We start from the raw sequence: 115,343 nt of genomic DNA, 5'->3' as shown, positions 1-115,343 counted from the left end.
CATCGCCCCGAACAGGCCGTAGATCGCGCCCGAGGCGCCCAAGGCCCAGGTGCCGAACAGGTAGATGGCGACGGAACCGCCGAGCGCCGAGAGCAGGTAGACGGCGCTGAACCGCAGGGAGCCGAGCATCCGTTCGAGCTGCGGGCCGATGGCGTACAACGCCCACATGTTGAACAGGATGTGCCAGAACGACGGCGGCGGCGAGTGCAGGAACGCGCCGGTGAACAGCCGCCACCACTCGCCGGCGGCGACGTGGTCGGCGGACATGGCGAACCTGTTGACGACCTCTTCGGTCCTGAACATCTCGGCGACGTAGGCCAGCACGTTGATCGCCATGAGCGTCCACGTCACCACCGGGGTGGTGACGGGCCTTCCGCCGAAGGCCGCCTCGGCGCGGCGCACGGTCTTGTTCCCCTCGCGCACGCACTCGGGGCACTGGTGGCCGACCGAGGCCGCGTTCATGCAGTCGGGACAGATGGACCGGTCGCAGCGCTGGCAGCGTACGTACGTCTCGCGGCCAGGGTGGCGGTAGCACGTAGGGATGTGATCCCCGTGCTGAGCCCCGGGCACGACCGGCTCCTGAGGCCGGTCCGCCGGATTCGGGTGGTCTGGCTGAGTGGTCATCGCCTGTTCGCGGCCCCTTCGCCCGTGCGCTTACTCCACAGACTGCCACCCTACGCAGCCCGCCGAGCGCTCCACGCCGTCAGAACCGAGGAACTCGGCCGGGTCGCGCCGCGAGACGACCGCCCGAGCGGCCGGGGCCGGGTCGCGGCCCGGCCCCCGCGCGCCTCGCGCGACGCGCGCGTCAGGACTGGACGCGCTCGATGACGACCTCCTGCAGGACGACCTCGGTGACCGGCTGCTCCTGACGGGTCGGGGTCTTGGAGATCGCGTCGACGACGTCCTGCCCCTCGATCACCTCGCCGAAGATGGTGTGCTTGGTGTTCAGGTGCGGCGTGGGCACGACGGTGATGAAGAACTGCGAGCCGTTCGTACCGCGGCCGAACCGCTTGCCGGCGTTGGCCATGGCGAGCAGGTAGGGCCGGTTGAAGTGCAGGTCCGGGTGAATCTCGTCGTCGAAGTCGTAGCCCGGCCCGCCGATGCCCTGCCCGAGCGGGTCGCCGCCCTGGATCATGAAGCCCTCGATCACCCGGTGGAAGATCGTGCCGTCGTACAGCCGGTCGTTGGACTTCTGCCCGGTCTCGGGGTGGGTCCACTCCCGGGTGCCCTCGGCGAGCTCGACGAAATTGCGCACGGTCTTCGGCGCGTGGTCGGGGAAGAGGCGAAGCTTGATCTCTCCGAGAGAGGTCCGCAGCCTGGCGATCAGGTTTTCAGCCACGAGAGTACTGCCCCCTTCGATGCCCGTTCTATGGGACACATTTGTCGTGTTTTCAGGACTCTGGCGCATTGGCCTACCTGGCATCCTCCCACGCCACTTGGATTGAGCCGCTTTCGATCGGGAAGGTGAGCCTGCGGGGCCCCAAGGACAGGGGAGGCAATCGTGTCCCTGAAGATGAAGAAACGCCGTGTCACCGTCGTCGTACCCGAGACACGGATAGGTCGTGTGAAGACCAAGGCCATGCGGACGGCCGACCAGGTCCGCCCGATCGCGAGCACCGCCCGTGAGGTCGCCTCGCACCGCATCGAGGACGCCCGCGTCTGGGCCGCGCCGAGGCTGGACCGCGCCGCGCAGTCCGTGGAAGAGCAGATCGCGCCGAAGGTCAGCGCGTTCCTCACGCAGGCGGCCGAGGTCATCGACCCGTCACCGTCGATCCGCCGCCGTGGCGGCCGGGCGCGCTGGTCCACCATCGCGCTGCTCGCCGGGTTCGCCGCCTGCGCCGTGGGCATCGTCATCTACCGCAACAACGCCCGCCAGTGGGCCGACTCGATGAAGGACACGTCGGCGGACGCCAGCAGGTGGTCCGGCGAACGGGCCGAGGAGCCGGCGAGAGGGATGAACGAGACGGGTGCGACGGCCGATGAGGCCTCGCGCCGCATGTACTGACCACACGGCCCCTGGCACGCGCCTCCCAGACTCGGATCTGGGGGGCGCGTCCTCGTTCCCGAGAAGCGCGCCTCAGCCCCGTCCAAGGCGTGTTCCGCCTGTCACGCGGTGTGGGCGCAGATCTACCGGCGTGCGGCGCCGTATGCGATTCCTTGCGGGACTGAAGGCCGGGGGTTCCTCGCATGACGCCGCTGAATCAGGCACCCCACCCGGCAGCTCCTGGCCACCTCACCGCCGGCGCCTATTGGGGCCGCGCCTATTGGGAGGGAATGCCGTCCAGACGAGAAACCCCCGGACGGCGGGCTTCAGGGCCGTCCGGGGCCAATCGGGTAAGAGACGCGGGGGCGCCACGCCCACGGGATCGCCGATCTCGCGGGGGCGCCGGGGTAAGCAGCGGTACGGCGGCGGCCGACGCACGGCGTCCGCGCGCGGCCGTCCGGGAAGCGGCCGACCCGTTAGGGACCAACCCGGTTGGGCTCGTCCTGATAGGGCCCGTCCTGATAGCGGCCGTCCTGGACGAAGTAAGGATGCTGGTCGCGGCCGCCGGGCGACGGGCCCGTCGCGGTGTAACGGCCTGCGGGCCGGCGTCCGGGCACGCGCGGCACGTCCGGGCGCGCGGCGGCCTTCCTGGCACGCTGCCTGTGCGTGAACCACCACCCGGCACCGAGGACGGCCAGACCGAACGGCGTACGCGCAAGCCGGCGGGTCACCAGGAGTCGAAGGATCCTTTTCAGGGCCCCTCCTTGTTCCCGCCCCCGCTACCCTCACGACGGAACGCCATTCGCCTGCCGCGACGGCGGCCGGACCGGCGCGTGGCCGGTGGCGGGAGTCACAGCTTCCACCTCTGGTTGGTCCCGCGGTTGCAGTCCCACAGGTGGACGCGGGTGCCGTTGCTGCCCACGCTCTTCAGATCGGCGTCGAGGCAGCGACCGCTGGCCAGGTTGCGGATCGTGTGGCCGGCGCGGTCGTACTTCCACTGCTGGTTGACGCGGCCGTCGCAGTCCCACAGCTGGACGCGGGTGCCGTTGGCGCCCAGGTGGCCGCGGTCGGCGTCCAGGCACCGCCCGTTGGAAAGGCTGCGGATCGTGTGGGCCGCCGAGTCGTACGTCCACGCCTGGTTCGCCCAGCCGTTGCAATCCCAGAGCTGGATACGCGTGCCGTTGGAGCCGATACGCCCGAGGTCGGCGTCCAGGCACCGGTCGTCGGCCCGGTTGTGGATGGGCCGGGCGTCGGCCGGGCGGCCACCCGCCGGTCCGGGGCCCACCGCGTCCGTCCCGGCGTCCGCCCGCGCCTCCGCGGGTGCGCCGGCCAGGGCCGCCCAGCCCAGCGCCACCGCGACCACCCCGGTCACGGCGGTGAGGTTCCGTCGCATGCTGCCTCGTCTCCCCTCTCACGGGCGGGTGACTTCAGGGGCGGGTGACTTCAGGGGCCGGTGGCGCGGAGGCGGCGTCCACGGGCGAACGCCGCGATGGCCGCGCACCTGCCGGGTCGCCACCGGACGCCCCGGTCACACCGTCCATTTCTGGTTGGCCCAGCCGTTGCAGTCCCAGAGCTGGACCTTGGTGCCGTTGGAGCCGATGCCGCCGAGGTCGGCGTCGAGGCACCGGCCGTTGTAGAGGCTGTAGATCGTGCGGCTGACGGCGTCGTAGATCCACTTCTGGTTGCTCCAGCCGTTGCAGTCCCAGAGCTGGACCTTGGTGCCGTTGTCGCTGATCGTGTTCAGGTCGGCGTCCAGGCAGCGGCCGTTGTACTGGCTGCGGATGGTGTGGGATTTGACGTCGTAGGTCCATTTCTGGTTGGTGAAGCCGTTGCAGGTCCAGAGATGAACCTTCGTGCCGTTGCGCGCGATGGTGTTGAGGTCGGCGTCCAGGCATCGTGAGCCGCCGCCGTTGCGAATCGGCCCGGTCTTCGCCTCGGCGGCGGCGCCGGCCGTCGACCCGGCGACGACGGCCGCGCATCCGAGCACCGCGATGAGCCCACGGGCCGCCCGGGTGAGGTTCCTTCGCATCGCGTCTGGTTCTCCTCTGCACATCTCGCACGCATACGACTACTCTCCGTAGCCGAACTTACACGCGAGGTGATCGAATCGAGCCGGACGACACGGCGGGGGTTGGTCAGGAAGCGGCGCGGACGACTCCGCGCCGGCGACCTGGCGAAGGTGACTCCGGTGACGCGCCGGGCGCGTCACATGTTGATCATGTGGCCGGCGAGGCCGTGGATCGCCTCCTTGACGGCCTCTCCCAGCGTCGGGTGGGCGTGGACGTTTCGCGCCACCTCGTTGACGGTGAGGTCCCACTGCTGGGCCAGGGTGAGCTCGGGCAGCAGCTCGGTGACCTCGGGGCCGATGAGGTGGGCGCCGAGCAGCTCGCCGTACTTCGCGTCGCTGAGGATCTTGACGAAGCCGGTGGCGTCGCCCAGGCCGTGCGCCTTGGCGTTGGCCGTGAAGGGGAACTTCGCGACCTTCACGTCGAAGCCCTTCTCCCGCGCCTGGGCCTCGGTGTAGCCGAAGCTCGCGATCTGCGGCTGGCAGTACGTCGCCCGGGGGATCATGACGTACTCGAGCTCCATGGTCTCGGCGCCCCCGATCGTCTCGGCGGCGATGATGCCCATGGCCTCGGCCGCGTGCGCCAGCATGAGCTTGGCGGTGACGTCGCCGATGGCGAAGATGTGCGGCACGCTGGTACGGCACAGGCCGTCCACGTCGATGGCGCCGCGGTCGGTCAGGCGCACGCCGGTCTTCTCCAGGCCGTAGCCGTCGACGCGCGGCTGGAAGCCGATGGCCTGCAGCACCTTGTCGGCCTCCAGCGTCTGCCGCTGGTCGCCGCGGGACACCGTCACGCGGACCTTGCCGCCGGACTCGTCGATGCCCTCCACACGGGTCGAGGTCATGACCTCGATGCCGAGCCGCTTGTACCGCTTGGCCAGCTCCGCCGACACCTCCTCGTCCTCCAGGGGGACGAGACGGTCGAGGAACTCCACGATCGTCACCTTCACCCCGTAGGCGCTCAGGACGTAGGCGAACTCCACGCCGATGGCCCCCGCGCCCGCGATGATGATGCTCTCGGGAAGCGCGTCGGTGAGGATCTGCTCCTCGTACGTCACGACACGGTCACTGAGAGAGGTGCCCGGCAGGAGCTTGGTGGTGGCGCCGGTCGCGATGATGCAGTTGTCGAAGGTCACCGTCTCGGTGCCGCCGCCGTTCACGGCCACCTCGAGGGTGTTCGGGTCGGTGAACGTGCCACGGCCGTCGTACTCCGTGATGCCGTTCTTCTTCATGAGGTAGTGGACGCCCTTGACCCGGCCGTCGGCGACCTTGCGGCTGCGCTTGAACGCCTCGGCGTAGTCAAAGGTCACCTGGCCGTCCACACGGATGCCGAACGTCTTGGCCTCGTGGGTGAACAGGTGGGCGAGCTCGGCGTTGCGCAGCAGCGCCTTGGAAGGGATGCATCCCACGTTGAGGCACACGCCGCCCCAGTAGCGTTCCTCGACGATCGCCGTGCTGAGCCCGAGCTGTGCGGCCCGGATCGCGGCGACGTACCCGCCCGGACCGGCCCCGACGACAACGACGTCATAATGAGCAGTCATGCTCCGGACCATATGACTTCCGGAGGGGTGCCGCCCAACCGGGGTGCGTGGCGTCCCCACCCGTGCGACCGTCCCTGGCCGGCGCGACCTCTCGGACGTAGCACCCCGTTCAGTACGCAACGGACACAGCTCCGAAAAACGGCCTAATCTCCAATAAAGCCTGGCTTTGACATCAGATCTCAGTTTTCCCCCTTCTTTCTCTTTCTCCCTCAAATGCAGTAGAACCCCGACGCGTCCAGCCGTTGACCCGTTGCGCGCATATCCCTCCGACCTTCGTGAGACGGCACCCCGCCGCCCCCCGCCCGTCCCCCGAAAAGGCCTGCGGCGCCGGGATTTTCGCGGGCGCCTCCATGCGATGGGCGTCGTTACCAGGTACGTCGGCGTACGGGATGATCAAGTCGATCATGTCGGCGGAAGTCGGGAAATTTGGAACCGAAGGCCACAACAAGAGCTTAAGCACATAGCAAAAGTAGTAGTTATTCGTTTGTCGCTCGTCCCACCCGGAAAAAAGACAACTGTGAAGACCTCCACAGTCATCACAGCATTCACGGCTATCTGCGTGGATGCCATCGAAAGGCAACCGATGTCGTCCCAGGGGGATACGCAATGCCCAAGCTCAAGAAATTCGTGAGCACGCTTACGATCGGCGCCGCACTGACCACCGGCATGGTCGGCCTGGGCGCCGTGGCCACGACGACCGGCGCCGACGCGGCGACCGTCATGAGCTCGCCCAGCGGGGGCGACGACAGGGACTACGCGAGGGACTACGCGCTCAACCGCAACCGCAACCACGCCAACCGCAACTGGAACCGGAACCGGGCCTGGGCTCGCAATTGGAACCGCTCGCTGGCCCGCAGTTGGGCCCGGTCCTGGGCCCGCCACTTCAACCGGAGCCACAGCCGCAGCCACAACAGCAACCGTCAGGCCCAGACGATCAACCTCCGGCTCGTCTTCCCGAACGCGACCGGGGGACCGGTGACGGCGACCTCCACCTCCGACTCCCTCTCCCGCACCCGCACGCCGAAGTCCTGAGCACGGCCGCCCGTGTTCCCCGCCGCCATGGCCGCCGCGTCCGCGCGGACGGCGGCCGGCATGGCGACGCGGGGAACACGGGCACCGGCCCTCGTCACGAGCCGGCCTCGCCGCCTTCGCCCGGGAACCGGCCGGGGCGGGGTTTTGTCGGTGGCCTCTGGCAGGCTCCCGGCATGGCTGAAATTCCCGCAGAGAACTACGCCCAGGCCTGGGGTGGCGATCTTCGTACTCCGCTGCCGCTCACCGGCGACGAGCGCGAGACCCTGACCAGTTCCCTCGACTGGCACCGCGGCACTTTCGAGCTCAAGTGCGCCGGCCTCCCGGCGGAACGCCTGTCCGAGAAGGCCATCCCGCCGTCCGGGCTCAGTCTGCACGGCCTCCTCCGGCACCTCACGGGCGTCGAGCGCTGGTGGTTCCGCATCCAGTTCGCCGGCGAGGACGTCCCGCTTCTCTACTACTCCGAGGACGACCCGAACCAGGATTTCGACGCCCTGGACGGCGACCCCGCCGAGGCGTTCGAGCTCTGGCGGGCGGAATGCCGGCGCTCCCGCGAGATCGTCGCCGCGGCGGCGAGCCTGGACGCGACCGGCGTGCAGAAGTCCACCGGCAAGCCGATCTCGCTGCGCCGCATCCTGGTGAACATGCTGGCCGAGTACGCTCGCCACAACGGCCACGCCGACCTGCTGCGCGAACGCATCGACGGCGCCACCGGTTACTGACCCCTGATATAAACCGCGCCGCGGACGCGAATCCCGATAATGAGAAAACGTCCCACCCGGTGAATGCCTCCGCCACCGGCCGGCCGCTGGGTTCGCACGGGTGAATCACCCTACTCCACCCCTGTTCACCACACCGTCCGGTGACAGAGCCCCTGCAGACGGCCGGCGGTCCGCGCCCGCCGGGCCGGGACGCGGCCGGTCTCCGCGCGAGACCGTCAGCCCTCCCGATAGACCGGCGGAAGGCCGAACCTCGGGAACAAGGTGTGGTCGAAGGTGGTGATCTCGGCCACGAGCCCGTCCTCGACGCGCACCACATCGAGCTTGAACGCCCTGAACTCGGTCTCGCCGTACGGCCGCAGGTAGCTCGCGGCCGCCGGCATCCGGTTCGCCCGGGTGGGCAGCAGGCGCCAGTGGCCGGGCGCGGTGAGGCCCTCCTCCAGCAGCGGCGCCACCATCGCCCGCCCCCGGTACAGGATCGGCAGCGGCGGCACCGCCCGCTGCTTCGGCGGGAGCAATTGGATCACCGCGAGGAAGGCGAGCTCGATCGTCTCCCGGGAGACGACCATCGCCTCCGGCTCGTCCCCGTCTGCGGCGATCTGGTTGAGCAGGTCGTCCGGGTACGGCTGCAGCCAGGGGACGTCCGCGAACGACGTGAGCGACCGCACCCGCTGCCGGGACCGGTCGATGCACGCGTTCGTCGCGATGTTGCACAGCCAGGCGCGGAACAACGGCCCGCCCTGGAAACCGTCACGCCGCCGCCAGGCCCGCAGGAACGTCTCCTGCACCAGGTCCTCGGCCTCCTCGAAGGAGCCGAGCATGCGTTGACGCGCTCTCCGGTATGAATGCCGGAGATTCAGCCTGTGCCGCGCGTGCGGCACTTCTGCGGCTTCCTGCTTCACCGACCTGCGCCACCGAAGCGGTCTTACCGGGTCTCCACAGGCTTTCGAACCCGAGGGTTCCGTTCCCGCCCGTCCAGCGGTACCTGACGCGAGCAGGCTAACAGACGCCGATCCGCCTTGGCGGCGGATCGGCTTTCCCTGCCCCGCTACGCGGGAGAGTCCGCTTCACCCCCAGCCTGAAGGCCGGAGCACTACGGACGGATGCGGTAGCAGTGGACGTGCAGCTCGCGGCGGTGCCGCTCGACGAGGGCGGCGAACGCCGGCTCGTCGCCCGCCAGCGCGGCGACGACGGCGTCCCCCTCGGTGTCGCCCGGAGCCGATCGCACGGGGTAGACCCTAGCCCGCGACGAGGCCACAGGTCACGTTGACCATCGTCCCGGTGATGCCCGCGGCCCGGTCCGACGCCAGGAACGCCGCGGTGTCGGCGACCATGGCGAGCCTCGGGGCCCGCTTCAGCATGGTCATCCCGGCCATCATCTGCTCGAAAACCGCCGGATCGAAGTCCGCCATCGCCTCGTTGACCTCCACGACCTTGTCCCGGGTCATGGTCTCGACCACCCCGGCCGTGTGGATGCCGACGACGCGCACGCCGCTCGGCCCCACCTCGGCCGCCAGGTACCGCAGGAACGTCTCCACCGCGGCGTCCGCCGGGCCGGTACTGCCCATCATGGGAGCGGTGACACGCGAGGACCCGCTGGTCACGGTCAGGATGACGCCGGAGCCACGGGACGCCATGTGTCGGGCGGCGGCGCGCGCGGTGTGGAAGTTCGCCAGCAGGCCGTTCGTCACCGCCCGGGTGAGGTCGGATCCGGACATGTCGACCAGCGGGATGCCCTGGACGTCTCCGCGCGAGACGAGGTTGAACGAGACGTCGATGCCACCCGCCGTGGCCACGACGGCCTGGGCGTGCTCGTCGACCGCCCGCTCGTCGAGCGCGTCCACCTCGGCGACCTCGGCCACGCCGCCGACGGCCCTGACGTCCTCGGCCACCGCCTCGAGGGTCTTGCGGGTGCGCCCGGCGAGGAAGAGCCTGGCCCCCTCCTGGGCGAAGGTCAGCGCCACGCCCCGGCCGATGCCGCCGCCGGCGCCGTAGATGATGACGTTCTTGTCTTGAAGAAGTTGTGTCATGCCCCCTGTAACGACGCCTTCGCGCCGAACTCATCGGTCCCGCGGAAAAATCTTGAAAACTCCGGCGCGGTCCAGGCGCTGAACCTCGACGGCGGCGGCTCCTCGGCCATGGTCGTGGGCGGCGCGCTCGTCAACCGCCCGTCCGACGCGGCGGGCGAGCGTCCGGTGGGCGACACGATCCAGGTGCTCCCCCGCGTCAAGTGACCTTCGCGCCTCGGGAAATGGGGTGCCGGCGGTCGCGAACGCTTGCTACCGTCGGCGCCATGCCCGGTCCGGAGGCCCGGAGCGCCGGGCCGATCACATGGCGCCGTCTCACCGAGCAGGACTTCCCGCTGCTCAGAGAGTGGCTGGAGCGGCCGCACGTCGCCCGCTGGTGGCACCACGAGACCACTCCCGAGGCGGTGGCGCGCGACTTCGGCCCCGCCGCCAGGGGAGAGGAGCCGTCCGAGGACCTGCTGATCTTCCTCGACGGGCGGCCGCTCGGCCTGGTACAGCGGTGCAGGTACGCCGACCACCCCGAGTACGTCGCCGAGCTGACGCCCGTCGTGCCCGTGCCCGAGGGCGCGATGTGCGTCGACTACCTGATCGGCGATCCGGAGCAGGTCGGGCGCGGTCTCGGGCCGCTGATGATCCGGGCGGTCGTCGAGAGCACCTGGACGGAGTACCCCGACGCCTCCTGCGTCCTGGTCCCGGTGTCGGCGGCCAACCGCGCGTCCTGGCGGGCGCTGGAGAAGGCCGGGCTGCGCCGGGTGGCCGAAGGCGAGCTGGAGCCGGACAACCCCATCGACGACCGCGCCCACTACGTGTACCGCATCGACCGCTGATCCCCTCTCGCCGGCGAAGAGCATGAGGTCGGGTGAACTTTTCCGGGGACGGGTGAGTCTCACAGGACGTGAAAACTCTCATGCGCGCCCTCATCGCCGGCGGCGCGGCCACCGCCGTCGCCCTGTCGTCCGGGACGGCCGCCGACGCCGCGTCCATCCCGAAGTACAAGGCCCCGAAGGTCTTCGGCACCACCTTCCAGGCCGACCCCGGACACGACTTCACCAAGCACATCAGCCCCCGCCACAACGGCATCCTGCGTGGCTGGATCACCTACGTGAGCGGGACGACGGCCGAGTACGCGCCCATCAAGTGGAAGAAGGGCAAGATGACCGAGGGCTGGTTCGTCGGCCCGCCGGAGGGCAGCACGATGGCCTACTCGTCGCGCGTCTCCAAGAAGGTCGTCTTCCTGTCGGCCTTCGGGTGCAAAACCGAGCTCGGCGAGCTCACGGTGAGCCGGAACACCGGGCTCGGCGCCAAGCAGTGCTCACGGAGCGTCCTGCTCAAGCGGCACGCCGAGGGCGGCCGGCCTTCGCTGATCACCGTCTACCGCGGCGAGATCGTCAAGGTGCAGGAGATCTACACCCCCTGATCCAGTGGTCAGAAGAGCGTGAGCGGCTCGGCCGGCATCGGCTCGAGCAGCGGCTCGGGCAGCGGCTCCACTCCGGGCACGAGGCTCCGCACCTCGTCGTGGAAGCGCCGGGCCAGCTCCGGCGCCTCGGAGTTGTCCGGCGTGTGGATGAACACCGTCGGCGAGCGGCCTTCGCGCAGCCACTCGCCGACCGTGCCGACCCAGTACCGCCAGCCCTCCACCGTGCGGGCGACGTCGTCCCGGCCCATGTAGCGGACGATCGGACGGTCGGTGAGGGCGGCCGAACGCCGCGGGAGCCGCGGCTTCCTCGTCCACGCCTCGCGCTCGGCGTCCGTGGTCGGCGGGGTCTCGAAGAACGCCGTGGTGTCGAACGGCACCCACTCGGCGCGGGCGCCGGCGAGGACCTTCTCGAGCGTCCCCGCCGACCGCGCGTCCTCGAAGAACGCGCGGTGACGCACCTCGACGGCGTACCGCAACGAGCCGGGAAGCCCGCGGAGAAAGCCCGCCAGCGCGCCGACGTCGCCCGGCGCGAACGACCCGGGCAGTTGCACCCAGAGGGCGTGCAGGCGCGGGCCGAGCGGCTCCATCGTGTTCAGAAACGCCAGGAGCTCGTCCTCGATGCCGGTGAGGCGGCGCTCGTGCGTGATCGTCTTGGGCAGCTTGACGACGAACCGGAAGTCGGGCGGGGTCTGCCGCGCCCACGACTCCACCGTGCTCCGCGCCGGCACCGCGTAGAAGGTCGTGTTCCCCTCCACGGCGTTGCACCAGCTCGCGTACCCCTTCAGGCGCTCGCCGGGCGGAAGGGGCTGGGGTAGGAACCGTCCCTGCCACGACGCGTGTGCCCACATCGCGCATCCCACATGTAGCCGCATCCCCCGACGCTATCCAAGGCCACCACCGGATGAGACCGAACCCCGGACCGGAAAGGGGCGCCACGTCCGACGCGGAAACCCGGTTGCGGGGCCGCCGTTCCCCGCCTGGCATGACGCGCCACCGTGGTGCTCCGGCACGGCCCCTCGCCGAAGGTAAGCCGGCCTGCCTCGGGCGGCAGGGGCGGATCGCGGCCACCGGTAGAGCACGGCCTCCACCTGATCTGGGGGGGCGTCCGCGACTCCGGCGCGGCGGGAGGCGAATACTGGTCCCAGGACCAGCGACGGGGGTGTCGCATGATCACCACAGAGACGATCAGCCGGATCATCCGCTTCAACGGGGGCGAAGTGCCCGTGGTCTCGTTGTACGCGAAGGCGGGGCAGGACGGCCCCGCCGCCCTGCGCACCCAGGTCAACAGCCTGCTCCATGAGATCCGCCCGCTCACGGAGGACGCGTCGCTCGGACGGCCCGCGCGCCTGTCGGTACGCGGCGATATCCAGCGCATCGAGGGCCTGGAGGGCCTCGAACGCATGGGACCCGGCGCGGTGGCGATCTTCTCGTGCAGCGAAGGCGACTTCTTCGAGCAGGTCAACCTGCCGCGCGGCGTCCGGGACCGGGTCGTGGTAGGCGCCACGCCATGGGTCCGCCCGATGCTGGCGGTGCTGAACGAGTACCACCCCGCCTGCGTCCTGGTTGTGGACCGGCGTTCCGCGCAGGCCTGGGAGCTGTACCAGGACGAGATGCGGGAGATCCGCGAGTTTCGGGACCCGGCCCTGCGCAAGCCCAACTACGCGGGCTGGTACGGGCTCATGGAGCACCGCGTGCGCAACCGCGCCGACGACCTGACCAAGCGGCACTTCCGCAACGCCGTGCGGGTGCTCGACGAGCTGTTCCGCGCCGGGGGCCACGAGCTGCTGATCGTCGGCGGGCATCCGGAGGAGGTCCCGAACTTCCTGGAGTTCCTCCCTTACGATCTCCGGCCGAAGGTCGCCGGGACCTTCACGATCGATGCTTGGACGGCCACGCCGGCCGACATCCGGCACAGCGCCGAGCGCATCGTCGAGCAGTACGAGCGCGACGAGGAACGGCGGCGGGTCGCCGAGGTCATGGAGGCGGCGGCGATGCGCAGGCCGGTCGCCCTGGGCCTGGACGAGTGCCTGTGGGCCGGCTCCGTCGCCGCGGTGCGGACCCTGCTGGTCCAGGAGGGCGCGACGGCCCCGGGCGTCGTGTGCGACGAGTCGGGCTGGCTGGCGACCTCGGGCGACACCTGCCCGCTGTGCGGCCGGGCGACCCGCCGGACGCCGGACGTCATCGACGATCTGGCCCAGGCCGTGATCGACGAGAGCGGCGCGGTCGAACACGTCCTCGCCGACACCCAACTCAAGGCCCACAACGTGGCCGCAGCCCTCCGCTTCCCGCTGCCCCGGCGAGCCCCGCAGGACACTCCTACCTGACGACACCGGTGCGCGTCGTACCTGAGCGCGTCGCCGACCTTCGCACCGAGGGGGGCCGGCCGACGACGGCTCCTCGCGGGTGTGGTCGGCGCACGCCGTGATCTACGGTTGTGGTGCTGGTTCACCCGCTTTGTTCAGGCCCTTGTGCACCCGGACCGTGCGGTCGACGAGCTCGCGCAGCACACTCTCGTCGACGTCGTCGAGCCGTTTCAGGTAGAGGCATCCCTTTCTGGTCTGGTGCGGGCCCAGGCGGGCGAGCACCGACGCGTGCCGTTCTTCGAACCCGCCCACCAGGTAGACGACGAGATGCTGCTTCCGCGGCGAGAAGCTCACAAGGGGCCAGTCACCCGTTCGCCCGCTCTTGTAGGTGTAGCGGTAGGAGCCGAAGCCGACGATGCTCGACCCCCACATCACCGCCGGCTCACCGGTCACCTCGCGCAGAATCGCGCACAGGCGCTCCGCGTCGGCCCGCCGGCGCTCGTCGGGCACCGCGCTCAGGAAATCGCCCACCCCGGCGCCGGTCGGCACCGTCACCGGCTGTTTCGATGTCACCACGCGCTCATGCTGGCACACCAGTACGACAAATCTCGTCCGCGCGCCCCCTGGTATGCGGACCGATCCTCGCCGGGTCTTGCGGCGATCCTCTCGACCCGCGGGAGCTTCCCCGCCGTTCAGTGGACCCCGACGGGCCTCTCCTGCGGGAACAGGCTGTCGAACACCGCGGCCCGGTCGAAGGACATGGCGCGGGCGCGGGCGCGAAGCTCCAGGTCCCGCCGCTCGGCGGCGGACATGTCCAGGACCACGCGGTCCACGGTCGCGGCCAGACCGGCGATGTCCCCTGGCTCGACGACGACGGCGGTGTCGCCGACCGCCTCCAGGGTCCCGCCCGTCGTCGTGGTGATGATCGGTCCACCGCCGGACAGCATCTTCTCGGCCAGGGCGATGCCGAACGTCTCGACGAAGTCGGGCTCGGGCTTGGTGGGCAGGGTATACGCCGCGCAGCCGCGCATGAGCAGTGGCTTCTCCTGATCGTCGACATCGGTGAGGAAGATCACCCGGTCGTCCTCCTTGGCCATCGCGCGCACGTGCTCCAGCGCCGGCCCGGTGCCGGCGACGACCAGTTTCACGCGCGACCGGCAGCGCATCTGACCGAAGGCGATCAACAGGTCGTAGATCCCCTTGGCCCGGGCCACCCGGGACAGGAACAGGATGTACCCGTCACGCTCCAGGCCGCGTCGCGCGAGTGCGGCGTCCACCTGCGCCGGATCCGGGTCGAGAAACGCGGCGGAATCGATCGGCGGGTAGCTGACGGTCACGCGGCGCCGGCATTGTTCGGCGAACCGGGTGCCGGAGTGAGCGTCGACCTGCTCGGCCGAGGCGATGATCTCTTCCCGGGTGTACTCGGAGACCGCGACGACCTCGTCGTTGGCCAGGAATGTGGTGAACAGTACGGTCGCCGCGCCGAACCGGCCTTCTCGCAGGCACGACCGGATGACGTTGGTCACGTCGGATCCGACCGCTTTCGCGATGGTGTGGACGTTGGGCGCGAACCCGGCCGCCCGCGCGGCGGTGACCGCGTCCGTGACCACCGTGGTGTGCGGGACGAGGTACATGGACAGGCAGGTCGTGGGGACCGGTTCGGCGAGCAGCTCGACGAGGCGGCCGGTGAGGCCGGCCAGGTGGCGCCCGTCCGGCACCCGGTAGTCCCCCACCGGCTCCGGCCGCTCCACGGTGATCCCGGCGCTGTACGGCAGCAGCCGGTCCAGCGGCTTGAGCGGTAACCCGGCCGCTTGCAGCGCCGGAATCGGCCAGGTCAGCAGCACGACATCGTCGAACCCGCGGGTCAACGCGACTTCGGCGAGATTACGGGCTTCGCCGGAATGACCACAGATGACCGGGTCAGCCCTGACCACGATGACGAGACGGCGACGGGGGTGGGTCATCGCTCTTCCTCCGGTGTCATGGACGGATCGGAAAGGGACGGCGGCCGGATCCTCCGTCCCCACGCGGACGGCCCCGGGCCCAGCCGCAGGTGCAGGAGGCCGCCGCGGTGCACGGTGGCGGCGTTCAGGTGCGTCGCGTGCACGGGCTTGCCGTTGAGGGTCGCCGACTGGACGTACCGCGCCGGTGGATCATGATCGATGCCGTCGACGCCGATCGGTGTCTCGCGGTGCCCGCTGGTCTCGATGACGAACTCGTTGCCGCCGATCCGGAGCACGGCCCGGGCGAACGCGGGGGCGTTGATGAGGAACAGGTTCTGACCGGCGACCGGGAACAGCCCCAGCGAGGCCCAGACGTACCACGAGCTCAGGCCGCCGGAGTCGTCGTTACCGGGCAACCCGCCAGGTCCGGTACCGAACTGCCAGGTCAGCGCCCCGTGCACCACCTGGGCCGTGCGGTCGGGCCGGCCCGCGTAGTGGTACGCCCACGGCGCCTCCATGTCGGGCTCGTTGTTCAACCCCTCGAAGCGGTTCAGGGCATATCCGGCCGCCATCTCCGCCGCGCGCGGGCGCCGGCCGGGCTGCCGTACCGGTGCGGCGCCGAAGCCGAAGAACCTGTCCAGCTTGTCGATGAAGGCCCCGTCGCCGCCGGCCAGGGCGATCCTCGCGGCCATGTCGTGCAGCAACCGGAACGAGTAGTTCCACTTGCCGCCCTCGTAGAACTCCGAGTCGCGCAGCAGTCCCGTGCTCGGGTCGAAGGCGTTGGACCACTGACGGCCGCGGTCCTCGAGATCGTCGGCCAGGTGGTGGTCGTTCAGCGCCCGGGCGACCTGTGCCGTGCAGTGGTGGGCGTAGGCGAGGTCGAGCGTGTGGGTGATCGGGTGCACCACTCCGTGCTCGAAGAAGTCCTCGCCGTACAGACGGCGCAGGTCGTCGACCATGTGCACGAGCGCCCAGTTCCAGTCCAGGCCCGGCCGGCCGAGCGCGTGGGCGTCGGTCAGCGCGATGTGCGCGAGCGCGCTGGCCTGGCGGAAGAACCGGTCGGCCCCGCGGGCCATCCGGTATCCGATCGGGAAGTTGCCTTCCTCCTCGCAGACCCGGATCAGCGACTCCAGCAGGTCCATGGCACGGTCCGGGACGATGGCCGCGAGCAGCGGGAGCTGGGTCTTGTAGATGTCCCACATGGTGCACACGTCGAACGCGTACGGCCCGGGGTTCGGCCAGAACGGGCTTTCGTCGTCGGCGACGCACGGCTTGATCAACGAGTGGTAGAGCGCCGTCGCGAACACGGTGCGGCGGGCCGGCGTGCCACCCTCGACCTGCACACGGTCGAGGTGCTCGCTCCAGCGGGCCTGGGTACGGGAGCGCACCGCGTCGAACGCCGGCCGTGTACCCCCGCACTCGCGCTCAAGGTTCTGCCGCGCCTGGTCGCACCCGCGCAGCGAGAACCCGAGCCGTACCTCGACGGTCTGCCCGGGCTCGGCCGGGCCCATGAAGAGCATGCCGAAAGGTCGCAGCGTGGTGTGCCGGATGCTGTCGAAGTCCAGGCGGGTGCCGCCGTCGATGAGCCGCCGGTCGTACCAGAGCATCTGCCGCCAGCCCGGGCTGTCGACGTCCACGTCCACGTACACCGACAGCGGGACGCCCTCCATCACCACCGTGCCCTGCGCCCGGCCCTGGCCCATGCCCTCCACCTGTGCCCGCAACGGCACGGTTCGGCCGTGTTCGATGGCCAGGCCGCCACAGGACAGGTCGACCACCACACGGGCGCTGCCGTGCTCCGGAAACGTGTACCGATGCACGGCGACCTTGGCGCCCACGGTGAGCTCACAGCGAATCCCGGTGTCCAAGGTGGCGGCGTAGTAACCCGCCTCCGCCACCTCGTCGTGCAGCGGCCAGGCCTCGCCCAGCACGTCCAGTGGCTGCACCATCGGAGTGACCCGGACGTAGTTGTAGTACTTGCGGATCGCGCCGGTGCCGGACTGCTGGAAGTGGGTGAACCCCGACGCCTGTAGCCGCTCGAACATCTCCTCGGGCACGCCCTCGGTGTTCTTCGTGTACCGCCCGTACCCCGTCGGGTACGCGCCGGAGTAGGCGCAGGCCGACACCATGCCCAGCGGCGACGTGGCACCCGGATGCGTGTTGCCGACCTGGGGTTTCGGCCACCACCAAGTGGCGGCGAGACCACGCGCCCGAGGCAGGTCGGTCGCCGTGGTGCCGATGAAGGGGTCAACATTGTCGAGGATGGCGGGACTCTATCGGGCGCCGTCCCACCATTGGGTTTCGCTGAGGTGAAATCATCCTTCGGTCCTGCGGCACTGATCACCTGGAACGGGCTTGAACGCGGTCATCCTGCGACCAGGTGAATCGCAGGACCGCCGGTTGCGCGGTTCACGCAGGCGGACGACCCGCCGGGATCCCGGCGGGCCGTTGCCGTTGTGTGCGTCGTGCGAAGGTCAGCCGTCGGATTCCGGCGCCGGCAGGTAGCCGCCGGGGACCTCGTCCGGGGTGAAGATCTTCTCCTCACCCGGGTAGGGCGTGGTCCAGTCGTGCGCCTGGTACCAGGTGAAGTGGTTCATCAGCGCGGGGTTGGCGGAGTCCGCGACCGCGTTCGACCCGCTCAGGTGCTGCTCGTTCTGCCAGGCGGTCCAGACGTCGATGATGTGCTGCGTCTCGGCGGACACGGCAGACGCCGTGGTCGCCGCGGCAACCGCCGTGGTCTGCGCGGCGGCCGCCGAGGCGCCCGCCGGGGCCGGGGTGTCGTTGCCGCAGGCCGGCGGGGTGGACAGGCCGTTGGTGAGCGGCACCTGGTTGGGCACCGCGTCGAACGGCGTGAAGTCGGGCTTGTTGGTGAAGGCCTCGCTCATCGGGGTGGCGGCGCTGTCCTTCTGGTTCATCGGCTGGATCCCGAGGATCTGCTCGATGGTGCGGATCATGGTGATCTGCGTGTAGTAGTTGCTGTCCACGGTGCCGTGCTGGGCCCACGGGCTGATGATCTGCACGGGGCCGCGCGCGCCGTCGACGTGGTCGACGCCGTTCTGGGTGTCGTCCTCGATCACGAAGATCGCGGAGTCCTTCCACCACTTGCTGTGCGAGATCTTGTCAACGATCTTGCCGACGGCCAGGTCGTTGTCGGCGACCTGCGCGACCGAGTTCGGCGCCCCACCGGTGTGGTCGCTGGAGAGCCAGAACATGTTGAGGTTGGCCGGGCCGTTGGCCTCGAAGTCACGCTTCCAGATCTCGTACCGGTAGATGTCCGGGATGTTGAGGTCGTACTTCGGGTACGAGCGCACCGTGATGTCGTTGAGCGACGGGATCGGCGACTGGGTGTCCGACTTCAGGGTGGTGTCCTGACCGGTCGCCGCCATGTTCCGGGCGTCGCAGTAGTACTTCTGCCACGACGCGCCGGACGGCTTGGTCAGGAACTGGGTGAACTCCCCGAAGTTGCGGGCGGTCTTGCCGGCGGCCTGGGCACCGGTCCACAGGAAGCCGGTGCGCTGGTGGCCGAGCGCGTCGTCCTCCGTGTCGTAGCTGCGCTGGTACTCGCCGGCGCTGGACTCGGTGTACTCCGGGTTGTCGGCCTGCATCAGCCAGTTGTGGCCCTCGGCGGAGTTGGTGCCGATGTCGTAGGTGTTGTCGTAGAGACCGAACTGACGCGCGAGAGCGTGCTGGTTCGGGGTGACCTTCTCCCCGAACTGCGCCAGCGACGGGTCGCCGTTGCCGCGCGGGTCGTCGCCGAACACCTGGTCGTAGGTGCGGTTCTCCTTGACCAGCAGGAAGACGTGCTTGATGGTCGACAGGTCGCCGAGGCGCTTCGGGACCGGCACGGCGTGCTGGGAATTGCCCCGAGCCTGCTTGACGTCGTTCTTGCCCCAGCCGTTCTGCTCGAAGACCGTGTCCGTGGACTTGGAGATCTCCCGGTCGGACGGCAGGCGGAACCGGGTCAGCGAGCCGGTCGAGTCGTGGGTGTTGTGGCCCGTGGCCGGCGTGGTGCCGGTGCCCTTGTCGATCGTGCGCGTCGGGCCACGCTCGCCGATGCCGCGGAGGTTGGTGACGACCACGTCGTCGCCGACGGTGGTCACCTCCTCCGGGTAGTAGTCCGTCGGGAGCAGGCCGACGAAGCTGACCGGCTCCTGCGGCCTGCTGTACCGGTAGACGGCGACCGCGTTCGCCCGGCCGAGGGTGACCAGCAGGTGACCGTCCTCGGTCAGGGTCACACCGTTCGGCGCGTAGCCGACCTCGGCCTCCGGCCACGGCTGGGTGGCGATCGTCTGGACGACCTTGTCCTTGGCCGTGTCGATCACCGAGACCGAGTCGTCGAACGTGTTGGTGACGAAGAGCACGCCACGGGCGGCGTGCATCGCGGTCGGGTGCAGGCCGACGTCGACGGAGCCGACCGCGGCCGCCGTGTCGGCGATGTTGATCACGCTCACGGTGCCGGTGGTCGTGGCACCGGTCACCGGGTTGGCCGGCACCTGGGTGCCGTAGGAGTTCATCGTCGTCTCGCCGGGCTTGGCCGGGCGGCCGCCCTCGTTGCTGACGTAGAGCTTGCTACCCACCAGCGCCAGGCCACGCGGCGCGGTGCCGACGGTCCAGCTCTGCTGGATCGCGCCGGTCGCGGCGTCGATCGCCACGACGCGGTTCTGGCCGTTGACGGCGGCGTACACGGTCTTGCCGTCAGGGGTGAAGACCGCCTGGGCGGGCAGCGCCCGCTTCGAGCCCTGCGCGGCGATGGGGACGGACGTCGGGGTGCCGAGGGTGCCGTCGGCGTTCACCGGGAAGCGGGTGAAGCCGTCGATCTGCGGCAGCCACAGGGTCTTGCCGTCCGGAGAGTAGGCCGGCCCCTCCTGCCCGACGTTGTTGTTGGAGATGCGCACACCGGCCGTCGAGGCGGTCCCGGCCTGCTGCAGCACCTTGTAGTTCTGGAGGTCGACGATGGTCAGGGCGATCGAGCGGTCGTTGGTGAGCGCCGCGAGGAAGCGGCCGTCCGGGCTGACCGTCGAGGCGAGCAGCTTGCCGTTGTCGACGAGCAGGCGCTCACCGATCGGCTTGATGATCTGGTCGCTGGCGAGCTGCAGGCCGGCCTCGTACGTGGAGCCGACCAGGTTGGTGCCGAACACCTCGGTGGAGGCGTAGGCGATGCCCCCGCCGGCGACGGCGATGGCTACGGTGCCGGCCGCCACCACGCGGATCCGGCGGCCGGTGCGTCCGTCCAAGAACCCGAGACGGCTCTTCGGCACACGCTGACGCTTGACGTGCATGAATTCATTCCTTCGGAGTGCTCGCAAGCAGGTCGACGTTCCCGTCGAACTGCCACAGGGGGTTGGGCGCGTCTCCGGTCGGAGTGCGCACCTGGAAGTAGCCGTTGACCTCCTTCGGTCCGTCTCCGTCGGCGACGTACCGCCCGTCCGCGGTGACGTCGAGCTGGTAGATGGCCGATCCCACGGCGGTCGCGCCGGGGAGGTGCCAGGACACGACGCAGCGCCAGTCGTTGCCCGCTCCCTCGTCGGCGACCCGGGATCCGCCCTTGTCACAGGACGCGGTGGCCTGCATCTGGGCCTCGGTGACGTCGGGGCGATTGAGCTCACGCGTCTGCAGCCGGTAGAGGTGGGCGAACACCGTGGCGAGCGAGTTCTGCACCTTCACCTTGTCGATCCCCGAGCCCGTGGCCGGGGTGGCGCCGGCGATCACGCCGAACGTGAGGGCGACGAGCGCGACCAGCGGCAGGACCGCCGCCACGAGGACCTGCCGGCCCGACCCGTCGTAGGTCAGGTCGGTGAAGTCGCGGCGCAGGAACAAGCGGTAGGCCAGTGCCGTGGCGATGACCGCCCACGCGAGGCTCACCACGAAGCCGATGAGGAGAGGGCCCGCCTGCGCCGGGCTGGTGAAAAGCCCGCGCCAGGCGAGGAAGGCATGGCTCGGCAAGGACAGTTGCACGGCCACCGGCAGCGGGAGAAGTTGCGCGAGCTGCAGCACGAAGGCGAGGAGCGCGGGCATCAGCAGACCCATCGGGGAGCGGCCCAGGGCGACCGAGCCGAGGAGGCCGACCGCGGCGAACGCCAGCGTCGGCGCCAGCGCGCAGGCCCACGCGAGCAAGACCGTACGGGCCGCGTCCGCCGGGGCGAGCAGATGGCCGTCCAGGCCGGCGAGCGGGTGGTCGCCGACCGCGGCCAGGCCGCCGGCGATTCCCGACGCGGCCAGTCCGGCCACGAGCAGCAGGATCACGGTGAGGCTGGCGAGGGTCTTCGCCACGAAGATCCGCCGCGGGGAGCGCACCGCCACGAGGAGATGGCGCCACGTGCCCAGCCGGTCCTCGACGGCGAAGACGTCGCCGGCGACCAGCGCCGTCAGCAGCGGGAGCGCCCAGCTGCACGAGAAGTCCAGCACGACCAGCGACCCCGCCCAGCCGGTCGCGTTCATCCAACGGCCGAAGACCGTGTCGGCGGGAAGCGTGCTCTGCAGGCTCACCGCGGCCACGAAGACCGCCGGGCCGATCCAGCATGCCGCGAGCAGCAGGCGGATCCGCCACTGGGAGAGCAGTTTGACCAGCTCGAACCGGTAGCCGTGCAGCATGGGCGCCGGCCGGGCGGCGGCCCGGGGTTCGGTGACGGTCGCGGTCATCGCATGTCCTCCTGGTCGGTCTGCTCGGGCACGGTGGCGGTCCCGGTCAGGGCCAGGAACGCGGCCTCGAGCGGCGCCACCACGGGCCCCAGCTCCCGGAGCGCCACGCCGGCTCGCACGAGCCGCACGACCAGTTCGTCGAGGGCCGGCACCGGCCCGCGGACGACGACGTCGGCGTCCAGCCGTTGACCGGGATCCCGGGGCACGACGCGGAGCCCGGGCGTCTCCGACGCCAGCCGGTGGGCGGCCACCGGGTCGGAGGTGACGAGCCGGTAGTCGAGCTCGCCGCTCTCGGCGGCGAGCTTGCTCAGCGGGCCGGAGAAGACGACCCGTCCGGTGGCGAGGATGGTGACGTCGGAGCACAGCGCGGCGAGGTCGTCCATCCGGTGGCTGGAGAGGACCACCGCGGTCCCGTCCGCGGCGAGTCCGGTGATGACGCGGTGCACGTGGTGCTTGCCGGCGGGGTCCAGGCCGTTGGCCGGCTCGTCGAGGACGAGCAGGCGCGGCTTGGTGAGCAGCGCGGCGGCCAGCCCGAGCCGCTGGCGCATCCCCAGCGAGAAGCCCCGGACACGGTCGTCGGCGACGTCGGTGAGCCCGACCTGCTCCAACGCGTCGTCGACGCCGGCGGTGCCCCCTGCGTCGTACCGGCGCAGTGCCGCCAGGGCCGAGAGGTTCTGCCGAGCGGTGAGCGAGGGATAAAGCCCGGGTCCGTCCACGAAGCCCGCGACACCGTCGGGTACGGCGAGCGTCCGCCCGACCGGCGTACCGAGGATCTCCAGGCTGCCACTGTCCGCGACCGCCAGGCCCAGGAGCAGACCGAGGAGCGTCGTCTTGCCCGCGCCGTTCGCGCCGACCAGGCCGTGAACCTGCCCGCCGGCCACATCGAGGTCGACGCCGTCGAGTGCGACCACATCACCGAAGGACTTCCTGATCCCGCGAGCCCGGACTGCGGAGGTCATGTGCATGTCGGTCTCCCTTAGCTTGATCCTCAGCAAGAGGAGAACCTAGGGATCGGGGTTTGCCTTGGTAAGGCGCACAGTCGAACGTTGGGCAAACCCCACACAACCCGGCGATACGCCATATAAAGCACTGATACGTGACGTAATACGTCGATATGCCACTTAACCGGGTGATATGCCGCATAACCTGGGTCAACGCGCTCTGGATCTCACGCCGGGCGCGAGGCGGCTCAGGACACCGGAGGTGGTGGCGCCTCCGATGGAGTTGCGGGAAGAAGGGCGTCAGCGCCTGTGCCCCTACCCTGGGGCTGCCGCACCGGCCGAACGGTCACGGAGGATCGGGAGACCTTGAAACAGCGGACCTTCCTCGCCGCCCGCATCGACCAGTGGTCACGAGAGCACCCCAGACTGCTGGATCTCACCCTGGCCGGCTTGATGTGGCTGGTCTTCGGCCTGTTGAGTGCTCTCGCGGGGCTGCCCGCCTTCCTCGTCGCCACCGCGGCCATCCTCCCGCTCGCCGTACGGCGACGCTTCCCCACCGCGGTTCTTGCCTCGTCGGCCACGGCCTTCGCCGTTCAGCTCATGGTGGTGGCGATTCCGTTACCGGCGAACATCGCGCAGGCGATCGTCGTCTATACGGTCGCCGCGCACGTAGAGTCTCTGCCGATCCGCCTGCTCGCCCTCGGTGCCGCGCTCGCCGGCAGCGTACTGGCCGGCTTTCGATGGAGCACCCCGCCCGAATACCCGGCGAACGTACTCAAGAACGCCGCGGTCCTGGGGATCCTGTGTGTCCTGGTCTGGGTCATCGGCAACCTCGTCCGCGGCCGCCAGGCCAACATGGCCGCACTGCGCGAGGCGCGCGCCCGGCTCGAAGAGGGCCGGTTGCAGCGCGAACGGTTCGTCGCGCAGCAGCGACGTGTCATCGCCGCACGGGAGATTCACGACATCGTGGCCCACTCGCTCACCGTCGTGATCGTGCAGGCCGACGGCGCCGAATACGCCGCCGAGCACGCGCGGCCCTGGAACCGCGGGGACGCGGGAAAGGTATTCGCCACGATCGGGCGTGCCGCCCGATCGGCCCTCGCAGAGGTGCGTGGCGTCATCGCGGTTCTCCGCGACGCCGACGCAGACGCAGACGGGGCGGACGAGTCGCGCGGGGCCGGGCCGGGAGTCGCCGAGCTGCGGCAGCTCGTGGACTCGGTAAGGGCGGCGGGGCTCGCAGTGGACGCCGATGCCGAGCCGAGCGTGTTCGACGATGTTCCCCCCGCGATACGGTTTGCCGTGCTCCGTGTCATCCGCGAGTCACTGACGAACGTGCTGAAGCACGCTGGCCCGCACGCCACAGCGCACCTGCTCGTGGCGAGGACGCAGGAAGGGATCATGGTTCGAGTCAAGGACGACGGTGTCGGTGTCCGTCGCGCCGCGGACCTCGCTTCCGAACCCGGCTACGGTCTCGACGGAATGCGCGAGCGCTTGCGCACCCTGGGCGGAGTGCTGGAGGCAGGCCCACGCCGTGGTGGCGGATTCGTGGTCGACGCCGCGATCCCCGTCGCCGTTCTGCCGCCCTCCGCCGGACCTGCGGGCCTTCGGTCGGGCGGCATGAGGCGAATCGGCGAGTGATGAGTCCCGACCGCCTCATCCGCGTCTTCTTGGTGGACGACCAGGAACTGGTGCGCACCGGGTTCGCGATGATCCTCGACGCCACCCCCGATCTGCGGGTCGTCGGAACGGCCGGCGACGGGCAGACGGCCCTCGACGCCCTGCGACGGCCCGAGCACCGTGCCGACGTCGTCCTGATGGACATTCGCATGCCGGGCATCGACGGCGTGGAAACCACCCGGCGGCTGCTGGCCACACCCGACCCGCCACACGTCGTCATGCTGACGACATTCGACGACGACGAGCTTCTCGTCGGTGCCCTACGAGCTGGAGCGGCCGGGTTCCTGCTCAAGGACGCGGGCGCGGCGGAGCTTCTGGCGGCGGTCCGGGCGGCCGCCGCCGGGGAGGCGCCCATCGCGCCGAGGCTCGTACGTCGCCTGATCGACTCGTTCGTCCTCACGCCGCCGACCACCAAATCCCCCGAGCACCCACCCGCCGCCGCGTCCAGGCTCGGGCGTCTCACCACCCGCGAACGCGAGATCCTCGCCTCGGTCGGCCTGGGACTCACCAACGCGGAGATCGCCGCGCGACTGCAGCTGGCGGAATCGACCGTCAAGACGCACCTCGGCTCAGTGCTGCGCAAGCTCGAGCTACGCGACCGCGTGCAGGCGGTCATCCTCGCGCAGACACAGGGGCTGACCGACGACTCGCAGCGGACCGGCTGATCCCGATCGCGAGAGCGCAGACAGCCGTGCCGACGAGCACGAACAGCCCGGTGTCACCGGCCAGGTACTCGCGCACCACCACGGCCTGCTCCTTCTCCGTCGAGATCGCGTACTCCAGCAACAGGGCGAAGGTGGCGTTGTGCGCGAAGTGGGCCAGCACGACCGGCCACACGCTGCCGGACATGACACGCAGGTACCCGAAGAGGAACGAGAACGCGACCACCGAGCCACTGAACAGCAGCAACACCAGGCTGCGGTTCCCCTCGCTGTGGTAATACGGCGTGAACAGGATGTACGGCAGATGCCAGGCGATCCACACCAGCCCGACGACGAGCATCGCCGAGCGCTCGCCCAGGAACGCGAGCCGTGGCTGAAGATAGCCCCGCCAGCCGATCTCTTCGGCGAACGCCAGAATCGGCCCGGTGATACACACAGCGATCACCGACTGCACCCAGTCCCCCTGCGGCGCGGAGATCCGGCCGAACCCGAGCGCGACGGCGCCCGCGGTGGCGAGCAGGCAGACGCCGGCGGTGGTGGCGACCGCGAGCGGCCACGCTCGCAGGCCGAGCCGCCCCATGCCGAGCCGGCGCCACCCGCCTCTGGAGTACCCCTCTCGCGTGATGACGAGCAGCATCGCCATCACGACGAGCAACGGCGACAGGGCGAGGACGAGCCCGCCGGCGATGTTGGCGGTACCCAGCGAGATCGCGAGCGTCAGGACGATGAAAACGATCGAAGAAGCGCGATCGGAGAGCCGTTCGAACACGGAACAGACCTTCTTTCGGGAGTAGGCCCGGCCCAGTGTTCAAGAACCCGCCGCCCCCGCCATCCACCACCGGTCCGAATTCCAACCCCTTCCCCGCCCGCCCTTCCCCTCCTGGGACTAGCACCCCCGCCTTAGAGACCACGCAGCTTGTCAGACGGGGGCCGCCTGCGAATCCCGGATCTTGTCCGCTTGGACTGTTGGGAGGTTCGGCGGTGACATCATGCAATCGGCTTCGCGGTTGGGCGTCGATTGAGTGCGCGTCGGGGAGCGCATGCAAGTCATGTCTGACGATCTGCGGGTTGACGCCGACAGACCCGGAGCCGCCGGGGTGAGCCAGGCCACCGGCGGATCCAGGAGCCATGGTGAACGCCGCCCCAGAGGACATGCCGCGCCTGCTGGACAACACGAACTCACAACCAAGCCCAACGGCCCCACCAGACCCCAACCCCGCGCCTTGGGGCGACGGGTACCCGTTATGCAGCGGGTGCTTCGTAGGCGGACGGCGCACATTCCCGCCGCCGTTCGAGACCGGCGCTCACGCAGCACGCCCAGACGGCGGGCGGCCAAGGGCTGGGCCGCCACCTTGATACTTAAATACTTAAAAGCGAAATTCGGCAAGGTCTCGGTGCTCGTCCAGGCAACGGATCAAAGCACACGTGTGCCGTGGTGGTGGCGGATGGCCGGTGTGTGGTCGTTGCGCATGGCGTCCAGGACGCGGACGGCGAATGCTTCGGAGGCGAGAGTACGGACCTCGTCCGCGGTGACCCAGCGGAATGAGCGGGCCTCGTCGGTTTCGGTGAGGTGGCCGCCGATGACCTTGCAGCGGAAGACCAGGGCGACGATGGCGCGGGTCATGTTCTTGTAGACGCCGGTGAGGGTGACGGGTTCGACGTCGAGGCCGGTTTCCTCGCGTACCTCGCGGAGTAGGCCGGTGATGATGTCCTCGTCGCGTTCGAGGACGCCGCCGGGGGCTTCCCAATGGCCGTTGTCGCGGCGTTGGGTGAGGAGGGCGCGGCCTTGGTCGTCGATGATCACGCCTGCCACGCTGACCGAGTGCGTGTTCTGGTGATCCATCGGGACTACCTCCGCCCGTGCGGGTCACTACCTTCAAGACCGTAGTACACGTATGTACGAGTTGAGGAGTTGGGTCGTGGCCGAACTGCCGTTGCCGGATCTGGACCCGACCAGCGATCGAGCGGTGTTCCGTCAGATCGCCGATCACATCCGTGACGCGATCGAGCAAAGCATCTTGGCCGAGGTGAGAAAGCACCCTTGGAGGTCGCGCAGTCCGGCGCGAGCCTCACCGACCTGAAGGCACGCATGGGCCACGACAGTGACCGGGCCGCACTCATCTACCAGCACGCCACGCGGGACGCTGACCAGAGAATCGCCGATGCGCTCAGCGCGCGGGTGGAGGCCGAGCGGAAGAGGGACGATGACGACGGGATGGCCGGTGCCCTGGCCCCCGCGAGGTAATGGCACGTTAATGGCAAGAACGCCGCTTTCCCTGGGTGAGAAGGCGCGACTGGTAGAGCCTAGGGAAGTCGAACCCCTGACTTCCTGCTTGCAAAGACGCGCACCACTCGCGCCCGACTTGCATCTTCCCAGGTCAGGTGGCTGATCGCACTTCCCGTGAGGCCCTCCATTCCCTCTTGATCACCGTCCGATCGGGCACGCCACGGGCATGATCTAGGTTCCGTGAGGTAGCCACAGCTCGACGGCCTCACGCACGGACAGTCCTTGGATGGCCACCCGCCTTCTGGTTCGCCAACGCCTTCCTCACACCGACACCCAGGTGCTACTTAGTAGCACCAGATGGCACGCAGAGGTAGAGTTGATGAGTGAGCATTCCGGAGCCCGACCACTCCCATCAGATCTCCCAGCGTGATCTGCGCAACCGGTCAGCGGAGATCATGGATGGGCTGGAACGCGGAGAGCGGTACGCCGTCACACGCAACGGCCACCACATCGGCGATCTGGTCCCCATCCGTCGCCGACGCCGGGCTGTCTCACGGGCCGAGTTCGCCGCCGTGTCCCGCGGCATGCCTCGCCTTGACGACCGAAAGTACCGCGAGGACATGGATCACCATGTCAATGACGACCTCTACAACCCTTACGACCGCGCCTACAGCAGAGGCGAGTTCGCAGAGGACGGGGAATGACCCCCACCCAAGGGTTGCTCGACACCAACATCCTCATCCTCCGCGCCGGAATCGACCCCGACGAGCTACCCGACGAGATGATGATCAGCGCCATCACCACTGCAGAGCTGTCGGTCGGTGTGCTGGTGGCCACCGGGGCGCAGGAACTCGCCCAGCGGATGAAGATCCTTCAGACCACCGAAGCCGAGTTCGACCCCCTGCCCTTCGACGACACCGCCGCCCGCGAGTACGGCCAACTGTGGACCACCGTCATCGCCACCGGCCGCAAACCCCGCCCCCGAACAGCGGACCTGATGATCGCCTGCGTGGCGATCGCGAACCGGCTCCCCCTGTATACCTGCAACCCAAAGGATTTCAAGGGCCTGGACCACCTGCTCACCGTAGTCCCGGTCACACGGCCACGGTGAGGCAACGTATGACCCCCGCGACGCAGAGGGGAATCGTCGGCCACTCGTCTGATTCACTGAAGATCCTGATGTTGAGCAGTCGGGTTCACGCGCGTGCCGCAGCCAGCGGCGTTCGGAGGTGTAGCCCAGCAGTGCCGACGGCACCGCCAGCGTGACCAACTCGGCGTCGCTGAGGATCGGAGCGATCTCCGATGCCGACCTTCGGCCGCCAGGGAGCCAGCTGCGGGGTCCACGCCGCGCCACGCCGCAGGAATTGCGGGCGGCGAGAAAGGCACGATCAGCGACCTCGCGGTCCCCGCAGTGATCTTCGGTCTGATCGGCGCTCGTCTCTACCACGTCATCACCGACTGGCAGACCTACTTCGGCCCGCGCGCGATCAAGGAGCCCTACCGGGCGCTGTTCATCTGGGAAGGCGGGCTCAGCATCTGGGGCGCGGTCGCCCTGGGAGGCATGGGCATGTGGCTGGCCTGCCGCCGCCGGGGACTGTCCCTCAGCGCCGTGGCCGACACGGTCGCGCCCAGCATCGCGTTCGGGCAGGCGATCGCCCGCTGGGGCAACTGGTTCAACCAGGAACTGTACGGCAGTCCGACCACGTTGCCGTGGGGCCTGGAGATCGACCAGGCGCACGGCGGCCAGTGGGGCGTGCTCTACCACCCGACGTTCCTGTACGAGTCGCTGTGGGACGCGGCGCTCGGTTTCGGACTGATCCTGGCCGGCAGGCGATTCACGCTGCGCCACGGCCGCCTGTTCGCCCTCTACGTCGCCGGCTACACGTTCGGGCGGTTCTGGATCGAGGGGCTGCGGATCGACCCGGTTGGCGGGGTGGACCACGCGGTGACGTTCCTGGAGCTGCGGATCAACCAGTGGACCTCGATCGTGCTGTTCGTCGGCGCGCTGGTCTATCTCTGGGTGACTCGTGACAAGGACACCGAAGAGATCGTGGTGCCGGCCTCGCACAAGCAGGACGGCGGGGAGACCACCGATCTGGCGCATCCAGCCGACCCTGCCGACGCGAAGAAGGACACCCGCCGAGCTCCAGGAGGCTCTTGACGGCGCGGAGCCTGGTTCATCGCTGCTCCTGCGGCTGCACCGGCGCTTGGCCGGCACGACGTGGACCTTCTCTTGCTCGCTGGATGCCGGTGCCGGATGAGCTCACTTCCTTGGACGCCGAGGCCGACGGTCGGGCCGCGTCACCGGAAGCCAGACATGATAGTCACCTAGTTTTCACTCACCCTCGCCCCACAGGGATCGACGAGGGTGAATCTTACGAGGTGGAGCCTAGGGGAGTCGAACCCCCGACTTCCTGCTTGCAAACGAGCGCCAGTCACGACGTAGATGGCTCTCCCCCTGCTCAAGTGGTTGTTAGTGAGCGGTGGCGTGTGATCGCGTAAGGCCGTGTTGCTGTACTCGCTGCTGTACACAGCACTCCTTGCTGGCGACGAGCACAGTCACTCGATGGCAATGCGAGCTGCACCGCAGGGCCGCCGGGCCCGAGGAACGGAACCCTCGCGGCAGCCAAGACACCGCATTCCGAGAGCAGCGTCAGTGCGGCTGGTGCATGCGCCGCGAGCTGTGCACAAACATGCCGCTCACTCCGCATCCAAGTCAAGATCATCCTACGGCCGGGAAAGGCGAACTCACCAGGCAACATGTTGATCATTTTCGCTTCAAGTAACAACTTCGAAGCATGCACACTAGCGAGCGCAAATCGTGACAAGATGCCACATTATGACTCGAACAAGAGTAATCATGGAGTTACTGATAGTATGCTTCGCTACCGGACTCACAGGGTGCTCCGGAGGCGGCGGTTGCGCTGACATCCAGCTTCGCGTTGACGCCTTCATGCAGAAGTCGCATGAGCTACGCGACCAGGGACTTAAAGACGAGGGGTGGGAGGAAGTCAAGAACGCGGCCGCCCTCATCAACATGACTCCGTCGTGCTACTCGGACATCGAGATCGCCGAGGCGCGCAAGCTTCTCCCTGTCGACTGGCCACAATTCAAACGCAACGAATAGAACCCAAGGCTAGGACGGTCCCCCGTGACCTACATCGCGTAGATCAGGACGAACCAGCTCTCAATTCACTCGTTAATTGATCATTGGCAAGCGGTCGAGTCCTCGATCCTGGAATACGCGTCTTGCAGGCGAACTCACAGCCATGGACCGCCTCGGCCTGCGCACCCAGCATCAGCCTCGGTGCCTGTTCTAGTTCAAGTCGAAAGAAAGCATCTGACCAGGAGGACCATCTAGGTGGCATGGCACGACGAATTAGGATTATACGGAAATGGACAGCGGCTGAGGGTATCAGCTACAGAAATATCGTCGACCTCTCAATGTGGTCGATACCTAGCTCTCAAGACACGTCCACACCTCAACACAAGTGCATGGCGTGCACATCGTGGGAAACCGAACGTCTTTCTCGTCGGAGATCTAGTTGAGCTCTACAGCGCGGCACTTAACGATCCAGAGGTAAGAGCCACAGCCTCCAGCTTGAGGGGTTGGCTCAAAGCCCGGTTCAACGAGCGAGGGACACATCGCCTACTGCGCCCCTATTTGGAGCGGGCCGTCGAGAACATGCTCGATGCCCATGAGGAAATTGAGGCTAAGCTTGGTCCGCTCCATCTAATAAACAGGGCTCCGAGGATTCAATATCTACAAGGAATTGAACTTGCGGCTTGGGCATTGGTTTATGAAAGTCGTGACGGTATCCGTGAGATCCGCAGGCATCGCATCTCGACAGCACACGCAGATCCGAATGATTCCGACATGCTATGGGCAATCACCGCAGCAAAGGTTTCCGCTGACCTACCGGGCGACATCGCTCCAACCCGAATCCGGGTAGTAGAGATAGGCGGTGTTGACGGAAGTAGCTCGGTACTGTTTGACGATAGTCCTTCCACAGCTACAGCCACCTTTGAAGAAATTGGCCGACCGCAGGCTCAACAAACTACCCAAGGAGGGGCTCGCGTCAATCCCTGTCGCGAATGTTCTTCGTGTAAGGTTGCCGGCATCTGCGAGGCATTGCCAAACGTTACTGGAATGCTCGGCCAGAGTGGGCCTGGATTTGAATTTCGCTCTGTGTCGCCGATGGAGCTGAGTGCATATCGACAGTGTCCTGCACAGTGGTTTCTTGACCACATGAACAAGCTACCCAAAGAAAAGGGGGAGACAGAGGCGCAAGCGCGAGGGCGCGTGGTTCATGACTGGATAGCGAAGGCTCACAGCCGAGGCGTAGCTTGCCAACTGGAGGATCTTCCGTCTCCTGATGGAGATATCGGCAGTATAGCCGAAGTCCTCTCGCTAGAAGATTATACAGCCGCTTATCCATTCCTTGTTCAGCATGTGGCACGATGCCCACTGGGCGATCCCGGAATACGGGTGCGGACAATAGAGGAATCTGTATATGGGCTAGACCTGGCGGCGCAAGTCATTGCAGCAACAAAGCCAGATATGCTGTACAGTCGAGGCGATCGGCTCGTTGCCCGAGAGGTGAAGACGAGCACTGATTTCCCAGCGCAGGGCAGGGATGAGGCATACAGTCAAAACCTACAGATCCCCTTCCTGCTGACCATGATCACCAACGGCCTCTCTGCATGGTACGGCGCGACCGCCGGAACAGTGGAGCTCGAATGGCTGACCCCCGACGGCAGCGAGGTGTGGTCATGGGATTCAGATCATCAACTGACCGTACGCGTTGCCCAAGGGGACATCCGCCGCGAAGCTGACGCCTGGCACAATGACAGAGCCTGGAACAGTCGGCCAGGGCCTCATTGTACCTGGTGTCCGGTCAGGGAATGGTGTCCCGACAAAGATAAGCAGAGCATCCGATCACCTCTCACTGACGCAACAGCCACGGTGAACCCCCTAGCCGGCCAGATGGGTCACGATTTGCCCCCGTTCTAGTACCGAAACGCAGGCAGACCTGCCAAGGTATAGGTGTGAGTTCGTCCGCCCGGCCGTCGCCAGCCAACATGCCACCACGACGGCGGCCAGCGATCCCAAGTAAGCCGGGCAACGCTCCCCGGAACGATTTTCACAAGGCAACCCATATTGCGCGCCGGGGTTGGAGCGACGCGGAAGTCTGGCCTGATACCGGCATCCTTCTGCTCTTGGGCGACAATTCCAGTCTACTGGAAATCTTCCTGCGGCACTTTAGTGGTCGCATCCGAATTCCTCGTAAGATCGAGAATGAAGTGCGAGGGCACTCCACGGCGACCGGCACATCTTCGAGTGACCGGCAGAGGAGGGACGCAGCTAGCGCTATCGTTAAGAGCCTATTTCTGGGCGGCAGTTCAATCCAGCAACCTGAGTTGGACAACGAGGATATGCCACTGGTCGAAGAGATCACAACGACTCTCAAAAACCTGCCTGGAGCTAAGGATAAGTCAAATGGCGGCGAAGCGGTCATTATTGCCCTAGCTGTGCGACGACTAAGACAAACCCAGAGGCGCCAGGTACTACTTGCCAACGATGGAGGGGCAAGTGTGGTGGCCGCTCGATACGGTATTCCCGCACGACATGCCGCCGACGTGATAGCTGAACTGGCTTGCGCCGATCCAACCTTGACTACTGATCAGTGCATGGATATCTTCCTAAGATCATCCAATATGTCGGCTCCGCCCTCTTCCAGTCGCCCGAGTGACAAGGAGGCTTTCTTGTGCGGCCGCAAAGGTCGCTCTTGTCTTGAGTGTGACCGAGTTGATTTGGCGTGACAGAGCGGATGCCTACCAGCCAGCCTCTGCTAGCCGCTGAGCCACGGAGTCTTTATCCTCACCCAGCAGTTCGGCAACTATAGCTATGTCCACTAGCCCCTCACCATATGCTCGGACTGCACGTTCGACTAGGCGAGGCGATCCCGACGGTTCATGCTGACGTTCGCACAGCTCATCCCACTTGCTATCAAGCCCAGCCCGGGCCATTTGAATTTTGATCGATTCTTTTTCTAGAATTGCAAATCGAGTATCGCCAGCGGGTACATGTCCATCCTCTACGAGTGCTTTGAAGACGACATGGCGACTAACTCCGTATGTGAGCATTAAGCGAGCGGTAAACTCTGCTGGCTGGATCTGCTCTGTGCGGGCCACTTTGACCTCGCTAGCGAGAGCCTCGCTGGGCAATAGCAGATAACGCGCGAAGGATTCGGCGCGAACCTCTGGGAGGGTATCCGGGGGAGTAACCTCATTGATAATGATCTGTCCATCATCATCGTACAAGCCATGACATAGCTCATGCGCGAGCGTGAATCGTTGCCGAGTCCAGTAGTCACAGGCATTGACGATGATCACACGCCTCACTTCTCCGCCACGCTCATCGCGGACGTTGATACCGTGGATGTTTTCTGGAAGTGGCTGAAAGGCTACCGGGATAGCACAATCTTCCACGAGCTGTACTAGGTCGTGTATTGGTTGATCACCCAAAGCCAAGGCGTCTCGAACTTTGCCCGCAGAGCGCTGGCCAGCTTCCTTGCGCATATGGCTATGATCTAGACCCAGGCCGTCTAGGACGCTGAGCTGAGGCCCTTGCCACAAGTCGAGGAGTCTAAGTTGGCGTAGGAGCATGTCTGCATACTGCAACGCTTGTACAGGTACGCCTGACTCCTGCGCCTGCCCCAGTCGGAGCGAAACTGCAAGATTGCCTTCACCGCTGGACTGACCAGTGAGATATGTGACCGGTACATCCAAGATGTCTGCGGCGGTCACAAGATCACTCAGTGAGAGCTTACCCCCTCCACCCTTGAGCAGGTTACCCAGGTCATCCATGCTAAGAAGTAGAGCTTTGGCTAGCGCATCTGCCGCTTGAGGGGTGTGCTCGATGAGTAGTGCGATCCGACCCTCTGCTGTGCTCGGAACCTCCCGGCCAGCCACTATGTCCTCCTTGCCTTGCTTGACCTGGCAGAGCGCTGACGTTACCCGCTGCGCTGCCGCGTAACCTGTCCATCGGCTACCTGTCACTACGACTCTAGACTCCACTACCGACAAACTGGGAACACGCTGACCCAACTGGGGCTTCCTTGGGGCTCTCATGTGGTATGGGAGAGCCTAGGTAGATCATCGATCGCAGGATGTTGGCAAGCAATTCACTAGACCGTACGTGACCATAGATTTTGAGTATTCACCAAGCAAGCGCCTAAGAAATAGGTCTCGAGCTAAATCTCATCAGACGGACATGAGCTGCTTCCTTGTACTTGCAGCGCTACCCACGTCATCCGGTGGCAAGCGGACCCGGAGCGCAGGACCGCTAGGCCCGAGCACCGGAAGCCGCGCGGCAGTCGATCGCCCTAACCACGTGTGACGATGACCGAAGTGTGCGATCATCACGGTCCTAAGCGGTGACTTCTGTCGGCCTCTCGGGCGCGAGGGGCGGTGCGTGCCGGACCGCCCGAAGAGCCGCAGCCGGGCACGCAGACCGGCCGACACGCCCGGCGGGCCGCGGAGCGGGCCGCCTTGTGCTGAGGACGGGTGACACGACCTTCGCCACCAGGACGGATGCGGATCGGGCGCTCACGCTGATCGAGGCTCAGATCATCTCGGGTGAGTGGACAGACCCGCAGCGTGGCAAGGTTCTGCTCGGCGACTACGCGCGGGCCTGGATCAAAGAGCGTCCGGGCCTGCGTCCCAAGACGATCGAGAACTACACCTGGCTCCTGAACCGGCGCATCATGCCGGGCCTGGGCGGTGTGCAGGTCGGCAAGCTGACGACTCCCATGATCCGCGCGTGGCGTGCGGCTCTGCTCGATGGCGGCGTCTCGGTCTCGACAACGGCCAAGGCGTACCGGTTCATTCGGGCGGTGCTCATGACGGCGACCGAGGAAGACAAGATGTTGTCGCGCAACCCGTGCCGGATCAAGGGCGCGGACAACGAGCACACCCCGGAGCGGCCAACGCTCACCGTGGCTCAGGTCTTCGAGCTGGCGGACCGGATGGCCGATCGGCGCTTTCAGGCGCTCGTGCTACTGGCGACCTTCGCGAGTCTGCGTTGGGCTGAGGTCATCGGCCTGCGGCGGGCGGACATCGATCTCAAGCGCCGAACCGTGCGCATCCGGGAACAGCTCCTCGAACTGGACGGCGGAGAGATGGTGCTGGGTCCGCCGAAGTCGCGGGCCGGGAAGCGCACGGTCGGTATCCCAGCGGCGATAGTTCCCGCGCTGACGGATCACCTTCGGGACTTCGTCTCGGAGGGTGAGGACGCTTTCGTGTTCCTCGGCCTTCGGGGTGGCTTCCTGCGGGGCGGCAACTTCCGGCGTGAGGCGAAGTGGGCCGATGCGCTCAAGGAGATGGGGCTCAAGGGCCTGCACTTCCACGACCTGCGGCACACGGGGAACACGCTCGCCGCGCAGTCCGGCGCGAGCCTCGCCGACCTGAAGGCGCGTATGGGGCACGACAGTGACCGGGCCGCACTCATCTACCAGCACGCGACGCGGGACGCTGACCAGAGGATCGCCGATGCGCTCAGCGCGCGGGTGGAGGCGGAGCGGAAGAAGGGCGATGACGACGGGATGGCCGGCGCCATGGTCCCGGCGAGCTAATGGCACGTTAATGGCACGAACGCCGCTTTCCCTGAGTGGGAAAGCGGCGTTTTTCCTGGTGGAGCCTAGGGGAGTCGAACCCCTGACTTCCTGCTTGCAAAGACGCACGCCGCTCGTGCTCGTCCTGCTCACACGCAGCTCAGCACGCCGAACAGGCTCACTGCGAGTGCCCGTCATTCCCCTTTGATCACCACCCCATCGGGCACGCAACGGGCACGCTCACTGAGCCGTCCCCTGCTCCTCCCTCGTCCTCCTCGTAGCTGCCGACCCCAGGGCGAGGCCGCCGTGTCAAGGGTCAACGAAGTTGATCGCGCAGCGACGCCGTAGGCGCCCTTGACTCGGTGGCCTCAACCGGGACACTCAAACAGCGAGGAGGATGGAACCTGCGGATTAAAAGCTCGGACGATCATGGTTTTATAAAGTTCAATGCAGGTCAGGGGGCAAGCGCGGCTCATCCTGAACGGCTCTGAATCATCCTGGAGAATGCGTCACCGAATTAGTGTGACATTTTCGGACAATCAACTCCACCAAGACTGTTGTCCTTGTTAAGGATCGTTGGCAAGGTAAGCGACCATTTATCATCACTACCCTTGCAGGGCTCCCGCTTGAGGACGTTTTTCAAAGGCAGATACCGAATTTGTCGAGGCTTGTTGTTGAGTAACACCATCCATTCTTCTCCCTCCCCGAGCACAACCCCATAGTAATTTCCTGCAGATGTATGCAGCTCTTCCATCGTAACCCACGGATCTTCGGATAGAATCTGAGGAACAATTCCAGCGGCTACTATGCCGAAAACAGCGGTAGTAAATAGTTCTCGTCGCCGGGTTCTCAGGTACTCGTCGATAGAAACTTGCTTTCCGCTTTTTCTTGCCTGTCTCACCTGCAGGCGATCAAGGATGATGAAAACCACAATCAAGATCGCCGTAAGCAGGAATAGATAGGCAGGCATTATTGAGCCAGCCAGAAGGAGGAGCCAAAGAATCACAGCGACAAATCGCAGATCAAATACAGGCAACTTGTACGCCTCCGCGTTTGCAGAGTTGTAGACAATGAACGCGACAATTGCATACAAGATAACAAAGGGCAGTAGGGCGAAAAAAATAGCTGCGAGCGGGGCAGCGTACCCCGACGCTTGAAGTATCGAAACCGCTAGCTGTGGATCGCCTAAGGCTATCTTTAGAAGCCGGATCAACGAGAGACTAATCGCTACAAAGATAGCTAGCTGCCAAAGTCCTTCGGAAGCGATAGCTTCTCGGAAGTTTAGAGAGTTGCCAGACTTTTGTGGTACCGGCGACCGATCCTCTTCACTGATTCGACTTGTCGTGCCGGTCGGTATAGAAGAGGGCTCTATTACGTTGTGCTGACTACGCTTGATTGAGGATGCCGCGAGTGCTCCACCCAGCGCACCGACCAGAATCGAAATGAACGCCACTCTTAGGTAAGAGATCACTTTGCAGGTCACGCGAAATCCATCTTGCGATTCAGACACTCGCGCTATCTCCTAATCTACTGATTTGGCGAGTCACTCACCCGTCATTGCGCGGCATTCCTCGACACTTTCTGCCTGCGACCTTAGCTTTACACATCACATGAGAGTGGGCAGAGTAATCATTTCATTGTCACCAGACTGTCACTGTATGCACTTCTTGCGCACTGTTACGCGGTAGGACGAAACCTTGGACCGTCGATCGCCCTCACTTCGTAGGATGACCGTACGTTTAAGCAATCGTTGGAGCGCGCGAGTAAGGCGGCGGGACGCCCGGGCGGCGCTAGCGTTAGGCGGCGGCGCTTTCGATGGTCGGTGGACGGCCCGGGTCGCCGCCGGCCGGGACCGGCGCCCACGCCGCACGCCCGGGCGGCGTGCGGCAGAGGGCCGGGTACGGCGGCGCGGCGCGCCGCCGCTTGATACCTAAAAGCGGTATTCGGCAAAGTTCCGCGAGGGATCAGAGAAGATGTGTGCCGTCGTGGTGGCGGATGGCCGGTGTGGGGTCGTTGCGCATGGCATCGAGGACGCGGACGGCGAATGCTTCGGAGGCGAGGGTGCGCACCTCGGCCGCGGTGACCCAGCGGAATGAGCGGGTTTCGTCGGTTTCGGTGAGGTGGCCGCTGATGAGCTTGCAGCGGAAGACCAGGGCGATGATGCCGCGGGTCATGTTCTTGTAGACGCCGGTGAGGGTGACGGGTTCGACGTCGAGGCCGGTTTCCTCGCGGACTTCGCGGAGTAGGCCGGTGATGATGTCCTCGTCGCGTTCGAGGACTCCGCCGGGGGCTTCCCAGTGGCCATTGTCGCGGCGCTGGGTGAGCAGGGCGCGGCCTTGGTCGTCGATGATCACGCCTGCCACGCTGACCGAGTGCGTGCTGTGGTGATCCATCGGGATTACCTCCGGCGGTGCGGGTCGCTATCCTCAAGACCGTAGTACACGTATGTACGAGTTGAGGAGTTGGGTCGTGGCCGAGCTGCCGTTGCCGGATCTGGACCCAACCAGCGATCGGGCGGTGTTCCGTCAGATCGCCGATCACATCCGGGATGCGATCGAGCAAGGCGTCTTGGCCGAGGGTGAGAAAGTGCCCTCGGAGGCTCGGCTCATGCAACATTACGGCGTCGCGAGGATGACCATCCGCAATGCGCTTCAGGTCCTTCAGGGTGAGGGGCTGACGGTCGCGGAGCATGGGCGTGGGGTCTTCGTCCGTTCGCATCCTCCGGTGCGGCGGTTGGCTTCGGATCGGTTCGCTCGTCGTCATCGTGAGCAGGGCAAGGCCGCGTTCATCGCGGAGACCGAGGGTGCCGGCGGCAAGCCAACCGTGGACTCGATAAAGATCACGGAGGAAGTGCCTTCGGCGAGTGTGGCCGAGTTGCTCGGGCTCACGGCGGCGGACTCGGTGATCCGCCGTTCTCGCCGGTATCTGATCAACGGTCAGCCGGTGGAGACGGCGGTGTCCTACATTCCGGCTGAGATTGCGCGGGGTACGCGGATCGCTGAGCCGGACAGCGGGCCGGGTGGGATCTACGCTCGGCTAGAGGAGTTGGGGCACCGGCTTGATCATTTCGTGGAGGAGATCCGGTCGCGGATGCCGTTGCGGGATGAGATGCGGGCGCTGAAGCTTGCGCCTGGGGTTCCGGTGTTTCACCTGGTCAGGACGGCGTACACGACGGCGGGCAGAGCTGTCGAGGTGTGCGACACGGTGATGTCGAGTGACGCCTATGTGCTGTCGTACGAACTGCCTGCGCGATAGGGCTTGACGAACTCCTCTAGAGGAGTCATAAATGACTGTGCCAAGCACTCCTCTAGGCGAGTAGACGCCTAAGTGACTGGATGGTCAACGCATCTCATCGGGCGGAGTCCTGTCTTATGGCAACTGACGTTTGCGAGTCGTGTGAGGGACGCGGCTGGAAGTACGTGAGCCCTCGACGCGGCCTGCTGGCCGTACCCGGCGGCACCTCTTCCCCTCGGCGGGTTCGTGAGCCTTGCTCCACGTGCTGGCTCGCCAGATCGTCGGCTCCTGAAGGGCGGGCGTCGTGAAGGGATGGCGGTTCCTCAAGCGGCGCGACGGCGGCCGGTCGGCTCGGCGGCTGCAGGGGCGGCACAGTGAGGGGTACCGGCCACGAGCTGTGACTCCGCGCGTGTTCGATCCGGCGGCCAGAGCGCAAGCGGCGCAACTCGACCAGCTCGAACCTGGGTGGGCGATCTGGTACGGCGTTTATGACCGGCTGTTCTACGCGATCTCCCGTACCGGCATGGCTGCCCCTTCCTGTGTCGCGGCGCCTTCTCCGGATGCGTTGCACGCGCTGATGCGCGAGGCGGAGGCCGCGGCAAGGATCGGGCGGGTGGCATGACAGGGCCAATGGAGTCAGAGGGAATCGGTCAGCGTCGGGCTACCGCCCAGCGTGACGCCCTGGTCGGGTTGCGCGACAGCATGAAGCTGCCCGGTGCGCGCTTCCTGATCGTGGAACGTGCGCGCCTGTTGATGAGGGTCAAGTACGGGGCCCGGATCTACCTGCCGCCGTACATGGAAGTGCGCATTGGTTCGCGGCTGGTGGTGACGATCTCGGTGAGCCAGCGGATGGGGCGCCCGCCGTTCTTCCTGGCCAAGCCACCCGGTGACCTCAGCGTCGGGGTCATGGCCGGGGAGGTCGGGGACACTGAATCGACGGCCAAGCACATCCGCAGCGTGCAGGAGCTGGCCGGCGTCTCCACGGATGACGACGGTGAGCCGCGCTGACTCCGCGCTGCTGCCGGAGCTGGTTGCCAAATACGGTCGGCGCTGGGAACTGCTCGACTCGGCGGGAGGCGGCTGGATCGCGGTTCGTCGTCACGGTGTTTCGGCGCGGGCACTCGGTCGCGGACTCGAACGTCAGGTGTGGCAGCACGCTCAAGGAGCTGGCTGCCTACCTGGCTGTGGAGACCGAGCTTGAACAGCGGTCCTTGGCTGTGGATATGCGGCCGGTGATCGCGGCGTCTCCGCAACGGAGACCTGATCAGGCGGGCTGATCAGCTATACAACCTGGGCACGTCTCTCTATGCTGACGACAAGTCGAGTAGTGGGGTTCTTGTTATGTCGGTTTCCGATGAGCAGTACGCGCCGCCCAAGTATGCCCAGATCGTGACGGCTATCCGCCACCGGATCGCGGACGGGACTTATCCGCCTGGCTCGCAGTTGCCCTCGGAAACCGCGCTGGTGCGGGAGTTCGCCGTCAGCCGTCCGACCGTGGTGCGGGCGCTTCAGACCTTGCAGCTTCGCGGGTTCATCGACCGTGAGCACGGCAGGGGATCGTTCGTGAAGGCCACTCTCCCGGCCAGCGAGGGCGAGTCTTCCCGGCCGGGCCGCGCGGTGCTGGATCGGGTCGAGGCCAGTGAGGGTGCGGCGGTCATCGTTGCGGGAACGCACCCGGCGCCGGCGAACGTGGCTGCCTTGTTCGAACTTCCGGAAGGTGCCCCGGTGGTCATGCGCCGGGTCTTGTTGAGCGAGGCAGACGAACCTTGTGAGCTGGTCACCTTCTGGTGTCTGATCGAGTTGGCCGAAGGGACCGACCTGGGCCGCAAGCAGCCGTTGACGGTGAGCGTGCGTCAGCACCTCCAAGGGATCAAGGGCCTGCGGTTCGATCACGTGGTGGAGCGGCTAGCCGCACGTCATCCGCTGGCCCATGAGATCGAGGTGTTCGCGCTGGGCAAGTCAGCCGCCGTGCTGGGTGTCCTTGCCCGGGTGTTCGATGGTTCAGGCCGGTTGGTGCTGGTGGTGGACATCGTGCTTCCCGGCACGATGCATGAGCTAGAGGACAGCTACTCATTGTGATGTGACGTAGCTCACATCTAATCTCGGAAACTCGTATTGTCGAGTCATCGTTGAGCAAGGTAGATTCCAACTCGACAGTACGAGTTGCCGATAGGACGACAGGAGATCAGGACATGGCAATCCCGCGAGCATTCAAGGTCGAGTTCGGGGAGATGTTCCCGCTCGGCTGCTACATGGTGGGCGAGGTCGAACAGGTCAAGGACTTCGAAGCCTCGACGCCCGGTAAGCCGGTGTGGGCACGTGACAAGGACACCGGTGACTTCGTCTGGCAGGTCACGGTTTTGGACTGCGACCCCGACGCCCGGGAGAAGACGCTCAAGATCAAGGTCAGCTCCCCGGTTGCGCCGGTTCCCCCGGCGCCGCTCCAGGGGCTCCCGTTCATCCCGGTGGAGTTCGATGGCATGACCGTCACGCCGTGGCAGAACGGGCAGAGGATCGCGTACTCGGTGCGGGCGCGGGAGATGCGCGCTCCCCGGACGACAGCTGCGCCGGTCCGCACCCCTGCCGCGAGCAAGCAGGACGCGGCCTGATGGGCAGGCCGGTCAACGGGTCCTGGCAGACCACGACCCTGCACGTGGACGGGCGCGGCCGGTCGGCGTGCCTTGCCTACCCGCACCGTACGCCGGTGTTCGAGGTGGCGGCCGGTAACGCGGTCGTGAAGGTGACCTTGCACGCCAGCCGGGTGGATGAGGCTTCGGTGATCTTCGCTCGTGAGCTGGCCGAGCAGGCGCGGGCCTTCGCCGAAGAGGTCGAACGGCTGCACAAGGGCCAGATCCGGCGCGCCTCCCGGCGGCAGACCGGTCAGGAGGACGCGGCATGAGCGGCTACACCTACACCACGATCAGCATGCACCCCGGCAAACCTCCCCGGGTGGGGGTGAACATCTACCCCGACGACCAGGGGACGGTCAGCTACTACCCGGCGGACGGCAGCGCCCGCGCGTTCCTGGCCGTCGACTACGCCGGCGCCTGGGTGCACATCGGCACGACGTCGGAGACCACGGTCACCGACACGCACGTGAAGTTCGCCCGGGACCTGTTGGAGGCTGCGGCGCGGTTCCTGGCCGACTGCGAGCGCCTGCGCGACCAGCACGCCCGGCAGACCACCGACCAGACGACCCCTGACAGGGCTGCCTGAGTGGTTGCAGGTGGGGCCGCTGGAAGCGCCAACTTCCGGCGGCCCCGGGTTCCTCTCCCCACGAGACTCGAATTCCTGAGAAGAGGCATACAGCTTATGCTGCGTAAACTCCCCGGGGACTACACCCGGGACATCGTCTCCACCGTCCCCGACTCGCTGGTGTTCCGGCCCACGGTGGTCAACACCCCGGCCATCTTCACAATCTTCGCGATCGTGTTCCGGGCGGTCGCGGGGCTGTTCCGGATGGTGTGGCGTCACCCGATCGCCTGCCTGACCGCCGCCACTCCGCTGGCGCTGTGGGTGATGTACGGCTGGCGCGTCGCCCTAGTGGCCGTCGTCGCAACCGTCTCGGCTCTGCTCGGGTGGCGGCTGGTCAAACCGGTGTCGTTCTCGGCCTGGGCGGGGCTTCGGCTACGGGCGTGGTGGCGGTGGATGTGGATCTACCGGCGGCACTGGCAACCGGTCATGGTCGTCTCCGGCCTGGGCAAGCACATCGGCGGACGCGAGTACCTGCCTCGGCTGCTCAAGGTCACCTGTACCTCGACCGCTGACGTGGTGGCGGTCAAGATGCTGTCGGGGCAGTCGGCTGCCGACTGGCAGGATCGGGCCGACAACCTCGCGCACGGGTTCGCCGGCCACGAATGCCGGATCATCTCAGCCAAACCCGGCCGTGTGACCCTGGTCTTCCCCCGGCGCGACATGCTCGCCTCGCCGATTCCCGCGCTGCCCATCACCGGGGACGTGCAGGTCTCGGCGGTCCCGGTGGGGCTGCGTGAGGACGGCTCGCCCTACCTGCTCAAGCTGCACGGCACGCACGTCCTGGTCGCCGGTGCCACCGGGGCGGGCAAGGGCTCATGGCTGTGGTCGGCGATCCGCGGGTTACTCCCCGCACAGCGCGCCGGGCTCGTGGAGATCTGGGCGCTGGACCCCAAACTCATGGAACTGTCCTACGGGCGGGCCCTGTTCGGGGACCGGTACGCCGCCGACCCCGCCGACTGCGCCGACCTGCTCGAAGCCGCCGTCAAGGTGATGCAAGAGCGCGCGGGCCGATTCGCTGGAGTCCAGCGCAACCACACACCCACCGTCGATGACCCGTTCATTCTGATCATCGTTGATGAGGTGGCGTTCCTGACCGCCTACCAGACCGACCGCAAGCTCAAGGAACGCATCAGCTCGGCCCTGGCCACCCTCACCACGCAGGGGCGCGCGGTCGGGGTCGGCGTCCTGGCCGCGTTGCAGGACCCACGCAAGGAAATCTTGTCGATCCGGAACCTGTTCCCCGACAAGATCGCGCTCCGGCTGGACGAACCCTCACAGGTGGATCTCGTCCTGGGCGACGGAGCACGCGACCGTGGCGCCCTGGCCGACCAGATCTCCACCAACCCGGCCACCGGGGCCGGCGTCGGGTACGTGCGGCTGGAAGCCTCCCCCGAACCCGTCCGCGTCCGCGCCGCCTACGTCTCCGACGCCGACATTCGTGCCATGGTCGCCGAATCGGCGCTCACGCTCCCGTGTGCGGACGGGGGTGAGGCCCGGTGACCCACCCGGACGACCGTTCCCTTCCAAGGTCCGTGCGTGCGGCCATGCCGCTGGCCGTGGACGTGATCGAGGAGGCGTGCAAGACCAACGGGGTCTGTGTCCGCCCCGTGGTACTCAAGCGCACCGACACCCTCACGGGCAGGGTCGAGTACGTCAACGTCCCCTGCGGCGCCACGCTGGCGGCCAAATGCGAGCCCTGCGCGAACCGGGCCGTGCAGCTCCGCAAGGCGCAATGCCGGGAGGGCTGGCACCTGGAGACCGAACCGGTCGCCGAACCCAACCCGCCCACCGACCGTCAGCTCTGGCTCGCCGAAGAACGCGCCGACGCCCAAGCGCTGCGGGAGATGGCCGAACAGGACGGCGGGGAGGTGGCCGTGTGGGATGAGGTGATCACCAGCCTGGATGACCAGCTCGCCGAGTCCGGCGTGCGGGGCCACGTCCTGCCCGGGGAGGGCAAGCCTCGCCGCTCGCGCTCGACTCGTCGCCGTCAGGACGCCCCGGACCTGCCCAAGCGGCAGCGAGAGAACCGCACCGTTGGGCGCACCTTCACCGCACCGGACGGGCGCGTCTACCGGCCGTCGCTGTTCGTCACCCTGACCTGCGACAGCTACGGCAAGGTCCGCCCGGACGGCACCCCGGCCGACCCGGCGACCTATGACTACGTGCGGGCGGCGCGGGATGCGATCCACTTCCCCAAGCTGGTGGATCGGTTCGTGCAGAACCTGCGTCGGGTCGCGGGCTATGACGTGCAGTACTTCGCCACCGTGGAGCCGCAAAAGCGGCTGGCTCCGCATCTGCACATGGCCGTGCGGGGCGTCATGCCACGCGCCGAGGTCAAGGCCGTGGCGGCTGCCACCTACCACCAGGTGTGGTGGCCGGCGGCTGATGTGGTCCGGTACGAGGGCGAGCATCTGCCGGTCTGGGCCGCCGACCACGCCACCGACCGCAGCGACGGGCAAGCCGGTGACTACCTCGATCCGGCGACCGGCGAGGTGCTGCCCACCTGGGAACAGGCACTCGACCAGCTCGACACCAACGAAGACGCCGAACCCCTGCACGTGGTGCGGCTGGGGCGGCAGGTCGACGTCCAGGGCGTCATGGCGGGCTCTCCCCGGGCCGATCTGGGCCTGCGCTACCTGACCAAGTACCTCACCAAGTCACTCACCGACTGCCACGAACCGACCAGCGATGCCCAGCGGGCGCACGTGGAACGGCTGATGGCGGTCCTACGTTACGAGCCGTGCGCACCAACCTGCCCCAACTGGCTGCGCTACGGCATCCAGCCCAAAGGCGCCAAACCGGGGATGCGGCCCGGGGCCTGCCGAGGCAAGGCACACAAGCCCGAACACCTCGGCTACGCCGGACGCCGCGTCCTGGTCTCGCGCAAGTGGTCCGGCAAGACCCTGACCGAACACAAGCAGGACCGCCGCGCCTGGGTCCTGGAACAACTCGCCGAACTCGGTCTACCGGCAACCCACGACCAGGACGACCCCCTCGACCCACACCGCTACATCTGGCGCCCGGTCACCTCGGCCGATCGTGGCGTGCCGCACCGCGCCAAACGGCTGCTAGACGAACTCGCCAAACGCCACCAATGGCGCGCGGCACTCAAACAGGCACAGGAACGCGCAGCCGGACAACCCATCGACCAGCTTTCGGCAACTCAGACAGCGAGGAGGGCGGCGTGACGAGAAGGGTCAAGCAAGAGCCGGTGTCGCTCGTTCCGGAGTCGGCGCAAGGCCGGTTGCTCACCGTGGAGCAGGCGGCTGAACGGCTGAACACCTCCGTCCGCTTTCCTCGTCGCCTGATCGAGGAGAGGCGGATCACCTTCGTGCGTGTCGGCCGGAACGTGCGCATCCCCGAGTCAGCGCTTGAGGCGTTCATCGCTGCCGGGGTGGTCGAGCCCATCACCCTCGGGCGCGGTAGGGCCGCGTAATGGCTGAGAAGAAGCGGCGGTTCGGGCGTGTTCGGCAACTGCCCTCGGGACGGTTCCAGGCTCGCTATGCAGGGCCGGACGGCATTGATCGCCCGGCGCCGAATACCTTCGCCACCAAGCGGGAGGCCGATATTTGGCTGACCAAACAGGAGGCGGAGATCCTCAACGGCGACTGGCTCGACCCCGACGCCGGGAAGATCAAGTTCGGGAAGTATGCGGGGGACTGGATCGAGGAACGGCCGAACCTACGCCCCCGGACGGTCGAGTTGTACGGCTACCTGCTCCGCGTCCATCTCACGCCGACATTCGGGGAGAAGGCGCTCAGCGAGATCAAGGACCCGCATGTCCGGCGGTGGCGTAAGAGCCTGCTCGACGCGGGCGTGAGCGCGGTGACCGTGGCCAAGGCGTACCGGCTTCTCAAGGCCGTTCTCACGACGGCCGTGGATGACCAGCTCATCCGGCGTAACCCCTGCCGGATCAAGGGCGCGGGGCAGGAGAAGTCACCGGAACGGCCGGTTCTCACCGTCGCGCAGGTCTACCAGCTCGCGGACGCGATTGAGCCGCGTTACCGGGCGCTGGTGCTCCTCGCGACTTTCGGCAGTCTGCGTTGGGGTGAGTTGACCGGGCTTCGCCGGCGAGACGTCGATCTGGATGCCGGAACCGTGCGGGTGGAGCGGCAACTGATCCGCATCACGGGCAAGGGCCTGGTCTTCACCGAACCCAAGTCGGCGGCCGGGAAGCGAACGGTCGTGATCCCGGCCCTGATCATCGCGGACCTGGAAGCGCACCTGAAGGACTTCGCCCAAGAGGGAGATGAGGGGCTGATCTTCGCGGGGCCGGATGACGGGCCGCTGTGGAACAGCAACTTCAATCGGCGGTTCTGGGGCAAGGCGCTCGCCAAGGCAGGACTACCGAAGATCCACTTTCATGACCTTCGGCACACGGGTAACACGCTCGCCGCGAATGCCGGGGCGTCCATTCGAGAGCTGATGGACCGGATGGGGCACTCCAGCACTCGCGCGGCGATGGTCTACCAACATGGCTCGCACGAGCGTCAGCGTGAGGTGGCGGAAAAGCTCGATGGCCTCGCCAAGGACCAGCTCACGCGGGCATCGGGCACGCAACGGGCACGGAAGTCGAAATAAGCCGGATGAAGCGAGAAACCCAGGTCGGGAAATGTGCCCTGACCTGGGTTTTCTTGCGGTGGAGCCTAGGGGAGTCGAACCCCTGACTTCCTGCTTGCAAAGCAGGCGCTCTGCCAGCTGAGCTAAGGCCCCTTGTCTGCGGACAGCTTACCGGGAGGATGTGGCGACTGGGGACTGGGCTTGGTGGCTGTCGAGGATCAAGGTGGGGAAGTCGGCGATGGAGTCGATGATCTGGTTGGCGCCGCCGCGGATCAGGCGTTCGCGGCTGTGGGCGCCGGTGAGGACGCCCGCCACGATGGAGGCGCCGGCGCGGCTGCCGCAGAGCATGTGGCTCTCGGAGTCACCCGCGACCGCGACCTCGCGGACGTCGTCGATGCGCAGGCGGAGCATGGCGGTGAGGACCATGTCGGGCCAGGGGCGGCCACGGCCGACGTCTTCGGGGCACAGGGTCAGGTCGATCTTGTCCATCCAGCCGACGGCGCCGAGGACGCGGCCGACCGTGTGCCGGCTGAAGCCGGTGATCAGGCAGATCTTCACGCCGGCGGCGCGGAGCTTCTCCAGGGCCTCGACGGTGCCAGGCGCGGGGTAGAGGCCGGCACGCTCGATGGTGTCCTCGTACGAGCGCTCGAAGGTCAGGTTGGCGGCCTGGGCCTGGGCTTCGTTGCCGGGGAAGATCCCGCGGAAGACTTCGATCTTCGGGCATCCCCGGGACCGGTGCACGTGCACCATGGCCCGCGCATACGCCCCGGTCCCGGGGACTATGCCCTGTGTGGCGATCGCCTCGGCGAACGCCCGGTCCACCATCGCGATGTCGCCGATGGTGGTGCCGGCCAGATCGAGACAGGCAAGCTTGATGGGTGAGGCGCTCGTCATGCCGTCACCTCCGCCTTGACCCAGAATCATTGACGCACCCGCACCGGCGGTTATGAGACGGTCAGTTCTCGCTGCCGGTCGCCTCGGTCCACAGGTCGAGCTCGGCGCGGTCGGCCTGCACCTTGCGCCAGACGAGCAGCCCCCCGAGGGCAACGAGCGCGAGAATGAGCAGCTTCTTCACGGTGTGACCCCACTTCTCAACGGTCTCGTCAGCCGAGGACGAGACGACGCCGGGTTCTTATCAGATGCTTGCAGCCTAGCAAGGTATCGGCTTCCACCCCGGGTCGCCCGGAAAGCGGTTGTCCACATTCTTGCGATACGGACCTGGCTTCCCGGCATCGGTCACGCGGTTCGGGCCCGGAGGTAAGAGTCCGCCATAGCTCTGAGCAGGCGTTTCTTCCAAGAAGTACCACCCTGGGACATCTCACAGCGCAAGTTTCGCCTGATAGCGGACAATCAGCACTTGTCACATACGTCAACCGCCGACGGGGCTCTCGAGGAACGCGTCGGCCAGGTAGGCGGGAAGGCGCGGCTCGTCCGGGGCGAGCATGTGCCGTACCCAAGCGGCGCGCTCGTGCTGCAGCGGGGGCAGTTCCCATACGCAGCCGATCCAGGGCTTGCCGATCTCCGAGAAACGCGCCGGGTCGGTGTCCTCGCTGCCGAGGAAGGGCGCGTCGGCGACGGCCGTGCGGCACTCGATGACGTTGTCCCACACCCAGGTGTAGGCGTTCAGGTAGCAGGCGGTGTCCCTCCCCCGGTGCAGTACGGTGAACGCGGCCGGCGGGGTCTCGTCGGGGTCGGGCAGCAGGCTGGGCAGGAAGGCGTACGCCGCGTGCTGGATCTCCGGCTCGATCTCGGCGTCGGCGGTGTTCACCGAACACTTACAGCGCGGAAGCCCGGTCCTTCAGCTTCAGGGCCGAGAAGCTGACGTGGTAGCGCTTGCGAGTCCGATCACTCCGGGAACGCGAAGAAACTTCTCGTTGAAAGCCACGATTGGACGGTACGAGGGGCACACTGACACGTATTGTCAGTGGAATGCGCGCGAGTCGCCTGCTTTCCATCCTCCTCCTGCTGCAGGCCCGCGGCCGGCTGACCGCTCGCCAGCTCGCCGAGCTGCTGGAAGTGTCCGTCCGGACGATCTACCGCGACGTCGAGTCGCTGCACGCCGCGGGCGTCCCCCTCTACGGCGACGCGGGCCCGGCCGGGGGCTACCAGCTACTGGACGGCTACCGCACCCGCCTGACCGGCCTCACCAGCGAGGAGGCCGAGGCGCTGTTCATGGCCGGGATGCCGGGACCGGCCGCCGAGCTCGGGCTCGGGGCCGTGGTCGCCGCGGCGCAGCTCAAGCTCCAGGCGGCGCTCCCTCCGGAGCTGCGCGACCGGGCGACGCGCATCCAGGAGCGGTTCCTGCTGGACGCCCACGGCTGGTACTACGACGGCGACCGTTCGCCGCACCTGGCGCCGATCGCCGACGCCGTGTGGAACCAGCGCCGTATCCAGGTGCGCTACCGCCGCTGGAAGGAGCCGGCGGAGGTGACCCGCGTCCTGGACCCGTACGCCATCGTGCTCAAGGGCGGAAAGTGGTATCTGGTCGCGCGCGGCGGCGAGAACGTCCGCACGTACCGCGTGCACCACGTGCTCGGCCTGGAGGTGCTGGACGAGACCTTCGACCGTCCGTGCGGGTTCGACCTGGCCGCGTACTGGCGGTCGTTCCTCACCGAGTTCCGCTCCCGCCTCTACCAGGGCACGGCGACGATACGGCTCTCTCCCGCGGGCCGGCGGCGCCTGCGGGAAGTGATGAGCAGCGCGGTGATGGACGCGGTGGACCAGAGCGCCACGGACCCGGACGAGGCGGGCTGGGTGACGGCCGTCGTGCCGATCGAGTCGCTGGAGCACGCCGAGACCGAGTTCATGAAGCTCGGCGCGCAGGTCGAGGTGCTGACGCCGATAGAGCTACGCGCGCGGCTGGAGGCCACGGCGCGCGAGCTGGCGGGCATCTATCTGTCCCTGTCGCCGGCCGGGCCGCCCGCTTCGTGAGCCGGCCGGCTCAGCCATGGTCGAGGTCGGCCGGTGATCGAGCCTGCGGCCCAGGTCAGCTCAGCTCGTAGTCGAGGGTGTAGGAGTGCGCGCCGTCGTCGTTGACGATGTGCCCCGTGCCGGTGATGCCCTGGAGGTCGCCGGTGCCCGAGTCGGGGAGGATCGTCCAGCTCAGCGACCGGTCGTCACCCTCGCTGGTGGCGTTGTGGTGCAGGACGAAGGTGCCCTCGCGCCCGTGGACGGTGCCGGTGAACCGCTCGAACCCGGCGTAGGCGGCCGAGGTCTCCACCTGGCCGACGGCGGTGATGATGTCGGTGGTGCCGGCGCCTTCCAGGTCGCCGTGGAAGGCCTTGGTGATGTGGACCTTGCTCAGTGTGGCGCCTTCACGCTCGTCGTAGGTCTGGGGCTCCCAGCTCTCGATATCGAAGGTGCCCTCGGCACGTGGCATGACCGTCTCTCCTCAGATCGGGATATGTCCCCCTATCGTGGCTCGCAAAGCTGACGTCCACTGTCAGGTACCACCGTCGCGTCCGGCGATTCCGCCGGGAAACCGCCAAGGTTACGATGCGGACGTGGTGCGCCTCACCGCCCGCCACCGGCGAAGGCGGCACGGCGGCGTGGCCGACACCGGCCCCCGACAGCTAGGAGCGGCAATGGCCCTGTTCGACCTGCCCCTGGAACGCCTCCGCGACTACCTTCCAGAGCGTGACGAGCCGGCCGACTTCGACGCCTTCTGGAAGCAGACGCTGGAAGAGGCGTCCGCGCACGACCTGGCGCCGGAATTCGCGCCCTACGACACCGCGCTGAGCGAGGTCCAAGTCTACGACGCGACGTTCGCAGGGTGGGGCGGTCATCCGATCAGGGCCTGGATGCTGCTCCCCGCGGGCGCGGACGGCGTGCCGTGCGTGGTGCAGTACATCGGCTACGGCAACGGCCGGGGCCTGCCCATCGATCATCTCAGCTGGCCGGCGGCCGGTTTCGCCGCCCTGGTGGTGGACACGCGCGGCCAGGGCGCCAAGAACGCCTACCACCCGGGCGCGACCGGCGACCCGTACGGCGGCGACTTCCCCGAGACGCCGGGCGTGATGACCCGGGGCATCCGCGGCCCGGAGCACTACTACTACCGGCGCGTGTTCACCGACGCGGTGCGGGCCGTGGACGTCGCCGCCGGACATCCGGCGGTGGACGCCGCGCGGATCGCCGTCGCGGGGGCCAGCCAGGGCGGCGGCATCGCCCAGGCGACCGCGGCGCTCCAGCCGAAGGTCGCGGCCGCGCTGATCGACGTGCCGTTCCTGACGCACTTCCGCCGCGCGGTGGAGATCACCGACGAGGACCCGTACCAGGAGCTCGTCCGGTTCCTGGCCACGCAGCCGGAGGCGGAGAAGGAGGTGTTCCGCACGCTGTCGTACTTCGACGGGCTGAACTTCGCCGCGCGCGGCCGCGTCCCGGCGCTGTACTCGGTGGCGCTGATGGACTTCGTGTGCCCACCGTCGACGGTCTTCGCCGCGTACAACCACTGGGCGGGCCCCAAGGACATCGAGGTGTGGTCGTGGAACGGCCACGAGGGCGGCGCCGGGCGGCAGCGGATGATCCAGCTCCGCTACCTGCGCGAGCTGTTCGCCACGGGGTGAACCGGCCCGGTCACGGGGACGCGTCCTCACCGGCTCCTCCGAGCTGCTGGACGGCTGCTCGCGGACGTGCCTGCGGCGGGTGTGGCGGGCGCAGCACTTCTCCTGGTGGATGACGATGCTCCTGCACACCTTCGACGCCGACGGCTGCAGCTGTCCCACCTCGAGTACGTGACGTCGTCGGAGGCGACGGCGAGGACGCCGGCGGAGAACTACGCCGGCCTGCCGTACGGGTCCGGCGAACAACGCACCGAAGGGGCTGAAGGCCGGATGTCAACGTAATCCGCCCTTTGCGCGACATCTAAGGAACCCACGAGCGTCCATCCCCCGTATCTCGGCCCGGAATGGGCGCTCGGCCACCAGTTCGACATCGTGCTTGGCCGTACCCCCATGGAGGCCTGATGTATCAGGAAGGCTCGCTGGACGCGCCCATGGCGCCGACCCCTTCGAAGACCTTCGGCCCGTTCTTCTCCCACGCCCTCCCGTACGACGGGGACTGGGAGCTGGTGCCCGAGGGCCACCCGGGGGCGATCGAGATCCGGGGACGGGTGCTGGACGGCGCGGGGGAGCCGGTGCCCGACGCGCTGTTGGAGCTGTGGATGGGGACGATGGGGACCCGGCGGATCTTGCTGCGGACGGGGACGGGGACCGCGGGCTTCGGGCGGTGCGCCACCACGCCGGATGGCTCGTACCGTTTCCGTACGATCCGGCCGAGTGTGCCGTACATGCTGCTGCTTGTCTTCGCCCGCGGCCTGCTGCGGCCGATGCTGACGCGGATCTACCTGCAGGACGGCCCCGACCCGCTCCTGGACACGCTCGACCCCGGGCGCAGGGCCACGCTGATCGCCCGCGAGCGGTCCGCCGGCGTCTACGGGTTCGACGTCCGGCTGCAGGGGGAGGAGGAGACGGTGTTCCTCGGCACTTGACGGCCTCTGAGCCGGGCTCATACCGCCCCCCGAGCCGGACCGGCGTCCCCCCGTGTGCTTAACCTGAAATATCAGGAGACGGGAGGGATTCCCATGGCCGATCCTGCCGAGGCGAGCGTCTTCTTCATCGGAAACGCCACGACCTTGATCCGCTGCCAGGGCTTCACCATCTTGACGGACCCGAGCTTCCTGCATCGAGGACAGCGTGCCTACCTCGGCTGGGGCATCACCACGCGGCGCCGTACGAACCCGGCGATCGAGGTCGGCCACGTGCCCGAGCTCGACGCCATCGTGCTGTCCCACATGCACGGCGACCACTGGGACCGCTACGCCACCCGGGGGCTGGACAAGAGCGTGCCCGTGATCACCACCCCGCACGCCGCGGCGCGGCTCGCGCGCAAGGGGTTCATGAACGTCGTCGCCCTGGAGACCTGGAGGGAACACCTTCTGCGCCGGGGCGACGCCACGCTGAGGATCACGTCGCTGCCCGCCCGTCACGCGCCGGGCGCGGCCGAGCGCCTGCTGCCGCCCGTGATGGGCAGCATGCTGGAGTTCGGCCACGGCGACCTGGACGGCGACCTGGACCTGCGCATGCACATCAGCGGGGACACGATTCTGGACGACCGCCTGAACGCGATCCCCCACCGGTTCCCGGACATCGACGTCGCGATCGTCCACCTCGGGGGCACGAAGATCCTCGGGGCGCTGCTGGTGACCATGGACGGCGACCAGGGCGCGCGCTGGGTGCGGCTGATCGGCGCGCGCCACAACCTGCCCGTGCACTACGACGACTACGAGGCGTTCAGCTCGGGCCTCGACGACTTCCGCCGCCACGTCGACCGGCTCGGCCTGTCCGACCGGGTCCGGTACATAGGCCGCGGCGAGACCTACCACATCCTCGGCCGCCGGGCGGGGCACGGGGCGCGCTGACCGCATGGGGGAGATCCTTCTCGGCACGGCGTCCTGGACGGACAGGACGCTGCTCGCGTCCGGCTGGTATCCGCCCGAGGTCACGACGGCGGAGGAGCGGCTGCGGTACTACGCGCGCCGCTTCCCGCTCGTGGAGGTCGACTCGACGTACTACGCGACGCCGGGGGAGGAGACGGCACGCCTGTGGGCGGAGCGCACCCCGCCCGGGTTCACGTTCGACGTCAAGGCGTTCTCGCTGCTCACCTGCCACCCGACCCGCCCGGGGGCGCTGCCCGGGGACCTGCGGGGCGAGGTCCCCGACAAGAAGAACCTGTACATACGGGACGTGAAGCCCGAGGTCGCCGACCAGGTGTGGGAACGCTTCCTGTCCGCGCTGCTGCCGCTGTGGGAGGCGAGGAAGTTCGGGGCCGTGCTGTTCCAGTTCCCGCGCTGGTTCCCGATCGGCAAGGCCAACAAGCACTACATCCTGGAGTGCAAGCGCCGCGCCGAGCCGCTGAGGATCTCGGTCGAGTTCCGCAACCACACGTGGATGTCGGAGGAGAACAGGGACGAGACGCTGGACTTCCTGCGCTCGTACGCCATCCCGTACGTGAACGTGGACATGCCCCAGGGCTACCCGGACTCGATCCCGCCGGTCGTCGCCGCCACGGCGGACCTGGAGGTCGTCCGGTTCCACGGGCACAGCGACAAGTGGACCAGCCACGACATCCACGAGCGCTTCGGTTATCTCTACAGCGAAGAGGAGCTGAAGACGTGGACGCCGAAGCTGCGCGAGCTCGCCGAGGGGACGTCCGTCACGCACGTGCTCATGAACAACTGCTACCGGGACTACGCCCAGACCAACGCCCGGCAACTCGCCGCCCTGCTCGCCCAGGCCGGGGCCCGGGTGCCGCCGCCGGCCGAGTGATCAGCCCGTGGGCACCGGCGGGTTCGCGACGACCGGCACCCGGTCGAGCACGATGCCGAAGTTGGTGCGGTAGGCCTCCAGGATCTCGGCGTCGCTCTCCATCGTCACCTCCTCGCGTTCGCCGCCGACCGTGTGGATGAGCTTGGCGCCGCTGAGCGTCACCCGCCCGGTCTCGGTCAGCCGCGAGCACGTCAGCGAGCGTGTGAAATGGGAGTTCGGCGAGGTCTGGTGCCACCAGCAGGTCGGCAGGTAGTCCCTCAGCTCGTACGGCCGGGCGTCCAGGCGGTACTCGACGCTGCCGTTGTGGTGGACGTCGAGATCGCCGTACTCGCCGCCCGGGGTGACCTGGAAGACGCCGCCGGGGTCGTGCTGCTCCTCGCGGTCCGCCAGGCGCACGGGGTAGTGGGTGAAGGCGCCGAACCCGACGTCGACCAGCCAGGGCTCGTCCAGGTCGACCCGCAGGGCCATGTGGTCGAACGGGAGCCCGGGCCGCCGGTCGCCGCCGAAGACCCGCGCGGCCAGGCGCGTCACACGGTAGCCGAGGGCGGTGAGCAGCGCGGCGAGGGCGCCGTTGAGCTCGTAGCAGAAGCCGCCCCGCCGCTGGTCGACGATCTTCGCGACCAGCAGGTCCTCCTCCAGGACGATGGGCTGTCCCATGTGGATGCTCAGGTTCTCGAACGGCACCGACATGAGATGGGCGCGGTGGATCTCCCGCAGCGCCTCGACGCCGGGAGCCGCCGGCCGCGGGACGCCGATCCGCGCGAGGTAGGCGTCCACCCGCGATTCATCCATTGACTGCTCCGCCTCCGGTCCGCTATTTCACCATTTATCCATTCATACCGCCCAAACCCCACCTTGACCCGGCCCAGAACGGGGTGATCCCGCCGCGAAATCGCAGCGGTGGCCGTGCCGGAAAGGCCACCGGCCCGGCCCGTCCCGCGCCGTGCCGGGCGGGACGGGCCGGTGGTGGTCCGTCAGGCCGTTACGGGGTGGCCTTGTCCGGACGCTCGGAGATGCGGATGGCGTTGACGATCGTGTCACCGGCCCGCTCGGCGAACCGCACGTTGAGCTGACCGTCGGTGACCTTCACGGTGTACGACCGGGTGGTGGCGGTGTACGTGCCCACCTCCAGGGCGAGGTCGAGCGCCGGGATCGCGAGCTGGCCCTCGACGATGACGTCGAAGACGCGCTTGCCCGGACGGGTGTCCTTGATGTCCGCGAAGCCCAGCTCGACGGTGTAGGTGCCGTTGGGCACCCCGTCGAACCGGTACTCGAGCATCCCTTCGCGGGCCTTCTTGAACAGCTCCTGCTCGGTGGTGCCCTTGATCGTCTTGGTCGTGGTGGCGGTCTTGTTGATGGACGCCACGTAGCCGGAGCCGCCGGTGGTGTACTTCCGGTCGGCGGTCCACCGGTCGCCCACCGCGTCCACGAGATCCTTGGTGGCGCCGGTGTCGATGGCGACCTGGTGCTTGGGCACCACGACGTTCACGGCGATCTCGATCTGCGGGTTGCGGCCGCTGGCCGAGCGCACCAGCAGCTTGCCGGTGCGGACGGTGCCCGGCTGGACGCCGGTGCTGGAGGCGGTCGCCTTCAGCGTCACCGACGCGCCCGTGGCGAGGTCGCCCGCCGCCGGGGTGACGGTGAGCCAGCTCTGCGCCGGGTCGGTCACGACGGTGTACGCCGTGGCGCCGCCCAGGTTGGTGAGCTGGACGGTCCCGCTCCGGGTGGCGTTGGCGGGCATGACCAGCGTCACATCGGCGGCCGAGGCCGTCACGCGGCCGGTGGCCAGGGCGGTGTCGACCGGGGTCACCGTTCCGGCGGTGACGGTGACGCTCTGGGTGAAGGTGCCGTAGTTCTCCTTGGACACCGTCACCTGGTAGTCGCCCACCGGGATCTGGCCGAGCCACGTGCCGCTGTCCCCGGTCGTGAAGGTGGCCAGGTCGCCGACCTTCACCGTCGCGCCCGCGAGCGGCCTGCCGTCGTTGGCGTCGCTCACGGTGCCGGACAGCAGGCCGTGGCGGCTGGCGGTGAACGTCAGGCCCTGGCCTTCCCGCAGCGCGGCGACGTTGTACGAGTACTGCAGGGCGTCGGTGCCGGCGGGGTTCTCGACGCCGACCGTGGCGCTGGTGCCGGCGTGGCGCTCGCTGGTGATGCCCTTGTAGCGGTACGAGATCGAGCCGTCCTCGCCGAGCAGCGCCGAGAACGTGATGCGCAGGCTCGCGTCGGAGTAGAAGCGCGCGTTGCGCCACTCGACGACGAACGTGCGCCTCGGGGCGGTGCCGGTGGTGGCGGTGTAGACGCCGGACTGGTCGTCCAGCACCAGGTCGTCCCAGTACGGGTACACGGCCCCGTTGGGCGCGGCGGAGGAGGGCAGGGAGCCGTTGCTGGCCGCGGTGCTGCTCGCGGTGAAGCTCAGGAACCCGTTGCTGCTGACGAAGCCGCCGGTGTAGCCGGTGCCGTAGAACGGGAAGGTGAACGGCAGCGCGATCGGCTGGGCGACGTCGTCACCCGTGATCGCCTGCTTGTCGGTGCCCGCGACGAAGGGCGCGGTGGCGTCGGCGCAGGTGTAGCCGAAGGTGTCCATGCGGCGCGGCAGGTCGACGTTCTTGGTGACCGTGCCGCTCACCGCGACGTTCACGGTGAGGCCGTCGGCGCAGCGGGAGAGCGGGGTGACCTTCAGGTCGTAGGTGCCCTCCGGCAACGTGAGCGAGTACCGACCGGCGGCGTCGGTGGTCGCGGTCACCGGGGTGCCCACGGCGGTGACCGTGGCCCCCACCTCGGGCGCGCCGGCGGCGGTGACCGTTCCCGACACCGTCCCGGAGGGCAGCACCGTCAGCGTCACGTCCTGCGTGACCGTCTGGTCGGCGACGATGGTGACGGTCGCGGTGGCCGTCTGGTAGCCGTACTTGGTGACCGTGACCTGGTAGTCGCCGGTGAGCAGGCGCGGCAGCGTGTACGTCCCGTCCGCGGCGGTGGTGACCGTGCGGTTGATCGGGCCGGTCACGCTGAGCGTCGCCGCGGCGACGGGCGTGCCGCCGGAGGTGACGGTGCCCGCGAGCCCGCCGAGCGAACCGACGGGGGCGGCCCGGACGGCGGCGTACGCGTCGAGGCGGCCCTCGCCCCAGACGTTGTTGTCGGCAGCGGTGCCGCCGCAGCGGGTGTCGTTGACGTCGATCGCGGTGCCGTCGAGCAGCTCGCGCGTGGTGTTGATGTCACCGCGCAGGCCAGGGGAGGCCGACCACATCAGCGCGACGGTGGCCGCGATGTGCGGGGAGGCCATCGAGGTGCCGGAGAAGAAGTCGTACCCGCCGGGGATGGACGAGCGGACGTTCACGCCGGGCGCCGCGATGTTGGGCTTGATCTCGCCGTTCTCGCCGAAGCCGCGGGTGGAGAAGGTCGCGATCGTGTTGTTGCTGTCGAACGCGCCCGCGCTGTAGCTGATGATGTACTGTCCCGGCGAGCCGCTGGAGTTGCAGCCCGCGCCGGTGACGTTGCCGTTGGCGAAGGCGGGGAAGATGCCCGCCGCTATCCACGCCTCGACGGTCTCCTTGTACCAGGGGTCGAAGCCGGAGCCGCCCCAGGAGTTGTTGACGATGTCCGGCGCCAGGTCCGGGCGGGGGTTCCGCCCGCTCAAGTCGGTCGGCGCGATGACCCACTGGCCCGCGGCGAGCAGCGATGCGTCGGAGCAGGAGTTGCTCTCGCAGCCCTTGGCGGCGATCCACTTGGCTCCGGGGGCGACGCCGATCTCGTTGGCGCCGCCATCGGAGCCCACCATCGTGCCCATGGTGTGCGTACCGTGGTCGTTGTTGTCACACGGCGCCGGGCTGGAGCAGACACCCGCGGGGTCGAACCAGTTGTAGTTGTGGTCGACGGTGCCGTCGGCCTTCTTGCCCCGGTACTGGGCGGCCAGCGCGGGGTGGGTGTAGTCCACGCCGCTGTCGATGTTGGCCACGACGATGCCCTCGCCGCGGGTGCCGAGTTCGCTCCACACCTGGGGCGCCTTGACGCGCTCGATGTTCCACTCGACGGCGTTGACCTGGGCCACCGGCCTGCCGGGGATCAGGTCGGGCAGTTTGGTGACGTGGGTCGGCTCGATGCTCTTCACCTCGGCGAGGTTCGCGATCTCCCCGGCCAGCTTGGCGTCGCCGGTCACCTGGACGGCGTTGGAGATCCAGAACGGGGTGAAGTCCACGCCCGCGGAGGTGAGCAGCTTGCGCAGGTTCGCCTGGGACGAGGTGGCGATCTCGGTCTTGGCCTTGTAGACCTGCTGCGCCTTCTGGGTCTTGGTCGTGGCCCTGTGGGCGGCGCTGAGGTCGGCGTTGCTCTTAAGGCGTACCCAGAAGGTCGCCTTGTCGTCCGCGGACAGGTCCGCCATGACGGCTTTGTCGATCTTGTCGGGCTCGGGCGCGGGCGCGGCTTGGGCCGCGCTGTGAGGCAACATGAGCGCGAGGGTGGCGACCGCTCCGGTCAGAATCGTTCGCCAGTGCCGGGGTGTGCGTGACACACATTCTCCTTCACGCCGGGCGGGGATCAACCGCCGGGAGATGGCGTGGGCTGATGAGATCTTTACAGCCCACGTGGAGAATCGTGAATCGATCTTGTCTGCTTTGCAATGGTTGAAATCGACAAAGCACGTAATGTCACCGGATTTATCACGACAAGCTTGTCTGACATTAAGGCCGTTTCCCGGACATTAAGCACCTTTTCCGACTTTCTTACTACACTAAGGTAACAATCTGTCAGATCGCCGGGACGTTTCGCGTGCGCCCAGGGCCTCCAGGTCGGAGGAGTGTACGTGAGCACGGCGAGGCGTACGCGCGGGCCCGGATCACGGAGTTTCGGAATCCCGCTATCGGCCACCGGCGGAGGCCGAAATATGGCCCGGCGCCGTTGACAGCACGTGAAACCAGTGGTGCGCACCCCACCTACTTTCGCTTTCCGCGCACGCGAACAGCATCCCTGTGGGAGCGTGTCCACCACTCATTTAAGACGGAAATTGAAAACCCCCGGCGCCATTCCGAAACCACATTCTCGCCGAGCTGTTATTGAAGCGTTATCAAGATTGGGTCTTGACACCCACCCCTGGCCACGGCCACTCCCCGACGGGATCCGCCCGAGCGCTCTCCGGCCGGCAAGATAGGAGAGCGCTCTCCAAGAGTCAGGCCACGGAGGTCTCCCCGCACAGGTGCACGTGCAGGCCCAGCTCGGCGAACAGCGCGGCCTTGGCGACGAGCGCCTGGTCGGCCGTCTCGGCGTCCGGGGCGTAGGCGACGTTGAGGTGGTTCGCCTTGTGCCGGGCCATGAACTGGTCGCGGCTCACGCCGTGCAGGACGGCGTGCATGATCGGCCACGCGGGCGTGGTCGCCTGGGAACGGCGTTCGGTCTCCTCGTCCGGCAGCGAGACCGCCGAGGCCCGGCCGAGGTCGACGTGCAGCGCTCCCCCCTGCACGAACACCCGGCTCCAGACGATCTCGCCCGGCTTGCAGACGCCCTTGATGGTCGACCCGCCGAGCGGGAAGTAGACGGGGTCCTGCCGCCGGCCGACGGCGCCCGCGTACCCGTCGGCGAAGTGCGACGGCGGCACCGACCCGGAGATCTCGAAGACCCAGACGAACCGCCCGTCGTACTCTTCGCCCCAGCGCACGTCGTGGAGGGTGGTCGCCGGGTCGAGGCCCATGGCCGTCCACAGGCGGTTGGTCACGAGCGCGTCGACCGCGACCCCCTCGTCGGCCTCGTTGAAGTGCGGCAGCGCCTGACCGTCCCACAGCACCCGCGCGCCGTCGCGCGAGGTCACCGGCGGGCGGTCGACGTTGTTGAGGATGCCCTCCGCGAGGTCGGACGCCGGCGAGAGGTCCTTCAGCCCCTGCTGGTACTGGATTCCGACCGCGTCCAGACCGAAGTCGTCGCTGATGCGCAGCGCCGCGACGTACATCTTGTACTGCCAGCGCAGCTGCGCCTCGGTGAGTTCGGTCGCCTCGTCCGTGCCGAGGCGGAACGTCATGCCCTTGTCGAGGAGCCAGCGGCCCACCGCGTCCGCCTCCTGGTCGGACACCGTCTGCATCTCGGCCCACAGCGCGCTCTGCGAGAGCCGCTCCTTGTAGATGCCGATGGGGTTGAGCAGCTCGTCGTCGATGATGGCGTTGTACATGCCCATGCAGCCCTCGTCGAAGACGCCGATGATCGCCTTGTCGTCGAGCAGTTGGCGGGCGAGCGCGCGGCCGAGGTCGCGTTCGGGGCTTTCCGGCAGTTCCGGCAGGTCGCGCACGTGCGACTGGTCGTGCGCGATCGTCCCGGTCTCCACCCAGCTCTTGATGCCCGCCTTGAACCAGTCGTCGGTGAAGTCGACGCTCCAGATGGTCGAGTACTCGACGCCCATCTTCGCCATCCCGGCGTTGACTCCGAGCAGGCCGACCAGTCCCGGCCAGTCGCCCGCGAAGTTGGCGACGGTGAGGATCGGCCCCTGGTGCGTGCGCAGCCCGGCGAGCACGTGGTGGCTGTACTGCCAGACGGCCTCGGCGACGATGAGCGGCGCGTCGGCCGGGATGCCCTTGAACACCTCCAGCCCCATGCGCTGGCCGGAGATGAATCCGTGGCCGGTGGCCGGGTCGAACGGATGCGCGCGCCGGACGGTCCAGCCCAGCTCGGCGAAGGCGGCGGTGACGTCGGCCTCCATCTTCTCCTGGGTAGGCCATCCGGCGACGTTCGCCTTCGGCCGCAGGTCGCCGCTCGCGATGAGGTAGGCCGTGTTCGGCTCCGCCGCGGGTCGGCTGGGCGCGGCGGGGACGGCGTAGCTGTTCAAGGTGTGTCCTCCGTTGCTGCAGGTCACGCGAGCTTCCGTTGCCGGGCCGCGAGTGTGTGGGCGATGCCGCGGGTGGCCGGGTAGAGCTGCCGGTACGCCGCGTACAGCTCGTCGTAGCCGGACCGCAGCGCGGCGTCCGGGGTGATGGTCCGCGCGGGCGGGTTCCAGTCCGTGATGTCGGCCGCGACGATCGTGCGCGCCGCGAGGTAGGCGGCCCCGTACGCGGCGCCGATCGTCGTGGTCGGGACGACCTGGGGCAGGCCGGTGACGTCGCTGACGATTCGCGTCCACAGCTCGCCGCGCGTGCCCCCGCCGACGGCGACGACGCGTTCGACGTGCGCGCCGGCGGCGTGCAGCGCCTCGATGTTGTGCCGGACGCCGAGGGCCGTCGCCTCCAGCGCGGCGCGATAGAGATCGCCTCGGGTGTGGCTGAGCGTCAGGCCGGCGATCACGCCGCGGGCGTCCGGATCCTGCACGGGCGTGCGCTCCCCCGCGAAGTACGGCAGGACGAGCAGGCCGTGCGCGCCCGGCCCGGACGCCTCGGCCTCGGCCAGCAGGGTGGCGTAGTCGGGCGCGCCGGCGAGGTCGCGCAGCCAGGTCGTGAGGGCGCCCGAGGTCGCCATGCCGCCCGCGAGGTTGTGCGAGCCGCGGAACGCGCCGACCGTGCCCCACATCGACGGCGACCTGAGCGGTCGTTCGACGGTGGCGATCAGGAACATGGTCGTGCCGTACATCAGCATCAGATCGCCCGGGTTCTGCGCGTCGACGCTCACGGCCTCGGTCCAGGCGTCGATCGTGCCGGTGACGACGGGGGTGCCCGCGGGGATGCCCGCGACCGGTTCCCGGGTCGTGCCGGCGACCTCGTCGGACCAGGCGAGCGGCGGCAGCTCCAGCCCCGGCGCGACGCGCTCCGCCCACGGGCGGTACCAGTCACCGGTCACGACGTCGAACATCGGCGTGCACTGGCTCGCCGAGTGGTAGTCCAGGGTGTACGCGCCGGTGAGGCGGTGGACGAGCCAGGAGGCGGGCATGAACAGGCGGCGGGCGCGGCTCCACGTCTCCGGCTCGTGCTCGGCGACCCACCTGAGCTTCGGTCCGACGGCCTGCGAGGACAAAACCGACCCGCACCGCTCCAGGATCGCCTCGGGCCCGCCCAGCTCGGCGGTGAGGTCCTCGATCTGCGCGGCGGCCCGGGTGTCGACGCCGTAGAGGATCGCCGGCCGCAGCGGACGGCCGTCCTCGTCCGTCAGCAGCGCGCACGGTCCCATCCCGCTCACGCCCACCGCCGCGATCTCGGCGTTGGCGCCCGCGGTCAGCTCAGTCAGCTCGGTCAGCTCGGCGGCGAGCTCGCGGAACTCGGCCCACCACACCTCGCCGTCCATCTCGACATGACCGGGACGCGGGCGGCTGACCTCGTGCTCGCGTACGGCCGACGCCAGCAGCCGTCCGGCCTCGTCGACCAGCACGCCCTTGCTGCTCGACGTGCCGATGTCGACGCCCAGGAAAGCCTTTCGGGTCACTGCTTCTCCTTCAATGTCGGATCCGTACGCAGGACCACCGTCCGCGCCGGGCCGTCGTCGCCGGTGATGCGGTCGAGCAGCAGGCTCGCGGCGGCCTCACCGAGTTCCCGGGCAGGGAGGTCGACGACGCGGACGCCCTGGCGCGCGAAGGACGCGAACGGCAGGTCGCCGAACACGGCCAAGCCGAACCCGTGCGGCGTGAGCCCCGCGTCGTGCAGCGCGTCGAGCGCTCCGGCCGCCATGAGGTTGTTGGCGACGACCGCGGCGTCCGGCGGCTCGCGGAGCGCGAGCAGGTCCGTCATCGCCGCCCGGCCGCCGTCGACGCGGTAGTCGGCGTACCGCAGCAGCCCGTCGCCGCCCGCGCCGTGGCGTTCGCCCGCCTGCCGCCATCCCTCCATGCGCAGTTGGGCCGTCTCGACCGAGCTGGGGCCGGTGATGCAGGCCACCCGCGAGAAGCCGTCGGCGAAGAGCGACTCCGCGGCCCACAGCCCTCCCGCCCGGTTGTCGACGGTGACCGTATCGATGTCGAGCCGGTTCAGGCTCCGGTCGACGGCGACGACGGGGCATTCGCGCGCGACGAGCCGGCTGACGTCGCTGGCGCCGTCGGCCGGCGCGAGGATGACACCCGCCATGTGCTCGGCGAGCGCGATGTCGATGTACGTCGCCTCGCGGGCGGGGTCGTCGTCGGTGTTGCACAGCACGACCGAGAAGCCCGCGGCCCGGCCGCGGTTCTCCACGCCGCGGGCGAGCGCGGTGAAGAACGGGTTCTCGACGTCCGGGATGATCAGCGCGATGACCGCGGAGTACCGGCCGCGCAGCCGCCGGGCGGTCCGGTTGGGCGTGAAGTCCAGCTCCGCGGCGGCGGCGCATACGAGACGCTCGGACTCCGCCGAGACCCGCGCTCCGTTCAGCACCCGGCTGACGGTGGCCGCCGAGACCCCGGCGCGGGCGGCCACCTGGTAGATCGTCACCTTCGAGCCGGCCATCCGGTCCCGCAAAGGTCATGGGCCAGCGCACGACGCCTGCGCTCACGGGTCGCGCGGCTCACCGCGGCGCCGGGCGCGATGAGCTCGAAGGCGTGCACGGCTCCCGGCACGACCTCGAACCGGACCGCGACACCCGCGGTGGCCAGCCGTCGCGCGTACTCGGCGTCCTCGTCGCGGAACAGGTCGAGCTCGCCGGTGTCGAGGTAGGTCGGCGGCAGGTCGCGCAGATCCGTCGCCCGCGCCGGGGCGGCCAGGGCGTCCGCCGGGCGCCCGCCGAGGTACGACGTCCAGGGATCGACCCGCGCGAGGAGGCCGGCGGCGTCGCCGGTCATGCGCGGCCCTGGAGTGCGTCGATCTCGTCGAGCAGGCCGATCGTCTGCGACGCGGTGATCGCGAGCAGCAGCGGCAGGACCACCGCCGCGAGGACCCCGGCGGAGGCGGCGGCCGCGAAACCGCCCAGGCAGCCCATGGCGACGAGCGTCAGGGCCCAGCTCGGCCGGAACGCGACGAGGATCGCCCCGCCGCGCAGCGCCCGCAGACCGCGCCGTCCGCGCAGCGCGCCGTAGGCGAGGGCGTACGGGAAGACGAGCAGCAGCGCCGCCGCCCCCGCCGCCCCGGCCAGCGCCGCGCCGCCCCCGGAGGTCAGCCCGAGCCCGGCCAGCGAGACGCCCGCGGCGAGGAGCACCGCGAGCGCCGGGTCGAGCTCGCGCAGCACCGCCAGGCGCGGGCCGTCGCCGCGCGCGACCGCGGCGGCGAAGCGGACGAGGCCTGTCAGCGCGAGCGCGGGAGGCACGGTGGTCACGGCCAGGATCCAGTCCGGCAGCGCGGCGATCATGGCCACCACCAGCGGGGCCGCCGTGGCGAGGCCCAGCGCGCCCGCGGCGACGGAGCGCGGCAGCTCGTCCCAGAACCTCAGCGCACCGCGCCTGACCAGCCACGGCAACGTCGCGGCGGTGGTGCGCGCCCCGGCCCGCATCAGAGCTTCAGCGCTCGACCCGGCCCGCATCAGAGCTTCAACCCGCTCGACGCGATGGACTGGACGATGTACCGCTGCGCCGCGAGGAAGACGGCCAGGACCGGGACGATCGCCATCGTGATGCCGGCCGCGATGGTGCCCAGCGACCCGGTGGAGAAGCGGCCGGCGAGCAGGACGAGGCCGACGGGAAGCGTCTGCCGGTCGGTGTCGCTGATCATGACGAGGGGGAGCAGCAGGTCGTTCCACCAGTAGGTGAAGCAGAGGATGCCGAGCGTCGCGATCGACGGCCCGGACAGCGGCAGGATGATCCGGACGAAGGTGCGAAGCCGGCCACACGCGGCCGAAGTTGCGGACGGTGAGGTTCCCGGGGTCGAAGGCCGGCGGCAGGCGGTACAGCTCGGCGTCGGAGCCGGACAGCGCGCCGCGGAAGATCCACAGGAACGGCGCGGTGATGGCGAGGGCCGCGACGCCGAGGACCAGGAAGGTCAGGACGCGGGCCCGAGGCGGGGAGACATGCTCGTCGTCGCGGTGCTCATGAGTAGTGCGTCCATCTGCGCGAGAACCAGAACTGGATGGCGGTGAGCACCACCAGGACGAGCGCGAAGGTGATGCCGATCGCGGAGGCGTAGCCCAGGTCGAAGTCCCCGAACGCCCGGTCGTAGAGGTACTCGACGATCGTGCGGCTGGAGTCGCCCGGGCCCCCCTGGGTGAGCACGCGCGGCTCGGCGAAGATCTGGAACGAGTTGATCGTGTTGATCACGACCAGGAAGAAGATGGTGGGCGAGAGCAGCGGGAAGGTGATCCGCCAGAACCTCGTCCAGGCGCCGGCGCCGTCGACGATGGCCGCCTCTCGCAGCTGGTCCGGGATCGACTGCAGGCCGGCGATGTAGACGAGGATCGAGAACCCGATCGTCTTCCAGGAGTTGACGATGATGACGGACACCGGCGCGAAGGCCGAGGACCCGAGCCAGTCGACGCGGTCGATGTGGAGCAGACCGAGCAGGTAGTTGACCAGGCCGAGGTCCTTGTTGAGCAGGAAGCGCCAGATCAGGGCCACGGCGGAGGCCGACACGACGAACGGGAACAGGTAGGAGAGCCGGAAGAACCCGCGAAGCCAGCGGGGCATCCGCGTCTCGAGCAGCACCGCGAGCAGGAGCCCGAGGACGACGTTGACGGCGAGGATCGCGAGCGCCATGTACGTCGTGGAGCCGTAGACCCCGAGCAGGCGCCCGTCGTGGATGAGCCGGTCGAAGTTGTCGAGGCCGACGAACGTGCCGTCGCTCAGCAGGTTCCAGTTGTAGAAGCTCAGCACCAGCACGCCCACCGTCGGCGCGAGGATGAAGACGAGGAACGTGATGATCGACGGTGTGAGGAACGCGAGCGCGGCCGCCCCGTCACCCCGCGGGCGCGGGGCCGGGGGCCCGGGGTCGGTGACCGAGCGGTCGCCGACCCCGGGCCGGAGTGTGCTACTGGTTGTCATGGGTTGCCTTGCGAGATCGTGTCGGACTCAGCAGGTGACGATGCTGCTCAGCTCACTCTGCATGCTCTTGAGACCATCCGAGACGGACGCCTCACCTGCGAAGATCTGCTGCAGGTGGCGCAGGACGGTCGACTCGAAGGTGCTGTACTTCGCCGGCGCGGGGTACGGCACGAGGGTCGGGTAGTTGTCGATGCTGTTGTAGTACAGGTCCGAGTTGGCGGGGGGAACGCCGACCTGCGAGATCGTCTGGGCCACCGAGCGGCGCGACGGGATGGAGTCGCCGGGCTTGTCGGGGGTGCCGACGTACTGCTTCTCGATCTCGTTGCTCACGGTGAACTTCTGGTACTCCCAGGCGAGATCCGGGTTCTTCGACGACTTCAGGATCGGATAGCCCGCGCCGCCGAACACCGTCTTGTAGGTGTCGCCCTTGGGGTAGAGCTGGATGTCGAACGACTTGAAACCCGCGGGGAGGAAGGTGGCGATCGGCCACCGGCCCGCGCCGAACATGGCGATCTGCCCGTTCTGGAACCTGGTGAAGACGTCGCTCATCGGCATGGGCGCCGGGGCGATCTCCTGGGTGATCATGTCGTTGAGGAAGGTGACGGCCTTGGTGACCTGGGGCGTGTCCGCCGTGGCCTGGCAGACGTCGTCGCTGGTGAGGTTGCCACCGGCGTTGGCGACCCACGGCATGATGCCGGGGAAGATCTCGTTGCTGGCCCAGGTGAAGCCGTACCGGTCGGGCTTGCCGTCGCCGTTGGTGTCCGCGGTGAGCCTCTTGGCGGTGGCCTTGAAGTCGTCCCAGGTCCAGTCGGGCTTCGGCGGTTCGATGCCGGCCTTCTTGAAGAGGTCGGTGTTGTAGTACACGACCATGTCGTTCCAGCCGTACGCGAGGGTGACGACGTCGCCCTTGACGGTGAAGCCGTCGATGAGGCCCTTGGCGATGTCGCCGGTGAGCGTCTTGGCCTCGGAGTCCTTGTCGAGGTACTTGTTGATCGGCTGGACGAGGGTGTTGGAGTGGACGAACTGGGCGCCCTCGCCGGAGATGACCATGAGGTCGGGGTGCTTGCCGGAGGCGATGAGCGTCGCGACGTTCGCGTAGTAGGTGCCCCAGTTCTCCCCGGTCACGGGGGTGAGGGTGACCTTCACATCGGAGTGCGCCTTCATGAAGGCGTCAGCGGTGGCCTTGTTGCCGCTCTCGGCGGCGGGGCCGTAGTTCCAGTAGACGATTTCGAGTGACTTGCCGCCGGGCGACGCCGACGAGTCCGAACCGCTTGAGCAACCCGCAAGGGCGGTCGCCGCCATCGCGGTCGTCGCGCAGGCCAGCGCGACCTTGCGGTAGGGGATGTCCATAGGCCTGCATCCCTCTCAATGGGAGCTTTGGGGTGCGCCACAGTGAAGTCTAAGAAATCGATTTCGTCAAGACCTGAAACACGTGGTTCATCTCCCGCCGCTGATCAGGACAATGTTGCGCTGGTATCGATTACAGCGCCGACTCCTTGCGTGGCGACGTCAGGGGCATGACCTCCGCGCGCAGGACCACGGTGCGCAGCGGCTGCGCGTCACCGGCGATGCGTTCGAGCAGCATCGTCGCGGCGGTCGTGCCGAGATGCCGTGCCGGGAGCCGCACCTGGACCACGCTCGCCGGGGCCAGCGCCATGAACGGCAACTCGCCGACGGCGGCCACGCCGAACGTCTCCGGCGAAATCCCGGCCTCCACAAGCGCCTGTAACGCCCCGACGGCCATCAGGTTGTTGGTGGTCACGACGGCGTCCGGCGGGGTGTCGAGCGCGAGCAGGGCCGTCATCGCGGCGTGCCCGCCGTCCACCCGGAAGTTCGCGTGCTGCAGGTAGCCCTCGCCCACGCGCGCCCCGGCGACCTGCCGCCAGCCGTGGACGCGGTCCTCGGTCGCCTCGATCCCGGCCGGGCCGGCGATGCAGGCGACCCTGCGGTACCCGGCGTCGACCAGGGCTTTCGTCGCCGCGATACCCGCGGCCCGGTTGTCGATCTTGACGGCGTCGACCGGGTACGGCGTCGTGCGGTCGACCGCCACGACCGGGCGTCCCAGGGAGACGATCACGCCGAGGTCGACCTCGTCCGAGGCCGGCGACAGGATGACGCCCGCCATCTGCTCGGACGCGGCGATCTGCAGGTAGCGCAGCTCCTTGCCGGGATCGTCGTCGGTGTTGCACAGCACGACCGAGAAGCCCGACTCCTGGGCGCGGTCCTCGACCCCGCGGGCGAGCGCCGTGTAGAACGGGTTCTCGATATCGGGGATCAGCAGCGCGATGATCTCCGAGCTCTGCTTGCGCAGCCGGCGGGCGGTCTTGTTCGGCGTGAAGGCCAGCCTGGCGGCGGCGTCGCGGACGAGCCGCTGCTTCTCCTCCGAGACCGCGAGCCCGTTGAAGACGCGCGAGACGGTCGCGGGCGAGACCCCTGCCAGCGCCGCCACCTCGTAGATCGTGGCCATGGACACACCCTAGCGACCCCCGCGGGCTGCGGACCCCCTCGCTCTTGACACCTCCTCGTGACCTCGTCTAGCTTGTGTGAAATCGATTTCATGATCAAGATTTCCAGCCGTGCGCCAGGCCCCGCGAGGGCCGAGGATCCCGTCTGGCGATCGTTTCCCGAAGGGAAGACGGCGGTGAGGCGGTACACCGGAGATGCCCGGCGCGCGGTCGCGTTTCCGCTCGGAGGCTTCGGCACCGGGCACGTGGCCCTCGGCGGCGACGGCGCGCTGCGCCAGTGGCAACTGTCCGGGGTGGCCAACCATCTCGGATTCCTGCCCGACAGCTTCTTCGCGCTCCGGGTCTCCTCCACCGAGCCACCCGGCGACGTGGTCCGGCTGCTGCGGTCCGCACCCCTGCCGCCGCACGAGCACCCGGCGCCCAACGTCTCCGACGCCGAGGTGCCCGACGCCGACCGGCTGCCGCCCTGGCCCACCGTGGCCGGCACGGAGTTCCACGCCGCCTACCCCTTCGCCGAGGTGTCCTACCTGGACGACCAGCTCCCGGTCGCCGCGTCGCTCTCGGCGTTCACCCCGTTCGTCCCCCTCGACTCCGACGCCAGCGCGCTCCCCCTGGTGCGCTACCGCTTCACCGTGACCAACACCAGCGCCGAGTTCCGGCACGGCTGGCTGCTCGGCACACTGCAGAACGCGGTCGGCTGGGACGGCGTCACCCCCATCGACGGCACCCGCGGCGCGGGCTACGGCGGCAACGTCAACCGCCTGGTCCGCCGCCCCGGCCAGACCGGCGTCCTCATGGACCACCCGGGCCTCGACGAGAAGGACCCGGCGTACGGCGAGCTGCTGCTGTGGACCGACGGCCCGGCCGCGGCGCTGCCCCGCGCACTCGGCGCCGAGGCGATGCTGCGGTTCGCCGAGACCGCGAAGCTGGTGACCCCGATCCAGCTCGGCGACTACAGCGACGCGGCCCTGCGCACCGCCGTCGCGGACGGGGTCTCGCCGCTCCGCGCGCCCGCCGGCCCGAGCCCGGCCGGGCACACCTGGGACGCCGCCGTCGCGGTCGCCTTCGCGCTGAAGCCGGGGGAGACCACCACGATCGATTTCGTCCACGCCTGGTGGTTCCCCAACCGGTACGCCGACTACGACCGGTTCGGCCCGCCGAACGCGTACGGCGGCAGCCGGTTCTGGGTCGGCAACCACTACGCCGGCCGGTTCGGCGGCGCGCTGGACGTCCTCGACGCCTACCTCGCCGACCGGGACACCCTCGACACCGCCTCGCGGGCGTGGGCCGACGCCGTCGCCGGCAGCGACCTGCCGGACGAACTGCGCGAAGTGGTCTCCGCCCAGGGCACCCTCGTGCGCTCGCCCACCCTGTTCCGCACCGCCGACGGGCGCGCCTACGGTTTCGAGGGCACGCTCGGCGCCTCCACCCGGAACTGGAACGGCGACGTCGGCGGATCCTGCCCGCTCAACTGCAACCACGTCTTCAACTACGAGCAGGCCCTCGCCCGGCTCTTCCCGGACCTCGGGCTCAGCATGCGCGAGACCGAGTTCTCCGTCCAGGCGCCGGACGGGTCGCTGCCGCACCGGGTGGTCCTGCCGCTGTACCTGCCGCAACTCCACGATGTGGCCATCGGCGGGCCGGAACGCCCGGCGCTCGACGGCATGCTCGGCGCCGTCCTCAAGACCTACCGCTCGGTGCTCGACGGCGCCGGCGACACCTGGCTGCGCGAACACTGGCCCGCCCTGCGCCGCCTCATGGACCACGTCACGACGACCTGGGACCACGTCGGCGACGGAGTCCTGCGCGGCGACCAGCCCGTCACCTACGACATCAGCCTGCACGGCCCGAACATGTTCGTCGGCGGGCTGTGGCTGGCCGCGCTGCGGGCGATGCGCACGATGGCCGAGCTGGTCGAACCGGCCGCCGCCTCCGCGTACGAGGATCGGTTCGCGGTGGCGCGCGACAACTACGACAAGCTGTTGTGGAACGGCGAGTACTACTCCCAGCCGGTGACGGGCCAGGCCTACGACTTCGGCCTCGGATGCCTGTCCGACCAGCTCCTCGGCCAGTGGTGGGCGCACCAGCTCGGCCTCGGCCACATCCTGCCCCCGGACCGCGTCCGCGCCGCGCTCGCCGCGATCGTCCGGTACAACCTGCGCACCGGATTCACCGAGCACGGCTACCGCGTCTTCGCCGACGGCGACGAGACCGGGCTCGTGGTGTGCAGCTGGCCGCACGGAGGCCGTCCGGTCGTGCCTTTGCGCTACAGCGACGAGGTGTGGACCGGCGTGGAGTACCAGGTCGCCGCCCACTGCCTGTACGAAGGGCTCACCGACGAGGCGCTGCGGATCGTCAGGGCGATCCGGGAGCGCTACGACGGCACCCGCCGCAACCCGTTCAACGAGATCGAGTGCGGCGACCACTACGTGCGCGCCATGGCCGGCTGGTCCCTGCTCGACGCGTACACCGGCTTCCACTACGACGCCACGACGGCCCACCTCCAGGTCACCCGCCGCCCCGGCCGCTACCCCTTCGTCGTCGGCACCGCCTGGGGCACCATCACCATCCCCCCCGACGGCCCGGCGACCCTCGAAATCCTCGGCGGCACAATGCCCCCCAACCTGACCATCAAGGTGACGAACCTGCCCTGAACCCGAACGTCGCATCAGGCGAACATCGGACCCGGCCTCACCACAGGCGGACGGAACGAGAGATCAAAGCAGTTGCGCGGCGTGGCGTCTCCGACGCATGCTCACGGTCGTGAACAGCCTCCCCGCTCGGCTGCCCGAGTTCATTGACTGCGGATGCCTGGACGTCTACTACTGCCCACAAGGCGGTGAAGTCGAATGCCCTCGACACAGCGGCTTCGACATCTGCTGCGACGCCCTTGACCAGCATGTCCCTATCCGAGGGTGACCACCACTACGGAGGTTCGGGCCGGAGGCGAAGAGAGCCTGTCCCACCGACTGCCCCGGGTGAATAATCGACCCATGCGTCAGCTCCTCCTCGTTCCGCCGGCCATGTGCTCAATGGCAACGGTGATCATGATCCTGTCAGTTGAGTGGGGATTCGCTCTCCTGGTGCTGGGTGTGCTCTTCGGGTTCGGCCTGGGCCTCGTTGCGGTGCACAACGCGACCGTGGAGCGCGACCGACGCGAGCAGGGTGCCCTCGAAGGCGGTCGCAGTGTCTGGGCGGCGGCCGGCCGATGGTTGGCGAGGCACTGAGGGTACGCCCGGGCCCGTCTGTGCCGATGCCTCGCCCTTACTGCCCGAAGGAGAATCGGAGCTGGGCGTTGATCAGGAAGTTGAGCCGATGACGCAGGTGGCCGAGCACGGCCTGTTCCGGGGCTTCTCCTGGCGTCGGCAACGTCCAGCGCAGCGAGCATCCGTTCTGGGCGGGCCGGATGTCGAACCGGATCTCGTCATCGGGCCTCTCCGGCCACAACGACGACCAGACCACGAGCTCCGGCTCCACCGCCCGGAGAATGCGAGGCTCGACCTCATCGGACCGCAACTCCAGCCACCACCGCCCACCAGGCCGCCACGGATCGGCCAAACTCTCCCACACGACGTGCGCAGGCGCCGCCTGCGCCCGCTCCCGCGCCCCCAACTCAACCACAAGACCACCCTAGAAGCCCGAGCTTCGAGCAGGCCACGCAACAGAACGCCCCGGACGGAGATCCGTGCCGGGGCATTGTGACTGGTGGGGCTACCAGGACTTGAACCTGGGACCTCTTCCTTATCAGGGAAGCGCTCTAACCGTCTGAGCTATAGCCCCGTTGTGCGGTGCAGAGAACACTATCGTCTTCGTCGGGCGGAGGCGAATCGTCTCTCTGACAGGGAAAAGCTTACCGTGCTCTGGGGCCGCGCGCGCCAACGGGACGGAGTCGTTACCGGGCGGGCGGCCGGGGCTTGGGGGGTGCCGTCGGGTGGTGATACCGGTGGGCGGCAGCCCCCTGGCCACGGGCGTTCAGGTCTACTCGGCCTCGCTGAAGGTCACCTCGACGCCGCCCACCAGGTCGGAGGCGACGTTGTAGATGACCGAGCCGAGGGTGGAGAGCGCGGTGATCAGGACGACGTTCACCGCGCCGAGCAGGGCGGTGTAGCCGAGGATGCGCACCGGCTCGAACCAGGACTTGATGTCGATGCCGCTGTTGTTCTTGCCGTCGGCGCCCGTGAGCTGGGTCACGACGTTCACGATCGAGTCGAAGACGCCGAGCGCGGACAGCACGCCGTACAGGACGGCGACGGCCACGAACAGGACCACGAAGCATACGAGCGAGACGACGAAGCTGAACTTCATCGCCGACCAGGGCTCCACCCTGCGCAGGACGAGGTGGGCCTTGCGGGGGGCCTTCAGCGGCGCGGGCTTGTCGCGCCGCTCCTGGCCGGCGATCGGCTCCGGGGTGGCCAGGGCCGAGACGTTCCCGGGGGCGGGCTTGGGCGCGCCGCCGGGGCCGGAGGGCCTGCCACCGGTGGACGGGCGGGCGCCAGGGCCCCCTGGGCCGCCGGGACCCGGGCGTGGGGGCGCGGAGGACGGCATGGAGGCCGAGGAGGGCGGCATAGGGGCGGACGGAGGCTTCTGGGAGGGCCTCGTCGGGCCGCCCCCCGCGCCATCGGAGGAGGAGGGCGACCACGAGTTTTCGGGCACGGCGGACGAGCGGATGCGCATGGTGGCGTCCCTGCCCTCGCCGTTCTCACCCGGGCCCGCGTTGCCTCCGGGCTTCTGGCCGCCGCCGGCAGAGGCAGCGGCGTCGTCATCACTGGTCACGACGACAACTGTGTCATCCGGCGGGTTGGTCGACGCGCGGACTTTACCCGGGGCGTCCGGGCTGTTCACGCTTTCTGTTACCTGGTTACGGGTCGACGAGTTCACCGAAGAGGCCGGCCTGGGGCTCTTGGTGGTCGTCGTGCTTCGCTTGCGGTTCGGCGAACCCGGAGGTTTGCCGGAGCCACCCGAGTTGGATTGTTGGCTCATTCGGTGTCATCTCCCCCGTTGTCCGCGGAATCGCTGTTTCCTGCGTTATCGGCGTTGTCCCCGTTTTCGTCGGCGTCCAGCGATTCCGCGTTGCGGGCGAGGGCGACCACACTGTCCCCCTCCGACAAGTTCATCAGGCGCACTCCCATGGTCTGGCGGCCGGACTGCTTGATCTCGCCCGCGCTCGTACGGATCACCCCGCCTGCGGAGGTGATCGCGAACACCTCGTCTTCGGGACTCACCATGACTGCTCCGACCAGCTTGCCACGGGCACTGACAATCTTCGCAGTCAGTACACCCTGCCCGCCTCTGCCTTGTACGGGATATTGATCCGCGGGTGTCCGCTTCGCATACCCGCCTTCGGTCGCGATAAGCACGTCGTCGCCGTCGCTGACGACGTTCATCGCCAGCAATTCGTCGCCGTCCAGGAATCGCATGCCGATGACGCCGCTCGTGGCGCGGCCCATGGGACGCAGCGCCTCGTCGGAGGCGGTGAAACGGATGGACTTGGCGTCCCGGGAGACGAGCAGCAGGTCATCCTCCTCGGAGACGAGCCGCGCGGCGATCACCTCGTCGTCCTCGCGGAGGTTGATGGCGATCAGGCCGCCGGACCTCGGGGAGTCGTACTCCGACAGCCGGGTCTTCTTCACCAGGCCGCTGCTGGTCGCCAGCACCAGGTAGGGCGAGACCTCGTAGTCGCGCAGATCGAGAACTTCCATGACATGTTCGTCGGGCTGCATCGCCAGAAGGTTCGCGAGGTGCTGGCCGCGCGCGTCACGGCCGGCGTCGGGCAGCTCGTATGCCTTGATGCGGTAGACGCGGCCCTTGTTGGTGAAGAAGAGCAGCCAGTGGTGGGTGGTCGTGACGAAGAAGTGCTCGACGATGTCGTCCTGCCGGAGCTGCGCGCCGCGCACGCCCTTGCCGCCGCGCTTCTGCGCGCGGTACAGGTCGGTCTTGGTGCGCTTGGCGTAGCCGCCACGGGTGATCGTGACGACCATGTCCTCTTCGGCGATCAGGTCCTCGATGGACATGTCGCCGTCGTAGGCGATGATCTCGGTCTTGCGCTCGTCACCGTACCGGGAGACGACCTCGCCGAGCTCGTCGGCGACGATCTGCCGCTGCCGGGGCTCCGACGCCAGGATCGCCTGGTAGTCGGCGATCTGCGTCATCAGCGACTCGTACTCGTCGATGATCTGCTGGCGCTCCAGGGCGGCCAGCTTGCGCAGCTGCATGTCGAGGATGGCCTGCGCCTGGATCTCGTCGATCTCCAGCAGCTCGATCAGCCCGCCGACCGCCTGCGCCGCCGAGGGCGACCGGCGGATCAGCGCGATGACCTCGTCCATGCGGTCCATCGCCTTGAGCAGACCGCTCAGGATGTGGGCGCGCTCCTGGGCCTTGCGCAGCAGGTAGCGGGTGCGCCGGACGACGACCTCGATCTGGTGGGTGACGTAGTGCTTGACGAACTGGTCCAGGCGGAGCGTCCGCGGCACGCCGTCGACCAGCGCCAGCATGTTGGCGCCGAACGTCGTCTGCAGCTGGGTGTGCTTGTACAGGTTGTTCAGGACGACCTTGGCGACGGCGTCGCGCTTGAGCACGATCACCAGGCGCTGGCCGGTGCGCGAGGAGGTCTCGTCGCGGACGTCGGCGATGCCGGAGATCTTGCCGTCCTTGACGAGCTCGGCGATGGTGAGCGCGAGGTTGTCGGGGTTGACCTGGTAGGGGAGCGCGGTGACGACCAGGCACTGGCGGCCCTTGGCGTCCTCCTCGACCTCGACGATGGCGCGCATCGTGACCGAGCCCCGCCCGGTGCGGTACGCGTCGTCGATGCCGCGGCGGCCGACGATCAGCGCGCCGGTGGGGAAGTCGGGCCCCTTGACGCGGGCGATCAGTGCTTCGAGCAGCTCCTCGTCGGTGGCCTCCGGGTGCTCCAGGCACCAGCGGACGCCCTCGGCCACCTCGCGCAGGTTGTGCGGCGGGATGTTGGTCGCCATGCCGACCGCGATGCCGGCCGCGCCGTTGACCAGGAGGTTCGGGAACCGCGACGGCAGGACGACGGGCTCCTGGGACCGCCCGTCGTAGTTGGGCTGGAAGTCGACGGTCTCCTTGTCGATGTCACGGAGCATCTCCATGGCGATCGGCGCGAGCCGGCACTCGGTGTACCGCATGGCGGCGGCCGGGTCGTTGCCGGGGGAGCCGAAGTTGCCCTGGCCGTCGACCAGCGTGTAGCGCAGCGCCCAGGGCTGCGCGAGCCGCACGACGGTGTCGTAGATCGACGCGTCACCGTGCGGGTGGTAGGAGCCCATCACGTCGCCGACGACGCGGGAGCACTTGAAATATCCGCGGTCGGGCCGGTAGCCGCCGTCGTACATGGCGTAGAGGACACGCCGGTGCACGGGCTTGAGGCCGTCACGGACATCGGGGAGCGCCCGGGACACGATGACCGACATCGCGTAGTCCATGTAGCTGCGCTGCATCTCGGACTGGATGTCCACAGGCTCGATGCGGTCAGCGGGGGTCCCCGGCGGGACGTTGACTTCAGTCACGGGTGATGTGTCCTTTTACGAGATGAGCGAGATGGTCCGTAAGGCTGCCGCTACACGTCCAGGAATCGGACATCCCGTGCGTTTCTAATGATGAACGACCTGCGCGCCTCGACGTCCTCCCCCATCAGAACGGTGAACATCTCGTCCGCCTGGGCGGCGTCGTCGAGGGTGACCTGAAGAAGAACCCGGGTGGCCGGGTTCATCGTGGTGTCCCACAGCTGGGCGGCGTTCATCTCGCCCAGCCCCTTGAAGCGCTGAACGCCGTCGTGCAGGCGCGGGTCACGGCGCCCCTGCTCGATGCCGGCGTTGATGATCGAGTCGCGCTCGCGGTCGGAGTAGGCGTAGCTGGCGTCCTCGCCCTTGCGGTCCCACTTGATCTTGTAGAGCGGGGGCTGGGAGAGGTAGACGTGCCCCGCCTCGATCAGCGGCCGCATGAAGCGGAACAGCAGCGTCAGCAGCAGGGTGGTGATGTGCTGACCGTCGACGTCGGCGTCCGCCATCAGGATGAGCTTGTGGTAGCGGAGCTTCTCGATGTCGAACTCGGCGTGCACCCCCGTGCCGAGCGCGGTGATCAGGGCCTGGACCTCGTTGTTCTTGAGGACCCTGTCGATGCGGGCCTTCTCGACGTTGAGGATCTTGCCGCGGATCGGGAGGATCGCCTGGAACTTCGGGTCACGGCCGCCCTTGGCCGAACCGCCCGCCGAGTCGCCCTCGACGATGTACAGCTCGCACTTCTCGGGCTCGGTCCACTGGCAGTCGGCCAGCTTGCCCGGCAGCCCCGACCCGGCCTCCAGCAGCGACTTGCGCCGGGTGAGGTCGCGGGCCTGGCGCGCGGCGATGCGGGCGCGGGAGGCCTGCAGGGACTTGTTCAGGATCTCCTTGGCCTCGCCCGGGTTGCGCTCGAACCAGTCGCGCAGGGAGTCGTTGCAGGCCTTCTGGACGAACGACTTGGCCTCGGTGTTGCCGAGCTTGGTCTTGGTCTGGCCCTCGAACTGCGGGTCCGCCAGCTTCACCGAGATGATCGCGGTGAGACCCTCGCGGATGTCCTCACCGGTGAGATTGTCGTCCTTGCCCTCTTTGAGGATCTTCTGCTCGCGCGCGTAGCGGTTGACGATGCTGGTCAGCGCCGCGCGAAAACCCTCCTCGTGAGTGCCGCCCTCGGCGGTGTTGATCGTGTTGGCGAAGGTGTAGACCGACTCGGTGTACGAGGCGTTCCACTGCATGGCGATCTCGACGGAGATGCCGTCGCCCTCGGCCTCGAAGTCGATGACCGAGCCGTGGACGGGCTCCTTCTTCGAGTTGATGTGCTGGACGAAGTCGGAGATGCCGCCCTCGTAGTGGTAGGTCACGATGTGCGGTTCGCCGTTGACGTGGTCGGCCCGCTCGTCGCGCAGGATGATCGTCAGGCCCTTGTTGAGGAAGGCCATTTCCTGGAACCGGCGGGACAGGGTCTCGAAGTTCCAGGAAGTCGTCTCGAAGATGCCGCCGTCGGCCCAGAAGATGGTCGACGTGCCGGTCTCGTCGGTGGGCTCGCCGCGCTCCAGGGGAGCGTTGGGGACGCCCCGGGTGTAGGACTGCCGCCAGTGGTAGCCGTCCCTCCTGACCTCGACCTCCAGGCGCGTGGAGAGGGCGTTGACGACCGCCGCGCCCACGCCGTGCAGACCGCCGGAGACGGCGTACGACTTGCTGTCGAACTTGCCGCCCGCGTGGAGCACCGTGAGCACGACCTCGACGGCCGGGCGTTGCTCGCCGGGGACGATGCCGACCGGAATGCCGCGGCCGTTGTCGACGACGCGGACGCCGTTGTCGGCGAGGAGAGTGACCTCGATGTGGTTCGCGTACCCGGCGAGAGCCTCGTCGACCGAGTTGTCCACGATCTCCTGGACCAGGTGGTGCAGGCCCCGTTCTCCGGTCGACCCGATGTACATGCCGGGGCGCTTTCGAACCGCCTCAAGACCTTCGAGAACGGTGATAGAGCTAGCGTCGTAGGACAAGTGCCAAATCCTCCTGCCGTCGGACACGCGACAGAAGAGGCCATCATGGGCTGCCCCTGCCGTGCCCGTCACCGTCGTGAGTGCCTCGATGCGACCACCCGGGGGTACCGGCGCGTGGCCGGGGGTGACTCGCATGCGGACGTGTCCGGAATCCGGTTTCATTCTACCGGTCAGAAGCGCATCAGGTGGCATTGACGGCCGCTGTGGTGGCCTGTCGGGCGTTGAATACCCTCTTCGGCATCCCCCCACCGGGGACGGGGGTCACCACCGCCAACGGGATTCTGATCGGTTTCCGGGGGGCGAGCACCCCGCCGCACGGGGTCCGGCGGCGCGGGTGAGGGGGCGCTCAGCCGTACGTGTCGCCCGGACCTCTGCTTCCGGTAACGCGCAGCCCACCGGCCGGTCTTGGCCCGTTCTGCGGACCGCGTACCTTCACCCTTCGAACGGTACCGTCGCCGAGTTCCTCGTTCAGCCGCCTGACCAGCGTGGACGCCAGCATGCGCACCTGGGTGGCCCAGGCCGTCGAATCGGCCACGACCACGAGCTCGCCGTCGACCAAGGTCTCGGGCTTGGTGTGGAGGGCGTTCTCGGGGCCGACGATCTCGTGCCAGCGCCCGAAAACTCCCCCGACCGCAGCCGACTGCTCCCACCCCCGGTCGGCCAGAAGATCGCGGATCGCGCGGCCGAAGAGCTGGGGATCGCCGGAGTCGCGCCGGACCGCCGAACGGCGCCTGGGCTCGCGCCGGGGGAGCCGGCCGCGCTTGGCGGCGTCCGCCTTGGCCTGGGCGAGTTTCTCGCGCGCCAGGGCGGCCCCGCGCGCGGCGAGGCCCTCCGGGGACTGCACCCCCGTCACCGCCGACGTCTCGGCGCCGAAGTCATTTGACACGGGTGACGCTCCCTTCCGCGACGTCGAACCGGGCACCCGCGAGCTGCGCGGGGACGTCCTCGGGCACCGCGGCGGTGATCAGCACCTGCTCGGCGGGGCTCACGATGTCGGCCAGGCTGCGGCGCCTGCGGCTGTCCAGCTCGGCGAAGACATCGTCGAGGATCAGGACCGGGTCGCCGCCCTCGGCCCTCAGCAGGTCGTAGGCGGCGAGCCTGAGCGCCAGCGCGAACGACCACGACTCGCCGTGGCTGGCGTAACCGCGCGCGGGAAGCTCACCGAGGCTGAGGAAGAGGTCGTCGCGGTGGGGGCCGACGAGCGTCACGCCGCGTTCGAGCTCGGCCGGCCGCGCCTCCAGCAGGGCCGCACGCAGGGCTTCCTCCAGGGCCGCGCGGTCGGCCACAGGGGCCGCCGGGCCTGTGGACGGCGGGCCTGCGCCGGTATCCCCCGGTTCGCCCACCCCTGTGGAAACCGTGGACAACGTGCCGCGGTACTCGATGCCGGCGGGCGCGGAGGCCGGGGCGAGCAGCGCGTACGCCCGCGCGACGTACGGCCGAAGCGCCTCCACCAGCTCCAGCCGCGCGGCGAGCAACTCGGCGCCGTGCCGGGCGAGGTGGACGTCCCAGACCTCCAGCGTGGACAGGGCGTCTCCGGCGCCGGCGGCCGAGAACCCGGCCTCGGCCTCCTGGCGGCGCGGGCTCTGCCGCCTGCCCGGCCGCGCCTGCATCGCGCTGCGCAGCAGGGCGCTCCGCTGCTTGAGCACGCGGTCGTAGTCTGCGCGGACGCCCGCGAAGCGCGGCGCGCGGGACACCAGCAGATCGTCCATGAACCGGCGCCGGTCGGACGGGTCGCCCTTCACCAGCGAGAGATCCTCGGGCGCGAAGAGCACCACGCGCAGCAGGCCGAGGACGTCGCGCGGCCGCGGCACCGGCGAGCGGTTGAGCCGGGCGCGGTTGGCACGGCCCGGGTTGATCTCCAGCTCGACCATGGCGCGGCGGTCGTCGCGGACCACCACGGAACGAATGATCGCCCGCGCGGCTCCCTGGCGGACCAGCGGGGCATCGGTCGCCACCCGGAAGCTTCCCAGCGTCGCGACGTAGCCGAGCGCCTCGACCAGGTTGGTCTTGCCCTGGCCGTTGGGGCCCACGAACGCCGTCACCCCGGGCTCCAGCTCCAGCTCCACGGAGGAGTAGGACCGGAAGTCGGTCAGCGACAGGTGGGCGACATGCACCTCACGAAGGTTAGTGGGCCCCTACGACAACATGGGTACAACTTGTCCCGGCGGCCTCCGCGCGCCCGGTCATGGGCCGCCGTGCCGTAGGCGCCTCCAGGGGCCTGTGGTGCGCAGGAGGGCCCTGAGCCGGCGCGCACCCAAACACTTGGACGATGCGCGCGCGGGAGCCCTGGGGCCCTTGGAGGGCCTCAGAAGGGGCGGCCCGGCTCAGCGCTGCGCTTCCACCGGCGGGACGACGTCGGCGCCCGGCGCGTCGGCCCCCTTCGCGTGCTGGCCCTCGGCTGAGGACACGGCGTGGCCGCCGAACTGGTTGCGCAGGGCCGCGACCATCTTCATCGCGGGAGAGTCGGTCTGGCGGGACGAGAACCGGGCGTAGAGCGCCGCGGTGATCGCGGGCAGCGGCACGGCGTGGTCGACCGCGGCCTGGACCGTCCAGCGGCCCTCGCCGGAGTCCTCGGCGTAGCCCTTCAGCTCCGCCAGGTCCTTGTCCTCCTCCAGGGCGCGGACCAGCAGGTCGAGCAGCCAGGAGCGGATCACCGTGCCCGTGCGCCAGCTCCTGAAGGTGCCGGGCACGTCGGTCACGGTGTCCGTGGCCTCCAGGAGCTCCCAGCCCTCCGCGAACGCCTGCATCACGCCGTACTCGATGCCGTTGTGGACCATCTTGGCGAAGTGGCCGGCGCCGACCTTGCCGGCGTGAACGAAACCGTCCTCACCCTCGGGCTTGAGCGCCTCGAAGATCGGCACCAGCTTGTTCACGACCTCGGTCTCGCCGCCGACCATCAGGGCGTAACCGTTGCGCAGGCCCCAGACGCCACCGCTCACGCCGACGTCCACGAACGAGACGCTCTTGGCCCCGAGGTGCTCGGCGTGCCTCTGGTCGTCCAGGTAGTGGGAGTTGCCGCCGTCGATGACGACATCGCCAGGGGAGAGAAGCTCGCCGAGCTCCTCGATCGTCGCCCTGGTCGGGTCGCCGGACGGGACCATCACCCAGACCACCCGAGGGGCGCTCAGGCGCTCGACGAGCTCGCGGAGGCTGCCGACGTCGCTGGCCTTGGGGTCACGGTCGTACCCCACCACGTCATGACCGGCACGGCGCAGCCGCTCGGCCATGTTGCCGCCCATCTTGCCAAGCCCGATCATGCCGATCTGCATGCCTGTCACCCCTCGATGAAGAAATTCACCATCCACGACGCACCGCTCGCGCCGTACCCCGCCCCGCCCTGTCCAATCAGGGCCCTGTCCAATTGGAGTCGGATCAGACGGGTCGGATCAAACGGGCCGACCGGGATCCTAGCTGGACAGCCGGATCGGCATGATGAGGTACCGGTAGTCGGGCGTGATGCCGTCGTCCACAGGCTTTCCGGTCAGGATCGCGGGCTTCGTGGACGTCGTGAACTGCAGCCGCGCGACATCGGAGTCGATCGCGCCGAGGCCCTCGAGCAGGAACTGGTGGTTGAAGGCGATGTTGATCTCGTCGCCGTCGAAGTCGACCGGCAGCACCTCGACCGCCTGCGCCTCGTCGCCGCTGCCGGCCTCAAGGACGACCTCGCCGCCGTGGAAGGCCAGCCGCACCGGCGTGTTGCGCTCGGCGACCAGCGCGACGCGCTTGACGGCCTCGACGAACGCGGAGGTCGCGAGGTCGGCGTGCGCGGAGAACTCGGTCGGCAGCAGTGAGCGGTACTTGGGGAACTCGGGGTCGAGCAGCCGGGTGGTGGTGCGACGGCCCGCGCTGGAGAACCCGATCATGCCCTCGCCGGTGCCGCCGGTGGAGCTGAGCGCGATCTCGACCTCGGCGCCGGTGGTCAGGGACTTGGCGGTGTCGGCGAGCGTGCGGCCCGGGATCATCGCGATGGCCGAGAAGTCCGGCTGGTCCGGCTGCCACTTGAGCTCGCGGACGGCGAGGCGGTAGCGGTCGGTCGCGGCGAGGGTGACGGTGTCGCCCTCGATCTCCATGCGCACGCCGGTGAGCATCGGCAGCGTGTCGTCCTTGCCCGCCGCCACGGCGACCTGGGAGACGGCGGAGGAGAAGATGTCGCTGCCCACCCGGCCGGCCGCCGGGGGCATCGCGGGCAGCGAGGGATAGTCCTCGGCGGGCATCGTCAACAGGGTGAACCGGGCGCTTCCACAGGTGACCACTGCTTTCGCGCCTTCCACCACGAAGTCCACAGGCTGTGCGGGAAGGGCTCGGGTGATCTCGGCGAGAAGGCGGCCGGAGACGAGAACCAGCCCCGGGTCTCCGGTCTGCAGCTCCAGGGTGACCTCGGCGGACACCTCGTAGTCGAATCCCGAGAGCTTGAGCTGCTGCTGGTCGGTGACCTCCAGCCGCATGCCGGCGAGCACCGGCACCGACGGCCTCGCGGGCAGGCTGCGCGCGGTCCACGCCACCGCCTCTGCCAGCACGTCTCGTTCGACCCGGAACATCACGTGGATCCGCCTCCTGTTGATGAGCTGTGTATCGGTGTGTCGGTCGCTGGGCATCGCGGTCTTCGTCCCGGCTCAGGCGCTCCGCGCCCTTGGTGCAAGTCTTCACCCTCGGGCACGGGCGCACCTCCGGAACCCTTCTATGGGTCTTGAGTTCTTAGTAGAGAGAGATACAGGTCATCTAAGTAGGGGCCGTGGATACTGTGGAAGTCTACTGTCTTCCCAGCTCAGAGGCCTTTTGTTATCCACCGGGCCTGGGGATGACCGGTGGGTATCCGAGCCCGCCCTGGGGATGACGGAAGGTTACGCACAGGCCGTCCCCAGATTCGGGGTCCTTCATCCACTGGTCATCCACGAGGTTTCCACCGGTTATCCACGGGGTAGGACGGACATTTCGGAGGGGGCTCCGACGCTTCCCACAGGCCGCCCACAAGTCGTCCACAAGTAGTCCCCAGGTCTTCCCCAGGATGTCCCCAGAGTTGTCCCCAGGGTCGGTAACCAGGTTTCCCGGCCGGTCGCTTGCTTGTTCGCGTCCCGTGCGCCGATTTCGAGGCATTCATCGGCAGTGTGCCCTGATCCACAGAGTTATCCACAGGCTGTGGATCATCAGGCGCTACGGGAGTTCTGTTTGATGCGGTTCGTCAGCTCGGTGACCTGGTTGTACATCGACCGGCGCTCCGCCATCAGCGACCTGATCTTGCGTTCCGCGTGCATGACGGTGGTGTGGTCGCGTCCGCCGAACTGCTGGCCGATCTTGGGAAGCGAGAGGTCGGTGAGCTCGCGGGCGAGGTACATGGCGATCTGCCGGGCCGTGACCAGCACGCGCGAGCGCGAGCTGCCGCACAGGTCATCGATGGACAGCCCGAAGTAGGCCGCCGTCTGCGCCATGATCGTCGCGATCGTTATCTCGGTGCTGGAGTCCTCGGTGATGAGGTCCTTGAGCACGACCTCGGCGAGCTGGAGGTCGACCGACTGGCGGTTGAGGCTCGCGAACGCCGTGACCCGTATGAGCGCGCCCTCCAGCTCACGGATGTTCGTCGAGATCTTGCTCGCGATGTATTCGAGCACGTCACCGGGCGCGGCGAGCCCCTCCTGGATCGCCTTCTTGCGCAGGATCGCGATGCGCGTCTCGAGCTCGGGCGGCTGCACGTCGGTGATCAGCCCCCACTCGAACCGGTTGCGAAGCCGGTCCTCCAGGGTGACCAGCTGCTTGGGCGCCCGGTCGCTGGAGATGACGATCTGCTTGTTGGCGTTGTGGAGGGTGTTGAAGGTGTGGAAGAACTCCTCCTGGGTCTGTTCCTTTCCCTCCAGGAACTGGATGTCGTCCACGAGCAGGATGTCCACGGCCCGGTACCGGGCGCGGAACCCGTCCGCCTTGTGGTCGCGGATCGAGTTGATGAAGTCGTTGGTGAACTCCTCCGAGCTCACGTACCTCACCCGCGCGCCGTCGTACAGCCGCTGCGCGTAATGCCCGATCGCGTGTAGAAGGTGGGTTTTCCCCAGCCCCGAATCGCCGTAGATGAACAGCGGGTTGTACGCCTTGGCCGGCGCCTCGGCCACGGCGACGGCGGCCGCGTGCGCGAACCGGTTGGACGCGCCGATGACGAACGTTTCGAATGTGTACTTAGGGTTCAGCCGGGCGGGCTCGCTGGGCTTGCCGCCCCTGCCGTCCCAGCGGTTCTGCACAGGCGGCCGGTCGAAGTTGTCCGGATCCTGGCGCGGACGCGGCGGTTGTGCCTCCGGCCTGCCCGGATACGACGGTTGTGTGGCGTATCCCCCGGTGGGAGAGGAGTACGGCTGCCCTGCCTCGCCTCGCGCGTACGGCTGCGGCGGCTCGACCCGGGGAAAGGGCTGTGAGGAGTCGCCCCGAGGCTCCGCCGGGTACGGCTCGGCGGCCTCGCCACGGGGAAACGGCTGGTCAGACCGGGGAAAACGCTGCTGGGCTTCGCCGCGCGGAAAGCCCTCGCCACGGGGGAAGGGCTGCGGGGAATCGCCGTGGGGATAACGCTGCGCGGCGTCGTCACGCGGGAAGGGCTGCTCGGACGCGGCGGCGTCCTGCTGCGGGGCAAGGGGCTGGTCGAGCCCGCCCTTGCCCTGCCGGTCGAAGCCGTCCTGCCGCTGGTAACCCTCCTGTGGATAACTCTGGGACGGGCCGGCGGGCGCGTCGCCGTAGGAGCCCTCGGGGTTGTCCCCATAGCCGTAGGAGAACTGCTGGCCCTGTGGGCGAGCCTGTGGATAGTCGGTGGATATCCCTTGATCGCGATACGGCGGATGGCCCATGGACCCCTGCCCACCAGGCTGTCCGTATCCCTGCTGCGGTTGTCCACCCTGGGGATAACCCTCGCCGCGCGGAGCGGGATTCTGGGGATAACCCGTCCCCGAGGAGGGAGGCGCGTCGCCGGAGCCCGCGAGCGGGTCCACCAGGACGGCCACCCGCATCGGCCGGCCGAACTCCTGGGAGAGCGCCTGGGCGATCATCGGGCGGAGCTTCGTCTCCAGGACGTCCTTGGCGAAATCATTGGGCGCCGCGAGGATGAGCGTGTCGTTGGCCAGCCCGAACGGCCGGGTCAGGTTCAGCCACGCGCGCTGCTGGGACGAGACCCGTCCCTCCGAGAAGCTCTCCAGCGCTCGGGCCCACAACGAGCCGAGGTCGACGCCATCCATTGGTCGGCCCCTCCTCCCTCAACGCGGCCCCCGTAAGCTCGCCGCGGTTCGTTATCCACATGGACGCCCATCGGAGCAGGCTCCGTCGGTGCCGGGCCTCGCGGCTGTCCCCACAGCGTTGTCCGCAGGCTCCTTTCGGTGGTCCACATCGGGTCCACACTCTTTCCACAACCCTCGGAGGCGCCTCCAGGCACTTTGACTAGCGGGAGGGAAGGTTCCGGAGGGCCGACAGTAGCGCTGTGCACACCCCTGTTCAAGACGTTGTCCACAGCCTAGTGGCAGGTTGGGGAAGACACGATGCACATGCTGTGGATGACGGGGCGCCGGTGGATAAAGGGGCTGTGGAATAGTGGATAACCTGCGGCGGACTCGCGGGGACACCCGTCCGGTTTGACCTTTGCCCCGCCTGCCCCGTAACGTACGACGGTCGGCTTGTCGCGCGACGGCACTTCGGCGTGCCCGCGCATCCGGCAAGCTTTGCCCTGTGTTTCACTCACTCCGCACCGCGTGCGGGTGAACTCAAGCCTGGAGCCCACTCGTGAGCAAGCGTACTTTCCAGCCGAACAACCGTCGCCGCGCGAAGACCCACGGCTTCCGGCTGCGCATGCGCACGCGGGCCGGTCGCGCGATCCTCGCCGCCCGTCGTCGCAAGGGCCGCGTGGAGCTCTCCGCCTGACGGCGCGGAGCGTCCGGTGCGTGTTCTTTCGCCCGTCGGGACTGACCGGCGGGCGATAGCCGTACCCGGGCCCGTGCAGGTCTGAAAGCAGGTCCGCTCGTGCTGCCGTCCGCTTCCCGCATGCGGCGGGGTGAAGAGTTCGCGAACGCGATCCGTGGAGGGAGACGCGCCGGACGCCCCACCCTGGTCGCCCACCTGAGCACCCAGGGCGATCCACAGGCCCCGCCCCTGGTGGGCTTCGTGGTTTCCAAGGCCGTCGGCGGCGCGGTCGTGCGGAACCGCGTCAAACGTCGGCTGCGCCACCTGATGCGGCACCGCCTGCACTGTCTCCCTAGAGGTAGCCTGCTTGTTGTACGCGCCAATCCACAGGCGGCGTCCGCGCGAAGCGAGCACCTCGCCGCCGAGCTCGACGTCGCGCTGGATCGACTGATCGGGCGGCGGTCGCCTGGACGGCGGCCTCATCGTCCGGCCGCGACGGATGGACGATCATGACAAGCCCTGACACGGGGGCCGGTGAGCGGGTCGCGACGCCGGCACCGCCGCCGGGCGCCGGCGTGAGCCAACCGCCCCCGCCGGTATCCCTGGCCGCTCGGGTCCTCATCGGCCCGATCCGGTTCTATCGAGCCTTCATAAGCCCCCTCCTCGGGCCGCGATGCCGCTTCGAACCATCCTGCAGTGCCTATGGCCTCGAAGCGATCGCCGTCCATGGCGCCGCGCGGGGGCTGTGGCTGACCGTCAGGCGAATCGGGCGTTGCCACCCCTTCCACCCGGGAGGTTACGACCCGGTGCCTCCGCGCCCGGTCCGGTCCCACGACGAAACGCAAGGGAGCTAGCTCGGTGGAGCTGACATTCCTGGAGCCGCTGTATACGGCGGTCGCTACGGTGATCGCCTGGATTCACGGGGCCTACAGCGTCATCATCCCCCCCGACAACGGGCTGAACTGGGCCCTCACCATCATCACGCTCACCGTGCTGATGCGACTGCTGATCTTCCCGCTCTTCCTCAAGCAGATGCGCTCCTCCAAGAAGATGCAGGAGCTCGCCCCCAAGGTCCAAGAGCTGCGCAAGAAGTACAAGAACGACAAGCAGCGCATGAACCAGGAGGTCATGAAGGTCTACCAGGAGGCGGGCGCCAATCCTCTCGGCGGCTGTCTCCCGATCGTGGCCCAGTTCCCGATCTTCATCTCCGTCTTCACGGTCCTGCGCGCCATCGCCGAGGACAAGGCCGCCCACGGCATGTCCCAGGCGATGGTCGACAGCGCCCGTGCCGCGCACATCTTCGGCGCGCCGGTGCCGTCGACGTTCTTCACCAGCGCCCATGACATCGAGGCGTTCGGGGCCGACCCGATCATGACCAAGGTCGTGCTCGGCATCTTCGTGGCGATCAGCTCCGCCACGACCTTCCTGACGGTCCGGCAGAGCGTCACCCGATCCATGGCGCAGATGCCGGACAACCCGATGGCGCAGCAGCAGAAGATCCTGATGTACATCTCGCCGCTGTTCGCGGTGTTCAGCCTGAACTTCGCGCTCGGGCTTATCCTTTACTGGGTCACCACCAACCTGTGGACGCTCGGTCAGCAACACTGGTTCTACAGGCGCCACCCGATGCCGATCGTCGACGCCAAGGGCAACGTGGTGCAGCCTGAGCCCAAGCCGGGGCTGCTGAGCAAGATCCTGCCGAGCAGGGCCGCCAAGGTCCAGGACGCGCCTCAGGACGCGCCTTCCGAGCCCGAGCAGAAGATCATCCGTCAGCAGCCCACCAGGCAGCCGCGCAGCAAGCGCACAGGTAGCAAGAAGTCGTAGCCGGTTGTCTAAAGGAGTCCGGACGTGACAGAAGTCAACGAGGATCAGGCCCCGCAGGCCGTCAAGGCCGCCCCCGACGTCGCCGCCCTGGAGCAGGAGGGCGAGATCGCGGCCGACTACCTCGAAGGGCTGCTGGACATCGCCGACCTCGACGGCGACATCGACATGGACGTCGAGGGCGACCGCGCCCTGGTCTCCATCGTCGACATCAAGGGCAGTGACCTCATCGGGGACAACGGCGAGGTCCTGGAGGCGCTCCAGGAGCTGACCCGCCTGGCCGTGCACCGGCGCACGGGCGAGCGCTCTCGGCTCATGCTCGACGTCGGCGGTTACCGCCAGGGCCGTCGCGTGGAGCTCAGCAAGCTGGGCGCCAAGGCCGCCGAGGACGTCAAGCGGTCCGGCGAGGCGAAGTCGCTCCAGCCGATGACGCCGTTCGAGCGCAAGGTCGTGCACGACGCGGTCGCCGCCGCGGGGCTGCGCAGCGAGTCGGAGGGTGAGGAGCCCGAGCGCTACGTCGTCGTCCTTCCCGCCTGAGCGACCTGAGTGTGAACGACCCGCGCCGGGCAGGGCGGGGCGGGTCGTAGGTGGACGTACGCAGGCCGCCGATCCTGAGGGGATCGGCGGCCTGTCGGCTTTTCCGGGCTCCTTCCTGTCGCGGAGGAGCCGGGCAACCCGATGCGTCCCCTCCGTTGTAACCCACCGGCCCTGCGCGCCTGGCGACGGCTCTCACCGGCTTTCGCGATCTTTGCCCTGCTCATGACCCGCCGATGACCGGGCCTGCTCCCCCGCGCCGCCGGACGTCCGGACGTCCTCGCCCGCTCCGCGCGCCGGTTCGCCGCGGTCAGGTCCTCGTCACCTCCGTCGCGTCGGACCGACGAGCAGTGCTGGGACGGCTACCCTTACGCGGAGATGTTGTGACCGTTCTAGTTGAGTGAGTGATGGCGGAAAGCGACGAGCTGCCCGACGCGCCCGCTGTGGCGCGCGAGGTTTTCACCGGCGAGGCGTGGCCCCGGGCCCAGGATTTCGCGGAGATGCTGGCCGGGCCCGGCGTCGTCCGAGGGCTGCTCGGGCCGCGGGAGATCCCCCGCATCTGGGACCGGCACCTGCTGAACTGCGCCGTGGTGGCCGAGGTCGTGCCGGAGGCCGCGCACCTCGTCGACATCGGCTCGGGCGCGGGCCTTCCCGGGGTGGTGCTGGCGATCGTCCGGCCTGACGTCCAGGTCACTCTGCTGGAACCCCTGCTGCGCAGGACCACGTTCCTCGAAGAGTGCGTGCAGGGTCTGAAGCTGGACAACGTGGAGGTGCTGCGGGGGCGTGCCGAGGAGCTCGCCGGCAGGCGCGCCTTCGATGTCGCCTCCGCCCGCGCCGTCGCGCCGCTCGACCGCCTGCTCTCGTGGTCCATGCCCCTGCTTCGCGAGGGCGGACAGCTCCTGGCGATGAAGGGGGAGCGTGCCGCCGAGGAATTGGAGGCCGCAAGGCAACAATTGCAGGCATATGGGGTGCAGACCGCAGAACTTGTCACGGTCGGGCGCGGTAAGGTCGATCCGCCCGCGACTCTTGTCCGGGTGGTCGCCGGACGCTCGCCAGCTCGACGCGCGCAGGCTACGCGGCGTCGACGGAAGAGGTGACGGTCATGCCGGATACGGCAGGCGGCCTTGGCTGGCCGGGTAGTCATGTCTCCGCCACAAGCGGGAGGCCGTCCGGCCTTGGCTGGCCGGCAACCCCACCCGCCGTGCCGGTTGAAAGGACGACGGCCGTGACACAGTCCCCCCTTAACCCCGGCGATTCGCCGCTGGTCCGAGAGGCGCTCAGCTCAGTGGTTTCACGTGAAACAGCTCCGTCAGCTCCCGTGGCCGCTTCGATCGGCTACTCCTCAGGCATGTCGGAAGGCGACTGGCCCCGCCCTCCGCGACGACGCATCATCACCATCGCCAACCAGAAGGGCGGCGTCGGCAAGACCACGACGGCGGTCAACCTCGCCGCGGGGCTGTCGATGCACGGCCAGCGGGTCCTGGTCGTCGACCTCGACCCCCAGGGCAACGCCTCGACGGCGCTCTCGGTCGAGCACCGCGGGAACATCCCGTCCGTGTACCAGGTCCTGGTCGAAGATCTCCCGCTCAAGGAGATCGTCAGCCCGGTGCCCGACATGCCCAACCTCTTCTGCGCTCCGGCGACGATCGGCCTGGCCGGTGCCGAGATCGAGCTCGTCTCCCTTGTCGCGCGCGAGGCCCGGCTGAAGCGGGCGCTCGAGGCATACGACGTCAACGAGCTCGACTACATCCTCATCGACTGCCCGCCCTCGCTCGGCCTGCTCACCGTCAACGCCATGGTCGCGGCGGAGGAGGTCTTGATCCCGATTCAGTGCGAGTACTACGCGCTGGAAGGGGTCAGCCAGCTCCTCCAGAACGTCGAGCTCGTGCGGGTGCACCTGAACCAGGCCCTTCGCGTCTCCACGATCCTGCTCACCATGTACGACGGCCGTACACGGCTGGCGTCCCAGGTGGCCGAGGAGGTGCGCTCGCACTTCGGCGACACCGTGCTCAACACGGTCATCCCCCGCAGCGTCCGGGTGTCCGAGGCGCCCAGCTATGGGCAGTCCGTGCTGACCTACGACGCGGGCTCCAGCGGGGCCATGGCCTACATGGACGCGGCGCGCGAGCTCGCCTTCCGGGGGGCCACGGTGGCGGGGAACTGATCGGGTCCGGCGGCCGATGCCCTCCGCGTGGAGGAGCACGCGCCAGGCCCGACCGGTACGTGAGGATCAAGTCGAGGACGCGGCGGCAGAGGCGGCGATGACGGCGGCCGTCTCCGCGTGAACGGGCCGTCGGGCAAGGAGGAGTCGTGGGGCAGCAAAGGCGTGGATTGGGGAAGGGACTCGGAGCCCTGATCCCCACCGGGCCGATCGTCGAGGCGCCGCCGAGCGCGGGCACGAGTACGGGCACGGGCGCCGACGTGAGCGCGAGCGCCGGGGTGGGCGCGGTCCCGGAGACCACCCCGGTGGACGGCGGACTCAAGCCCGTCGCGGGCGCGTATTTCATGGAGATCCCCGTCGAGGCGATCACCGCGAACCCGAGGCAGCCCCGGGAGATCTTCGACGACGACGCCCTCGCCGAGCTCGCCGAGTCCATCCGCGAGGTCGGCCTCCTCCAGCCGATCGTCGTGCGGTCCCTGGGCGAAGATCGCTACGAGCTGGTCATGGGGGAGCGGCGCTGGCGGGCCTCCAAGCTCCTCGGCCTCACGGAGGTCCCGGCCATCGTCCGGAACACCCAGGACGACGCGATGCTCCGGGACGCGCTCATCGAGAACCTCCAGCGGGAGCAGCTCAACTCACTGGAAGAGGCCGCGGCCTACCGTCAGCTCCTGGACGACTTCGGCGCCACCCACGAGCAGCTCGCCCAGCGCATCGGCCGTTCGCGCTCGCACATCACCAACACGCTGCGGCTGCTCAATCTGCCGGGCAACGTCCAGCTGCGTGTGGCGGCCGGTACGATCAGCGCCGGCCACGCCCGGGCACTGCTCGCGCTCAGCGACTCGGCGGCGCAGGAGCACCTCGCCGCCCGTATCGTCGCCGAGGGGCTGTCCGTCCGCACCGTCGAGGAGATCGTCTCGATGGGGGAGGCGACCGCGGCCCCGGCACCCCGGGCCCGCCGCGCCAAGGAGGCCGCCGACCCCACGCTGGCGCACCTCGCGACCCGGCTCTCCGACCACTTCGAGACCCGGGTGAAGGTCGACCTCGGCCGGCACAAGGGCCGCATCGTCGTCGAGTTCGCCACCATGGACGATCTCGAACGCATCATCAGCGCCATGGCTCCCGGAGCCGCGGGCTCCGTGCACGGCCTGGACGACTGAACGCTCCTCGTGTAGCGGGGAAGCCCGGCCGGGCGATCCCCGCACCGTTTCACGTGAAACACAGCGCTTATGGCCGCGCCTTCGGCACGGCGGTTCGGGCCTATGGCCTCGCTTTCGGCTCGGCGGGTTCGGGATGCTCTTGAGGTGCCTCGAACGGGGTCAGTCCTTGAGGGCCTGGCGGATCGCCATTGCGAACGTGTCGACGTCCTCGGGTGTGGTGTCGAACGCGGTCATCCAGCGGGCGGTGCCGTCCGTGACGTGGAAGCGGAAGCGGGCCTGCAGCACGGCGGTCGCCTCCGCCGGGATGGACGCGAAGACGGCGTTGGACTGGACCGGCCAGCGGATCGTCAGCCCTGGAAGATCCTCGACGGCGTCCGCGAGCCTGCGGGCCATGGCGTTCGCGTGGACGGCGTTCCGGCGCCAGAGCTCGTCGGTGAGCAGAGCCGAGATCTGCGCCGAGACGAACCGCATCTTGGACGCGAGCTGGAGCGTCTGCCGGCGCAGGATCGGCCCGCCCTCCGCCAGCCCGGGACGCAGTACGATCACCGCCTCCCCGACCATCGCCCCGTTCTTGCTCGCGCCGAAGCTCACCACGTCCACTCCGGCGTCGGTGGTCAGCGCGCGCAGCGAGCACCCGAGGAAGGCGGCGGCGTTGGCCAGCCGGGCGCCGTCCACGTGGAGCAGCATGCCGTGGGCGTGCGCCGTCTCCGCCAGCGCGGCGACCTCCTCCGTTGTGTAGCACGTCCCGAGCTCGGTCACCTGGGAGATGGAGACGACCTTCGGCTGCGCCAGATTGAAGTCCGCCGGGTCGGCGGCCCGGGCGGTCACGTCTCCGGGGGTCAGCTTCCCGTCGGGCGTCGGGACGGTGATCAGCTTGACGCCGAGGACGCGCTCGCTCGCGCCGGCCTCGTGCGTGGCGATGTGCGCGGTCTCCGGGCAGATGACCGCCTCGTAGCGCCGCCCCAGCATGAGGCTGAGGCTCACCATGTTGGCGCCGGTGCCGTTGAGGACGACCAGGCTCGTGGCCGCGTCGCCGAACTCGGCGCGAATCTGACCATCGAGGGCGTCCGTCCACGGGTCGCCGCCGTAGGAGGGCGCGTCCCCGTCGTTGGCGGCGCCCGCCGCGGCGATCACGGACGGGTGCGCCCCCGCGTGATTGTCACTGGCGAAGCTCTTGGCGTAAAAGGTCTCGATCACGCCGCCAGGCTACGCCGCCGCCCTGATCTCGATACGGGCCGGATGGCCGGTCGCGGCGCCGCGCGATGGCACGGCGCCGCGGCGACGCCTACTCGGCCGAGGCGCGGCGGACGGCGGCGCGCAGCAGGGACGCGCAGATCGCGGACAGGTCCTCACCGGCGGCTTCCACCGCCATGGGGAGGAGGGAGGTCTCGGTCATGCCGGGCGCCACGTTGACCTCCAGGAAGTGCGGGAGGCCCTGGGCGTCGACGATGATGTCGGTCCGCGACAGGTCGCGGAGGCCGAGCGCGGTGTGCGCGGTGATGGCCATCTGGGCGCACGCGTCGGCCACCTCGGGGCGCAGCCGTGCCGGGGCGAAGAACTCGGTGTGCCCGGCGGTGTAGCGGGCGGAGTAGTCGTACACGCCCTCGTTGGCGACGATCTCGACGGGCGGCAGCGCCACCGGCCCCTCGCCGACGTCCACGACGGACACCGCAACCTCCACGCCCTCGATGTACCGCTCGACGAGCGCGGTGTCGCCGTACGCGAAGCAGCCGACCATGGAGGCGGGCAGCTCGTCGGCCTTACGGACGATGGACGCGCCGAGCGCGGAGCCGCCGCGTGACGGCTTGACGAACAGCGGCAGCCCGAGCCGGTCGATGATGCGGGCCAGCACGGCGGCCGCGCCGAGGTCGTGGAAGGTCTCCTTGGGGAGAACGACGGCCTCGGGGGTGCGCACGCCGACCGAGCGTACGACGGTCTTGGCGGTCGGCTTGTCGTAGGCGATGCGGCACGCGTCCGGCGCCGCCCCGACGTACGGCACCGAGAGCAGCTCCAGAACCGAGCGGATCGCGCCGTCCTCCCCGCTTCCGCCGTGCAGCGTCACGAAAACGACATCCGGCGGGTCGGCGAGGACGGCGGGCACCAGGCTCGCGTCGGTGTCACGCGTCTCGACGTCGATCCCGGTGGCACGGAGCACCTCGCTCACCCGGCGGCCCGAGCGGAGGGAGACCTCCCGCTCGTACGACAACCCGCCCGCCAGCACGAGCACATGGCCGAGATCGCTCATCGAGGACCTTTCTTACTTCGATGGATAGAGGGAGGCGCCCCCGCCCGGCCGGGACGGGGGCACCACCAGGTGATGTATTCAGGCTAGGTCGGGTCCGGGGGTGTCGACCCCGGAGTGGGTCGGCGCCGAGCCCGTGCCGAACGTGTCGCGGATCAGCAGTTCCTGCTGGATCACGCCCGCCAGGCGCCGAACCCCCTCGCGGATGCGGTCGGGTTCGGGGTAGCAGTACGACAGGCGCATGTTGCGGGCGCCCGAGCGGTCGGCGTAGAAGCCGGTGCCCGGGACGAAGGCCACCCGCTCGGCGACGGCGCGCGGCAGGATCGCTTTGGAGTCCAGGCCCTCGGGCAGCGTCATCCACACGAAGAAGCCGCCCGCGGGCCGCGTCCAGACACAGCCGGGCGGCATGAGCGCCTCCAGCGCGGCGAGCATGGTGTCACGGCGCTCGCGGTAGAGCTCGCGGAACGACTTGATCTGCTCGCGCCACGGCTGGGTGGCGAGATACTGCCCGACGGCGAGTTGGGCGAAGCTCGAATGGGAGAGCACGGCCGACTCCATCGCGAGCACCAGCTTGTCGCGGACGGCGTGCGGCGCGAGTGCCCAGCCGACGCGGAAACCCGGGGCCAGGGTCTTGGAGAACGACCCCAGATAGACCACGCCGTCCGGGTCGTCCGCCCTTAACGCCCGCATGGGGTCGCCGTCGAAGCCGAGCAGCCCGTAAGGGTTGTCCTCCACGACCAGGAGGCCGGCGCGGCGGCAGATCTCCATCACCTGGCGGCGGCGTTCGGCGCTGAGCGTGACGCCCGCGGGGTTCTGGAAGTTGGGGATGGTGTAGAGGAACTTGACGCGGCGGCCCTGGCGCGCCACCGACGCGATCGTCTCGGCGAGGGCCTCGGGGACGAGCCCATGGTCGTCCATGGCGACGTGCACGACGGACGCCTCGTAGGCCGCGAACGTGCCGAGCGCGCCGACGTAGGACGGCCCCTCGGCGAGCACGACGTCGCCGGGGTCGATGAAGATGCGGGTGACCAGGTCGAGGGCCTGCTGCGACCCGACGGTGACGACGACGTCGTCGGCGTTCGCCTCGATGCCCTCCAGGCGCATGACCTCGCAGATCTGCTCGCGCAGGGCGGGGTCGCCCTGGCCGGAGCCGTACTGGAGCGCCACCGTGCCGCGCCGGGCGACCAGGTCGGCGACGAGCTCGCCCACGCTGTCGAGGGGGAGGGCCGTGACGTACGGCATGCCGCCGGCCAGCGAGACCACCTCGGGCCTCGACGCGACGGCGAAAAGAGCTCGGACCTCGGAGGCCACCATCCCGGCCGCGCGTGCTGCGTACCGGTCGATGTAGGCGTCGATGCGCGACCCGTGGGCCGCCGTGCTCCGACCGTGATCCTGCTCTTGCGTCACGGTCCACCTCCTCGTCGTAGCCGACTAGGTCCTTGCGAAGACACCAGGGTACGGCAGTGAACGGCCAGGCCCTGGGTAATTACTTCACTTAGAGCGCCTTTCGCGGGCAAAGCGAACAATTTGCGCGCTGCATTGGGGGTCCCGGGCGAGGAACCCCGTGCGGGTCGAGGGCCAGGACCGCCGTACGCCGCTTTCACTCGGCTACCATGCCAGTCTGGAGACGCCCGTAATTCGTGCGCTTTCTCGCCATGACTCGCGCTCGTCTCGCAAGGATTGGGGGCCCTGAGGTGTCGCGCCGGCTCGTGAACGTCACGCTCGACAATCTTGATGATCTACCGCGCCGCTGCCGGCGGTGCGTGTTCTGGGAACTCGACCCGGTCAGCGGAGAACGCGCCCAGATGGCGGGAGACCCCGGGCTGGAAAAAGAGGCATGGATCTCCGCGACGCTCCTGGAATGGGGCAGTTGCGGGAAGATCTGCTACGTGGACGGAGTGCCGGCCGGTTTCGTCCTATACGCTCCCCCGCTGTACGTCCCGCGCTCGGTCGCCTTTCCCACCTCGCCGGTGAGCGCGGACGCCGTCCTGCTGATGACCGCGCACATCGTGTCGGAGTTCTCCGGCGGCGGCCTCGGGCGCATGCTCATCCAGGGCGTCGCGAAGGATCTCACGCGGCGCGGGGTCCGGGCGATCGAGGCGTTCGGCGACCTGAAGTGGGAGGAGCCTGGGTGCGTCATCCCCGCCGAGTACCTACTGGCGGTCGGGTTCAAGACGGTTCGCCCTCATCTGCGCTACCCGCGTCTCCGGCTGGAGCTGAAGACCGCCGCCTCATGGCGTGAGGACGTCGAGGTGGCCCTGGAACGGCTGCTGGGCTCCATGACCCCGGAACGCGCGCTGCGCCCCGTCTGAGGCGCTCTCAGCCTCCCGGGCCCGGCCCTGACGAACCAGTCCAGAACGCCACAGAGCCCCCCGCGCCGTCGGGCGTGGGGGGCTCCTGGGTGGGGTGTGCCGCTCGGAAGCGGTGGTACGGCTCGTCGGAGCCGCAGGGGCGTCAGATGACGCCGTCGAGCTCGCGCAGCAGCATGGCCTTCGGCTTTGCGCCGATGATCTGCTTCACGACCTCTCCACCCTTATAGACGTTCAGGGTCGGAATCTGGAGTACGCCGTAGTCCCGCGGAGTCTGAGGATTCTCGTCAATGTTGATCTTGACGATGGTGAGCTTGTCGGCGTGCTCGGTAGCGATCTCCTGCAGGATCGGCGCCACCTGGCGGCACGGACCGCACCACTCGGCCCAGAAGTCCACGAGGACGGGCTTGTCGCTCTTGAGGACTTCGGCGTCGAAGGTGGCGTCGGTCACTGACTTGATCTCGCCCAAGGTTCTCTCCCTTAACTGGTAGGCGGTGGCGTGGCGCGCGTCAGGCGGTGGCGTGGTCCGCGAGCCAGCGCTCGGCGTCGATCGACGCGGAACAGCCGGTGCCCGCGGCGGTGATCGCCTGGCGGTAGGTGTGGTCGACGACGTCGCCGGCGGCGAAGACGCCGTCGATGTTCGTCCGGGTGGTCGGCGCGTCCACCACGACGTAGCCCTCGTCGTCCAGTTCGAGCTGGCCCTTGAAGAGCTCGCTGCGCGGGTCGTGGCCGATCGCGATGAAGACGCCCGTCACCGGAAGCTCGGTCTCCTCGCCGGTCTTGAGGTTCTGGAGCTTGACGGCGCTGACCTTGGTGTCGCCGACGATGTCGGTGACCACGCTGTCCCAGACGAAGCGGATCTTCTCGTTCGCGAAGGCGCGGTCCTGCATGATCTTGCTGGCCCGCAGCGTGTCACGCCGGTGGACCACCGTCACCGACCGGGCGAACCGGCTGAGGAAGGTGGCCTCCTCCATGGCCGTGTCGCCACCGCCGACCACCACGATGTCCTGGTCGCGGAAGAAGAAGCCGTCACACGTCGCACACCACGACACGCCGCGGCCCGACAGCCGCTTCTCGCTCGGCAGGCCGAGCTGGCGGTACCCGGAACCGGTCGCGACGATCACGGTCTTCGCGTAGTAGGTCTCGGTGTGGGTCTTGACCACCTTGGGGGTCTGGGTGAGGTCGACCTCGATCACGTCGTCGGCCAGGAGCTCGGCGCCGAACCGTTCCGCCTGCTTGCGGAAGTTGTCCATCAGCTCGGGGCCGAGGATGCCGTCGGGGAAGCCGGGGAAGTTCTCGACGTCCGTGGTGTTCATGAGCGCGCCACCGGCGGTGACGGAGCCCTCGAACACCAGCGGATTCAGGTCCGCGCGCGCGGCGTAGACCGCGGCCGTGTAACCGGCCGGCCCCGACCCGATGATGATGACATTCCGGACGTCGCTCACGCTCTTTGGCCTTTCATGCCCGTGGGTGGTCACTCGCTCGACTCCCTGGTACGACCCGCCGGGACACGTCGCCGCGACCGGCCCCGGCCTTGTTCCTACCTGTTCGTCGATGCCAGTCGCCTCAACAGATCCTAGGCGTCGGAGATTCCCGCCCCGCCCATGCGCCGCCCTGACACGGCGAAGTCCCCCGAGGGTACTCCCCGGGGGACTTCGGTGACGCGTGCGGGCGGCCGCGATGGCCGATGGTGACCGGCCGACTACTGCCAGCGGCTCACGGCCGGCGGACGCACGTTGGTGCAGTTGTCGTCGACGACGTAGACGTAGACGGCGTTGCGGAAGCGGTCCTTCCAGAAGGCCATGACGGTGGCCTCGTTGCCCTCGTAGAACCCCTGGTCGACGCCGATCGGCTTCGGCGCCTTCACGCCGAGCTTCTTGCCGACGCGGGCGGAGATCTTCGCCACGCAGCGCGTGACGGCGGCGTCGGCCGTGGCCGAGCTGCCGGTTCCGGGGCCGGTCGCGCCGACGTACGTGGCCAGCGGGCCGTCCAGGACGCTGCTGGAGTAGTTGTAGTCGCTCTTGGCGACAGGGTAGTCGGCCTGCGCCGAGCCCGGCCTGATCTCGTGGCTCCTGGACGGTGCCGGGCTGTGCGTGGGCTGCGGCAGGGCGACGGGAGGCGCCGACCCCGTGCCCGAGCCGGAGGCCATCAGCATGTTCGCGGTGAGGCCTGCCCCGCCGATCACGACCGCCGCCGCGACGCTCGCCGCCACGGGCATCGCCCAGGAGCGCCGCCGGGACGTCCTGCGCGTGCGCCTGGCCGGGACGATGGAGCCGTCGTCGGCGACGATGCCGAGGGGGACGACCTCCTCGGGCCGCTCGACGGCCGGGGGCTCCACGGGCATCTCGGGAAGCGGCGCGGGCGTCTCCCAGGGGGAGTCCGCCATGATGCGGTCCCAGTCGGGCGCCTCGTCGAGCTTGAGGCCCCCTTCACGCCTGGTCTCCGCCTCGGCGGCCAGCGCCTTGTCGATGCGAAGCGCGACACCCATGGGCATCGCCGGCACCGGCATGGCCGCGAGAACCTCGCGGACCGCCGCCAGCTCGGCGAGGCTCTCGCCGCAGGGGTCGCAGATCGCGAGATGCTCGCGTACCCGCGCGGCAGTGGCGACGTCGAGAAGACCTTCGGCCAGTTCGGCGAGGACCTCGAGGTCGTAGTGCGTATCACCCGTCACGAAGTTCTGCTCCCTTCGCGGATGAGACGCGAGTTAGGTCGGATCGGTTCCGCAGATGCGAAAGAATTGGGGCGAGTTTCGCGCGACCCCGCGCGCAGCGGCTCTTGATCGTGCCGGTGGGCACCTCGAGCACCTGGGCGGCGTCCTCCACGGAGTAGCCCATCATGTCGACCAGCACCAACGCGGCCCGCTGGTCGGTTGGGAGGAGCTTGAGCGCGGCCGAGACCTCCATGGACACGTCGCGATCGCCCGTGTGGTCGGGGATCGGCGTGTCCCGCTCGGCGGCCTCGACGAGCTCGTCGTCGGCGACGGGGCGGATCGACTTGCGGCGCATACGGTCGAGACAGGCGTTGACGACGATGCGGTGCAGCCATGTGGTGACCGCCGCCTCGCCGCGAAAGCTGTCGGCCTTGCGGTAGGCGGAGACGAAGGCGTCCTGGACGGCGTCGGCCGCTTCGTCCGGGTCGCCGAGAGTGCGCAGGGCCACGGCCCACATGCGATCTCGGTGGCGGCGGACGATCTCGCTGAATGCGTGTGGATCGCCGCCGATATGGCGGGTCAGCAGGTCGGCGTCGGTCGACGCAGACCCTGCGGCCTGCTGTGCCGCCGGTGGGCTATCGGGGGGAAGGTTCACAACGCGTGTCCTGTTAGGCCGATCCGGGAGAGTTCACCACTACCTCATAGATGGTGCCACGAAACTTCGCGTCAAACGCTGGAAGGCGCGTAAACCAGATCACAACGTACCGACCGGTGGTCGCCTTCTCCGGTGTGAGGGTCACCGTGCCGGAGACGTTCTCCTGCTTCGCGACCGTCCTGAGCGCCTTCAGATCGGGGCTGTCACCCACCTTGAGCTGGATGGACGCCCCGGGGCGGTCGCCCAGCGACACCACGACGTCCGACACCGGGATCGCCGTGCCCATGTCGAGCAGCAGCCCGACACCTTCCTTCAGCCCTCCCATCTCGGCGCTCTGGTAGCTCAGCGTGTGCCACTCGGTGGACGCCTTGCCGTCGATGGCGAGGTGGGCGATCTCGGGATGCTCGGTGAGGTCGTCGCCGAGCGGGTCGAAGCCCGTGGCGCTCGACGGCTTGACCGCGACGACCTTCGGTGGCGGCGGCTTGGAGGCGGACGCCGACGGGCTGGCCGTCGTCTCGCGCTTGCCGAGGCTCTGCCCCAGAGTCCACGCGCCGATGCCCACCGCGGCGATGATCAGCAGGATGACGACGGTCACCAGGACGCGGCCGGCCACGCCGCCGGAGCGGGGCGGCCTGAGCTGCACGGGCGGACGGGAGATCTCCTGCCGGGGTGGCGCGGTCATCTGGCCAAGGTCGTCGGGCGCCTCGGAGCGGAAGCCGAGGGCCGGCGGGATCGCCGACACGGGCACGGGCGCGGGCCTCGGCACCTCGGCCAGCGCCTCGGCGACGTCGGCCGGGGTGGCGAGCGGGGGAAGGCCGCGGCGCGGCTCCTGGAGCAGCGCCCGGCATGTGATCGCGTCGAGGAAGCCGGGGACGCCCGCCGTGACCTGGCGTGGGGTGCAGATCTTGCCGTCGTCCAGCGGGGCCGGGGGGAGGTCGACCTCGCCCTCGCCGGGCCAGTGGCCGGTCAGCGCGGTGTAGAGCAGGCGCCCGAGGCCCTGCGCGTCCTCGCGGGCGGCATCCTCGCTCTCGACGGCGCACAGGGCGGCGTCCACGGCGAGGCCGAGAAGCTTGACGGTGTTCCCGGCCGTCCAGATCAGGCGGTCGGGGGTGAGGCACAGGTGGGCGAGCCCGGCCTGGTGGGCGTGGGCGACCGCCTCGGCGGCCTCCGCGACCAGCGCAGCCGCGCGCTCGGGCGCCATCGGCCCCGAGGACACCATGTCGGTGAGCGTCTCGCCGGTGACCCACTCGCTCACGACGTAGGCCTGGCCGTCCTCTTCGGCGGCGTCGAAGACCTGGGTGAGGCGCGGGTCGGTGAGCCGGCTCGCCCCGCGGGCCGCGGTGACGACCTCGGCGACGCGCTCGAACTCCGGGGAAAGCGTGAGAACGCAGACGGGCCGCGCCAGCACCTCGTCGATGGCCTTCCACAAGGTGGCGCCACCCGACTCGCTGACGCGGTCTTCCAGGCGGAACCGGTCGGCCAGACGGCCGCCGGGCTCCACGGCAGGGGCGCTCATGAGGCGTTCCTCTCCCTGGACGTGGGCGATGTCCGAGCGAATATCCCCACGCCCCTCCTGCTCCTCGTCCGCCGGCCGTGCCCGGTGTCCACCGCGCACCGGCACCATGGTAGTCCGGAGTGGGTCCCGCCCGTGTTGCCCTTGGAACACGGGCGAACCGGACTTCGCGGTTCCTATGCCTAGCGGCCTACCCGTCCGGCCACAAGTCCAATGATCGAAGTGATCTCGGCGATGCGCATTCTCTGGGACGCGACCAGGTAGATCAGCCCGCCGGCGCCGCCGCCCGCGATCAGCATGATCGCCGAGCTGAGGGGCGTGATGCCGGCGATCTCCTTGGTGACCCACAGGGCGGCGAGCGCGATGACGGCCGCCGGGATCGACGCGATGTACATGCGCGACAGGCCGGACGCGACGGCCCTGCCGCCGAGGCCGCCTTCCACCTTGGCGGCGGCAAGGCGCCACGCGACCGCTCCGCCGAGGACGTACGCCATCGTGAAGGACAGGGCGAGCCCCATGACGATGAAGCGCGGCGGCAGCGTCAGGTAAAGGATGAACCCCAGAGCGGAGTTGAGCACGACATTGCCGACGGCGATCAGCGCCGGGGTGCGGGTGTCGCCGAAGCTGTAGAAGACCCGCAGCAGGAGCTGGTAGATCGAGAACGGCACCAGCGCGAGGCCGAACACCTGGAGCACGTTCCCGATGTTCAGGGCGTCGTCGATGGACGTGTTGCCGTGCCCGAAGATGAGCACGGCCACGGCCGGGCCGAGCACCATGAGCATCAGCCCGGCCGGCACGATGGCCGCCGAGACCAGCCGCACGCCGGAGGTGAACTCCTGGCGGATCGCGTCGAACTGCCCCTCGTGCGCGTACCGGCTCATGCGGGGCAGCATCGCGGTGATCACCGAGACCGCGATGATGCCGTACGGAAGCTGGAAGAACTGGTAGGAGAGGGTGTACGACGTGAAGCCGGCGACGTGCGCAGACCCGGCTTTGGCGGTGGCCCCCGTCGCAAGGTTGGTGGTGACGATCAGGCCGAGCTGGTTGATCACGACGAACGCCAGCGTCCAGGCGCCCATCCTGCCCATCTCGCCCAGCCGGGCGTTGCGCAGGTCGAGGCGGGGCACGAAGCGGAACCCCACACGGTGCACGGCGATGATGAGGATGATCGCCTGCGCGACGATGCCCGCCGTGGTGCCGATGCCGAGAAGCGCGAGGTCGGAGGAGGTCACCGCGTTGAGGTCCGCGCCCGCGCGGCTCACGACGTGATAGGTGAGCCCGACGGCGATGACGACGATGTTGTTGAGCACCGGCGCCCACATCGGCGCCCCGAACCTGTCACGGGTGTTGAGGATGGCGCCCGCGACGGCGCCGATCCCGAAGAAGGCGATCTGCGGCAGGATGTACCGCGTCAGCCTGACCGTCACGTCGAACTTGACCGGGCTGAGGTCCGTGGTGATCACGTCGACCAGCACGGGGGCGAACACCACGCCGACCACGGCGATCGCGAGGAGCGCCATCGTGGCGACGGTCATCAGCCGCTGCTCGTACGCCCGGCCGCCGTCTGGGTCGGTCTTCTGCGCCTTCACGATCATCGGGACGACGACGCTGCTCAGCACGCCTCCGATGAGGAAGTCGAACAGCATCATCGGGATCATGAACGCGACGTTGTACGCGTCGCCCAGCGCCGCGACGCCGATCGCCGAGGCGAGCACCGCGGTCCTGAAGAAGCCGGTCACGCGGGACACCATCGTGCCGGCGGCCATGATCGCGCTGGCGCGCAGGACGCGGCTCATGAGGGCCCCTCTCGGTGCTGGGCGGGTTCGGGGACGGGCGCGGGCGCGGGCGGCGGCGCCGGTCTGCGCCGGCCGGCGGAACGCCGCGAGTGGCGTCGCAGGATGCGCAGCGTCACCGCGGCCAGCATGACGGCCAGGGCCGCGCCGACGATCACCAGCGCGATGCCGGTGTACCCGGTGGTTTGCACGGTGACCTCGACGGGGGCGCCGTACCGCACCCCCGCCGCGCTGGTGAGCTGCACCTTCACCGTCGCCTGGCCGCCGCCGCTGGCGGTCATCGGGATGTCGATGGGCCTGGTCTTGCCAGGGCTGATCGTCACCGGGGACTCGTAGGAGCCGATCGTGAGCAGCTTCCGGTTCCCGGAGGTGATCTTGACGCCGATGGTGACCTCCTGGTCGTGGAGGTCGTTGCGGATGCTGATCGGGATCACGCCGTTCTTGCCCGCCAGCATGCGGTCCTGCTCGCCGGTGGTCACCGAGATGGCCTCGGTGCGCGTGGTGACCGCCTTGTCGATCTGCTTGACCAGCGGGGACGCCTCGCCCGTGCGGCCGCGCCACGCCGAGGACGTGAGCCGGAGCAGGGCGGTGTCGAAGACCCGCCGGCGGTCCTGGGTGACGACGGCGGTGAGGTCGGCGCGCTTGCCGAGCTTCTTGACGCCCAAGAGGTAGGCCTTGCCGAGCTCGGCCTGCCGGTCCTTGTCGGTGTAGACGAGACCGGCGCGCGGGGGCGCGAGCTTGGACGGCTTGATGGAGTCCAGGGCGACCGGCTTGAGCCACGGCGCGGAAGCGGTGGCCTTCAGCAACGCCGTGACGAAGGCGGGGTCGGGGTTCCAGCGCCGGGGAGGCGCGGCGACGACCGTGCGGGCCTCCTGGGGATGCTCGGCGCCGATCATGACCGTCTCGGCGAGGAAGCGCTGGGTGGCCAGCGTGAGGCCGCCGGGCGTGGAGGCGCCGGACGCGAGGAGCTGGCTCAGCACGGGGTCGGCGAGGACCACGCCGACCGCCCCCTTGACCGTTTCCAGCTTGGCCCCGGCGTCCGGGGTGTAGGTGACCGGCGGGGCCGGGGGGAGGGCCGTCGCGGACAGCAGGACGGTCTTGACGTCGCCGACCGCGAGCGCGTCGAGGGCGTCGTTGTCGATCATCCCGCCGACCGGCCAGTTCACGCTGGTGGTGACCTGCTTGCCGAGGAGGTCGGTGGCGACGGTCCCGCCCATGTCCAGCGCGGTGCGCGTGGCGGAGTCGAGCCCATGGTGGCTGACCGCCGCGACGTCGGGGTCGCCGTACGGGGTGGCGGAGACCGGGACGCCGGACAGAGCCGTGCGCACTCGCTGCAGCCACTGGCCCGCGGCCTGGTCGGCGGGCTTCTTGACGGTTCCGACCGAGTAGCCCTGGGACATGGCGCGCGCGTCGTCGAGCACGGACGGGTCGACGAACCAGGTGACACCCTTGGAGGGGGTCTCGGCGATCTTCAGGATCCTCCCGAGCCGGCCGTTGTCGGCGAGGGCCTGCTTCAGGCCGTCGTCCACGAAGGTGGTGTCGTCACCCCTGTGCGGCTGGTCGACGAGGGGCAGCGCCCAGGCGATCTTGGTGCGCGCGACGGGCCGGTTCGCCGGCGCGTACGGCATCAGGGTGCGCTGGGCGGCGAGCTGCTGCCCGGCGGCGTTCACCAGCTCGATCGTCATCGGGTAGACGCCGAAGCGGAACATCTGCAGCTCGGCGGGGGTGAAGCTGAACTCCCAGGGCACCTTGCCCGACGCCGGGAGCTGGCTGACCGGGATGGTGTACCGCGTCGAGTCGAGGATCTGGCCGCCGTCGGCGAAGGCCTGCATCTCGGCGCGGGTCGTGAACGGCTGGCGGGAGAAGCGAAGCCGGACCGACACCCACGACATGGTGGCTGCGCTGGTGTTCGCCACGGTGCCGGTGATCTTCACCGGCGTGGAGGATTCGCGCGGCACCGCCGGGGTGATGGAGCTCACCACGATCTGGACGTCCTGCCGGCCGGTCACGGAGGCGGCCTGCACCTGCCCGGCCGGGGTGACGGTCGCGCGCGCGGCACCGGCGACCGCCGCCGGGGCGAGGAGGAAGGCGGCGGTCAGCACAGAGATCAGGGCGGCTCCGCGGGTCACGTGCCGGCCAGGGGTGGAGTTCGGCGCACGCCCAGAATGGTATGGCCTAAAGCAGGGCCGGCGGCGATTCGCGGCGCGGGAGGCCCACCACGGGGCGCACCTCGCGCGAGCCGGGGATGCGGACGGCCTTGTGGCGCGGGGCCTGCAGGTCGACGTACCGGCCGCGGGTGAGTCCGAGCAGGTCGAGTGTGCGAAGGCGCACCGCCGTGCGGCGCTCGCCCGTGGCGATATAGACGTCGGCGTCGGGGGCGGAGGGCTCGGTCAGGCGCTCGTCGATGAGGACGGTGAGCTCCTCGGGGAGCAGGAGAGGTGACACTGATGTGGCCGCGTAGTCCGTGGCCGAATTCACGAGGAACGCGGGCGCGGGGCGCACCCGGCGGGCGCCGAGAAGGGCTCCCACGGCGCCCGGCCGCGGCGGGTCCGCGACCGTGGTGACCACGGCGACCGGCGCCCGGCCGTTGCGGGTCGTGACCTCGAACACCGTGACCCGGACGCAGCGCCCGGGCTCCACGCCGAGGACCTCCGGAAGATCGTCGGCGCACGTCAAGGCGCGCGGAAGCCGTACGATCTCATGGTGGATCTGGTGGGACAGGAGCCAACGGTGGATCGCGAGGGCGTCTTTCATCTCTCGTGCTCCTTGTCTTCGACGGGTGCCCCCGACAGATCTGCGACTGACCGTCACCTAGTGGTCGCTTGGGTTTCGCCCGGGCGGGTTACACCAGGGCTGACGCGGAGATTCTGTTCCGTGACCGAAGGACCTACCCAGCTTGTCCGTCTCAAATCTGAGCGTTAGTCAGCAGAGGGCCGTGATCGACCTATTTCGGCGGATTGCTCCGGTCGCCGACGAGCTCGGCGAGCTGTTCGCCGCGCACGGGCACGAACTCGCCGTGGTCGGCGGGTCGGTTCGTGACGTCTTCCTCGGCCGCATCGGCAACGACCTCGACCTGACCACCGACGCGCGTCCCGAGCGGGTGCTGGAGATCGTCACCGGCTGGGCCGACTCTGTGTGGACGATCGGCATCGACTTCGGCACCGTCGGCGTCCGCAAGGGCGGCTGGGTGCTGGAGATCACCACGTACCGCAGCGAGTCCTACGACCCGAAGTCCAGGAAGCCCGAGGTCGCCTACGGCGAGACTCTGGAGGCCGACCTGGAGCGGCGCGACTTCGCGGTCAACGCGATGGCCGTCAGGCTTCCCGGGCACGAGTTCGTCGACCCGTACGGTGGCCTGCGCGACCTCGGCGAGAAGGCGCTGCGCACGCCCGGCACGCCTGAGCGGTCCTTCGACGACGACCCGCTCCGCATGCTGCGGGCGGCCCGGTTCGCCTCCCAGCTCGGATTCACCGTCGACCCCGCCGCGGTGGCGGCCATGACGTCGATGGCCGAGCGCATCGAGATCGTCTCCGCCGAGCGCATCCGCGACGAGCTGGACAAGCTGATCTGCGGGGCGGGGCCGCGCGAGGGCCTCGGCCTGCTGGTGGACACCGGCCTCGCGGCCCACGTCCTGCCCGAGCTGCCCAAGCTGCGGCTGGAGATCGACGAGCACCACCGGCACAAGGACGTCTACGAGCACACGCTCATCGTCCTGGAGCAGGCGATCGCGCAGGAGGCCGCCGGGCCGGACCGCGTGCTGCGCTGGGCCGCGCTGCTGCACGACATCGGCAAGCCCAAGACGCGGCGATACGAAGAGGGCGGCCGCGTCTCGTTCCACCACCACGAGGTCGTGGGCGCGCAGATGACCAAGAAGCGCCTGACCGAGCTGCGGTTCCCCAAGGACGTCGTGGCCGACGTCGCGCACCTGGTCGAACTGCACCTGCGCTTCCACGGCTACGGCACCGGCGAATGGACCGACTCCGCGGTGCGCCGCTACGTCCGCGACGCCGGGCACCTGCTCGAACGGCTCCACAAGCTCACCCGCGCCGACTGCACGACCCGCAACAGGCGCAAGGCACAGGCCCTCTCGCGCACCTACGACGAGCTGGAAGTACGCATCGCCCGCCTCGCCGACGAGGAGGAGCTGGCCAAGATGCGGCCCGAGCTCGACGGCAACGAGATCCAGGAGGCGCTCGGGGTCGGGCCGGGGCCCGTGGTGGGCAAGGCGTGGAAGTTCCTGCTCGACCTGCGCCTCGACAAGGGCGTGCTCGGCAAGGACGCCGCCCGGGAGGCGCTGATGGAGTGGGCGCGCGACCAGGGCCTCGTCTGAGGCCGAGCGGCCGGGGTCTGGTCTGAGGCCGAGCGACCAGGGCCGCGCCTGAGGTCGCGCGGCGGGGCCCGTCAGTCGAGGGTGCGCGGCCGGGCCCGGTCGGCTGAGGGTTCGCGGGAAGTTATCCACAGGCCGGGCCCGGGTTCCGGACTTTGTCCACAGGTGGGGCCGTGGGCGGCGTGCGGGGCCGCCGCCGGGGCTAATGTGGCCCGCGTGGACGCCGAGACGCTTCGTGAACTGGACCGCAGGCACCTGTGGCACCCCTACGCCCCCGCCTACCCGGCCACGGCCGCCCATCCCGTGGCCGATGCCGAGGGGGTGCGGCTGAGGCTGGCCGACGGCCGTGAGCTGGTCGACGGCATGTCCTCGTGGTGGGCCGCCATCCACGGCTACAACCACCCGGCGCTGAACGCCGCCGCGCGCGACCAGCTCGGCCTGATGGCGCACGTCATGTTCGGCGGCCTTACGCACGAGCCGGCCGTGCGGGTCGCGCGGCGCCTGGCCGAGATGACCGGGCTGGAGCGCGTGTTCCTGGCCGACTCCGGGTCCGTCGCGGTCGAGGTCGCCATCAAGATCGCGATCCAGTGCACGGGCAGGAGCCGGCTGCTGACCGTGCGGGGCGGCTATCACGGTGACACCTTCGGCGCCATGGCGGTGTGCGACCCGGTCAACGGCATGCACCACATGTTCACCGGCGTCCTGCCCGAGCACGTCTTCGCCGACCGGCCCCCCGGCGACTACGGCCATCGTCCGGGAAGGACCGGCGGCGGGCACCTCTCGCATGTGGGCACGCCCACCGTGCATCCGGGCACGCCCGCCGTGCACATGGGAACGCCCGCTGCGCATCCGGGAGCACCCGTTATGCCGCTCGGCGCGCATGGCGGGCGTTCGGTGCCGGGGAAGCCCTCAGGGACGCACGCGGCGGGGGCCGTCGAGCCGCCCGGCCAGGCGTACATGGATCATCTGTCCGAGCTGGTCGCGCGGCACGCCGGGGAACTCGCGGCGGTGATCGTCGAGCCCGTCGTCCAGGGGGCGGGCGGCATGCGCTTCTACCATCCGGCCTACCTCACGCGGCTGCGCGAGCTGGCCGACGAGCACGGGCTGCTGCTCATCGCGGACGAGATCGCCACCGGCTTCGGTCGCACGGGCGAGCTGTTCGGCTGCGACCACGCGGGCGTCCGGCCCGACATCATGTGCGTGGGCAAGGCGCTGACCGGCGGCTACCTCACCATGGCGGCCACGCTCTGCACGAGCGAGGTCGCCGAGCGCGTCGGCGTGCTCATGCACGGCCCGACGTTCATGGGAAACCCCCTCGCCGCGGCGGTGGCCGACGCCTCGCTCACGCTCCTCGGCGAGCGCCCGTGGCGCGAGGAGGTCGCGCGCATCGAACGCGGCCTGGTGGACGGGCTCGCCGAGGCCGCCCGCGCGCCGGGGGTGAAGGACGTCCGGGTGCTCGGCGCGATCGGCGTCATCGAGACGCACGCGCCGGTGGACGTCCCGAAGATCCAGGACATCGTGATGGAGCACGGCGTCTGGCTGCGCCCGTTCGGGCACCTTGTTTATACGATGCCGCCGTACGTGACCGGCCCCGAGGACCTCACCATGATCACCCGCGCGATGGTCGCCGCCGCGAACGCCCTGCCCGCTTGATCACGGTCCCCATGAGACCCGGCTCTGTGAGGTCTGGTTCCCGTGAGGTCGTGCCCGTTTCTGGTCAGGGTGTAGGGCGGATGGGAGTGGCCCGGCGCGGAGTGGCGGGTCAGTGGGTGACCTCTTGGGGGGTGCGGGGTTTGGCGTCGGCCGTCAGGAGGCGGTAGACGAGGGCGCTGAGCAGGTAGCCGCTCGCGGCGATCGTCAGCGTGGCGTACGACTTGCCATTGGCGGGCAGGATCAGCGCCGCGACGGCCGCGGCCAGCACCAGCATGCCGTTGAAGAGCATGTCGTAGATGGAGAAGACCCGCCCGAGGTAGGTGTCCTCGACGTCCCGCTGCACGATCGTGTCGGTGCAGATCTTCACGCTCTGCCCCGTGACGCCGAGGACGAAGCCCGCCGCCAGGAAGCCGGCCTGATGGAACGGCAGGCAGAGCAGCAGCCCGAGCACCCCGGCCGTGGCCAGCATGATCGGAATCCACCTCTCCGGGCGGAAGCGCTCGGTCGCCCACGGCGTGATCAGCGCGGCGGTGAAGAACCCGGCGCCGGAGGTGGCGAGCACGCCGGTGATGTGGTTGAGGCCCGCCTCGACGTCGGTGGTGAAGTAGAAGCGGTACAGCATCCCGGTCATCACGAGGGTCATGCCGTACAGGAACCGGTGGGCGGCCATGCCCCCGAGCGCGGTCGCGGGCGACCGCAGGTGGACGATGTGGCGCGCGCCGTCGGCGAGGCCGGTCACGACGTTGCGCAGGGCCTCGCGCGCCTGCGGCAGGCTGGGGTCGTACGAGGGGCCGAGCAGTTCGCGCCGCATCGTCTGGGCGATCAGCGCGCTGGCTCCGAAGACGACGCCCGAGGTCACCAGCAGCAGCGCCGTGCCGCCGTGGCCGGGGCCGAAGGCGAGCCGCAGCAGGTAGCCGACCCCCGCCCCGATGAACGTGGCGACCGTTCCCGAGGTCGGGGTGACCGCGTTGGCGAGCATCAGCCGCTCGGGCTGCACCACGTGCGGCAGCGAGGCGCTCAGCGCGGACAGGAAGAAGCGGTTCACGCCGAGCACGGCGAGCGCCGCGGTGTAGAAGCACCAGTCGGGCGCGCCGAGCGCGACGAGCGACGCGGCGACGATCAGCAGCGCCCCCCGGACCACCGGCGCGATCACCAGGATCTGGCGGCGCGACCAGCGGTCGATGAACACCCCGGCGAACGGCCCGAGGATGGAGTACGGCAGCAGCAGGACGGCGAACGCCACTGCGGCCTCGGCGGCGCTGGTCTGCTTCTCCGGGGTGAAGAAGGCGTACCCGACCACGGCGAACTGGAAGACGCCATCGGAGAACTGCGAGACCAAACGCGTGGAGAAGAGACGTCTGAAGTCCCGGCCTCGAAGGACGGCGCGGAGGTCGGAGACGAAGGACATGCGGGCCAGCCTAACGGCCGAGTCCGAAGCCCAACATCGGGAACATCCCCGATGTCCCCTCAGGGATAGGCGATCCCGATGTGGTCATGCCTCACGATATGCCGGACCCGCACCGTGTTCGCGCGGCGAAGACGACGCCTGCCGTTTGTTTACCAAGACCAGGACAGTCCGGGCGCCGGGCCGTGACCGGGGAGGTTGGTGCACCAGGAGTGACGGTCCGGTGGTACCCCGAAGTTTCACCAGGTAGACGGTTGGCGTACTCGGGATGAGATTTGCCCGCCCGTGACTGATGCTTCTGCGACCATTTGCCGGTCGTGGCCAGGGCCGGGGGCTGAGCGTATCGACATGATCACGTAATCTCGGTCGCGTGACCCATGACGAACATGTCGTGCTCGTGGACGCCGAGGGCGAAGCGATCGGCACGGCGCCCAAGAGCATCGTGCACGGTGCCGACACGCCGCTGCATCTGGCGTTCTCCAGCTATGTGTTCGACCCCGAGGGGCGGGTGCTGCTGACCCGGCGCGCGTCCCACAAGCGCACCTGGCCGGGGGTGTGGACCAACAGTTGCTGCGGCCACCCCCTGCCCGGCGAGAAGCCCGAGGACGCGGTGGCGCGCAGGCTCGCCTACGAACTCGGCATCACCGCCGCCACCGTCGAGCTGATGGTGCCGGGCTTCGCCTACCGCGCCGTGATGAGCGACGGGACGGTGGAGCACGAGATGTGCCCTGTCTACCGGGCCGTCGTCTCCGCCGAGCCGAGCCCCAACCCCGACGAGGTCGGCGCGACGCGCTGGATGCCGTGGAAGGAGTTCGCCGACGACGTCATGAGCGGCCTGCTGGCGATCTCGCCGTGGTGCGCCCAGCAGGTGCCGCTGCTCACCGCCCTCGGCCCCGACCCGTTCGCCTGGCCCGTGGCCGACCCGGCGGGCCTTCCTCCGGCGGCCCGCACCCCTCGCTAGAAACCCCGCGTACGCGAAAGCGCCCGGTTCCACGTGAAACCGGGCGCCACGTTCTCGCGAGTGGCGGTCAGCGCTCGACCTCGCCGCGGATGAACTTCTCGACGGCCTCGCGGGCGTCGTCGTCGGAGTACTGCTCCGGCGGCGACTTCATGAAGTAGGACGACGCCGACAGGATCGGGCCGCCGATGCCCCGGTCGAGTGCGATCTTGGCGGCGCGCACCGCGTCGATGATGACGCCGGCGGAGTTCGGCGAGTCCCACACCTCGAGCTTGTACTCCAGGTTCAGCGGGGTGTCGCCGAAGGACTTGCCCTCCAAGCGGACGTACGCCCACTTGCGGTCGTCGAGCCACGGCACATGGTCGGACGGGCCGATGTGGACGTCGGCCTTGCCCATCTCGTGCGGGATCTGCGAGGTGACGGACTGCGTCTTGGAGATCTTCTTGGACTGGAGGCGCTTGCGCTCCAGCATGTTCATGAAGTCCATGTTGCCGCCGAAGTTGAGCTGGTACGTGCGCAGCAGCTCGACCCCGCGGTCTTCGAAGAGCTTGGCCATGACGCGGTGGGTGATGGTGGCGCCGACCTGGGACTTGATGTCGTCGCCGACGATCGGGATGCCCGCGTCGGTGAACTTCTGCGCCCAGACCGGGTCGGAGGCGATGAACACCGGCAGCGCGTTGACGAAGGCCACGCCGGCGTCAATGGCGCACTGCGCGTAGAAGCGGTCGGCCTCCTCCGAGCCCACAGGCAGGTAGGAGACCAGGACGTCGGCCTTGGCGGCCTTGAGCGCCGCGACCACGTCGACCGGCGACTCGTCCGACTCCTCGATCATCTCGAGGTAGTACTCGCCGAGGCCGTCATAGGTGGGACCACGCTGGACGGTTACGCCCGTGGGCGGCACGTCGCAGATCTTGATCGTGTTGTTCTCTGAGGCGACGATCGCCTCGGAGAGGTCGCGGCCGACCTTCTTGGCGTCGACGTCGAACGCCGCCACGAACTCCACGTCGCCGACGTGGTAGTCGCCGAACCGGACGTGCATCAGGCCCGGCACCCGGCTGGCGGGGTCGGCGTCCCTGTAGAAATGCACGCCCTGCACCAGCGCCGCGGCACAATTACCGACACCGACGATGGCTACGCGCACGGAACCCATCGCACTCGCTCCTTTACTCATTCGTCTTATCGGGAACGGGCCCGGCGTCCTTCGCCTGCGACCTGTCCTCTTTCGCCCGGACGGCCTGCGCCCGTTCGGTATCGATCAGCTCGTTGAGCCAGCGGACCTCGCGTTCGACCGACTCCAAGCCATGGCGCTGCAACTCCAGGGTGTAGCTGTCCAGCCGCTCACGTGTGCGGGCCAGAGCCGTCCGAACACCGTCCAGGCGTTCTTCGAGGCGGCTCCTGCGACCTTCGAGGATACGCAGCCGCACTTCCGCCTCGGTGTGGCGGAAGAAGGCGAAGTGGACACCGAAGCTCTCGTCCTCCCATGAGGAAGGGCCCGCCTGGGTGAGCAACTCCTGCAGGCGCTCCTTGCCTTCGGCGGTGAGCTTGTACACGATCTTCGACCGGCGGCCGGCGAGCGGCGGGGTGACGTCCCGCGCGGTCTGTGCCGCCGAGCCGGGGGTGTGCTCGTCCGGTGGCTCCTCCGCGATGAGCCCCGCGGACAGCAACTGCCGCAGGCACGGGTAGAGCGAGCCGTAGGAGAACGCCCGGAACATGCCGAGCAGGGCGTTGAGCCGTTTGCGCAGCTCATAGCCGTGCAGGGGTGTCTCGTGAAGGGAGCCGAGCACGGCGAGTTCCAGGACCCCGCCTCTGCCGACAGCCACCGGAACCGCCCCCTCTCGCACCGATGTGTCCTGACGATGTATCGAGTCGATACATCCCGAGGATACGTCCGCTCGGCATAGTCTGCAATCGGCGAAACCGTCAAGCGGATGGGCGGAATAGATGAAAAAGTCGTAGTCTGACGCTCATGTGGTCACAGCGAGGGGTCGTCGACTACGGCCTCGCGAAGCGGGCGACCCTCCAGTCGCTCCGCTCCGGTCGCATGACCAGGCGAGATGTGTGCGATGCTCACCCGTACCTCCTCCGGGCGGCTCGGTACCACGGGGAGCCCACGCAACGCGTCTGCCCGATCTGCGAGCACCGGAACGTGACCCATGTCACATACGTGTACGGCGATCAGTTAGGTCGCAGCGCAGGACGTGTAAAGGCCACGTCAGACCTTGTTCAGATGGCCCACGAATACGAGGAATTCCGCGTCTACGTGGTCGAGGTCTGCCAAGGTTGTTCATGGAATCACCTGACGGTTTCCTTCGTCCTGGGCAACGGCGGGCCTCCGAGCGGCTCCGGCACGGATGGGCGGGTCGCCGAGACCTAGTCCGCCGCGGCCGAGATTCCCGACCGGGAAGGCACGCCCTCCCGCCCACCGTGTAGACGCCGAAGAACCTCCGATCGCCAGATGACCCAACGAGGACGCGTGAGTTACAGCAGCTATGGCCCCGAGCCGACCGGTCGCCCGGCCCCTTCCGAGGGCCCCGGCGGATCGGCTCGCCCCGGGCGGCGCCGTCGCTCGCCCGAGGGGGGCGCGCCCGCCGGTGGATACCCGGCATCGAATTCCGCACCTTCTCCGGCACAGTTTCCGGCATCGTCTCCGGAGCCCGCGCCCGGGCGTCCCGCGTCGTCCGAGGACGGCGACTGGGGCGCGCCGTCCGGCCGTACCGGCCCCGCGCGTCCCACCGCGGGCGATCCCCGCCAGCGCCCGGGCATGGGCGACCCGCGGACCGGTGCCGGAGACCCGCGGGCGGGTGGGCAGGGCAGGCCGCGGCCACGCCAGGCCGATCCGCGCGGCGGCGCCGGCGACCCACGCCAGCGCCGGCCGGAGGCCGCCTTCGAGGACACCCAGGGGATGGGCCAGGTGGCGCCGCGTTCCCAGGCGGCTCCCCGGCGGGAGGGCCCCGGCGTAACGCACTCGGACACGATCGTCAGCCGCGATCTGGACGGCCGCGGACGCGGGGGCCGTGGCGGTCCCCCCGAGGGGCCCGGCGGACGCGGCCCCGGTGACGGGGACGGCGGCGGTCCCGGGCGCCGGCGCGCCAAGGGCGGTGACGAGCCGCCGGGCCGTCGCCGGGGCTGGACACGCTTCCTCCCCAACTGGAAGATCGTGATGGTCGGCTTCGTCGTGCTGGCCGCCGGCCTCTTCGGCATGATCGCCGTCGCCTACTCCAACACGACGCTGCCCACGGAGAAGGACGCCCAGGACCAGGCGACCGCCCAGGGCAGCAACTTCTACTACGCCGACGGCTCTCTCATGGCCAAGCTCGGCACCGAGCGCCGGGCCGTGAAGATCGAGGACGTGCCACAGTACGTCCGTGACGCGGTGGTCGGCGCCGAGAACGCCACCTTCTACAGCGACTCGGGCATCTCCCTGTCCGCCATCGTGCGCTCGGCGTGGAGTACCGCCACCGGCGCGCAGGTGCAGGGCGCGTCCACGATCACCCAGCAGATGGCGAGGAACTACTTCAAGGGCCTTAGCACGGAGCGCTCGGTCAAGCGGAAGATCAAGGAGATCTTCATCGCCGTCAAGCTCGACAAGGAGTGGACCAAGGACAAGGTCCTGGAGTACTACCTCAACATCGTCCCCTTCGGCCGCAACACCTACGGCATCGAGGCCGCGGCGCAGTCGTTCTTCGGCCACGGCGTCAAGAAGCTCACCCCGGCCGAGGCCGCCTACCTGGCGGGCCGCATCCAGCAGCCGGGCCGCTTCGACGCCGACGAGGCGAAGAAGGACTACTCCGGCACCCGGTTCCGGTTCAACTACGTGCTCGGGCAGATGGCCAAGCTGAACCCCAAGGAGTACGGCTCCTACCCCACGACGCTGAAGTTCCCCAAGCCCAAGCCGGCCAAGGACAACGAGGCGTTCGGCGGGCTGCGCGGCTACATGCTCACCGAGGCGCTCAAGGAACTGGAGGCCAAGGGCCTGCCGCGCTCGGAAATCGACACCGGCGGGTACAAGGTCTACACCACGTTCGACAAGAACCTCATGAAGGCCGCGAAGACGGCGGTGATCCAGACGACCGCCGGGCTGCCCAAGGAGGTCCACACCGGCCTGGGCGCCGTCGACCCGACCAACGGCCGCGTCGTCGCGTTCTACGGCGGCAACGACTACCTCGGCAAGCACCCCGACCAGTTCAACGAGGCGTTCCAGGCGCGCAAGCAGGCGGCGTCGGCGTTCAAGCCGTACGTGCTCGCCGCCTGGCTGGAGGCCGGGCACAGCCTCAAGAGCTACGTGACCGGTAAGCAGCCGCTCAAGCTGGAGGGGACGACCCCGATCAGCAACGGCCACTCCACGCCCGCGTCCATGGACATCATCTACGCGACCCAGCACTCCATCAACACGGCCTACGGCCAG

105 protein-coding genes, 2 tRNA genes and 2 pseudogenes (2 of these 109 only partly in view) are annotated in these 115,343 nt (G+C 68.7%); 48 read left to right on the top strand and 61 right to left on the bottom strand.

From position 1 onward, the window contains the following. A protein-coding gene (locus AB0M95_RS01645) for a rhomboid family intramembrane serine protease (protein ID WP_363758079.1) crosses the window boundary here: on the bottom strand, window positions 1-462 show its 5' portion. Its footprint begins 270 nt before the window's first position; only the first 462 of its 732 coding nucleotides appear in the window; its start codon is at window positions 460-462; its stop codon lies beyond the left edge, outside the window. Window positions 463-805: 343 nt separating this feature from the next. Beyond that, complete coding sequence (locus AB0M95_RS01640) at window positions 806-1,327, bottom strand: peptidylprolyl isomerase (RefSeq protein ID WP_363758420.1); 522 nt, start codon at window positions 1,325-1,327, stop codon at window positions 806-808. A gap of 174 nt (window positions 1,328-1,501) precedes the next feature. Between AB0M95_RS01640 and AB0M95_RS01635 the strand changes: the two genes are divergently transcribed. Beyond that, a complete protein-coding gene (locus AB0M95_RS01635) occupies window positions 1,502-2,005 on the top strand; it encodes a hypothetical protein (protein ID WP_363758077.1) in 504 nt (167 codons plus the stop codon). Between the two features lie 455 nt (window positions 2,006-2,460). Here the strand turns inward: AB0M95_RS01635 and AB0M95_RS01630 are convergent, their stop codons facing one another. The 4 genes from AB0M95_RS01630 to lpdA form a co-directional block, all read right to left on the bottom strand. Continuing rightward, a complete protein-coding gene (locus AB0M95_RS01630; RefSeq protein ID WP_363758418.1) occupies window positions 2,461-2,730 on the bottom strand; it encodes a DUF6203 family protein in 270 nt (89 codons plus the stop codon). A gap of 104 nt (window positions 2,731-2,834) precedes the next feature. After that, entirely contained in the window at window positions 2,835-3,377 is a 543-nt protein-coding gene (locus tag AB0M95_RS01625) for an RICIN domain-containing protein (RefSeq protein WP_363758075.1), read from the bottom strand. 135 nt (window positions 3,378-3,512) lie between these two features. Next, window positions 3,513-4,013, bottom strand: a complete 501-nt coding sequence (locus AB0M95_RS01620; RefSeq protein WP_363758073.1) for an RICIN domain-containing protein — start codon at window positions 4,011-4,013, stop codon at window positions 3,513-3,515. A 176-nt stretch (window positions 4,014-4,189) separates the two neighbouring features. After that, window positions 4,190-5,590, bottom strand: coding sequence for a dihydrolipoyl dehydrogenase (gene lpdA, locus AB0M95_RS01615; RefSeq protein ID WP_363758071.1), 1,401 nt, complete (start codon window positions 5,588-5,590; stop codon window positions 4,190-4,192). A 627-nt stretch (window positions 5,591-6,217) separates the two neighbouring features. On the opposite strand from lpdA, the gene AB0M95_RS01610 reads away from it, so the two are divergent. Both AB0M95_RS01610 and AB0M95_RS01605 read left to right on the top strand, forming a co-directional pair. Then, window positions 6,218-6,622, top strand: coding sequence for a hypothetical protein (locus tag AB0M95_RS01610; RefSeq protein ID WP_363758069.1), 405 nt, complete (start codon window positions 6,218-6,220; stop codon window positions 6,620-6,622). 173 nt (window positions 6,623-6,795) lie between these two features. Next, a complete protein-coding gene (locus tag AB0M95_RS01605) occupies window positions 6,796-7,341 on the top strand; it encodes a DinB family protein (RefSeq protein WP_363758067.1) in 546 nt (181 codons plus the stop codon). Between the two features lie 215 nt (window positions 7,342-7,556). Here the strand turns inward: AB0M95_RS01605 and AB0M95_RS01600 are convergent, their stop codons facing one another. The 3 genes from AB0M95_RS01600 to AB0M95_RS01590 all read right to left on the bottom strand — a co-directional run bounded on the left by AB0M95_RS01600 (window position 7,557) and on the right by AB0M95_RS01590 (window position 9,368). After that, window positions 7,557-8,219 (bottom strand): sigma-70 family RNA polymerase sigma factor, encoded by a 663-nt coding sequence (locus tag AB0M95_RS01600; RefSeq protein WP_363758416.1) that lies wholly within the window; start codon window positions 8,217-8,219, stop codon window positions 7,557-7,559. A gap of 212 nt (window positions 8,220-8,431) precedes the next feature. Further along, complete coding sequence (locus AB0M95_RS01595; RefSeq protein ID WP_363758065.1) at window positions 8,432-8,566, bottom strand: hypothetical protein; 135 nt, start codon at window positions 8,564-8,566, stop codon at window positions 8,432-8,434. A 10-nt stretch (window positions 8,567-8,576) separates the two neighbouring features. After that, window positions 8,577-9,368 carry an SDR family oxidoreductase gene (locus AB0M95_RS01590; RefSeq protein WP_363758063.1) on the bottom strand — a complete coding sequence of 264 codons (792 nt, stop codon included), beginning with the start codon at window positions 9,366-9,368 and terminating at the stop codon, window positions 8,577-8,579. On the opposite strand from AB0M95_RS01590, the gene AB0M95_RS01585 reads away from it, so the two are divergent. The 3 genes from AB0M95_RS01585 to AB0M95_RS01575 all read left to right on the top strand — a co-directional run bounded on the left by AB0M95_RS01585 (window position 9,351) and on the right by AB0M95_RS01575 (window position 10,782). After that, window positions 9,351-9,572, top strand: a complete 222-nt coding sequence (locus tag AB0M95_RS01585) for a phosphodiester glycosidase family protein (protein ID WP_363758061.1) — start codon at window positions 9,351-9,353, stop codon at window positions 9,570-9,572. The two genes, AB0M95_RS01590 and AB0M95_RS01585, sit on opposite strands and share 18 nt — an antisense overlap. Before the next feature lie 59 nt (window positions 9,573-9,631). Then, window positions 9,632-10,192, top strand: coding sequence for a GNAT family N-acetyltransferase (locus AB0M95_RS01580; RefSeq protein WP_363758059.1), 561 nt, complete (start codon window positions 9,632-9,634; stop codon window positions 10,190-10,192). Window positions 10,193-10,260: 68 nt separating this feature from the next. Continuing rightward, window positions 10,261-10,782: a hypothetical protein gene (locus AB0M95_RS01575; protein WP_363758057.1), complete on the top strand. Its 522-nt coding sequence runs from the start codon at window positions 10,261-10,263 to the stop codon at window positions 10,780-10,782. A gap of 8 nt (window positions 10,783-10,790) precedes the next feature. Here AB0M95_RS01575 and AB0M95_RS01570 read toward each other — a convergent pair whose 3' ends face one another. After that, the gene (locus tag AB0M95_RS01570; protein ID WP_363758055.1) at window positions 10,791-11,654 is read right to left on the bottom strand and encodes a DUF72 domain-containing protein; all 864 of its coding nucleotides are present in this window, start codon (window positions 11,652-11,654) and stop codon (window positions 10,791-10,793) included. Between the two features lie 294 nt (window positions 11,655-11,948). Here AB0M95_RS01570 and AB0M95_RS01565 point away from each other — a divergent pair, with 294 nt between their 5' ends. Further along, the gene (locus AB0M95_RS01565; RefSeq protein WP_363758053.1) at window positions 11,949-13,106 is read left to right on the top strand and encodes a hypothetical protein; all 1,158 of its coding nucleotides are present in this window, start codon (window positions 11,949-11,951) and stop codon (window positions 13,104-13,106) included. Between the two features lie 102 nt (window positions 13,107-13,208). Here the strand turns inward: AB0M95_RS01565 and AB0M95_RS01560 are convergent, their stop codons facing one another. From AB0M95_RS01560 to AB0M95_RS01535, 6 genes are all read right to left on the bottom strand, one after another. Then, window positions 13,209-13,661: a DUF1801 domain-containing protein gene (locus AB0M95_RS01560; RefSeq protein WP_363758051.1), complete on the bottom strand. Its 453-nt coding sequence runs from the start codon at window positions 13,659-13,661 to the stop codon at window positions 13,209-13,211. Window positions 13,662-13,777: 116 nt separating this feature from the next. Continuing rightward, complete coding sequence (locus AB0M95_RS01555) at window positions 13,778-15,049, bottom strand: glycosyltransferase (RefSeq protein WP_363758049.1); 1,272 nt, start codon at window positions 15,047-15,049, stop codon at window positions 13,778-13,780. Beyond that, window positions 15,046-17,268, bottom strand: coding sequence for a GH92 family glycosyl hydrolase (locus AB0M95_RS01550; protein WP_363758414.1), 2,223 nt, complete (start codon window positions 17,266-17,268; stop codon window positions 15,046-15,048). Before AB0M95_RS01550 ends, AB0M95_RS01555 begins: the two co-directional genes overlap by 4 nt. A gap of 234 nt (window positions 17,269-17,502) precedes the next feature. Further along, a complete protein-coding gene (locus AB0M95_RS01545) occupies window positions 17,503-20,307 on the bottom strand; it encodes a bifunctional YncE family protein/alkaline phosphatase family protein (protein WP_363758047.1) in 2,805 nt (934 codons plus the stop codon). 4 nt (window positions 20,308-20,311) lie between these two features. Further along, window positions 20,312-21,667: an ABC transporter permease gene (locus AB0M95_RS01540; protein ID WP_363758045.1), complete on the bottom strand. Its 1,356-nt coding sequence runs from the start codon at window positions 21,665-21,667 to the stop codon at window positions 20,312-20,314. Beyond that, window positions 21,664-22,626 (bottom strand): ABC transporter ATP-binding protein, encoded by a 963-nt coding sequence (locus tag AB0M95_RS01535; protein ID WP_363758043.1) that lies wholly within the window; start codon window positions 22,624-22,626, stop codon window positions 21,664-21,666. Before AB0M95_RS01535 ends, AB0M95_RS01540 begins: the two co-directional genes overlap by 4 nt. A 348-nt stretch (window positions 22,627-22,974) precedes the next feature. Between AB0M95_RS01535 and AB0M95_RS01530 the strand changes: the two genes are divergently transcribed. Both AB0M95_RS01530 and AB0M95_RS01525 read left to right on the top strand, forming a co-directional pair. Continuing rightward, window positions 22,975-24,246, top strand: a complete 1,272-nt coding sequence (locus tag AB0M95_RS01530; protein WP_363758041.1) for a histidine kinase — start codon at window positions 22,975-22,977, stop codon at window positions 24,244-24,246. Next, a complete protein-coding gene (locus tag AB0M95_RS01525; protein WP_363758039.1) occupies window positions 24,246-24,950 on the top strand; it encodes a response regulator transcription factor in 705 nt (234 codons plus the stop codon). The genes AB0M95_RS01530 and AB0M95_RS01525 overlap by 1 nt, the downstream gene beginning before the upstream one ends. Here AB0M95_RS01525 and AB0M95_RS01520 read toward each other — a convergent pair. Then, entirely contained in the window at window positions 24,898-25,716 is an 819-nt protein-coding gene (locus AB0M95_RS01520) for a CPBP family intramembrane glutamic endopeptidase (protein ID WP_363758037.1), read from the bottom strand. The two genes, AB0M95_RS01525 and AB0M95_RS01520, sit on opposite strands and share 53 nt — an antisense overlap. Before the next feature lie 645 nt (window positions 25,717-26,361). Beyond that, on the bottom strand, window positions 26,362-26,790 hold the full coding sequence (locus AB0M95_RS01515; RefSeq protein ID WP_363758035.1) for an NUDIX hydrolase: 429 nt from the start codon (window positions 26,788-26,790) through the stop codon (window positions 26,362-26,364). A 198-nt stretch (window positions 26,791-26,988) separates the two neighbouring features. On the opposite strand from AB0M95_RS01515, the gene AB0M95_RS01510 reads away from it, so the two are divergent. The 6 genes and pseudogenes from AB0M95_RS01510 to AB0M95_RS01485 all read left to right on the top strand — a co-directional run bounded on the left by AB0M95_RS01510 (window position 26,989) and on the right by AB0M95_RS01485 (window position 32,188). Further along, on the top strand, window positions 26,989-27,192 hold the full coding sequence (locus tag AB0M95_RS01510; RefSeq protein ID WP_363758033.1) for a hypothetical protein: 204 nt from the start codon (window positions 26,989-26,991) through the stop codon (window positions 27,190-27,192). A gap of 365 nt (window positions 27,193-27,557) precedes the next feature. Further along, a complete protein-coding gene (locus tag AB0M95_RS01505; RefSeq protein ID WP_363758031.1) occupies window positions 27,558-27,878 on the top strand; it encodes a prevent-host-death protein in 321 nt (106 codons plus the stop codon). Beyond that, window positions 27,875-28,285, top strand: a complete 411-nt coding sequence (locus tag AB0M95_RS01500) for a type II toxin-antitoxin system VapC family toxin (protein ID WP_363758029.1) — start codon at window positions 27,875-27,877, stop codon at window positions 28,283-28,285. Before AB0M95_RS01505 ends, AB0M95_RS01500 begins: the two co-directional genes overlap by 4 nt. A gap of 252 nt (window positions 28,286-28,537) precedes the next feature. Next, a pseudogene (lgt, locus tag AB0M95_RS01495) lies at window positions 28,538-29,194 on the top strand (prolipoprotein diacylglyceryl transferase); the annotation flags it as partial. A gap of 933 nt (window positions 29,195-30,127) precedes the next feature. Beyond that, window positions 30,128-30,301 (top strand): hypothetical protein, encoded by a 174-nt coding sequence (locus tag AB0M95_RS01490; RefSeq protein ID WP_363758027.1) that lies wholly within the window; start codon window positions 30,128-30,130, stop codon window positions 30,299-30,301. Between the two features lie 558 nt (window positions 30,302-30,859). After that, a complete protein-coding gene (locus AB0M95_RS01485; protein WP_363758025.1) occupies window positions 30,860-32,188 on the top strand; it encodes a PD-(D/E)XK nuclease family protein in 1,329 nt (442 codons plus the stop codon). Between the two features lie 821 nt (window positions 32,189-33,009). Here AB0M95_RS01485 and AB0M95_RS01480 read toward each other — a convergent pair. Next, entirely contained in the window at window positions 33,010-34,044 is a 1,035-nt protein-coding gene (locus AB0M95_RS01480) for an ImmA/IrrE family metallo-endopeptidase (protein WP_363758023.1), read from the bottom strand. A 686-nt stretch (window positions 34,045-34,730) separates the two neighbouring features. Here AB0M95_RS01480 and AB0M95_RS01475 point away from each other — a divergent pair. Continuing rightward, the gene (locus AB0M95_RS01475; RefSeq protein ID WP_363758021.1) at window positions 34,731-35,810 is read left to right on the top strand and encodes a tyrosine-type recombinase/integrase; all 1,080 of its coding nucleotides are present in this window, start codon (window positions 34,731-34,733) and stop codon (window positions 35,808-35,810) included. Between the two features lie 496 nt (window positions 35,811-36,306). Here the strand turns inward: AB0M95_RS01475 and AB0M95_RS01470 are convergent, their stop codons facing one another. Then, the gene (locus AB0M95_RS01470) at window positions 36,307-37,299 is read right to left on the bottom strand and encodes a hypothetical protein (RefSeq protein WP_363758020.1); all 993 of its coding nucleotides are present in this window, start codon (window positions 37,297-37,299) and stop codon (window positions 36,307-36,309) included. A gap of 454 nt (window positions 37,300-37,753) precedes the next feature. Continuing rightward, window positions 37,754-38,182 carry an NUDIX hydrolase gene (locus tag AB0M95_RS01465; protein ID WP_363758018.1) on the bottom strand — a complete coding sequence of 143 codons (429 nt, stop codon included), beginning with the start codon at window positions 38,180-38,182 and terminating at the stop codon, window positions 37,754-37,756. A 76-nt stretch (window positions 38,183-38,258) separates the two neighbouring features. Between AB0M95_RS01465 and AB0M95_RS01460 the strand changes: the two genes are divergently transcribed. The 11 genes from AB0M95_RS01460 (at window position 38,259) to AB0M95_RS01410 (ending at window position 46,859) form a co-directional block, all read left to right on the top strand. Beyond that, on the top strand, window positions 38,259-39,044 hold the full coding sequence (locus tag AB0M95_RS01460; RefSeq protein WP_363758016.1) for a GntR family transcriptional regulator: 786 nt from the start codon (window positions 38,259-38,261) through the stop codon (window positions 39,042-39,044). A gap of 388 nt (window positions 39,045-39,432) precedes the next feature. Further along, the gene (locus AB0M95_RS01455) at window positions 39,433-39,645 is read left to right on the top strand and encodes a hypothetical protein (RefSeq protein WP_363758014.1); all 213 of its coding nucleotides are present in this window, start codon (window positions 39,433-39,435) and stop codon (window positions 39,643-39,645) included. A gap of 68 nt (window positions 39,646-39,713) precedes the next feature. Further along, window positions 39,714-40,031 (top strand): hypothetical protein, encoded by a 318-nt coding sequence (locus AB0M95_RS01450; RefSeq protein WP_363758012.1) that lies wholly within the window; start codon window positions 39,714-39,716, stop codon window positions 40,029-40,031. A 333-nt stretch (window positions 40,032-40,364) separates the two neighbouring features. Further along, entirely contained in the window at window positions 40,365-41,102 is a 738-nt protein-coding gene (locus tag AB0M95_RS01445; RefSeq protein WP_363758010.1) for a GntR family transcriptional regulator, read from the top strand. 113 nt (window positions 41,103-41,215) lie between these two features. Next, window positions 41,216-41,632: a plasmid replication, integration and excision activator gene (locus tag AB0M95_RS01440; RefSeq protein WP_363758008.1), complete on the top strand. Its 417-nt coding sequence runs from the start codon at window positions 41,216-41,218 to the stop codon at window positions 41,630-41,632. Next, window positions 41,632-41,922 (top strand): hypothetical protein, encoded by a 291-nt coding sequence (locus AB0M95_RS01435; RefSeq protein ID WP_363758006.1) that lies wholly within the window; start codon window positions 41,632-41,634, stop codon window positions 41,920-41,922. The genes AB0M95_RS01440 and AB0M95_RS01435 overlap by 1 nt, the downstream gene beginning before the upstream one ends. Beyond that, window positions 41,919-42,239, top strand: a complete 321-nt coding sequence (locus tag AB0M95_RS01430) for a hypothetical protein (protein WP_363758004.1) — start codon at window positions 41,919-41,921, stop codon at window positions 42,237-42,239. The genes AB0M95_RS01435 and AB0M95_RS01430 overlap by 4 nt, the downstream gene beginning before the upstream one ends. 96 nt (window positions 42,240-42,335) lie before the next feature. Further along, the gene (locus tag AB0M95_RS01425; protein ID WP_363758002.1) at window positions 42,336-43,778 is read left to right on the top strand and encodes an FtsK/SpoIIIE domain-containing protein; all 1,443 of its coding nucleotides are present in this window, start codon (window positions 42,336-42,338) and stop codon (window positions 43,776-43,778) included. Between the two features lie 44 nt (window positions 43,779-43,822). After that, window positions 43,823-45,466, top strand: coding sequence for a replication initiator (locus tag AB0M95_RS01420; protein WP_363758412.1), 1,644 nt, complete (start codon window positions 43,823-43,825; stop codon window positions 45,464-45,466). Beyond that, on the top strand, window positions 45,463-45,714 hold the full coding sequence (locus tag AB0M95_RS01415) for a helix-turn-helix domain-containing protein (protein ID WP_363758000.1): 252 nt from the start codon (window positions 45,463-45,465) through the stop codon (window positions 45,712-45,714). The genes AB0M95_RS01420 and AB0M95_RS01415 overlap by 4 nt, the downstream gene beginning before the upstream one ends. Further along, window positions 45,714-46,859 carry a site-specific integrase gene (locus AB0M95_RS01410; protein WP_363757998.1) on the top strand — a complete coding sequence of 382 codons (1,146 nt, stop codon included), beginning with the start codon at window positions 45,714-45,716 and terminating at the stop codon, window positions 46,857-46,859. Before AB0M95_RS01415 ends, AB0M95_RS01410 begins: the two co-directional genes overlap by 1 nt. A 59-nt stretch (window positions 46,860-46,918) precedes the next feature. On the opposite strand, the gene AB0M95_RS01405 is transcribed toward AB0M95_RS01410, so the two are convergent. The 4 genes from AB0M95_RS01405 to AB0M95_RS01390 form a co-directional block, all read right to left on the bottom strand. After that, a tRNA-Ala gene (locus AB0M95_RS01405) sits at window positions 46,919-46,991 on the bottom strand. Between the two features lie 15 nt (window positions 46,992-47,006). Continuing rightward, a complete protein-coding gene (locus tag AB0M95_RS01400) occupies window positions 47,007-47,732 on the bottom strand; it encodes an HAD family hydrolase (protein WP_363757996.1) in 726 nt (241 codons plus the stop codon). Window positions 47,733-47,793: 61 nt separating this feature from the next. Next, a complete protein-coding gene (locus AB0M95_RS01395) occupies window positions 47,794-47,913 on the bottom strand; it encodes a DLW-39 family protein (RefSeq protein WP_358520364.1) in 120 nt (39 codons plus the stop codon). A gap of 294 nt (window positions 47,914-48,207) precedes the next feature. Further along, on the bottom strand, window positions 48,208-48,606 hold the full coding sequence (locus tag AB0M95_RS01390; protein WP_363757994.1) for a hypothetical protein: 399 nt from the start codon (window positions 48,604-48,606) through the stop codon (window positions 48,208-48,210). A 161-nt stretch (window positions 48,607-48,767) separates the two neighbouring features. Between AB0M95_RS01390 and AB0M95_RS01385 the strand changes: the two genes are divergently transcribed. Then, a complete protein-coding gene (locus AB0M95_RS01385) occupies window positions 48,768-49,769 on the top strand; it encodes a WYL domain-containing protein (protein WP_363757992.1) in 1,002 nt (333 codons plus the stop codon). Window positions 49,770-49,824: 55 nt separating this feature from the next. Here the strand turns inward: AB0M95_RS01385 and AB0M95_RS01380 are convergent, their stop codons facing one another. Then, the gene (locus AB0M95_RS01380) at window positions 49,825-50,217 is read right to left on the bottom strand and encodes a DUF3224 domain-containing protein (protein ID WP_363757990.1); all 393 of its coding nucleotides are present in this window, start codon (window positions 50,215-50,217) and stop codon (window positions 49,825-49,827) included. Window positions 50,218-50,341: 124 nt separating this feature from the next. On the opposite strand from AB0M95_RS01380, the gene AB0M95_RS01375 reads away from it, so the two are divergent. The 4 genes from AB0M95_RS01375 (at window position 50,342) to AB0M95_RS01360 (ending at window position 54,160) form a co-directional block, all read left to right on the top strand. Then, on the top strand, window positions 50,342-51,400 hold the full coding sequence (locus AB0M95_RS01375) for an acetylxylan esterase (protein ID WP_363757988.1): 1,059 nt from the start codon (window positions 50,342-50,344) through the stop codon (window positions 51,398-51,400). Between the two features lie 398 nt (window positions 51,401-51,798). Then, entirely contained in the window at window positions 51,799-52,323 is a 525-nt protein-coding gene (locus AB0M95_RS01370) for a protocatechuate 3,4-dioxygenase subunit alpha (RefSeq protein ID WP_363757986.1), read from the top strand. A gap of 93 nt (window positions 52,324-52,416) precedes the next feature. Further along, window positions 52,417-53,253 carry an MBL fold metallo-hydrolase gene (locus tag AB0M95_RS01365; RefSeq protein WP_363757985.1) on the top strand — a complete coding sequence of 279 codons (837 nt, stop codon included), beginning with the start codon at window positions 52,417-52,419 and terminating at the stop codon, window positions 53,251-53,253. Window positions 53,254-53,257: 4 nt separating this feature from the next. Then, entirely contained in the window at window positions 53,258-54,160 is a 903-nt protein-coding gene (locus tag AB0M95_RS01360) for a DUF72 domain-containing protein (RefSeq protein ID WP_363757983.1), read from the top strand. Here the strand turns inward: AB0M95_RS01360 and AB0M95_RS01355 are convergent, their stop codons facing one another. The 11 genes and pseudogenes from AB0M95_RS01355 to AB0M95_RS01305 form a co-directional block, all read right to left on the bottom strand. Further along, on the bottom strand, window positions 54,161-54,952 hold the full coding sequence (locus tag AB0M95_RS01355; protein WP_363757982.1) for an arylamine N-acetyltransferase: 792 nt from the start codon (window positions 54,950-54,952) through the stop codon (window positions 54,161-54,163). Window positions 54,953-55,142: 190 nt separating this feature from the next. Further along, window positions 55,143-58,664 (bottom strand): S8 family serine peptidase, encoded by a 3,522-nt coding sequence (locus AB0M95_RS01350; RefSeq protein ID WP_363757980.1) that lies wholly within the window; start codon window positions 58,662-58,664, stop codon window positions 55,143-55,145. A 654-nt stretch (window positions 58,665-59,318) separates the two neighbouring features. Further along, entirely contained in the window at window positions 59,319-60,959 is a 1,641-nt protein-coding gene (locus AB0M95_RS01345) for a hypothetical protein (RefSeq protein WP_363757978.1), read from the bottom strand. A gap of 23 nt (window positions 60,960-60,982) precedes the next feature. Next, window positions 60,983-62,479, bottom strand: coding sequence for an FGGY family carbohydrate kinase (locus tag AB0M95_RS01340; RefSeq protein WP_363757976.1), 1,497 nt, complete (start codon window positions 62,477-62,479; stop codon window positions 60,983-60,985). Further along, window positions 62,476-63,465: a LacI family DNA-binding transcriptional regulator gene (locus AB0M95_RS01335; protein ID WP_363757974.1), complete on the bottom strand. Its 990-nt coding sequence runs from the start codon at window positions 63,463-63,465 to the stop codon at window positions 62,476-62,478. The genes AB0M95_RS01340 and AB0M95_RS01335 overlap by 4 nt, the downstream gene beginning before the upstream one ends. Continuing rightward, window positions 63,447-63,797 carry an alpha/beta hydrolase fold domain-containing protein gene (locus tag AB0M95_RS01330; protein WP_363757972.1) on the bottom strand — a complete coding sequence of 117 codons (351 nt, stop codon included), beginning with the start codon at window positions 63,795-63,797 and terminating at the stop codon, window positions 63,447-63,449. The genes AB0M95_RS01335 and AB0M95_RS01330 overlap by 19 nt, the downstream gene beginning before the upstream one ends. Further along, the gene (locus AB0M95_RS01325; protein WP_363757970.1) at window positions 63,794-64,471 is read right to left on the bottom strand and encodes a hypothetical protein; all 678 of its coding nucleotides are present in this window, start codon (window positions 64,469-64,471) and stop codon (window positions 63,794-63,796) included. The genes AB0M95_RS01330 and AB0M95_RS01325 overlap by 4 nt, the downstream gene beginning before the upstream one ends. Beyond that, window positions 64,471-64,770: pseudogene (locus AB0M95_RS01320) on the bottom strand (ABC transporter permease subunit); the annotation flags it as partial. The pseudogene AB0M95_RS01320 and the gene AB0M95_RS01325, both read right to left, overlap by 1 nt. Window positions 64,771-64,973: 203 nt before the next feature. Continuing rightward, window positions 64,974-65,921: a sugar ABC transporter permease gene (locus AB0M95_RS01315; protein WP_363757968.1), complete on the bottom strand. Its 948-nt coding sequence runs from the start codon at window positions 65,919-65,921 to the stop codon at window positions 64,974-64,976. A 27-nt stretch (window positions 65,922-65,948) separates the two neighbouring features. Next, a complete protein-coding gene (locus AB0M95_RS01310) occupies window positions 65,949-67,271 on the bottom strand; it encodes a sugar ABC transporter substrate-binding protein (protein ID WP_363757966.1) in 1,323 nt (440 codons plus the stop codon). A 130-nt stretch (window positions 67,272-67,401) separates the two neighbouring features. After that, entirely contained in the window at window positions 67,402-68,388 is a 987-nt protein-coding gene (locus AB0M95_RS01305; RefSeq protein ID WP_363757964.1) for a LacI family DNA-binding transcriptional regulator, read from the bottom strand. 174 nt (window positions 68,389-68,562) lie between these two features. Here AB0M95_RS01305 and AB0M95_RS01300 point away from each other — a divergent pair, with 174 nt between their 5' ends. Both AB0M95_RS01300 and AB0M95_RS01295 read left to right on the top strand, forming a co-directional pair. Continuing rightward, window positions 68,563-71,040 (top strand): GH116 family glycosyl hydrolase, encoded by a 2,478-nt coding sequence (locus tag AB0M95_RS01300; RefSeq protein WP_363757962.1) that lies wholly within the window; start codon window positions 68,563-68,565, stop codon window positions 71,038-71,040. A 339-nt stretch (window positions 71,041-71,379) separates the two neighbouring features. Then, window positions 71,380-71,613 (top strand): hypothetical protein, encoded by a 234-nt coding sequence (locus AB0M95_RS01295; RefSeq protein WP_363757960.1) that lies wholly within the window; start codon window positions 71,380-71,382, stop codon window positions 71,611-71,613. 37 nt (window positions 71,614-71,650) lie between these two features. Here AB0M95_RS01295 and AB0M95_RS01290 read toward each other — a convergent pair whose 3' ends face one another. The 10 genes from AB0M95_RS01290 to dnaA all read right to left on the bottom strand — a co-directional run bounded on the left by AB0M95_RS01290 (window position 71,651) and on the right by dnaA (window position 85,105). Further along, window positions 71,651-72,007, bottom strand: a complete 357-nt coding sequence (locus tag AB0M95_RS01290; RefSeq protein WP_363757958.1) for a hypothetical protein — start codon at window positions 72,005-72,007, stop codon at window positions 71,651-71,653. An 82-nt stretch (window positions 72,008-72,089) separates the two neighbouring features. Beyond that, window positions 72,090-72,166, bottom strand: a tRNA-Ile gene (locus tag AB0M95_RS01285). 198 nt (window positions 72,167-72,364) lie between these two features. Then, window positions 72,365-73,159, bottom strand: coding sequence for a DUF3566 domain-containing protein (locus AB0M95_RS01280; protein WP_363757956.1), 795 nt, complete (start codon window positions 73,157-73,159; stop codon window positions 72,365-72,367). 203 nt (window positions 73,160-73,362) lie between these two features. After that, window positions 73,363-75,909: a DNA gyrase subunit A gene (gene gyrA / locus AB0M95_RS01275; RefSeq protein ID WP_363757954.1), complete on the bottom strand. Its 2,547-nt coding sequence runs from the start codon at window positions 75,907-75,909 to the stop codon at window positions 73,363-73,365. 50 nt (window positions 75,910-75,959) lie between these two features. Then, complete coding sequence (gene gyrB, locus AB0M95_RS01270; protein ID WP_363757952.1) at window positions 75,960-77,903, bottom strand: DNA topoisomerase (ATP-hydrolyzing) subunit B; 1,944 nt, start codon at window positions 77,901-77,903, stop codon at window positions 75,960-75,962. Window positions 77,904-78,249: 346 nt separating this feature from the next. Further along, window positions 78,250-78,789, bottom strand: coding sequence for a DciA family protein (locus AB0M95_RS01265; protein ID WP_363757950.1), 540 nt, complete (start codon window positions 78,787-78,789; stop codon window positions 78,250-78,252). Continuing rightward, on the bottom strand, window positions 78,779-80,017 hold the full coding sequence (recF, locus tag AB0M95_RS01260; RefSeq protein ID WP_363757948.1) for a DNA replication/repair protein RecF: 1,239 nt from the start codon (window positions 80,015-80,017) through the stop codon (window positions 78,779-78,781). Before recF ends, AB0M95_RS01265 begins: the two co-directional genes overlap by 11 nt. A gap of 210 nt (window positions 80,018-80,227) precedes the next feature. After that, entirely contained in the window at window positions 80,228-81,208 is a 981-nt protein-coding gene (gene gnd, locus AB0M95_RS01255) for a phosphogluconate dehydrogenase (NAD(+)-dependent, decarboxylating) (protein WP_363757946.1), read from the bottom strand. Window positions 81,209-81,310: 102 nt separating this feature from the next. Next, on the bottom strand, window positions 81,311-82,444 hold the full coding sequence (gene dnaN / locus AB0M95_RS01250; protein ID WP_358520635.1) for a DNA polymerase III subunit beta: 1,134 nt from the start codon (window positions 82,442-82,444) through the stop codon (window positions 81,311-81,313). A 603-nt stretch (window positions 82,445-83,047) separates the two neighbouring features. Beyond that, window positions 83,048-85,105 carry a chromosomal replication initiator protein DnaA gene (gene dnaA / locus AB0M95_RS01245; protein ID WP_363757944.1) on the bottom strand — a complete coding sequence of 686 codons (2,058 nt, stop codon included), beginning with the start codon at window positions 85,103-85,105 and terminating at the stop codon, window positions 83,048-83,050. 538 nt (window positions 85,106-85,643) lie between these two features. On the opposite strand from dnaA, the gene rpmH reads away from it, so the two are divergent. From rpmH to AB0M95_RS01205, 8 genes are all read left to right on the top strand, one after another. Next, window positions 85,644-85,781 (top strand): 50S ribosomal protein L34, encoded by a 138-nt coding sequence (gene rpmH / locus AB0M95_RS01240; protein WP_012895733.1) that lies wholly within the window; start codon window positions 85,644-85,646, stop codon window positions 85,779-85,781. A gap of 99 nt (window positions 85,782-85,880) precedes the next feature. Further along, window positions 85,881-86,273: a ribonuclease P protein component gene (gene rnpA / locus AB0M95_RS01235; protein WP_363757942.1), complete on the top strand. Its 393-nt coding sequence runs from the start codon at window positions 85,881-85,883 to the stop codon at window positions 86,271-86,273. Between the two features lie 62 nt (window positions 86,274-86,335). Next, entirely contained in the window at window positions 86,336-86,614 is a 279-nt protein-coding gene (gene yidD, locus AB0M95_RS01230; RefSeq protein ID WP_358520632.1) for a membrane protein insertion efficiency factor YidD, read from the top strand. A gap of 4 nt (window positions 86,615-86,618) precedes the next feature. Continuing rightward, window positions 86,619-87,584, top strand: coding sequence for a membrane protein insertase YidC (yidC, locus tag AB0M95_RS01225; RefSeq protein WP_363757940.1), 966 nt, complete (start codon window positions 86,619-86,621; stop codon window positions 87,582-87,584). Window positions 87,585-87,608: 24 nt separating this feature from the next. Then, window positions 87,609-88,118 carry a R3H domain-containing nucleic acid-binding protein gene (locus AB0M95_RS01220; RefSeq protein ID WP_363757938.1) on the top strand — a complete coding sequence of 170 codons (510 nt, stop codon included), beginning with the start codon at window positions 87,609-87,611 and terminating at the stop codon, window positions 88,116-88,118. Between the two features lie 404 nt (window positions 88,119-88,522). After that, window positions 88,523-89,212 (top strand): 16S rRNA (guanine(527)-N(7))-methyltransferase RsmG, encoded by a 690-nt coding sequence (gene rsmG / locus AB0M95_RS01215; RefSeq protein WP_363757936.1) that lies wholly within the window; start codon window positions 88,523-88,525, stop codon window positions 89,210-89,212. A gap of 251 nt (window positions 89,213-89,463) precedes the next feature. Further along, window positions 89,464-90,279, top strand: coding sequence for a ParA family protein (locus AB0M95_RS01210; protein ID WP_363757934.1), 816 nt, complete (start codon window positions 89,464-89,466; stop codon window positions 90,277-90,279). A 146-nt stretch (window positions 90,280-90,425) separates the two neighbouring features. Then, window positions 90,426-91,433, top strand: coding sequence for a ParB/RepB/Spo0J family partition protein (locus tag AB0M95_RS01205; RefSeq protein ID WP_363757932.1), 1,008 nt, complete (start codon window positions 90,426-90,428; stop codon window positions 91,431-91,433). A 159-nt stretch (window positions 91,434-91,592) separates the two neighbouring features. Here the strand turns inward: AB0M95_RS01205 and AB0M95_RS01200 are convergent, their stop codons facing one another. From AB0M95_RS01200 to AB0M95_RS01190, 3 genes are all read right to left on the bottom strand, one after another. Continuing rightward, entirely contained in the window at window positions 91,593-92,630 is a 1,038-nt protein-coding gene (locus AB0M95_RS01200; protein WP_363757930.1) for an aminotransferase class I/II-fold pyridoxal phosphate-dependent enzyme, read from the bottom strand. An 88-nt stretch (window positions 92,631-92,718) separates the two neighbouring features. After that, a complete protein-coding gene (locus tag AB0M95_RS01195) occupies window positions 92,719-93,678 on the bottom strand; it encodes a D-alanine--D-alanine ligase (RefSeq protein ID WP_358520290.1) in 960 nt (319 codons plus the stop codon). A 78-nt stretch (window positions 93,679-93,756) separates the two neighbouring features. Continuing rightward, a complete protein-coding gene (locus AB0M95_RS01190) occupies window positions 93,757-94,989 on the bottom strand; it encodes a PLP-dependent aminotransferase family protein (protein WP_363758409.1) in 1,233 nt (410 codons plus the stop codon). 380 nt (window positions 94,990-95,369) lie between these two features. Here AB0M95_RS01190 and AB0M95_RS01185 point away from each other — a divergent pair, with 380 nt between their 5' ends. Next, entirely contained in the window at window positions 95,370-95,987 is a 618-nt protein-coding gene (locus AB0M95_RS01185; protein ID WP_358520288.1) for a GNAT family N-acetyltransferase, read from the top strand. A gap of 142 nt (window positions 95,988-96,129) precedes the next feature. On the opposite strand, the gene trxA is transcribed toward AB0M95_RS01185, so the two are convergent. The 8 genes from trxA to AB0M95_RS01145 form a co-directional block, all read right to left on the bottom strand. Further along, window positions 96,130-96,453: a thioredoxin gene (gene trxA, locus AB0M95_RS01180; RefSeq protein WP_358520285.1), complete on the bottom strand. Its 324-nt coding sequence runs from the start codon at window positions 96,451-96,453 to the stop codon at window positions 96,130-96,132. A 40-nt stretch (window positions 96,454-96,493) separates the two neighbouring features. Continuing rightward, complete coding sequence (trxB, locus tag AB0M95_RS01175; RefSeq protein ID WP_363757927.1) at window positions 96,494-97,429, bottom strand: thioredoxin-disulfide reductase; 936 nt, start codon at window positions 97,427-97,429, stop codon at window positions 96,494-96,496. A 257-nt stretch (window positions 97,430-97,686) separates the two neighbouring features. Further along, the gene (locus tag AB0M95_RS01170; protein WP_363757925.1) at window positions 97,687-98,655 is read right to left on the bottom strand and encodes a zf-HC2 domain-containing protein; all 969 of its coding nucleotides are present in this window, start codon (window positions 98,653-98,655) and stop codon (window positions 97,687-97,689) included. Continuing rightward, window positions 98,645-99,289: an RNA polymerase sigma factor SigM gene (gene sigM, locus AB0M95_RS01165; RefSeq protein ID WP_358520277.1), complete on the bottom strand. Its 645-nt coding sequence runs from the start codon at window positions 99,287-99,289 to the stop codon at window positions 98,645-98,647. The genes AB0M95_RS01170 and sigM overlap by 11 nt, the downstream gene beginning before the upstream one ends. Window positions 99,290-99,302: 13 nt before the next feature. Next, complete coding sequence (locus AB0M95_RS01160) at window positions 99,303-100,805, bottom strand: protein kinase family protein (RefSeq protein ID WP_363757923.1); 1,503 nt, start codon at window positions 100,803-100,805, stop codon at window positions 99,303-99,305. A gap of 179 nt (window positions 100,806-100,984) precedes the next feature. Beyond that, window positions 100,985-102,598 (bottom strand): murein biosynthesis integral membrane protein MurJ, encoded by a 1,614-nt coding sequence (gene murJ / locus AB0M95_RS01155; RefSeq protein WP_363757921.1) that lies wholly within the window; start codon window positions 102,596-102,598, stop codon window positions 100,985-100,987. Continuing rightward, window positions 102,595-104,724 (bottom strand): DUF6049 family protein, encoded by a 2,130-nt coding sequence (locus tag AB0M95_RS01150; protein ID WP_363757919.1) that lies wholly within the window; start codon window positions 104,722-104,724, stop codon window positions 102,595-102,597. The genes murJ and AB0M95_RS01150 overlap by 4 nt, the downstream gene beginning before the upstream one ends. 46 nt (window positions 104,725-104,770) lie before the next feature. Next, window positions 104,771-105,349 (bottom strand): YbaK/EbsC family protein, encoded by a 579-nt coding sequence (locus AB0M95_RS01145; RefSeq protein ID WP_358520269.1) that lies wholly within the window; start codon window positions 105,347-105,349, stop codon window positions 104,771-104,773. Window positions 105,350-105,506: 157 nt separating this feature from the next. Between AB0M95_RS01145 and AB0M95_RS01140 the strand changes: the two genes are divergently transcribed. Next, window positions 105,507-106,925, top strand: coding sequence for a CCA tRNA nucleotidyltransferase (locus tag AB0M95_RS01140; RefSeq protein ID WP_363758407.1), 1,419 nt, complete (start codon window positions 105,507-105,509; stop codon window positions 106,923-106,925). 213 nt (window positions 106,926-107,138) lie between these two features. After that, complete coding sequence (locus tag AB0M95_RS01135) at window positions 107,139-108,575, top strand: aspartate aminotransferase family protein (protein ID WP_363757917.1); 1,437 nt, start codon at window positions 107,139-107,141, stop codon at window positions 108,573-108,575. 109 nt (window positions 108,576-108,684) lie between these two features. Here AB0M95_RS01135 and AB0M95_RS01130 read toward each other — a convergent pair whose 3' ends face one another. Continuing rightward, window positions 108,685-109,983, bottom strand: coding sequence for an MFS transporter (locus AB0M95_RS01130; RefSeq protein WP_358520263.1), 1,299 nt, complete (start codon window positions 109,981-109,983; stop codon window positions 108,685-108,687). A 367-nt stretch (window positions 109,984-110,350) separates the two neighbouring features. Between AB0M95_RS01130 and idi the strand changes: the two genes are divergently transcribed. Next, window positions 110,351-110,941, top strand: coding sequence for an isopentenyl-diphosphate Delta-isomerase (gene idi / locus AB0M95_RS01125; RefSeq protein ID WP_358520260.1), 591 nt, complete (start codon window positions 110,351-110,353; stop codon window positions 110,939-110,941). Window positions 110,942-111,008: 67 nt separating this feature from the next. Here the strand turns inward: idi and AB0M95_RS01120 are convergent, their stop codons facing one another. Together AB0M95_RS01120 and AB0M95_RS01115 are read right to left on the bottom strand one after the other, a co-directional pair. Continuing rightward, on the bottom strand, window positions 111,009-112,088 hold the full coding sequence (locus tag AB0M95_RS01120) for an inositol-3-phosphate synthase (RefSeq protein WP_358520257.1): 1,080 nt from the start codon (window positions 112,086-112,088) through the stop codon (window positions 111,009-111,011). 13 nt (window positions 112,089-112,101) lie between these two features. Further along, window positions 112,102-112,758: a PadR family transcriptional regulator gene (locus AB0M95_RS01115; protein WP_363757914.1), complete on the bottom strand. Its 657-nt coding sequence runs from the start codon at window positions 112,756-112,758 to the stop codon at window positions 112,102-112,104. A 146-nt stretch (window positions 112,759-112,904) separates the two neighbouring features. Here AB0M95_RS01115 and AB0M95_RS01110 point away from each other — a divergent pair, with 146 nt between their 5' ends. Next, complete coding sequence (locus AB0M95_RS01110) at window positions 112,905-113,312, top strand: DUF5318 family protein (RefSeq protein WP_358520252.1); 408 nt, start codon at window positions 112,905-112,907, stop codon at window positions 113,310-113,312. Window positions 113,313-113,699: 387 nt separating this feature from the next. After that, window positions 113,700-115,343 carry the 5' portion of a transglycosylase domain-containing protein gene (locus AB0M95_RS01105; protein WP_363757912.1) on the top strand. It continues 873 nt past the right edge of the window, so 1,644 of the gene's 2,517 nt are visible here — the first part of the coding sequence; its start codon is at window positions 113,700-113,702; the stop codon falls past the right edge of the window.

This window comes from Sphaerisporangium sp. NPDC051017, from assembly GCF_040683095.1.
In the GTDB taxonomy this organism is placed as follows: Bacteria; Actinomycetota; Actinomycetes; order Streptosporangiales; family Streptosporangiaceae; genus Sphaerisporangium.
This window is presented reverse-complemented; position numbering and strand designations above follow the sequence as displayed.

What these genes read in the sequence shown, in the direction of transcription:
- rsmG (WP_363757936.1), top strand. Translation starts at nt 88,523, where the DNA reads ATGGCGGAAAGCGACGAGCTGCCCGACGCGCCCGCTGTGGCGCGCGAG.
- AB0M95_RS01355 (WP_363757982.1), bottom strand. Translation starts at nt 54,952, where the DNA reads ATGGATGAATCGCGGGTGGACGCCTACCTCGCGCGGATCGGCGTCCCG.
- AB0M95_RS01110 (WP_358520252.1), top strand. Translation starts at nt 112,905, where the DNA reads ATGTGGTCACAGCGAGGGGTCGTCGACTACGGCCTCGCGAAGCGGGCG.
- AB0M95_RS01440 (WP_363758008.1), top strand. Translation starts at nt 41,216, where the DNA reads ATGGCAATCCCGCGAGCATTCAAGGTCGAGTTCGGGGAGATGTTCCCG.
- AB0M95_RS01525 (WP_363758039.1), top strand. Translation starts at nt 24,246, where the DNA reads ATGAGTCCCGACCGCCTCATCCGCGTCTTCTTGGTGGACGACCAGGAA.
- AB0M95_RS01360 (WP_363757983.1), top strand. Translation starts at nt 53,258, where the DNA reads ATGGGGGAGATCCTTCTCGGCACGGCGTCCTGGACGGACAGGACGCTG.
- AB0M95_RS01500 (WP_363758029.1), top strand. Translation starts at nt 27,875, where the DNA reads ATGACCCCCACCCAAGGGTTGCTCGACACCAACATCCTCATCCTCCGC.
- AB0M95_RS01195 (WP_358520290.1), bottom strand. Translation starts at nt 93,678, where the DNA reads ATGAGCGATCTCGGCCATGTGCTCGTGCTGGCGGGCGGGTTGTCGTAC.
- AB0M95_RS01485 (WP_363758025.1), top strand. Translation starts at nt 30,860, where the DNA reads ATGCTCGATGCCCATGAGGAAATTGAGGCTAAGCTTGGTCCGCTCCAT.
- AB0M95_RS01130 (WP_358520263.1), bottom strand. Translation starts at nt 109,983, where the DNA reads ATGTCCTTCGTCTCCGACCTCCGCGCCGTCCTTCGAGGCCGGGACTTC.
- AB0M95_RS01425 (WP_363758002.1), top strand. Translation starts at nt 42,336, where the DNA reads ATGCTGCGTAAACTCCCCGGGGACTACACCCGGGACATCGTCTCCACC.
- AB0M95_RS01480 (WP_363758023.1), bottom strand. Translation starts at nt 34,044, where the DNA reads ATGGATGACCTGGGTAACCTGCTCAAGGGTGGAGGGGGTAAGCTCTCA.
- AB0M95_RS01625 (WP_363758075.1), bottom strand. Translation starts at nt 3,377, where the DNA reads ATGCGACGGAACCTCACCGCCGTGACCGGGGTGGTCGCGGTGGCGCTG.
- AB0M95_RS01305 (WP_363757964.1), bottom strand. Translation starts at nt 68,388, where the DNA reads ATGGCCACGATCTACGAGGTGGCGGCGCTGGCAGGGGTCTCGCCCGCG.
- AB0M95_RS01370 (WP_363757986.1), top strand. Translation starts at nt 51,799, where the DNA reads ATGTATCAGGAAGGCTCGCTGGACGCGCCCATGGCGCCGACCCCTTCG.
- AB0M95_RS01120 (WP_358520257.1), bottom strand. Translation starts at nt 112,088, where the DNA reads ATGGGTTCCGTGCGCGTAGCCATCGTCGGTGTCGGTAATTGTGCCGCG.
- AB0M95_RS01545 (WP_363758047.1), bottom strand. Translation starts at nt 20,307, where the DNA reads ATGCACGTCAAGCGTCAGCGTGTGCCGAAGAGCCGTCTCGGGTTCTTG.
- AB0M95_RS01580 (WP_363758059.1), top strand. Translation starts at nt 9,632, where the DNA reads ATGCCCGGTCCGGAGGCCCGGAGCGCCGGGCCGATCACATGGCGCCGT.
- AB0M95_RS01490 (WP_363758027.1), top strand. Translation starts at nt 30,128, where the DNA reads ATGCAGAAGTCGCATGAGCTACGCGACCAGGGACTTAAAGACGAGGGG.
- AB0M95_RS01570 (WP_363758055.1), bottom strand. Translation starts at nt 11,654, where the DNA reads ATGCGGCTACATGTGGGATGCGCGATGTGGGCACACGCGTCGTGGCAG.
- AB0M95_RS01365 (WP_363757985.1), top strand. Translation starts at nt 52,417, where the DNA reads ATGGCCGATCCTGCCGAGGCGAGCGTCTTCTTCATCGGAAACGCCACG.
- AB0M95_RS01515 (WP_363758035.1), bottom strand. Translation starts at nt 26,790, where the DNA reads ATGGATCACCAGAACACGCACTCGGTCAGCGTGGCAGGCGTGATCATC.
- AB0M95_RS01535 (WP_363758043.1), bottom strand. Translation starts at nt 22,626, where the DNA reads ATGACCTCCGCAGTCCGGGCTCGCGGGATCAGGAAGTCCTTCGGTGAT.
- AB0M95_RS01605 (WP_363758067.1), top strand. Translation starts at nt 6,796, where the DNA reads ATGGCTGAAATTCCCGCAGAGAACTACGCCCAGGCCTGGGGTGGCGAT.
- AB0M95_RS01190 (WP_363758409.1), bottom strand. Translation starts at nt 94,989, where the DNA reads ATGGTGGCCTCCGAGGTCCGAGCTCTTTTCGCCGTCGCGTCGAGGCCC.
- AB0M95_RS01420 (WP_363758412.1), top strand. Translation starts at nt 43,823, where the DNA reads ATGCCGCTGGCCGTGGACGTGATCGAGGAGGCGTGCAAGACCAACGGG.
- AB0M95_RS01565 (WP_363758053.1), top strand. Translation starts at nt 11,949, where the DNA reads ATGATCACCACAGAGACGATCAGCCGGATCATCCGCTTCAACGGGGGC.
- AB0M95_RS01145 (WP_358520269.1), bottom strand. Translation starts at nt 105,349, where the DNA reads ATGAAAGACGCCCTCGCGATCCACCGTTGGCTCCTGTCCCACCAGATC.
- AB0M95_RS01380 (WP_363757990.1), bottom strand. Translation starts at nt 50,217, where the DNA reads ATGCCACGTGCCGAGGGCACCTTCGATATCGAGAGCTGGGAGCCCCAG.
- dnaA (WP_363757944.1), bottom strand. Translation starts at nt 85,105, where the DNA reads ATGGATGGCGTCGACCTCGGCTCGTTGTGGGCCCGAGCGCTGGAGAGC.
- AB0M95_RS01430 (WP_363758004.1), top strand. Translation starts at nt 41,919, where the DNA reads ATGAGCGGCTACACCTACACCACGATCAGCATGCACCCCGGCAAACCT.
- AB0M95_RS01400 (WP_363757996.1), bottom strand. Translation starts at nt 47,732, where the DNA reads ATGACGAGCGCCTCACCCATCAAGCTTGCCTGTCTCGATCTGGCCGGC.
- lpdA (WP_363758071.1), bottom strand. Translation starts at nt 5,590, where the DNA reads ATGACTGCTCATTATGACGTCGTTGTCGTCGGGGCCGGTCCGGGCGGG.
- murJ (WP_363757921.1), bottom strand. Translation starts at nt 102,598, where the DNA reads ATGAGCCGCGTCCTGCGCGCCAGCGCGATCATGGCCGCCGGCACGATG.
- AB0M95_RS01540 (WP_363758045.1), bottom strand. Translation starts at nt 21,667, where the DNA reads ATGACCGCGACCGTCACCGAACCCCGGGCCGCCGCCCGGCCGGCGCCC.
- AB0M95_RS01410 (WP_363757998.1), top strand. Translation starts at nt 45,714, where the DNA reads ATGGCTGAGAAGAAGCGGCGGTTCGGGCGTGTTCGGCAACTGCCCTCG.
- AB0M95_RS01310 (WP_363757966.1), bottom strand. Translation starts at nt 67,271, where the DNA reads ATGGACATCCCCTACCGCAAGGTCGCGCTGGCCTGCGCGACGACCGCG.
- AB0M95_RS01385 (WP_363757992.1), top strand. Translation starts at nt 48,768, where the DNA reads ATGCGCGCGAGTCGCCTGCTTTCCATCCTCCTCCTGCTGCAGGCCCGC.
- AB0M95_RS01335 (WP_363757974.1), bottom strand. Translation starts at nt 63,465, where the DNA reads ATGGCCGGCTCGAAGGTGACGATCTACCAGGTGGCCGCCCGCGCCGGG.
- AB0M95_RS01435 (WP_363758006.1), top strand. Translation starts at nt 41,632, where the DNA reads ATGGGCAGGCCGGTCAACGGGTCCTGGCAGACCACGACCCTGCACGTG.
- AB0M95_RS01445 (WP_363758010.1), top strand. Translation starts at nt 40,365, where the DNA reads ATGTCGGTTTCCGATGAGCAGTACGCGCCGCCCAAGTATGCCCAGATC.
- AB0M95_RS01590 (WP_363758063.1), bottom strand. Translation starts at nt 9,368, where the DNA reads ATGACACAACTTCTTCAAGACAAGAACGTCATCATCTACGGCGCCGGC.
- AB0M95_RS01325 (WP_363757970.1), bottom strand. Translation starts at nt 64,471, where the DNA reads ATGCGGGCCGGGTCGAGCGCTGAAGCTCTGATGCGGGCCGGGGCGCGC.
- AB0M95_RS01315 (WP_363757968.1), bottom strand. Translation starts at nt 65,921, where the DNA reads ATGACAACCAGTAGCACACTCCGGCCCGGGGTCGGCGACCGCTCGGTC.
- AB0M95_RS01465 (WP_363758018.1), bottom strand. Translation starts at nt 38,182, where the DNA reads ATGGATCACCACAGCACGCACTCGGTCAGCGTGGCAGGCGTGATCATC.
- AB0M95_RS01160 (WP_363757923.1), bottom strand. Translation starts at nt 100,805, where the DNA reads ATGAGCGCCCCTGCCGTGGAGCCCGGCGGCCGTCTGGCCGACCGGTTC.
- AB0M95_RS01620 (WP_363758073.1), bottom strand. Translation starts at nt 4,013, where the DNA reads ATGCGAAGGAACCTCACCCGGGCGGCCCGTGGGCTCATCGCGGTGCTC.
- AB0M95_RS01210 (WP_363757934.1), top strand. Translation starts at nt 89,464, where the DNA reads ATGTCGGAAGGCGACTGGCCCCGCCCTCCGCGACGACGCATCATCACC.
- AB0M95_RS01555 (WP_363758049.1), bottom strand. Translation starts at nt 15,049, where the DNA reads ATGACCCACCCCCGTCGCCGTCTCGTCATCGTGGTCAGGGCTGACCCG.
- AB0M95_RS01330 (WP_363757972.1), bottom strand. Translation starts at nt 63,797, where the DNA reads ATGACCGGCGACGCCGCCGGCCTCCTCGCGCGGGTCGATCCCTGGACG.
- AB0M95_RS01295 (WP_363757960.1), top strand. Translation starts at nt 71,380, where the DNA reads ATGCGTCAGCTCCTCCTCGTTCCGCCGGCCATGTGCTCAATGGCAACG.